Origin of the sequence: Xanthomonas citri pv. citri, from assembly GCF_000961215.1 — a bacterium.
Classification (GTDB): Bacteria; Pseudomonadota; Gammaproteobacteria; order Xanthomonadales; family Xanthomonadaceae; genus Xanthomonas; species Xanthomonas cissicola.
Map to the genome: position 1 here is coordinate 1,321,602 of NZ_CP008998.1, position 115,343 is coordinate 1,436,944.

Annotated in this window: 99 protein-coding genes, 1 tRNA gene, 1 other RNA gene, 4 pseudogenes and 1 riboswitch (2 of these 106 cut by a window edge); of the genes and pseudogenes, 62 read left to right on the forward strand and 43 right to left on the reverse strand. The window is 64.9% G+C overall.

Annotated elements, in window-relative coordinates; genetic code table 11:
• Positions 1-1,451: the 3' portion of a M1 family metallopeptidase gene (locus AMD14_RS06390; RefSeq protein ID WP_011050734.1), read on the forward strand. It extends 1,222 nt beyond the left edge of the window; only the last 1,451 of its 2,673 coding nucleotides appear in the window; its start codon lies beyond the left edge, outside the window; it ends in the stop codon at positions 1,449-1,451.
• A 260-nt stretch (positions 1,452-1,711) separates the two neighbouring features.
• On the opposite strand, the pseudogene AMD14_RS25650 reads toward AMD14_RS06390, so the two are convergent.
• Positions 1,712-1,921: pseudogene (locus tag AMD14_RS25650) on the reverse strand (hypothetical protein); the annotation flags it as partial.
• Positions 1,922-2,174: 253 nt separating this feature from the next.
• A complete protein-coding gene (gene bdcA / locus AMD14_RS06400; protein WP_011050735.1) occupies positions 2,175-2,888 on the reverse strand; it encodes an SDR family oxidoreductase in 714 nt (237 codons plus the stop codon).
• A gap of 70 nt (positions 2,889-2,958) precedes the next feature.
• Between bdcA and AMD14_RS06405 the strand changes: the two genes are divergently transcribed.
• The 11 genes and pseudogenes from AMD14_RS06405 to AMD14_RS06450 all read left to right on the forward strand — a co-directional run bounded on the left by AMD14_RS06405 (position 2,959) and on the right by AMD14_RS06450 (position 10,297).
• On the forward strand, positions 2,959-3,549 hold the full coding sequence (locus AMD14_RS06405) for a TetR/AcrR family transcriptional regulator (protein WP_011050736.1): 591 nt from the start codon (positions 2,959-2,961) through the stop codon (positions 3,547-3,549).
• Positions 3,550-4,041: 492 nt separating this feature from the next.
• Positions 4,042-4,959, forward strand: a complete 918-nt coding sequence (locus AMD14_RS22940) for a hypothetical protein (protein ID WP_165780949.1) — start codon at positions 4,042-4,044, stop codon at positions 4,957-4,959.
• A gap of 167 nt (positions 4,960-5,126) precedes the next feature.
• Entirely contained in the window at positions 5,127-6,041 is a 915-nt protein-coding gene (locus tag AMD14_RS06415; RefSeq protein WP_223293159.1) for a hypothetical protein, read from the forward strand.
• A gap of 68 nt (positions 6,042-6,109) precedes the next feature.
• The gene (locus tag AMD14_RS06420) at positions 6,110-7,423 is read left to right on the forward strand and encodes a hypothetical protein (protein WP_011050739.1); all 1,314 of its coding nucleotides are present in this window, start codon (positions 6,110-6,112) and stop codon (positions 7,421-7,423) included.
• On the forward strand, positions 7,387-7,725 hold the full coding sequence (locus AMD14_RS25655; protein WP_425508930.1) for an XVIPCD domain-containing protein: 339 nt from the start codon (positions 7,387-7,389) through the stop codon (positions 7,723-7,725). The genes AMD14_RS06420 and AMD14_RS25655 overlap by 37 nt, the downstream gene beginning before the upstream one ends.
• A 129-nt stretch (positions 7,726-7,854) precedes the next feature.
• Positions 7,855-8,385 (forward strand): hypothetical protein, encoded by a 531-nt coding sequence (locus tag AMD14_RS06430; protein WP_011050741.1) that lies wholly within the window; start codon positions 7,855-7,857, stop codon positions 8,383-8,385.
• Positions 8,375-9,061, forward strand: a complete 687-nt coding sequence (locus AMD14_RS06435; RefSeq protein ID WP_015462938.1) for a hypothetical protein — start codon at positions 8,375-8,377, stop codon at positions 9,059-9,061. The genes AMD14_RS06430 and AMD14_RS06435 overlap by 11 nt, the downstream gene beginning before the upstream one ends.
• Positions 9,062-9,156: 95 nt before the next feature.
• On the forward strand, positions 9,157-9,420 hold the full coding sequence (locus tag AMD14_RS06440) for a YlcI/YnfO family protein (protein ID WP_011050743.1): 264 nt from the start codon (positions 9,157-9,159) through the stop codon (positions 9,418-9,420).
• A 6-nt stretch (positions 9,421-9,426) separates the two neighbouring features.
• Positions 9,427-9,675 carry a type II toxin-antitoxin system RelE/ParE family toxin gene (locus AMD14_RS06445; protein WP_015462939.1) on the forward strand — a complete coding sequence of 83 codons (249 nt, stop codon included), beginning with the start codon at positions 9,427-9,429 and terminating at the stop codon, positions 9,673-9,675.
• A gap of 81 nt (positions 9,676-9,756) precedes the next feature.
• A pseudogene (locus AMD14_RS22945) lies at positions 9,757-9,903 on the forward strand (type I restriction enzyme endonuclease domain-containing protein); the annotation flags it as partial.
• 127 nt (positions 9,904-10,030) lie between these two features.
• A complete protein-coding gene (locus AMD14_RS06450) occupies positions 10,031-10,297 on the forward strand; it encodes an XAC0095 family protein (RefSeq protein ID WP_003490626.1) in 267 nt (88 codons plus the stop codon).
• 247 nt (positions 10,298-10,544) lie between these two features.
• Here AMD14_RS06450 and xopAU read toward each other — a convergent pair whose 3' ends face one another.
• Together xopAU and AMD14_RS24850 are read right to left on the reverse strand one after the other, a co-directional pair.
• Positions 10,545-12,119, reverse strand: coding sequence for a serine/threonine protein kinase (gene xopAU, locus AMD14_RS06455; protein WP_040107584.1), 1,575 nt, complete (start codon positions 12,117-12,119; stop codon positions 10,545-10,547).
• Positions 12,120-12,238: 119 nt separating this feature from the next.
• Entirely contained in the window at positions 12,239-12,517 is a 279-nt protein-coding gene (locus AMD14_RS24850; protein ID WP_039579178.1) for a hypothetical protein, read from the reverse strand.
• A gap of 11 nt (positions 12,518-12,528) precedes the next feature.
• Between AMD14_RS24850 and xopAV the strand changes: the two genes are divergently transcribed.
• Complete coding sequence (gene xopAV, locus AMD14_RS06465) at positions 12,529-13,305, forward strand: type III secretion system effector XopAV (RefSeq protein WP_015462941.1); 777 nt, start codon at positions 12,529-12,531, stop codon at positions 13,303-13,305.
• Positions 13,306-13,367: 62 nt separating this feature from the next.
• Here xopAV and AMD14_RS06470 read toward each other — a convergent pair whose 3' ends face one another.
• Entirely contained in the window at positions 13,368-13,997 is a 630-nt protein-coding gene (locus AMD14_RS06470; RefSeq protein ID WP_011050748.1) for a TetR/AcrR family transcriptional regulator, read from the reverse strand.
• Between the two features lie 215 nt (positions 13,998-14,212).
• Here AMD14_RS06470 and AMD14_RS06475 point away from each other — a divergent pair, with 215 nt between their 5' ends.
• From AMD14_RS06475 to AMD14_RS06485, 3 genes are all read left to right on the forward strand, one after another.
• A complete protein-coding gene (locus AMD14_RS06475; protein WP_040107735.1) occupies positions 14,213-14,992 on the forward strand; it encodes a histidine phosphatase family protein in 780 nt (259 codons plus the stop codon).
• The gene (locus AMD14_RS06480; RefSeq protein WP_011050750.1) at positions 14,992-15,861 is read left to right on the forward strand and encodes an NAD(P)H-hydrate dehydratase; all 870 of its coding nucleotides are present in this window, start codon (positions 14,992-14,994) and stop codon (positions 15,859-15,861) included. Before AMD14_RS06475 ends, AMD14_RS06480 begins: the two co-directional genes overlap by 1 nt.
• Before the next feature lie 332 nt (positions 15,862-16,193).
• On the forward strand, positions 16,194-17,672 hold the full coding sequence (locus tag AMD14_RS06485; RefSeq protein WP_040145765.1) for a glycoside hydrolase family 30 protein: 1,479 nt from the start codon (positions 16,194-16,196) through the stop codon (positions 17,670-17,672).
• Positions 17,673-17,801: 129 nt separating this feature from the next.
• Here the strand turns inward: AMD14_RS06485 and AMD14_RS06490 are convergent, their stop codons facing one another.
• The 4 genes and pseudogenes from AMD14_RS06490 to AMD14_RS06505 form a co-directional block, all read right to left on the reverse strand.
• Positions 17,802-19,607 (reverse strand): glycoside hydrolase family 15 protein, encoded by a 1,806-nt coding sequence (locus tag AMD14_RS06490; protein WP_011050752.1) that lies wholly within the window; start codon positions 19,605-19,607, stop codon positions 17,802-17,804.
• The gene (locus AMD14_RS06495; protein ID WP_011050753.1) at positions 19,604-20,506 is read right to left on the reverse strand and encodes an SDR family oxidoreductase; all 903 of its coding nucleotides are present in this window, start codon (positions 20,504-20,506) and stop codon (positions 19,604-19,606) included. The genes AMD14_RS06490 and AMD14_RS06495 overlap by 4 nt, the downstream gene beginning before the upstream one ends.
• 432 nt (positions 20,507-20,938) lie before the next feature.
• On the reverse strand, positions 20,939-23,293 hold the full coding sequence (locus AMD14_RS06500) for a GH92 family glycosyl hydrolase (RefSeq protein WP_015462944.1): 2,355 nt from the start codon (positions 23,291-23,293) through the stop codon (positions 20,939-20,941).
• A gap of 274 nt (positions 23,294-23,567) precedes the next feature.
• A pseudogene (locus tag AMD14_RS06505) lies at positions 23,568-24,547 on the reverse strand (SDR family oxidoreductase).
• Here AMD14_RS06505 and AMD14_RS06510 point away from each other — a divergent pair.
• From AMD14_RS06510 to AMD14_RS06525, 4 genes are all read left to right on the forward strand, one after another.
• The gene (locus tag AMD14_RS06510) at positions 24,495-24,677 is read left to right on the forward strand and encodes a hypothetical protein (protein WP_026006896.1); all 183 of its coding nucleotides are present in this window, start codon (positions 24,495-24,497) and stop codon (positions 24,675-24,677) included. The pseudogene AMD14_RS06505 and the gene AMD14_RS06510 sit on opposite strands and share 53 nt — an antisense overlap.
• Before the next feature lie 31 nt (positions 24,678-24,708).
• Entirely contained in the window at positions 24,709-25,338 is a 630-nt protein-coding gene (locus AMD14_RS06515) for an alpha-ketoglutarate-dependent dioxygenase AlkB (RefSeq protein ID WP_011050756.1), read from the forward strand.
• Between the two features lie 351 nt (positions 25,339-25,689).
• Positions 25,690-27,399: an FAD-dependent oxidoreductase gene (locus AMD14_RS06520; protein WP_011050757.1), complete on the forward strand. Its 1,710-nt coding sequence runs from the start codon at positions 25,690-25,692 to the stop codon at positions 27,397-27,399.
• Entirely contained in the window at positions 27,396-27,701 is a 306-nt protein-coding gene (locus AMD14_RS06525; RefSeq protein ID WP_005920568.1) for a UBP-type zinc finger domain-containing protein, read from the forward strand. The genes AMD14_RS06520 and AMD14_RS06525 overlap by 4 nt, the downstream gene beginning before the upstream one ends.
• 157 nt (positions 27,702-27,858) lie before the next feature.
• On the opposite strand, the gene AMD14_RS06530 is transcribed toward AMD14_RS06525, so the two are convergent.
• Complete coding sequence (locus AMD14_RS06530) at positions 27,859-28,605, reverse strand: EAL domain-containing protein (protein WP_011050758.1); 747 nt, start codon at positions 28,603-28,605, stop codon at positions 27,859-27,861.
• Positions 28,606-28,753: 148 nt separating this feature from the next.
• On the opposite strand from AMD14_RS06530, the gene AMD14_RS06535 reads away from it, so the two are divergent.
• Both AMD14_RS06535 and AMD14_RS06540 read left to right on the forward strand, forming a co-directional pair.
• Positions 28,754-29,392 (forward strand): HD domain-containing protein, encoded by a 639-nt coding sequence (locus AMD14_RS06535; RefSeq protein ID WP_011050759.1) that lies wholly within the window; start codon positions 28,754-28,756, stop codon positions 29,390-29,392.
• A gap of 258 nt (positions 29,393-29,650) precedes the next feature.
• The gene (locus AMD14_RS06540) at positions 29,651-32,179 is read left to right on the forward strand and encodes an excinuclease ABC subunit UvrA (RefSeq protein ID WP_011050760.1); all 2,529 of its coding nucleotides are present in this window, start codon (positions 29,651-29,653) and stop codon (positions 32,177-32,179) included.
• Between the two features lie 438 nt (positions 32,180-32,617).
• Here AMD14_RS06540 and AMD14_RS06545 read toward each other — a convergent pair whose 3' ends face one another.
• From AMD14_RS06545 to AMD14_RS06555, 3 genes are read right to left on the reverse strand one after another with little or no spacing between them, the layout of a single operon-like run.
• Complete coding sequence (locus AMD14_RS06545; protein ID WP_011050761.1) at positions 32,618-34,915, reverse strand: xanthine dehydrogenase family protein molybdopterin-binding subunit; 2,298 nt, start codon at positions 34,913-34,915, stop codon at positions 32,618-32,620.
• Entirely contained in the window at positions 34,912-36,000 is a 1,089-nt protein-coding gene (locus AMD14_RS06550; protein ID WP_040107585.1) for an FAD binding domain-containing protein, read from the reverse strand. Before AMD14_RS06550 ends, AMD14_RS06545 begins: the two co-directional genes overlap by 4 nt.
• The gene (locus AMD14_RS06555) at positions 35,973-36,551 is read right to left on the reverse strand and encodes a (2Fe-2S)-binding protein (RefSeq protein WP_005920580.1); all 579 of its coding nucleotides are present in this window, start codon (positions 36,549-36,551) and stop codon (positions 35,973-35,975) included. The genes AMD14_RS06550 and AMD14_RS06555 overlap by 28 nt, the downstream gene beginning before the upstream one ends.
• A gap of 280 nt (positions 36,552-36,831) precedes the next feature.
• Between AMD14_RS06555 and AMD14_RS06560 the strand changes: the two genes are divergently transcribed.
• The 4 genes from AMD14_RS06560 (at position 36,832) to AMD14_RS06575 (ending at position 39,814) form a co-directional block, all read left to right on the forward strand.
• Positions 36,832-38,151, forward strand: a complete 1,320-nt coding sequence (locus AMD14_RS06560) for a DUF763 domain-containing protein (protein WP_011050763.1) — start codon at positions 36,832-36,834, stop codon at positions 38,149-38,151.
• Positions 38,148-38,741: a GIY-YIG nuclease family protein gene (locus AMD14_RS06565; protein WP_011050764.1), complete on the forward strand. Its 594-nt coding sequence runs from the start codon at positions 38,148-38,150 to the stop codon at positions 38,739-38,741. Before AMD14_RS06560 ends, AMD14_RS06565 begins: the two co-directional genes overlap by 4 nt.
• A gap of 62 nt (positions 38,742-38,803) precedes the next feature.
• Complete coding sequence (locus AMD14_RS06570; RefSeq protein ID WP_011050765.1) at positions 38,804-39,145, forward strand: cupin domain-containing protein; 342 nt, start codon at positions 38,804-38,806, stop codon at positions 39,143-39,145.
• Between the two features lie 165 nt (positions 39,146-39,310).
• Positions 39,311-39,814 (forward strand): DUF6496 domain-containing protein, encoded by a 504-nt coding sequence (locus tag AMD14_RS06575; RefSeq protein WP_040260371.1) that lies wholly within the window; start codon positions 39,311-39,313, stop codon positions 39,812-39,814.
• Positions 39,815-39,923: 109 nt separating this feature from the next.
• Here AMD14_RS06575 and AMD14_RS06580 read toward each other — a convergent pair whose 3' ends face one another.
• The gene (locus tag AMD14_RS06580) at positions 39,924-40,349 is read right to left on the reverse strand and encodes a type II toxin-antitoxin system death-on-curing family toxin (RefSeq protein ID WP_015471825.1); all 426 of its coding nucleotides are present in this window, start codon (positions 40,347-40,349) and stop codon (positions 39,924-39,926) included.
• Positions 40,350-40,357: 8 nt separating this feature from the next.
• Positions 40,358-40,579, reverse strand: a complete 222-nt coding sequence (locus AMD14_RS06585) for an AbrB/MazE/SpoVT family DNA-binding domain-containing protein (protein WP_003490241.1) — start codon at positions 40,577-40,579, stop codon at positions 40,358-40,360.
• A gap of 147 nt (positions 40,580-40,726) precedes the next feature.
• On the opposite strand from AMD14_RS06585, the gene lexA reads away from it, so the two are divergent.
• The 10 genes from lexA to AMD14_RS06635 all read left to right on the forward strand — a co-directional run bounded on the left by lexA (position 40,727) and on the right by AMD14_RS06635 (position 56,259).
• A complete protein-coding gene (gene lexA / locus AMD14_RS06590) occupies positions 40,727-41,332 on the forward strand; it encodes a transcriptional repressor LexA (RefSeq protein ID WP_003490243.1) in 606 nt (201 codons plus the stop codon).
• A gap of 1 nt (position 41,333) precedes the next feature.
• On the forward strand, positions 41,334-41,987 hold the full coding sequence (gene imuA / locus AMD14_RS06595; protein WP_003490245.1) for a translesion DNA synthesis-associated protein ImuA: 654 nt from the start codon (positions 41,334-41,336) through the stop codon (positions 41,985-41,987).
• Positions 41,988-41,996: 9 nt separating this feature from the next.
• Entirely contained in the window at positions 41,997-43,415 is a 1,419-nt protein-coding gene (locus AMD14_RS06600; protein WP_005916336.1) for a Y-family DNA polymerase, read from the forward strand.
• A gap of 181 nt (positions 43,416-43,596) precedes the next feature.
• Positions 43,597-46,848, forward strand: coding sequence for an error-prone DNA polymerase (locus AMD14_RS06605; RefSeq protein ID WP_015462948.1), 3,252 nt, complete (start codon positions 43,597-43,599; stop codon positions 46,846-46,848).
• A 432-nt stretch (positions 46,849-47,280) separates the two neighbouring features.
• Positions 47,281-48,873: an alpha/beta hydrolase family protein gene (locus AMD14_RS06610; protein WP_040107737.1), complete on the forward strand. Its 1,593-nt coding sequence runs from the start codon at positions 47,281-47,283 to the stop codon at positions 48,871-48,873.
• A gap of 209 nt (positions 48,874-49,082) precedes the next feature.
• On the forward strand, positions 49,083-49,901 hold the full coding sequence (locus AMD14_RS06615) for an HDOD domain-containing protein (protein WP_003490255.1): 819 nt from the start codon (positions 49,083-49,085) through the stop codon (positions 49,899-49,901).
• A gap of 423 nt (positions 49,902-50,324) precedes the next feature.
• Positions 50,325-52,295 carry an OPT family oligopeptide transporter gene (locus tag AMD14_RS06620; RefSeq protein ID WP_011050771.1) on the forward strand — a complete coding sequence of 657 codons (1,971 nt, stop codon included), beginning with the start codon at positions 50,325-50,327 and terminating at the stop codon, positions 52,293-52,295.
• A 704-nt stretch (positions 52,296-52,999) separates the two neighbouring features.
• Positions 53,000-53,845 carry a transporter gene (locus AMD14_RS06625; protein WP_003490261.1) on the forward strand — a complete coding sequence of 282 codons (846 nt, stop codon included), beginning with the start codon at positions 53,000-53,002 and terminating at the stop codon, positions 53,843-53,845.
• Between the two features lie 61 nt (positions 53,846-53,906).
• Positions 53,907-53,982, forward strand: a non-coding RNA gene (locus AMD14_RS22965) — sX9 sRNA.
• A 156-nt stretch (positions 53,983-54,138) separates the two neighbouring features.
• A complete protein-coding gene (locus tag AMD14_RS06635; RefSeq protein ID WP_011050773.1) occupies positions 54,139-56,259 on the forward strand; it encodes a S9 family peptidase in 2,121 nt (706 codons plus the stop codon).
• A gap of 242 nt (positions 56,260-56,501) precedes the next feature.
• Here AMD14_RS06635 and AMD14_RS06640 read toward each other — a convergent pair whose 3' ends face one another.
• A complete protein-coding gene (locus tag AMD14_RS06640; RefSeq protein WP_015462949.1) occupies positions 56,502-56,909 on the reverse strand; it encodes a hypothetical protein in 408 nt (135 codons plus the stop codon).
• A gap of 318 nt (positions 56,910-57,227) precedes the next feature.
• On the opposite strand from AMD14_RS06640, the gene AMD14_RS06645 reads away from it, so the two are divergent.
• The 3 genes from AMD14_RS06645 (at position 57,228) to xopP (ending at position 61,405) form a co-directional block, all read left to right on the forward strand.
• On the forward strand, positions 57,228-57,689 hold the full coding sequence (locus AMD14_RS06645; protein ID WP_045714558.1) for a hypothetical protein: 462 nt from the start codon (positions 57,228-57,230) through the stop codon (positions 57,687-57,689).
• 131 nt (positions 57,690-57,820) lie between these two features.
• Entirely contained in the window at positions 57,821-58,546 is a 726-nt protein-coding gene (locus tag AMD14_RS06650; RefSeq protein ID WP_005918445.1) for an AraC family transcriptional regulator, read from the forward strand.
• 714 nt (positions 58,547-59,260) lie between these two features.
• Positions 59,261-61,405 carry a type III secretion system effector XopP gene (gene xopP / locus AMD14_RS06655; RefSeq protein WP_011050777.1) on the forward strand — a complete coding sequence of 715 codons (2,145 nt, stop codon included), beginning with the start codon at positions 59,261-59,263 and terminating at the stop codon, positions 61,403-61,405.
• 98 nt (positions 61,406-61,503) lie between these two features.
• Here the strand turns inward: xopP and AMD14_RS06660 are convergent.
• From AMD14_RS06660 to gcvP, 5 genes and pseudogenes are all read right to left on the reverse strand, one after another.
• Positions 61,504-62,353 (reverse strand): annotated as a pseudogene (locus AMD14_RS06660) (hypothetical protein); the annotation flags it as partial.
• 332 nt (positions 62,354-62,685) lie between these two features.
• The gene (locus AMD14_RS06665; RefSeq protein WP_011050779.1) at positions 62,686-64,797 is read right to left on the reverse strand and encodes a catalase; all 2,112 of its coding nucleotides are present in this window, start codon (positions 64,795-64,797) and stop codon (positions 62,686-62,688) included.
• Positions 64,798-64,999: 202 nt separating this feature from the next.
• Positions 65,000-65,854 (reverse strand): aldo/keto reductase, encoded by an 855-nt coding sequence (locus tag AMD14_RS06670; protein WP_011050780.1) that lies wholly within the window; start codon positions 65,852-65,854, stop codon positions 65,000-65,002.
• A gap of 55 nt (positions 65,855-65,909) precedes the next feature.
• Complete coding sequence (locus tag AMD14_RS06675; RefSeq protein ID WP_011050781.1) at positions 65,910-67,544, reverse strand: carboxylesterase/lipase family protein; 1,635 nt, start codon at positions 67,542-67,544, stop codon at positions 65,910-65,912.
• Positions 67,545-67,723: 179 nt separating this feature from the next.
• The gene (gcvP, locus tag AMD14_RS06680) at positions 67,724-70,666 is read right to left on the reverse strand and encodes an aminomethyl-transferring glycine dehydrogenase (RefSeq protein WP_026006927.1); all 2,943 of its coding nucleotides are present in this window, start codon (positions 70,664-70,666) and stop codon (positions 67,724-67,726) included.
• A gap of 90 nt (positions 70,667-70,756) precedes the next feature.
• A riboswitch (glycine riboswitch) is annotated at positions 70,757-70,871 on the reverse strand.
• Positions 70,872-71,136: 265 nt separating this feature from the next.
• On the opposite strand from gcvP, the gene AMD14_RS06685 reads away from it, so the two are divergent.
• Both AMD14_RS06685 and AMD14_RS06690 read left to right on the forward strand, forming a co-directional pair.
• Positions 71,137-72,390: a multidrug effflux MFS transporter gene (locus AMD14_RS06685; protein ID WP_005915613.1), complete on the forward strand. Its 1,254-nt coding sequence runs from the start codon at positions 71,137-71,139 to the stop codon at positions 72,388-72,390.
• Positions 72,391-72,406: 16 nt separating this feature from the next.
• Positions 72,407-72,811, forward strand: a complete 405-nt coding sequence (locus tag AMD14_RS06690; protein WP_003484384.1) for a hypothetical protein — start codon at positions 72,407-72,409, stop codon at positions 72,809-72,811.
• 41 nt (positions 72,812-72,852) lie between these two features.
• Here AMD14_RS06690 and AMD14_RS06695 read toward each other — a convergent pair whose 3' ends face one another.
• From AMD14_RS06695 to AMD14_RS06710, 4 genes are all read right to left on the reverse strand, one after another.
• Positions 72,853-74,871, reverse strand: a complete 2,019-nt coding sequence (locus AMD14_RS06695) for a M2 family metallopeptidase (RefSeq protein WP_011050783.1) — start codon at positions 74,869-74,871, stop codon at positions 72,853-72,855.
• A 110-nt stretch (positions 74,872-74,981) separates the two neighbouring features.
• Positions 74,982-76,649 carry a phosphoethanolamine transferase gene (locus AMD14_RS06700; RefSeq protein ID WP_011050784.1) on the reverse strand — a complete coding sequence of 556 codons (1,668 nt, stop codon included), beginning with the start codon at positions 76,647-76,649 and terminating at the stop codon, positions 74,982-74,984.
• On the reverse strand, positions 76,646-77,410 hold the full coding sequence (locus AMD14_RS06705) for a phosphatase PAP2 family protein (RefSeq protein WP_011050785.1): 765 nt from the start codon (positions 77,408-77,410) through the stop codon (positions 76,646-76,648). Before AMD14_RS06705 ends, AMD14_RS06700 begins: the two co-directional genes overlap by 4 nt.
• Positions 77,411-77,509: 99 nt before the next feature.
• On the reverse strand, positions 77,510-79,243 hold the full coding sequence (locus tag AMD14_RS06710) for an ArnT family glycosyltransferase (protein WP_040107587.1): 1,734 nt from the start codon (positions 79,241-79,243) through the stop codon (positions 77,510-77,512).
• Positions 79,244-79,459: 216 nt separating this feature from the next.
• Between AMD14_RS06710 and AMD14_RS06715 the strand changes: the two genes are divergently transcribed.
• A complete protein-coding gene (locus tag AMD14_RS06715) occupies positions 79,460-80,176 on the forward strand; it encodes a response regulator transcription factor (RefSeq protein WP_003484375.1) in 717 nt (238 codons plus the stop codon).
• On the forward strand, positions 80,142-81,458 hold the full coding sequence (locus AMD14_RS06720) for a sensor histidine kinase (RefSeq protein WP_015472407.1): 1,317 nt from the start codon (positions 80,142-80,144) through the stop codon (positions 81,456-81,458). The genes AMD14_RS06715 and AMD14_RS06720 overlap by 35 nt, the downstream gene beginning before the upstream one ends.
• 180 nt (positions 81,459-81,638) lie before the next feature.
• On the opposite strand, the gene AMD14_RS06725 is transcribed toward AMD14_RS06720, so the two are convergent.
• The 5 genes from AMD14_RS06725 to AMD14_RS06745 form a co-directional block, all read right to left on the reverse strand.
• The gene (locus AMD14_RS06725; RefSeq protein WP_003484372.1) at positions 81,639-82,130 is read right to left on the reverse strand and encodes a hypothetical protein; all 492 of its coding nucleotides are present in this window, start codon (positions 82,128-82,130) and stop codon (positions 81,639-81,641) included.
• Positions 82,131-82,197: 67 nt separating this feature from the next.
• On the reverse strand, positions 82,198-82,455 hold the full coding sequence (gene minE, locus AMD14_RS06730; protein ID WP_003484370.1) for a cell division topological specificity factor MinE: 258 nt from the start codon (positions 82,453-82,455) through the stop codon (positions 82,198-82,200).
• 2 nt (positions 82,456-82,457) lie between these two features.
• Entirely contained in the window at positions 82,458-83,267 is an 810-nt protein-coding gene (gene minD, locus AMD14_RS06735; protein WP_005930297.1) for a septum site-determining protein MinD, read from the reverse strand.
• 35 nt (positions 83,268-83,302) lie between these two features.
• Positions 83,303-84,052, reverse strand: a complete 750-nt coding sequence (gene minC / locus AMD14_RS06740; RefSeq protein ID WP_011050788.1) for a septum site-determining protein MinC — start codon at positions 84,050-84,052, stop codon at positions 83,303-83,305.
• Positions 84,053-84,055: 3 nt separating this feature from the next.
• Complete coding sequence (locus AMD14_RS06745; RefSeq protein WP_005915634.1) at positions 84,056-84,655, reverse strand: GNAT family N-acetyltransferase; 600 nt, start codon at positions 84,653-84,655, stop codon at positions 84,056-84,058.
• 238 nt (positions 84,656-84,893) lie between these two features.
• Between AMD14_RS06745 and AMD14_RS06755 the strand changes: the two genes are divergently transcribed.
• The 5 genes from AMD14_RS06755 to AMD14_RS06775 all read left to right on the forward strand — a co-directional run bounded on the left by AMD14_RS06755 (position 84,894) and on the right by AMD14_RS06775 (position 89,374).
• Entirely contained in the window at positions 84,894-86,090 is a 1,197-nt protein-coding gene (locus AMD14_RS06755) for a sensor histidine kinase (RefSeq protein WP_005915636.1), read from the forward strand.
• Positions 86,090-86,731, forward strand: a complete 642-nt coding sequence (locus AMD14_RS06760) for a response regulator (RefSeq protein WP_005915638.1) — start codon at positions 86,090-86,092, stop codon at positions 86,729-86,731. The genes AMD14_RS06755 and AMD14_RS06760 overlap by 1 nt, the downstream gene beginning before the upstream one ends.
• Before the next feature lie 331 nt (positions 86,732-87,062).
• Positions 87,063-88,229: a polyketide cyclase gene (locus tag AMD14_RS06765; RefSeq protein WP_011050790.1), complete on the forward strand. Its 1,167-nt coding sequence runs from the start codon at positions 87,063-87,065 to the stop codon at positions 88,227-88,229.
• Between the two features lie 96 nt (positions 88,230-88,325).
• Complete coding sequence (locus AMD14_RS06770) at positions 88,326-88,697, forward strand: DUF423 domain-containing protein (protein WP_003484359.1); 372 nt, start codon at positions 88,326-88,328, stop codon at positions 88,695-88,697.
• Between the two features lie 2 nt (positions 88,698-88,699).
• Positions 88,700-89,374, forward strand: a complete 675-nt coding sequence (locus AMD14_RS06775; protein ID WP_003484357.1) for a DNA-3-methyladenine glycosylase family protein — start codon at positions 88,700-88,702, stop codon at positions 89,372-89,374.
• A gap of 75 nt (positions 89,375-89,449) precedes the next feature.
• Here AMD14_RS06775 and AMD14_RS06780 read toward each other — a convergent pair whose 3' ends face one another.
• From AMD14_RS06780 to AMD14_RS06795, 4 genes are all read right to left on the reverse strand, one after another.
• Positions 89,450-90,247 (reverse strand): M15 family metallopeptidase, encoded by a 798-nt coding sequence (locus tag AMD14_RS06780; protein ID WP_015472404.1) that lies wholly within the window; start codon positions 90,245-90,247, stop codon positions 89,450-89,452.
• Between the two features lie 127 nt (positions 90,248-90,374).
• Complete coding sequence (locus AMD14_RS06785) at positions 90,375-90,557, reverse strand: type II toxin-antitoxin system antitoxin (protein WP_003484354.1); 183 nt, start codon at positions 90,555-90,557, stop codon at positions 90,375-90,377.
• Positions 90,554-90,838, reverse strand: a complete 285-nt coding sequence (locus AMD14_RS06790) for a hypothetical protein (RefSeq protein WP_005920636.1) — start codon at positions 90,836-90,838, stop codon at positions 90,554-90,556. The genes AMD14_RS06785 and AMD14_RS06790 overlap by 4 nt, the downstream gene beginning before the upstream one ends.
• Before the next feature lie 157 nt (positions 90,839-90,995).
• On the reverse strand, positions 90,996-91,865 hold the full coding sequence (locus tag AMD14_RS06795; protein WP_003484350.1) for an SPFH domain-containing protein: 870 nt from the start codon (positions 91,863-91,865) through the stop codon (positions 90,996-90,998).
• Positions 91,866-91,989: 124 nt separating this feature from the next.
• Between AMD14_RS06795 and purT the strand changes: the two genes are divergently transcribed.
• Positions 91,990-93,192, forward strand: a complete 1,203-nt coding sequence (gene purT, locus AMD14_RS06800) for a formate-dependent phosphoribosylglycinamide formyltransferase (RefSeq protein ID WP_011050795.1) — start codon at positions 91,990-91,992, stop codon at positions 93,190-93,192.
• Positions 93,193-93,456: 264 nt separating this feature from the next.
• Here the strand turns inward: purT and AMD14_RS06805 are convergent, their stop codons facing one another.
• Together AMD14_RS06805 and AMD14_RS06810 are read right to left on the reverse strand one after the other, a co-directional pair.
• Positions 93,457-94,785: an endonuclease/exonuclease/phosphatase family protein gene (locus AMD14_RS06805; protein WP_011050796.1), complete on the reverse strand. Its 1,329-nt coding sequence runs from the start codon at positions 94,783-94,785 to the stop codon at positions 93,457-93,459.
• On the reverse strand, positions 94,739-95,653 hold the full coding sequence (locus tag AMD14_RS06810) for an arginyltransferase (RefSeq protein WP_040107588.1): 915 nt from the start codon (positions 95,651-95,653) through the stop codon (positions 94,739-94,741). Before AMD14_RS06810 ends, AMD14_RS06805 begins: the two co-directional genes overlap by 47 nt.
• Before the next feature lie 40 nt (positions 95,654-95,693).
• Here AMD14_RS06810 and AMD14_RS06815 point away from each other — a divergent pair, with 40 nt between their 5' ends.
• Positions 95,694-96,293 carry an EF-hand domain-containing protein gene (locus AMD14_RS06815; RefSeq protein ID WP_003484343.1) on the forward strand — a complete coding sequence of 200 codons (600 nt, stop codon included), beginning with the start codon at positions 95,694-95,696 and terminating at the stop codon, positions 96,291-96,293.
• Between the two features lie 167 nt (positions 96,294-96,460).
• Here the strand turns inward: AMD14_RS06815 and AMD14_RS06820 are convergent, their stop codons facing one another.
• From AMD14_RS06820 to AMD14_RS06835, 4 genes are all read right to left on the reverse strand, one after another.
• Positions 96,461-96,946, reverse strand: coding sequence for a hypothetical protein (locus tag AMD14_RS06820; protein ID WP_003484342.1), 486 nt, complete (start codon positions 96,944-96,946; stop codon positions 96,461-96,463).
• A gap of 221 nt (positions 96,947-97,167) precedes the next feature.
• Positions 97,168-97,680, reverse strand: coding sequence for a putative signal transducing protein (locus tag AMD14_RS06825; RefSeq protein WP_003484340.1), 513 nt, complete (start codon positions 97,678-97,680; stop codon positions 97,168-97,170).
• Positions 97,681-97,879: 199 nt separating this feature from the next.
• Positions 97,880-98,785 carry an acyl-CoA thioesterase II gene (gene tesB / locus AMD14_RS06830; protein ID WP_003484338.1) on the reverse strand — a complete coding sequence of 302 codons (906 nt, stop codon included), beginning with the start codon at positions 98,783-98,785 and terminating at the stop codon, positions 97,880-97,882.
• A gap of 70 nt (positions 98,786-98,855) precedes the next feature.
• A complete protein-coding gene (locus AMD14_RS06835) occupies positions 98,856-99,626 on the reverse strand; it encodes an enoyl-CoA hydratase/isomerase family protein (protein ID WP_011050798.1) in 771 nt (256 codons plus the stop codon).
• Positions 99,627-99,691: 65 nt separating this feature from the next.
• Here AMD14_RS06835 and AMD14_RS06840 point away from each other — a divergent pair, with 65 nt between their 5' ends.
• Positions 99,692-100,120, forward strand: a complete 429-nt coding sequence (locus AMD14_RS06840) for a copper chaperone PCu(A)C (protein WP_003484333.1) — start codon at positions 99,692-99,694, stop codon at positions 100,118-100,120.
• A 116-nt stretch (positions 100,121-100,236) separates the two neighbouring features.
• On the opposite strand, the gene AMD14_RS06845 is transcribed toward AMD14_RS06840, so the two are convergent.
• Together AMD14_RS06845 and uvrA are read right to left on the reverse strand one after the other, a co-directional pair.
• Positions 100,237-100,641, reverse strand: a complete 405-nt coding sequence (locus tag AMD14_RS06845; protein WP_003484331.1) for an acyl-CoA thioesterase — start codon at positions 100,639-100,641, stop codon at positions 100,237-100,239.
• Positions 100,641-103,604 carry an excinuclease ABC subunit UvrA gene (gene uvrA / locus AMD14_RS06850; RefSeq protein ID WP_011050799.1) on the reverse strand — a complete coding sequence of 988 codons (2,964 nt, stop codon included), beginning with the start codon at positions 103,602-103,604 and terminating at the stop codon, positions 100,641-100,643. Before uvrA ends, AMD14_RS06845 begins: the two co-directional genes overlap by 1 nt.
• 292 nt (positions 103,605-103,896) lie before the next feature.
• Here uvrA and rplU point away from each other — a divergent pair, with 292 nt between their 5' ends.
• The 3 genes from rplU (at position 103,897) to obgE (ending at position 105,809) form a co-directional block, all read left to right on the forward strand.
• Positions 103,897-104,217 carry a 50S ribosomal protein L21 gene (rplU, locus tag AMD14_RS06855; RefSeq protein WP_003484328.1) on the forward strand — a complete coding sequence of 107 codons (321 nt, stop codon included), beginning with the start codon at positions 103,897-103,899 and terminating at the stop codon, positions 104,215-104,217.
• Between the two features lie 12 nt (positions 104,218-104,229).
• Positions 104,230-104,490, forward strand: coding sequence for a 50S ribosomal protein L27 (gene rpmA, locus AMD14_RS06860; protein WP_003484326.1), 261 nt, complete (start codon positions 104,230-104,232; stop codon positions 104,488-104,490).
• Positions 104,491-104,741: 251 nt separating this feature from the next.
• A complete protein-coding gene (gene obgE, locus AMD14_RS06865; protein ID WP_003484324.1) occupies positions 104,742-105,809 on the forward strand; it encodes a GTPase ObgE in 1,068 nt (355 codons plus the stop codon).
• A gap of 91 nt (positions 105,810-105,900) precedes the next feature.
• Here the strand turns inward: obgE and rpsT are convergent, their stop codons facing one another.
• Complete coding sequence (gene rpsT, locus AMD14_RS06870) at positions 105,901-106,170, reverse strand: 30S ribosomal protein S20 (protein ID WP_003484323.1); 270 nt, start codon at positions 106,168-106,170, stop codon at positions 105,901-105,903.
• A 116-nt stretch (positions 106,171-106,286) separates the two neighbouring features.
• On the opposite strand from rpsT, the gene murJ reads away from it, so the two are divergent.
• From murJ to cyoB, 8 genes are all read left to right on the forward strand, one after another.
• Positions 106,287-107,879, forward strand: a complete 1,593-nt coding sequence (gene murJ / locus AMD14_RS06875; protein WP_011050800.1) for a murein biosynthesis integral membrane protein MurJ — start codon at positions 106,287-106,289, stop codon at positions 107,877-107,879.
• A gap of 184 nt (positions 107,880-108,063) precedes the next feature.
• Positions 108,064-109,086: a bifunctional riboflavin kinase/FAD synthetase gene (locus AMD14_RS06880; protein ID WP_011050801.1), complete on the forward strand. Its 1,023-nt coding sequence runs from the start codon at positions 108,064-108,066 to the stop codon at positions 109,084-109,086.
• A 6-nt stretch (positions 109,087-109,092) separates the two neighbouring features.
• The gene (gene ileS, locus AMD14_RS06885; RefSeq protein ID WP_011050802.1) at positions 109,093-111,924 is read left to right on the forward strand and encodes an isoleucine--tRNA ligase; all 2,832 of its coding nucleotides are present in this window, start codon (positions 109,093-109,095) and stop codon (positions 111,922-111,924) included.
• Positions 111,925-112,238: 314 nt separating this feature from the next.
• Entirely contained in the window at positions 112,239-112,757 is a 519-nt protein-coding gene (gene lspA / locus AMD14_RS06890) for a signal peptidase II (protein ID WP_005928801.1), read from the forward strand.
• A 66-nt stretch (positions 112,758-112,823) separates the two neighbouring features.
• Positions 112,824-113,774, forward strand: coding sequence for a 4-hydroxy-3-methylbut-2-enyl diphosphate reductase (ispH, locus tag AMD14_RS06895; protein WP_003484303.1), 951 nt, complete (start codon positions 112,824-112,826; stop codon positions 113,772-113,774).
• A 75-nt stretch (positions 113,775-113,849) separates the two neighbouring features.
• Positions 113,850-113,925 (forward strand) — tRNA-Thr (locus AMD14_RS06900).
• A gap of 361 nt (positions 113,926-114,286) precedes the next feature.
• Entirely contained in the window at positions 114,287-115,222 is a 936-nt protein-coding gene (gene cyoA / locus AMD14_RS06905; protein WP_003484300.1) for a ubiquinol oxidase subunit II, read from the forward strand.
• Positions 115,222-115,343: the beginning of a cytochrome o ubiquinol oxidase subunit I gene (gene cyoB, locus AMD14_RS06910; RefSeq protein WP_003484298.1), read on the forward strand. It continues 1,879 nt past the right edge of the window; only the first 122 of its 2,001 coding nucleotides appear in the window; the start codon lies at positions 115,222-115,224; its stop codon lies off the right edge, out of view. Before cyoA ends, cyoB begins: the two co-directional genes overlap by 1 nt.

Below are 115,343 nucleotides of genomic sequence, written 5' to 3' on the forward strand. Positions count from 1 at the left end.
TGCAGCACGTCGCTACCGTGGAGCAGGCCAGCCAGGCATTCGACCAGATCACCTACGACAAGGGCGAAGCGGTGATCGCCATGCTCGAAGACTATGTGGGCGCGGACAACTGGCGCAGCGGCGTGCGCAGCTATCTCAAGCAGCACCAATACGGCAACGCCGTCACCGATGCGCTGTGGCAGCAGATCGATGTAGTGGCACCGGGCAAGCAGTTCACCCAGGTGGCGCACGACTTCACGTTGCAGCCGGGTGTGCCGTTGATCCAGGTCAGCGCCAGCTGCACGGCCGGCACCACGACCGTGCAGCTGAAACAAGGCCAATACACCGTCGACCGCCCCGACAAACAGCCATTGCGCTGGCATGTGCCCGTCACGGTGCGCGGCGCCAATGGCACGCCGGTGCGCGTATTGGTGGATGGCAGCGCGCAGCTGCAGCTAGCCGGCTGCGATGCGCCTGTCGTGGTCAATGCCGGGCAGAAGGGTTACTTCCGTACGCTGTATGCGCCGGCGCAATTCACCGCGGTCACCAAGGGGTTCGACGCGTTGCCGGTGGTCGATCAGTTGGGCGTGCTGATGGATACCGCTGCGCTGGCACCGGTAGGCCTGCAGCCCGAAGCGGACCTGCTTGAGCTCACCGCCAAGGTGCCGGTCGGTGGCTCGCCGGATCTGTGGAAAGTGGTGTCCGAGACGTATTCCAGCATCGATCGCCTGTTCGCGGGCGACCTCAAGGCGCAGGCCAGCTGGCGGCGCTTCGCGCGCGTGCGGCTTGCTCCCGAGTTCGCCACGCTCGGCTGGGACGAGCGCAAGGACGACAGTGCACAGACCAAGCAGCTGCGTGCCAGCCTGCTCAACAGCCTGAGCGCGCTGGACGATGCACAGGTGATTGCCGAGGCGCAGCGTCGTTTCGCTGCGTTCCAGGCCGACCCGGGCACGTTGTCGCCGGAGTTGCGTAGCACGGTGCTGCGCATCGTCGCCCGCCACGCCGACGCGGCCACCTGGGACGCATTGCATGCCATGGCGAAGAAGGAAACCTCCTCGATGCTGCGCGACCAGTCCTACGCGTTGCTCGCCTACGCCAAGGACCCGGCATTGGCGCAGCGCGCCCTTGAACTTGCGCTCACCGACGAGCCCGGCGCCACCAGTGGCGCCAGCATGATCGGCGCTGTCGCCAGCGAGCACCCGGAACTGGCATTCGACTTCGCCTTGGCGCATCGCACCCAGGTGAATACGCTGATCGACTCCACCTCGCGCGCCCGTTACTACCCGCACCTGGCCGCAGGGTCGAACAGGCTGGAGACCATCGACAAGATCAAGGCGTACGCCGATACCTACCTGGCCCCCACCTCGCGCCGCGATGCAGAAACCGCCATCAGCACCATCAAGACGCGCGTGACGTTGCGCGAACGGCGCGTGCCGCAGATTGCGGCCTGGTTGAAAAAGCGCAACGCCTGACGCGTTGCGTGGAGCAACAAAAAGCCCGGTAGTTTCCGGGCTTTTTGTTTGGTGCATTGGCCACCAGTGCAGATGGAGCGGATTGGCCAGCAACAGTAGCGCAGGGATCTGGCGGGTGAATGCCCGAAAAGTGCACCGCTTGCGTGGTGGTTGCCGTTCCGGTGTCGAGCGATTCCGTGCGATGCTGCGTGCTGCAACTCTGCGCGCCGCACCTGGCTCCGGCACGCCGGCCGACCGGCTGCGGTTGGCTGCGTGCACCACGCCATGCGCATCGACATATTCTCGCGAATCCGATTGTCCATCTCTTGCTGCTGGCTCTGCGCCAGCGCCTGCTGCCACTGCACGCTGGCGGTTTCCAGTTGTTGCAGCGACTGCGCAACCGGTGTGCGCACCGCCACATCGGTGGGCATGGCAGCACGCAAGTGGGCAGGGTTAAGCACCGACCGGATGACATCATGCGCATTGGTCAATCCATTGCTGGGTTTGTCGCGAACGATAGGCAACGCAGGGTCAACAGGGTCTGCAAGGTCAAGCCAGCGATTGCATGTGCAATACGGCGCAAGACATGGGAAGACGATCAATCACGGCCAACGGCATCATGCATGTGGATCACGATGCTGGCGATGCAACAGCAGCTCGCCCTGCACGTCGACGGAGGGCGCTTGCCGCCATCCGTTGCGCTACATGTCGAGCTGCAGTGGCATCAATCCAAGCGACGACGCGTCACGCCCCGAACGCACCATCGATCGTATGCATCGCGCCGGTCACGAAGCTCGCTTCCGGGCCCGCCAGCCAGGCCACCATGCCGGCGACTTCGTCGGCGCGGCCGTGGCGTTTGATCGCCATGAAGCTGTGCATCAGGTCTTTCATCGGCCCGTTTTCCGGATTGGCGTCGGTATCGATCGGGCCCGGTTGCACCACGTTGATGGTGATGCCGCGCGGCCCGAAGTCGCGCGCCAGCCCGCGCGCAAGCCCTTGCAGCGCGGATTTGCTCAGCGCGTAGGACGCCATGCCGGGCAGCGGCATGCGGTCGCCGTTGACCGAGCCGATCACGATGATCCGCCCGCCGGGCGGCATCTGCCGCGCTGCCTCCACGGCGGCGTGGTAGGGCGCGTGCACGTTGATGCGGAACAGCCGGTCCACCGCGTCCGGATCCTGGTCCAGCGCATCGCCGAACAAGGCGATGCCGGAGTTGACCACCAGGACATCCAGCGGCCCGCTGCGTCGCACCGTGTCGATGACCGCATCGCGATCGGCGCTGTCGGCCAGCACCGCGCTGCTGCCGGTGTCGCCGGCCAGGCGCTGCGCCGCCTCGGCGGAGCCGGCGTAGGTAAACGTCACTCGCGCGCCATCGGCTACGAAGCGCCGCACGATCGCGGCCCCAATCCCCCGGCTGCCGCCGAGCACCAATACCGACTTGTCTTTGAACGCTGACATGCATCACCTCGCAATTAATGTAGCGAGTAATACATAATATTTTTCGCCTGCCGTCAAGGATTTTGTAACTATGACTACAGAAAACCCCCGGGCCCGCGGCCGGCCGCGCGCATTCGACCCGGACCAAGCGGTCGCCACTGCGCAGCAGCTGTTTCATGCGCGCGGCTACGACGCACTGAGCGTGGCCGACCTCACCCAGGCGCTGGGCATCAACCCGCCCAGTTTCTACGCCGCCTTCGGCAGCAAGGCCGGCCTGTATGCGCGCATCCTCGACCGCTACGCGCAGACCGGCGCCATCCCGCTGCCGCAACTCCTGGACACCGACCGACCGCTGTCCGACGCGCTGGCCGACGTACTGGAGCAGGCCGCCCGCTGCTACGCCGCAGATCCCGCCGCCACCGGCTGCCTGGTGCTGGAAGGCACGCGCAGCAACGACGCGCAGGCACGCGAGGCGGCCTGCAGCTTTCATGTCGCCGCCCAGGAGTTGATCCGCTCCCACATCGCCAAGCAGTGCCCGCACGACGCAGACCGGCTGGCGGATTTCGTCAGCACCACCATGGCCGGCCTGTCCGCCAGCGCCCGGCATGGGCAGAGCCTGGAGCGCCTGCTGGCGAGTGCGCGCTTGGCGGGGGAGGGGATTCGGGCGGCGCTGCGCGACTAGGCGGGGTGCGAGTGGGCAGAAGGCTTTCGATGGTGTGAGCGCGCCTGCTCGCTAATCGAGGGTGCGCTTGCCGTTACCCAGTACGGTCAATGGGCGGGTGGTACGAGATGGTCGTGATCGGCCGTCGCTCAGGCGAAGTCGTTGTTGGGTGACTGGTGCGGCGAATCAGCAAGGGGCAGGGCAGCGCCTATAGGCATCCATTTCCTAGGCTGGTTTTAACGCGGGCCACTTAGACCTCTTAGTGCAATGCCGGCGATCACATGGAGCCGCACGCAGCGTGTTGGTTGAACGGTCCGAGCCATCCGAATTGCTGCTCACCCCGGACAGTCGCGCTGAGTCCCTACCAGATGGCGTCTTTGCGGGATGCAGGGTCTATTTCGGTCCCGAGATGAGAGTGTCGCCGAACCGTTTTCGTCTGCGATCGGTCACTTGACCGAGCCTGGTCATGCGGCCACAGTCCGGGACGTTCACCCTCTTCGTTCAAGGATGCCCGTGAAGAAGCTGACGCATTGCATCGTTGCGACCGCGCTGGTGCCCATCATGACGCTTGGGTGTGCACGGCTTTCGATGGAACAGGCTGCCGCAAAACGCCTAACTGGTACATACGAAGCATCGTCCTTTCCTCAGGCGCCCGCTGCCACGCCTTCACCTTGGGTGTCCTTCAAAGTGGAACGGCAGATGGGCGCCGTCTGCGTGGACCGTACGCAATCACAGGGCTCCTCACCTGCGCCTTTGCTAAGGGATGGGTTTTGCAAAGGCCCGGCACCTGCGCATATGGCGGCTGCATTGCTTGCCCTGCCTGCAGATGCGGTCGATGCCTCGCCGCAAGCGCGCGAAGCGCGCCTGCGCGATGCCGTATACGTGGCCGCGCCCGGCCTGGGACGGCGCGCGGACTTCACCGTGGTTGCCGGTGACCTGACGATCCGTTCGTTCGAAAGTGCCGATCCTGACAAAACGGTGTACTTGGTCTGGCCGGTGAAATGTGGCGCGGGCGAGGCAGGCCTTGCGTGCCAGTCAGGCAAAGGGCAAAAGGCGTATCGCGTCACCAAGGACGGCACCGCACGCGATGTCAGTGCAGCGGTGTTTCCACCAGCGCCTAGCCTGACTGCAGAAGATGTTGCCCGGCAAAACGACCACGGCGGCTCGGAGCTTTTTCTGTTCGATGACAAGCTGCCCTTGGCGCCGACAATGCGATGGGTGATGGAATTCGACCCTGACCAGCCGCTGGCCACCGATGACCCGAAGCGCGTCGGGTCTTACGCCCATTTTGGTTTTCTTCGTTGGACAGGCGAACGCTTCGAGCTGGTGGAACGGGTTCCCAGAGCGCAGTGGCCGTGCCGCCAGCAGCGCACAGGCGAACCGGCATGTGCGGATTATCCAGATGGTGAGGACCGTTTCGTTGCCCGGTAACGCGGTGTGGCAACGCAGATTGCCAATCCATGGCGTGCGGCATAAGGTGAGTTCTTAACGCGCAGGTCGCGCCAAGCCGGAGCAGTAACCGGTGCAACAGAGCAAAAAAGACGTGGCCTGGCAAAAGTCAGTCGATCCTGACCTAGGCCATCCAGACGGAGCAGAGCATGCAGCATCGCCACTTGAACGGACTGGTTGTGGGGGCCGTGTTCATCGTCGCAGCTGGATGCGTCCAAGACAGCGTCCGCTCGGCACCCCGGCCCCATGCGATGGCTGCCGCCGAGAATGCCTACCCAGCAGTGCCTTCGTCTTCTCCAAAACCTTGGAAGCGCTTCGCGCTGGAGCAAGGTATGGGGGCAACCTGTTCAACCCGGTCGCAGCGAAGCTCTTCCGGTAGGAGCGCGCTGTTGCCTGCCGACGAATGCATCGGCCCTGCGCCGCGTCCGCTGGCTAAGGTCATTCTGTCGCTTCCATCGTCTGATCTGGGGGTTGCCCCCGAGACACGTATGGAAGCCTTGAAGCATGCCGCGTACGTTGCTTCGCCCGGCTTGGGCGCACGCGCAGATTTCACGTTGGCGACCAATACTTTCTGGGCGCGCTCGTTTGAGTCGCGCGAACCGAGTAACACCGTTTACCTGGTTGGAGGGGTGACGTGCACCGATCAGACAATGGACTGCAAGGAGTCGGGGGGCGTCCGCGCGTTCCGGTTCGAAGGGCAAGGCCGGCTGGTAGATGTCAGTGGAGAGGTGTTGCCAGCTGCGCCCACATTGTCCGAAGAGGAGGTTCGGCGCTATCAAGCCTATGCCGAGCCGGTTCCCATTCTGGATGTTTCGCGCCTGTGGCAAGTTCCCGTGTTGCGCTGGGTTATCGAGTCGGATCCCGATGCACCGCTTTCCGATGACCCGCGCTATTACAACGACTGGGCGTATCTGCATTTCGGGTTTCTGGTCTGGACCGGGCAGCGCTTCGAATTGAAGGACAAGGTTGATCGCTCGCGATGGCCGTGCAGGCCGGTGGCCGAAGGAAAGCCTGCCTGTTCCGACGCGCTGGACAGCAGGGGCGATCGCTTTGTAACTCCTTAATCCATGCAGGGGGACCACAGACGGCAAGGGTCATAGAGTTCAATATCAAAGGAAGCGCAGACGACGTTGTGGCGCTGTTCAACGCCAACCGTCCAGCAGATGCCGTGGCATTGCTGGAACGACATCGGCAGGGGCAGCCAGAGGTCGTGCAAGAAAGCTTGGATCGCTATGTCGGCACCCAGGCGCAGCGCGGTATCGCCGCCGGTGCAGAGCGCTCGCAGGCACCAGGCGTTGCTGCAGCGCTACAGCGGTTGCAAGGCATCCAGACTACGGCGCCGCGGTTTCCATCCGAAGATGAGATGGCCGCACTCGCCGACAGCCAGAAGTACGACGTCTACGCAAGCATCGCGCAGGCTCGTGGCAACGCGGCAGCGGATCAAGCGCTGGCAACGCCAGGGCAACGGGTGATTCTTGGGCTACGTCAAGAGAACTCCACACTCGACGCGATGGAGGATTCGGCCCATCCAACCCGACGGCGGGCAGATAACCCGGCGACTGCGCGCGATGAGTCGCGCGGCGGCAGCGGCGTCTACAACGATCGTCTGGTCGTTCTTTGGAAGGATGTGGACGGCACCGCACATGTGGTTGAGTCCAATCGCGCCAATACGGAGCCTACTGCGCAATACGACCACCATGCCGGCAATACGGGAGCCAGGCCGCTGGGCGAAGGCGGCCGCGAGAACCGTAGATTCGATCCATCTCCAGGATTTGAAAGTATTACGCGGCCCCGCAAGATCGAAGGCGACGATGTCAACGCGGACGGTGTGCGTGACCTTGGACGTCTGCGCGAAGGCACGATCGAAATGCAGGGTGCGCAGCATCCCAATCCCTTGCTGGCCGGGACTATGGACAGCGCACTGAGGCCGACCCAGGCCGCAGTCGCCGCAGGGCGCGGCATGGTGCAGCGGGACAGCAACGCCGACGGCTGGTTCGACCAGACCGATGTCAATGGCACGCAGGATCTCAACGACACGTTCAAGATCCATCGCGGATCACGTGGCAGTACCGATTCAGCCGGTTGCCAGACGATCCACGCGGACGACTACGACGCATTCGTGAATGCGGTTCAAGGCAACCCCGCACAGACGCGCTGGCAATACGTGCTGACCAGCACCACACCCGGGCCGGTGCGGGAGCAGCAACGGGACCAAGGGAGGGGGAATGAAGGGGCGCAGCCAGGGGAGGAAGAGCGTGGTCATCCGCCGGCCCAGCCGCAGCGGCAGAACGGCGGGCCTGCAGCGCCGGTGCCTGGGAGGCCACGACAGGCAGACGCAGAAGACGCCCACCCGCGCCTCATCCATTGCATGCACAGGCCAGCACCTTGGTTGGCCGGTTGGACGCCAGCATGGGTCGCGCCAGCGATGCGCACAGCGAGCGGATGAGCGCCAGCCTGGCCCATCTGGCAAAGGAGCACGGGCTCGAGCGCATCGACCACGTAATGCTGAGCAACCAAACGCCGCGTGCAGCGGCCGCTGCCACCGTGTTCGTGGTACAGGGCGAACCCAGCAACCCGGCCCATCTGCGCGCCAGCATGCCCACCGACGTGGCCGTCACTACGCCGGTGGAGCAATCGCTGGCAAAGCTGCAAGAGCTAGATGCGCGTACCTTGGCGCAAGCGCAGAGTCTGGCGCAGGAAAGATCGATGGCGCAGGGGGAGGCGGTCAAGCCGCGAAGTATTGGATGAGGTCGTCCGTTTCCACTGTCTGACTGTAGATCAAGGCTCGGGGTTCGCTTTCGAAAATGCCCACTTGCAAAAATCGGTCGCTCGACAGATATTCCATATTCCGGAATATGGAACAAGGCTTGCCTGGCTGTGGAACTGAAACCTCAGGATCTGGTGGTGCTGTACAAGCAGGTCGCCCAGGCGGGCCAGGCCTGGACGTATGCATCCCTTGGAGAAGCACTGGGCATGAGCGCCTCTCAGGTGCATCGCAGCGTCAAGCGCGCGGTGGCATCCGGCTTGGCGCTGGAAAAAAGCCGCGGCGAGTGGGAGACGGTACGCACGGCGCTGCATGAATTTGCGGTCCACGGCGTGCGTTACGCCTTTCCCGCAGTCATCGGGCCGCCAAAGCGTGGCATTCCTACGGCCTTTGGTGTACCCCCACTGTCCACTGCGATTGCCAGCGCCCCAGGGGATGCACCGGTGTGGCCAAGCGCGCAGGGCACGGCCAAAGGCCCCAGCTTGTCGCCGTTGTCGACCGGTGTGCCCAGCGCTGCGCTGGCCGACCCTGCCTTGCACCAACTGCTGGCGCTGCAGGACGCCCTACGCAGCGGGCGTGCCCGCGAGCGCACGCTGGCAGCGAGCTATCTCAAACAATTGCTGAGGCTTGGCGATGCGCTCTGACGATCCTAATTTGCCGCACCTGCTTGTGATTGCGAATGCATTGGGCGAGCTTTGCGAACACGTAGTCTTCCTCGGCGGAGCAGTTGTTGGCCTGCTGGTATCCGATCCATTGGCGGAAAGCGTCCGCGCCACCTATGACGTCGATGCGGTGGTCAATCTTGATTGGGCCCGATTCCGCGGTATCGAGGCGCGCGTGGAATCTCAGGGATTTGCGCGCGAGATGCGCAGCGGTGTCGTCTGCCGCTGGGTACACCAAGCGTCGGGCATCCTCTTCGACCTAATGCCGGTGGATGCCGGCGTGCTTGGCTTCTCCAACCGCTGGTACGCCCATGCTGTAGAGACGGCCCAAGTGGTGGCCTTGAGTGATCGCCTGTCCATCCGCTTGGTGACAGCCACAGCATTCGTCGCGACCAAGCTCGAAGCCTTCGCTACCCGAGGCAACAGCGACTTTCTTTCCAGTCACGACCTGGAGGACGTCCTCAATGTCGTCGATGGCCGGGCCGAGCTGGTGGAAGAGTTTGCCGTGGAGCATGCAGACTTTCGGCATTGGGCTGCCGACGTGTTCGTGGGGCTGGTGGATAACCCGGCGTTTGTGAACGCGTTGCCGGGATTGGTCGCCGAACCGGAGCGCGCAAGCGTCGTGCTTCAACGCCTACGCACCATTGCATCAGCGTAGCTGCGACATCGTGGGCTTAGGTCTGCAAAGAAAACCTTGAAGCACCACCACCCGCTTGCGATGATGCATCGCAATTGCAACGCACTGGGCCTGCCATGAAATCCGCATCTCTTCCATCGCTCCGGGTAGACCCGGCGCTGCGCGAAGCGGCCGAAGCCGTGTTGCAGGAGGGCGAGACGCTGTCCAGCTTTGTCGAGCACTCCGTCCGCGCCCAGGTGCAGCAGCGCCAGCAGCAGGAAGCCTTCATCGCACGCGGGCTGGCCTCGCGTGACAGCGCCAAGGCGGCAGGCCACTACATCGACGTGAAGGATGTGCTGGCCGGGCTGCAGTCCCAGCTGGACGAGGCGCGCAAGAGCTGATCCAGGGTGCGCTTCAACGTCCGTTTTACCGAGGAGGCGCGTAATTATCTTGCGCGGCTCTACGGCGATTTGTTGCAGCGGGCTGGGACTGATTTTGCTGTGGCCGAGCGCGCTTTGCAGCTCCCTGGTGATGGAATCACCGTACTTGAAGTGGCACCGCTGAGCTGTCGTAAAGTTCGCCAAGACAAACCTTTCCAGCGTGAACTGGTGATTGGCTTCGGCCCCAGTGGCTATGCGCTGTTGTTGGAAGTCTAAGATAAGAAGACGGTGCTTCCGCTCGCGGTGAGGCATCAGCGCGAAGGCGACTGGTGCTAGGGTCTACGGCGAAGAACGTATAGAAATTCGGCGCGCGCGCGCATGCGCATGCGTGTGTTGGTCAAGCGCATCCTGCGTAAGTACGGCTACCCGCCTGATCCACAAGATGCCGCCGTGCGGACGGTGCTGCAACAGGCGGAGGCGCTCTCCGCTGCATGGTCTGCATGACTTGGGCTATTGACGCCGGGTGACTGCGATAGCAGGATTTGGTCACGGAGCCTCGGAACTCCTCGTACAGCGGCTCGTCACCTCCGACAACGGTGGTTTCGCTTGATTGGTACCTGCGAGAGATCCAATGACCGAGGCTTATCACTACTCAGATGCAACCGCTGGCTACTACCTGCCAGAAGGCGCGCAATACCGTCTGCAGCAACTGCGCGACCACATGCGCTTCTTGGCGCGCCTTGCGCAGCCACGCACGCAGGCCGAAGAGCAGGCTAGGCAGCCGGCCATCTGCATGGATGAGTTGGCGTTTTGTCTGGAGCTACTGGCCGAGCAGGTGGGGAGAGTGCTGGACGATGTGGAGTGCGCTGTCATCGAAGGGGCGCATCCGTTGCCATGACGTGTTGTGCCCTCCGGATCTTGTTGACGTCTGGATCACCGCCGAATGGACGCATGATCGGCACGGGTATGGCAGCACGCAGCGATGCCGATCGAATGCCCGTATCAGCGCTCAGACTGCGCGCGTACGTGCACACTTGGCTCACTTGTTTTTCAATCCCGCGCTTTTAGACCCAGCCACTACACCCTGCGTGGTCCGTCGGCTCGCGCTCGCCTGTAACCGTGGGCGCTGCTAAAAATAATTGCTGCTAAAAAGAAGGCAAGCGCGTCAGTTTTTCGAAGGTGCGATGCATCCGATCACGGGGCGGGAGCGGCGGTTCGGTGAAAAAGGGGGCGCGCAGCAGTCTCTCGGCCTTGGTGCGTTCGCCGGTTCCGTCGTCCAGCATGCTGTTGAAGAAGCCGACCACCGTGCGCTTGTGGTCTGCGGGGAGGGCCTGCAACGCATCCATGAAGGGAAAGGTGTCTGCGGTCTTGGGGCGATTGATCCCGATCATGCCCATGTTGTAGTCGGGGCGCTTGAGCACATGCACCAGCAGTTGCGCCACGCTGTAGACGTCGCGCGTATGCCTGGCGGGGGTGCTCAAGTCGTAAAAGCCCGGTGTGCCGCCGCGGTTAGGGTCGCCTTCCTCTGAACCGAGCCCCATGTCGATCAGCCGAAAGATCTTGGTGGGTTGGTCGTACATGACGTTGTTGTGCGAGATGTCCTGATGCACGATGCCGGCGTCTTCGCAGCAGGCGATGCCCACCAGTACATCGGCCATCAGCTGCCGGGCCAGGCCGAGATACTCCATTGCGCTGATGGCGCCTTGCTGCAGCGCCGGGCGTGCGCGGCCAATCATGCTGCGCACGCTGATGCCGTCGATTTTCTCCAGCAAAATTCCGAAGGTATGTTCGATCTGCACCACGCCATGGGCGTGGACGATATACGGCACTGCATCCACCGACCTGATCATTTGATACTCCTGGAAGATCATGGCTCTGCGCTCAGCGATCCGTTCCTGCAGCGTCGGTGCGTCTGCAACGGTGGCAGGGTCGTACAGTGTCAGTGGGATCGGCCGTTGCGGGTTCGTGCACAACAAGGCCTTGAAGATGAAGTCGCGTCCGCAATGTTGCTCGCCCTGCCAGAGATCTTCGGCCAGCCGCACCGCGTAGGTTGAGGCGGATGCGCCGGTGCCGACGGTGGGCATGGCGTCCAGCGTTCCTGCAGTGCCTGCGTGCCCGGTTTCCAGCGTCACCTTGAGAAAACCAGTGTCTACATCCAGGGCGCCTGGCTTCAACGCCGATAACTTCTGGATCAAGTCCGGGCGTTCGGATCGGCTGGTCAGCGATTTCACCAGACGCGGGCTCAGCACGACGTGCTGCCGGGCATGACGCATCTCGCTGACCAGCCGCCGTGCGTTGCGCAAGTTCTGGAATGCGTCATTGCTGTCGGCGCCCGCAAGGGCGGATGTGCGCGCCGGTGTCTCCAGCAGGCAGGCCCATGTCGGTGAGCCGGGCTGCTGGCCGAGACGGGGGCTGCGGCCGGTGACAGGCGTCGTTGGCGAATCGCTACTGGATGAGGACCAGGTGTGCGGTGCCAACGCTGCCTGCAGGTGGGGCACCACGACCTCCAGGCGCTTACGTTCATCGGCGAGCATGCCGGTGGTGCTTCTGCGTTTTTCCAGCAGGTTGAGCGGATGGTCTGCGACGGGATGGGGCGGGGTGTGTTGCTCGGGCGCCTGTGCAGTTTCGGGCGCATCGCGCTCTGCGTCTGCACGTAGCGCCGTGGAAGGGAGAGTGAAGTTGCCGGAGATCTGTTTCATGGTGGAGGCCAGTGTGGTCAACGATCAGGGGAGGTGGCTCTGGCGGTTCGCTTGCAACACGCGGCCATGCGGCAACTGGCGTGCGCCCGTTGGAACCAGGAGCCGCTCAGCGGCGATGTCGGCTGCGTCACCCGGCATCATCATTGAGGCAGTGGTGCATGCGTAGGGAGCAATGCACGAAGCGGTGCAGGCGTGTGCGAAGTTGCGCCAGTGCTGCGTGTCTTGGCATCTGGGGCGGCGGGATCGCCCCGGCGGGTGTGGCCGACGCGCAATGTCCACGCGATCGCCAGCGACTCGGCTCGTTCGCCTGCAGCGATGCGCCGGTGCCGGCTGGAACGCGTGCGCGCTTTGGCAAGCGCCGCGCCGCTTGTTTCGTGTTCGGCAATGGTTTTTCGGCCGGATGCGTCATGCTCGATCATGCTGGGGAACAATGGTGGGCATCGATCGCGGAGAGGTGACCATGCGACCTTTAGCATTGACGTCCGCCACGCGCCGAGGCGCCAGGCGCGAGCAGCAAGAGGGCGCGACCGTGGCAGACGCCGGCCCGTCTGCACCGGCCAGCGACCCGCACGCCAACACGCAATTGGCCCAGAACCTGCCGCGGCGGCCCGTGCGCGAGGCGCCGCTGAGAGCGCCTGGCACGCCGCATGGCGCCCACCTCGCCAATGTGGGACGCTCGATCGCATATGTGGGCGCCGCCGGGGCCGCACTCTGCGGAGGGTTTGCGGCCCTCCAGGCACCTGCCGCGGCGGCATACGGCTATCTCAACGATGATCTGTATTACAAGAATCTCGCTGTGGTCAGTAGCTGCCAGGCAGTAGGAGCGCTGGCCGCATTCCTGGGGATGAGGCTGGCCGATGTGATGGCCGCTCGCTACGTGGAGGCGCAAGCTCGGTGGTACGAAGTGCCGACGAAGGCGCAGCGGGCAAGCGAGTTGGGAACAACCGAGGCCTGCCTGGATGAGGCGGTCGACATGGTGACCATATTCGACGCCGACCATCCTGGGCCTGCCATGGACGGAGGCGAGCAGCTGGTATTGGCCACGGATCTGCTGCACCTCATGACGGTGGAGCGTTCTCGCTTGCCGCCGGAATTGTGGCAAGCGGCCAGCGGTGTTGGCGACGATGCGCACAGGTTGGTCACCCAGCTTTTGCAGGCAGCCAGAGCCCGTGCAGCGGATGAAGCGTCGACGTCGTCGGCAGACTGAGTGAGCGCTGGCAAATGGCGGGAGCATGCGGCCCGCAATCGCGAGCCGGTGCTGCTTGAGGATTACAGCGGCGCCGACTTGAGGATGCCCGACAAACTCTCCCGCAGGATCAGCTGCAGATGCATGCGGTTGAGTTCCATGCCGCTGGTCATCACGCTGTGCAGGCCGCCGCACATGGCAGCGACGGCGAAGACGCGGGCCTGGAATTCGTGTTCGCTGCTGGCGGTGTCGGTGTGGCCGCGGAGCAGGCGCTTGAGCAATGCGCTGAGGTGTTCGATCAGCGATGCGCTCTGCCGGCGCATGAAGGCGGCCAGCACCGGGTCGCGCAGGGTAGCCAGGTGCAGCTCCAGGTCGATGCGGGTGCGCTTGATGTTGATTTCCTGCAGCAGCCAGTCTTCGAGCAGGCCGGCGATGAAGTCCACCACGTGCACGTTGGCCGGGCGTTCCACCAGCCACATCTGACGGATGGCGCGCATGTAGTTGCGTTCGAGCAATGCGCGCACCAGCGCGTCCTTGTCTTCGAAGCGCTGCAGCAGACTGCCGCATGACAGACGGGTGCGTTCGGCGATGAGCTCGAAGCTGGTGGCCGAAAGGCCGATCTCGTCGATGCAGCGTTCGGCGGCGTCCAGTACGTCGTCTACCAGGAGCTCTTCGCGCTGTTTTGCGGTGCGCAGCTGAAGGACGTTGGACATGGGCGAGCGGTGTGTCGGGGGCCTGCAGTATACCGAGACAGGGTTATGCATCCGTTGGAGCCGCGCTGGTCCGTGCTATGGCGCATGTTCCTTGCAGCGTGCGCGGTGTGCGGGCTCATGTATGACACCGGTAGCGCGGCGGCGCATGCCGCGCGCATGGTCGACCACCTGTTCACGGCGGCTGTGCGACACGTGGTGCCGACGTGATGCAGGAGATGGGTGTGAGTGAGCACAGTGCGGTTGCGGGGGTGTCGGCGCAGTGGCCGGCGCGCCTGTGGGTGGTGCGGCATGGGCAAAGCGCAGGCAACGTGGCGCGCGATGTGGCCGAGTCCAATGGCGCGACGTTGATCGACCTGGAGCATCGCGATGCGGACGTGCCGCTCTCGGCGCTGGGCGAGCGCCAGGCCGAGGCCTTAGGCGCGTGGATGGCTGGGCTTCCCGAACACGAGCGGCCGACCTTGATCCTGAGTTCGACCTATGTGCGCGCGCGGCAAACCGCCGCTGCGGTTGCGCGTGCGCTCGGCCAGCCGACCGATGCGGTCAGCGTGGACGAGCGGCTGCGCGAGAAGGAATTCGGCGTACTCGACCGTTACACCACGGCCGGCATCCTGGCGACGTTTCCGGAGCTGGCCGAGCAGCGCAAGCTGGTGGGCAAGTTCTATTTCCGCCCGCCTGGTGGCGAGAGCTGGTGCGATGTGATCTTTCGCTTGCGCAGCATCGTGGGCGACCTGCAGCGCAATCATGTAGGTGCGCGCGTGCTGATCGTGGGGCACCAGGTGATCGTCAATTGCTTCCGTTACCTGATCGAGCGGATGGACGAGGCCACGATCCTGGCCATCGACCGCGAAGGCGACGTGCCCAATTGTGGCGTCACCGAATATGCGGCCGCGGCCGATGGGCAATCGCTGCAACTGGTGCGCACCAAGTTCGTGCCGCCAGAGCTGGCCGATGAGCCGGTGACCACCGAATCCGATCGCCCGGCTGGAGCGCGCTGATGGCTGCCGCACGCCTTCGCACGCTGACCGCTGCCGCACTGCGTGCGATGCCGCTGCCATCGCCCGGCGGCGACAAGGAGCAGCGGGGGCGCGTGTTGGTGGTGGGGGGCTCGATGCGCGTGCCCGGTGCGGCATTGCTGGCCGGGGAAGCTGCATTGCGCGCGGGCGCCGGCAAATTGCAGATCGCCACCGCTGCCAGCGTGGCGCCGGCAATGGCCCTGGCGGTGCCCGAGGCATTGGTGCTGGGGCTGGGGCAGAACGGGCAGGGCGAGATTACGCGCGGGCACCGTGCATTGGACGCGGCGCTGGCAGCCTGCGACGCGGCCGTGATCGGGCCTGGCATGGCGTCGACCACGACGGCAACGGCGCTGGTCAAGCTGGCCGCTGCAAAGGCGGTCTGTCCCTTGGTGCTGGACGCCGGTGCGTTGTCGCGCAGCTTGCGTGCGCCGCCTGGGCGGCCCTTCGTGCTGACGCCGCATGCGGGGGAGATGGCGACCCTCGCTGGCGACGACAAGGCTGCAGTGGAAGCAGCGCCGGGCGAGTACGCGCTGGCCTTCGCGCAGAAGATGCGCAGCGTGGTGATCGTCAAGGGGGCGGACAGTTTCATCGCCGGGCCTGACGGTGCGCTATGGGTGCATCGCGGTGGTGTGCCTGGGCTGGGCACGTCGGGCTCGGGCGATACCTTGGCCGGATTGATCGCAGGTTTCGCTGCGCGGGGCAGCGATGCGTTGACCGCCGCGCTGTGGGGTGTATTTGTGCACGCGGTAGCGGGTAAACAGCTGTCCAGGCGGATTGGCACGGTTGGATTTCTGGCACGCGAGATTCCACAAGAAGTGCCCGGGATTTTGGATCGTTTGTCGCGCAAGTGAGTGAGCCCCTCCCTGCGGGAGAGGGGTTGGGGTGAGGGTACGGCTGCTGGGATTGGTGAAGAGTGAAGTCTTTTACGTTGTTTTGTTCGCGATGCATTACGCGCGCGGCCGGCACCTTTAAGTGCTCACGTACCCTCATCCGGCGCTGCGCGCCACCTTCTCTCCCCATTAAGGGGACAATGTCCCGATGGGAGAAGGAAGTCTGATGTCACACCGCACTGCGCTTGCGCTCGTTTGTCCTGCAATGCTGCGGCGCGTTGGTCGGTTAGGCTTGCGCGATCTACCTGGGAGGGTGCGCGGTGAAGCGAGCGATGACGTGGTCGGTGGTGGGGATGTTAGGGATGGGGCTGGGCACAGTGAGCAGCGCGAGTGCAGCAGCGACGGCTGTTGCATTCGCAGCGACGCCAACAGCGGTAGATGAGACCTCGCCAGCGGTGAGCAGCACTGGTGCACTGCGCGTCTACACCAGTTCTCAAGGTGCCACGCAGCAGATGCGCGTCAGCACGGCTGCTGCTCCTGCCAACGGGCATCCGCTGACCGAAAAAGAAAACTCCATCTTCGTCAATCCGCAACGGCAATTTCAGGAACTGTTGGGCATCGGTGGCGCGATCACCGATTCCAGCGCAGAGACCTTTGCCAAGCTGCCCAAGCGTGCGCAACGTGCGCTGCTCACGGCGTACTACGATCCGCAGCAGGGCATTGGCTACACGCTGGCGCGTACCACCATCCATAGCTCGGATTTCAGCAGCGGCAGCTACACCTACATCAAGGAGGGCGATGCGGCGCTGAAGAGTTTTTCGGTCAAGCACGATGCCAAGTACCGCATCCCGATGTTGCGCCAGGCGATTGCGGCGGCCGGCGGCAAGCTCACCACGTTTGCCAGCCCATGGAGCGCGCCGGCCTTCATGAAAGACAGCAACAACATGCTCAAGGGCGGCAAGCTATTGCCCGAGTACGCGCAGGCCTGGGCAAGCTACTACACGCGGTTTATCGCGGCATACGAAAAAGCGGGCATCCCGATCTGGGGCATCAGCCTGCAGAACGAGCCGATGGCGGTGCAGACCTGGGAGTCGATGCTGTTTTCGGCCGAGGAAGAGCGCGACTTCTTGAAGCATCATCTTGGGCCCACCATGGCCAGCGCCGGCTACGGCGAGCGCAAGATCATCGTGTGGGACCACAACCGCGACATGATGGTGCACCGCGCGCATGTGATCTTCGATGACCCGGAGGCGGCAAAATATGCATGGGGCATGGGCTTCCATTGGTATGAAACCTGGGCCGGATTCGAGCCGATGGTGGAGAACGTGGCGGCAGTGGCGCAGGCGTACCCGGACAAGCACTTGCTGTTGACCGAAGCGGCGGTGGAAAAGTTCGACCCGGCCAAATTGCAGTATTGGCCCAATGGCGAACGCTACGGCACGGCCATCATCAACGACCTCAATCATGGCGCAGTGGGCTGGACGGACTGGAACATTCTGCTCGACCAGCATGGTGGGCCGAACCACGTGGGCAATTACTGCTTTGCGCCGGTGCATGCCGATACGCGCACGGGCGAGGTGATCTATACGCCGAGCTATTGGTATATCGGCCACTTTTCCAAATTCATCCGGCCGGGCGCACGGCGGGTCAGCTCAGCCAGCAGCCGTAGCAATCTGGCGACCACGGCGTTCCTCAACACCGATGGCAGCCTGGCCATGGTGGTCATGAATGCCGGCGACGTTGCGATTGCTTACAACCTGTATGTGGGCGAGGCATCCAGTACGTTGGAGATTCCGGCGCATGCGATCCAGACCGTGGTATTGGCGCAGTAAGCGACCTGCCGCAATTGGTCGAGCTGCGATCTGGCGCAGCCGCATCCGTCTAGCGTGCTCCTTCTGCCGAGTGGAGAAGGAGTTTGCTGCGATAACAACCTGGTGAAGGCGACAGGTGCTGCGCTGCGCTTATTCGCCATCCACGGCTAGCGCTGCGTGGATCAGCGCGAGGTGGCTCAAGCCTTGCGGTACGTTGCCCAGGGCGGCGCGCGTGCTCGTGTCCAGCATCTCGGGCATCAGTGCGACATCGTTGCCCAACTGCTCCAGCAACTGCTCGAACAAGCGCCTGGCTTCGGCACGCTCGCCGAGCAGGCCATAGGCTTCCACCAGCCAGAACGAGCAGGCAATAAATGCCCCTTCGCGTTGTTGCATGCCACTGTAGCGGTGCAGCAATGCATCGCTGCCGAGTTCTGAGGCAATGGCATCGCGGGTGGCGATCATGCGCTCGCGGCGCGGCCCGCCCAACCCAAAGCGCGAGGCCAACAGCAGGCTCGCGTCCAGGTCGTCGGTGCCCGCGTAGAAGGTGTAAGCCTGCTTGGTGTCGGACCAGCAGTGCACATCGATCCACGCCAGAATCCGCGCCTGTTCGCGCTCCCAGCGTGGCAGCATCGCGGTGGAGAGATGGCCGGCCTTGGCCAGCTCGCTGGCGCGGCGCAGCGCCAGCCAGCATTCCACTTTGGACATGGTGTAATGCTCGGCGGCTTCCAGTTCCCAGAAGCCGGCGTCCTTGCGCATCCAGGTGTTTGCGCATTCGTTGCCGAGCTCGAACAACTGGCGTGCGGTTTCCTGGTCCAGGATGTGGCCGGCATCGAGAAAGCGCGCGGCCATTTCGAAGATGTCGCCGTACAGGCACAGCTGCAGCTGGTTGTTGGCGGTGTTGCCGACGCGCACCGGACGCGTATTGCGATAGCCGGGAAGATCGATCACGCGCTCGTCGGGCACCAACGCGCCCTCCAGGGTGTAGCAGGGGCGCACGCCTGGCCGATGCTGGCGGATGGTGCGCATCAACCAGCTAAACGCAGCCTTGGCATCGGCCAATGCGCCTACGCGCAGGAAGGCCTTGGTGGTGTAGGCGGCATCGCGGACCCAGGCATAGCGATAATCCCAATTGCCATTTGCGCCAATCTGCTCCGGCAATGACGTGGTGACCGCGGCGGCAATGGCGCCCGTCGGCGAAAACCATAGAAATTTGAGCGCCAGCGCAGAGCGCACGACCGCATCGTGGTAACCATTGGCGTAAGACAGGTTGCCGCTCCATTCGCGCCACTCCTGGTCGCTGCGCTCGATGCGCCCACCGATGTCTTCCAGCGCGGGCACCGGTAGCGCATCTTCTTCGGCGGCCAGCAACGCGACCACCTGTGTGTCGCCTGCGCCGATCGCCAGCGTGGCGTGCACGCCGCGGTCGTCGCACTGCAGCAGCTGCGCTGCTTCCTTGTCGTAGCGCAGCATGGTCATGAGCGGGCCGACGTGATGCACACGGCCGTTCGGCGTCTCGCTTTGCCAGGGTGTGGCTTCGCCGGCACGGGTGCCGGGCCGGTAGATCAGGTCGAAGACCACGCTGCCTTCGATGCCTTCGATGCGTCGCGCAAGTTCCGACCACGGCAGCCGGCCGGCTTCGCCGCTGTTGAGCGACTCGGTCAGACGTGCGCTGCCGGTTGCGGTGGCGAAGGTCGTTTCGAGAATATTGCTGCCGTCGCGGTATCGGCGTTGTACATGCTGCAGCTGTTGCGGCGTGAGGGTGAAATAGCCGCCTTCGCCTGCATCCAATAGACGATCGAACAACGGCGGCGAGTCCATTTTCGGCACGCACCACCAGTCGATGCTGCCGTCCGCACCGCATAACGCCACCGTGCGCCCGTCGCCGATCGCCGCATACGCAGCAATCGGCAAGGTGCCGGTGGCATCGCGTTGGAAGTCGGCGCCGGTGCGACTCAAGACAGCAGCAGGCCGCCGGTGGCACCGAACACTTCGCCAGTGACGTAGCTCGATTCCTGCGATGCCAGAATCACGTAAAGCGGCGCCATTTCTACCGGCTGGCCGGCGCGCTTGAGCGGCGTTTCAGAGCCGAAATCGGGAATCTTCTCCGGCGGCTGACCACCGCTGGGCTGCAGCGGCGTCCATACCGGGCCGGGCGCGACTGCATTGACGCGGATCCCCTTCTCGGCGACTTGCTGCGCCAGGCCCTTGGTGAAGTTGACGATGGCCGCCTTCGTGGAGGCGTAGTCGAGCAGTGTGGGCGAGGGTTGGTACGACTGGATCGAACCGGTGTTGATGATGGATGCGCCCGGCGGCAAGTGCGGGATGGCGGCCTTGCACAGCCAGAACATCGCATAGACATTGGTCTTGTAGGTAGCGTCGAACTGCTCGGTCGTGATGTCTGCGATGTCTTTCACGGCGGTCTGTTTGCCTGCGATATTGACCAGCACGTCCAGGCCGCCAAGCTCCTTCACTGCACGGTCCACCAGTTCGGTGCAAAACGCCTCGTTCTTGAGGTCGCCCGGAACGCTGATGGCTTTGCGCCCTTCTGCCTGGATCAGTTGCACCACCTCGGCTGCGTCCTGTTCTTCTTCAGGCAGATAATTGAGCACGATATCGGCACCTTCGCGTGCGAAAGCAATGGCGGTGGCGCGCCCGATGCCGGAGTCTGCGCCGGTGACCAGTGCCTTGCGGCCCTGCAGACGACCAAAGCCCTTGTAGCTCTGCTCGCCGTGGTCTGCCTTGGGCTGCAGTGCATGGATGGTCCCCGGCGCCTGCTGGGTTTGTTCCGGAAATTGCGGCTGGGGAAACTGGGTCAACGGGTTCTGCATTTCATACTGATTCTTGGTGCTGGACATGCACACGCTCCTGCATTGGGGGAAGGGCAGGCACGCAGTCGTCGTGCGTACCGATGGCAGCCAGTGTGGAAAGCAGGGCGATGCGTATCGGTGAACGAAAGTTGTGCATCATGTGAATACGTGACGGTGGTGCACGTGGTGCGATCACCTCGGCATCGAAGGCCTCGCATTCGGAAACTAACGGGAGACAAGCGCATGGGTTGTGCAGGAATCGATTGCGCGAGCACGCCGGCAGCCTGCCAGCAGTGGTGGCGCGCGATCCATGCGGCTTGCGCATGCGGATGTACTACTGAGGCAGTAAGCCAGGCCAATGCAGAGGTCCGCTAACGAAACGTAGCGAGCGTCCGGTCGAGCCTGCGCATCCACCTCATGTCCTGCGGACTTGCATCCCTAAAGGATCACCCGGTCGCTCCATCTCGCAGTTGCTCTGGTTCATTGCACCTGCGCCGACATCGAATACGGCCGCTGCGCTGGGTCGGTCGCCCACTGCTGATTCGGTGTCGCCCGCATACGGAAACGCAGTTCGCCGCCGGCCAGGATTTGTTCGTGTGTCACGTAAGCGCGGGTCAACGGTTTGCCGTTGAGCGTGGCGCCGCCCACGTAGCTGCGTGCATCGCTCAAGCCTTCGGCGATGATCGAGAAACGTTTGCCATTGGGCAGGTTGAGCGTGGCGCGCGGCAGGAAGGGGCGGCCGATGATGTACTGGTTGCTGCCAGGCGCCACCGGGTAGAAGCCCAGCGTGGTGAACACGTACCAGGCCGACATCTGGCCGAGATCGTCGTTGCCGGCCAGGCCTTCTGGCCCTGCGTGATATTGGCTGCGCATGATTTGGGTCAGACGCGCCTGCGTGCGCCACGGTTGGCCGGCATACGCATACAGATAGGCAACGTGGTGGCTGGGTTCGTTGCCATGCGCGTACCAGCCGATCAGGCCGGTGATGTCTTCCATATGCTCGAAGACCTTCGGGTCCACCTTGGCATCGAACACCGCATCCAGCCGGGCAAGCAATGTGTCCTCGCCGCCATGCGCGGCAGCCAGGCCGGCCACGTCCTGCGGCACGTACCAGGAGTATTGCCACGCATTGCCTTCGGTGTAGTCGCTGCCGTAGCCGCTGGCAGATGGGTCGAACGGCTCGCGGAAGTTGCCGGCGCGGGTGCGCGCGCGCATGTAGCCGGTGGCCGGGTCGAAGGCGTGCTCCCAGTTGCCGGCACGCTTGGTGAACTCGGCGGCAATCTCGGCCTTGCCGAGCCTGTCGGCCATGCGCGCGATGGTCCAGTCGTCGAAGGCGTATTCCAGCGTCTTGGATGCGGCTTCGCCTTCTTCGTCGATGGGCACATAGCCCAGCTCGCGATACTGCGCGATGCCGTCGTAAGGGCCGTAGTTGGCGCTGGCGACCATCGCTTGCAAGGCCTCATCTGGGTCGAAGCCGCCGATGCCTTTCATGTACGCGTCCGCAATCACCGGGACGGCGTGGTAGCCGATCATGCACCAGGTTTCCAGGCCGTGGAATGCCCATATCGGCAGGATGCCGTAGGCGCTTTCGCGACGCGAGGCGAGCAGCGAATTGACCACATCGCTGCTGCGTTGCGCCGGCTGCACCAGGGTGAGCAGCGGATGCAAGGCGCGGTAGGTATCCCACAGCGAGAAGGTGGAATAGTTGGTCCAGCCAGTCGCTTGATGCACCGCGTTGTCTGGCCCGCGGTAGCGGCCGTCGCTGTCCATGAACAGCGTCGGCCCGAGCAGGGTGTGATACAGCGCGGTATAGAGCTGGGTGCGTTGTTGCGGGGTGCCCTGTGCATCGATCGCCGACAGCGCCTGCGTCCATTGCGCGCGTGCATCGGCGCGGACGCGATCGAAATCGAAGCCAGGCACTTCGGCATCGAGGTTGGCGATGGCACCGGCCTCGCTGACCGGCGAGAGCGCCACCTTCACCACCAGCGGTGTGCCGTCGTTGGCGACATCGAACACACCGACCAGTTGCCGGCCTTCGATCTGCGCGCGCTGCGCAGGATTCTTCTCGCCCGGCGGTGGGAAGCCCTTGTACGGGATGTCCTGTTCGGTGTCATGGAGTTGCGTGGCAGTGAGCGGGCGCGAGAAACGCATGGCGAAATACAGCTGCCGGCCGGGCGCCCAACCGCGTGTTTCGCGAAAGCCGGTCACCGTGCCATCGCTGCGCACACGCAGCCGCGACCACTGCACCTTGCCAGGGTAGTCGTACAGGCTGGTGCGCAGGTCGACCAGCACATGCGCCGGCGTGCCTTCCGGGAACCGATAGCGATGCACGCCCACACGCGCGCTGGCAGTGAGTTCGGCGCGGATGTTGCGGTCGTTCAAGGTCACGGCGTAATAGCCGGGCTGCGCCTGTTCGCTGGTGTGGTCGAACTGCGCGGTATAGCCGCTGCCCGGCTTGCTGGCATCCCCGCGTTCGAGTTTGATGTCGCCAGCTTGCGGCATCAGCAGGATGTCGCCCAGATCCGAATGCCCGGAACCGGAAAAATGCGTGTGCGAGAACCCGACGATGGTGGTGTCGCTATGCCGGTAGCCGGCCGCCCAGCCATAGGCGTCCTTGCGCGGCTTGATTTGCGTATCCGGGCTCAGCTGCACCATGCCGAACGGCACCGTGGCACCAGGATAGGTATGGCCTTCGCCACCGGTGCCAATGAACGGGTCGACTGCGTCGAAGGCAATTGCAGGCGTGCGCGGCGCAGCGTTGCCGAAAACAGCGATGACGGCGGCAAGCGCTGCCAGCCAACGAGCCCGACGTGGGACGATCAAGCGAGACGGCATGCAGAGTGCTCTAGGCGGATGCAGCGCCGGACCGTAGCACAGCCGCGTGGGCGCGCCACACCTGAGGATGTGCGATGGCCATCGCCGTCATGGTTGGGTTCGCTGAGCAGACGCGTCGTCATCGAGGTGTGGCCCATCGGCATGCACAGTGGCGCGCACGCTCGCCGCTGTCGTGTCGCATTGAGGCCGGTCTGCTTCCCACCTTGCCGCAGCGTCTGGAAATCGCTGGCAAGAGCGCGCCACTGTCGCCACCGCAAACGCGGACCTCGGGGACTCACCTGCGTCGTAAAGCCAGCACCGCCAAGCCCGTCACTGCTGCAGCGGCCGCACCGATCAACACCTTGTCGCGCGTAGAACGTGCGCGCAACCTGGGGCGCCGCCGGTAGCCACCGTCGATGCCGCCGGCAATGCTGGGTGCTGCGAACACATTGCCGGTGGAACGCGCCACCCGGGGTGCCTGCGCAAAATAACGCTCGAAGAAGCGGTACATGGCGCGTGCCAGGGCCTGCGGCGCCAGCGCATGGCCTAGGCGCATCGCATGGACGGCAGTGCCCAACACCACCGTGTTGCGTGGCCGGTCCAGCAGGCGCACGACAGCTGCCGCGACGGTGCGGGTGTCCAGCATCAGCGGTGGCCCGCTGATGCGGCGGCCCACGTAATTGGCACCATGGCGCAGGCCCGGCGTATCCACGAAGTACGGGTACACGTCGCACACGTGGATGTGCGGGTAGTCGCTCAACTCGGCGCGCAATGCTTCGGAAAAGCCGCGTTGCCCGAATTTGCTGGCGCCGTACGCCGCCGCAAATGGCGTGGATGCAAAGCCGCCCGACGAGATCATGTTGACGAAGATGCCGTGGCCTTGATCGACGAAGATGGGGATCACCGCATGGGCGTCGTGCATGCGACCGAGCAGGTTGGCGTGGATCACGGCCGCGCTCGCTTCCATCGGTACCTCATGGAATTTGCCGACTGCGCCCACCCCGACATTGCCGAACCACAGGTCGATGCGCCCCAGAAAACTCTGCGCGCTGGTCGCCAGTGCCTCGACCTGTTCGGCATGTTTGACGTCGGTGGGCACCACCAAGACCTCGGCACCTCGCGCACGGCAGCGTTCGGCAACCGCATCGAGGGCGTCTTCGCGCGTGCGGCCAGCACCAGGCGCGCGCCTTGTTCGGCGAATGCTTCTGCAGTGGCTTGGCCGATGCCGCTGGACGCGCCGGAAATCACCACGTGGGCAGGAGGGGTGCGATGCATGGGATGTCTCCACAAGAACGAGCAGGCATGCTTGATCGCCGTGCGTGAACACGGTGCGGCGCTTTGCGTACCGCAGCGTGAAGCTGAACTGGTCGGGCTGGCGCCATGCGTGATGACAGCGTGGCGCTGAAATCGGCTGCAGGCGCCCGCATATCGGGCTGATGGATTTGTTCAACGCTCCCATCGCACCGCTGCAGGTGCTGCACGACCAGCAAGGCGGCGTGCGCTATTGGCCGCACCTGCTGCCGCCTGCACTGGCGCAGGAGGCGTTCGACGCATTGCGCGATGACGCCGATTGGCGCAGCCAGCGCCGCGAAATGTACGACCGGGTGGTGGACGTGCCGCGCCTGCTGGCCTCGTATCGGTTGGATGATGCATTGCCTGCGGGGTTGCCGCTGCAGCGCTTGCTCGATGCGGTGCAGGCGGTGCTCCCGGCGCCGTACAACGCAGTGGGCTTGAACCTGTACCGCGATGGGCGCGACAGCGTGGCAATGCATCACGACGCGCTACACACGCTGGTGGCACCGCACCCCATCGCGCTGCTGTCGCTGGGTACACCGCGCCGGATGCAACTGCGCGCCAAGGACGGCAGCACGCGGGCAGTTGCGCTGGAGCTGGCACCGGGGAGCCTGCTGGCGATGAGCCACGCCTCGCAACACACGCACGTGCACGGTATTGCCAAGAGCACGCGCGCGGTGGGCGAGCGCATCAGTGTGGTGTTTCGCGTGCGCCCGGCCCAGCGCATGGCGGCCGGGCAGCATGGCCCACATTGGGAGCCTGTGCAGTCGTAAGGCACATGCTTGGGCTCGATTGACTGGACAGCTCGCAAACGCCCGTGCAGTTGCCGGACGCGCACGGGCGTTGCTCCGTGCGAGATGCACTACACCTACCTTCGTTTGCCATGTACGGTTGCCGCCGGCCTGACACTGCCCGCTCCGTTATTCGCGTGCTGGATGTCCTCACGCTGAGCGCGTGCGGTCTTCAAAGCAGCTGGGTACGTCTGACCGGCAGCAGCGTTCGCTCGCGTACGCCTGCCTGGCGTCTGCGCGCTGTCGTGGCCATCAGTGACCATTTCGGGTGATTGCCATTGCCGTCACCACTGCCCATGCTTGCATGTGATCCCCTAGCTGCGTCGTCCCTCCATGTCTTTGGACCAGACCCGCCACCATCAGATGTTTCCCGAGCTGGACGCGGGCCAGTTGTCGATCACCCGGCGCTTCGCCAGCGGGCCGGCGCAACGGTTCGGCGCGGGCGATACCGTATTTGAGGTCGGCGATGCCCATGCGCCGGTGTGGGTGGTGCTGGAGGGCGCCATCGAAGTGGTGCGCCGCGATGGATTGGGCAACGAAAAGCCGATCACCCGGCACACGCCCGGCCAGTTCACCGGCGAGGTGAGTCAGCTGGCCGGGCGCGCGTCGCTGGCGGCTGGACGTGCCGGGCCGGACGGCTGCCTGGCGCTGCCGTTCGATACCGCGCATCTGCGCGCGCTGATGATCAGTTCGGCCGAAGTGGGCGAAGTGGTGATGCGTGCATTGATCCTGCGCCGCGTCGGGCTGATCGAGGGCGATGCGTCGGGTTCGGTGCTGATCGGCGAGCCGGACGACCCGCATCTGACCCGGTTGCAGGGCTTTTTGACCCGTAACGGCTACCCCAACACGGTGATGGATGTCTCCGACGACGAAGGCCGCGCGTTGGTGCAGCGCCTGGGTATCCAGGAGCACGATCTACCGGTGATGGTATGCCCGAGCGGGCGCGTGCTGCGCCAGCCCAGCGATGCCGAAGCCGCGCATTGCCTGGGCATGACGCCGGACATCGACCCGGACAAACGCTACGACGTGGCGATCGTGGGCGCCGGCCCCGCCGGCCTGGCGACGGCGGTGTATGCCGCATCCGAAGGCTTGTCGGTGCTGGTGCTGGACCAGCGCGCCATCGGCGGGCAGGCCGGTGCCTCGGCGCGTATCGAAAATTATCTCGGCTTTCCCACCGGCATTTCCGGGCAGGCGCTGGCCGGGCGCGCGTACAACCAGGCGCTGAAATTCGGCGCGGAACTGGCGATTCCGATCGAAGCGGCCATGCTGGAATGCGGCCGCGACGATGGCGCGCTGAAGCTGGATCTTGCCGATGGCAAACAGTTGCTGGCCAGCACGGTGGTGATCGCGTCGGGTGCGCGTTACCGGCGCCCGGAGATCGAGGGCCTGGATCGCTTCGAAGGCCACGGTGTGTCCTACTGGGCCTCGCCGGTGGAAGCGCGCCTGTGCGAAGGCGGCGTGGTGGCGCTGGTGGGCGGCGGCAATTCTGCAGGGCAGGCGGTGGCGTTCCTGGCGCCGCGGGTCAAGGAGCTGCACCTGATCATTCGCGGCGACGGGTTGGAGAGCTCGATGTCGCAATATCTCATCGAACGTATCGCCGCGTTGCCGAACGTGCAGCTGCACACCGGCACCGAAGTGGCCGCGCTGGAAGGCGACCCCGAGCGCGGCTTGCAGGCCGCGGTGTTGCGCACCCGCAAGGACGGTGCAACCGCGCGCGTGGAGTTGCGGCACCTGTTCCTGTTCGTCGGCGCAGACCCCAACACCGGTTGGCTGCAGGACTGCGTGGACACCGACAAGCGCGGCTTTGTCATGACCGGCACCGCGCGTGGCGACGGCGTACCGGCGTGCCTGCCGCTGGAAACCAATCGCCCTGGCGTGTTCGCCATCGGCGATGTGCGTGCGGGCTCGGTCAAGCGCGTGGCCGCTGCAGTGGGCGAGGGCGCCGCCGTGGTCGCGCAGATCCATCAGTACCTCGCCCATCAGGCCAACCCAGTGCCGGTCTCCGAACTTGCCAGCGCCACCCAGGAGTCCACCAGCGCATGAGCCAACGCTGCCGCCATACCGATCAAATCCATGCGGTCACGCCCAGTGCGCGTGGCTGCGAAGAATGTCTGGCCATCGACAGCGAATGGGTGCATCTGCGCCTGTGCCGCAGTTGCGGCCATGTGGGGTGTTGCGACGACTCGCCCAACCGCCACGCCACCGCGCATCACCATGCCACCGGCCATCCCATCATCGAAGGCTACGACCCGCCCGAAGGCTGGGGCTGGTGCTATGTGGACGAGGTGGAAGTGGAGCTGCCGGATCAGACGCCGCAGCTGGGCCCGATTCCGCGGTATGCGTGAGCGGCGCTGCTGCGCCGCTGGGAATCGGGAATCGGGATTCGTAAGAGCGCATTCGGTGCGCTTTGTTTTTCCGTGAAGCCGCAGTAGGTGGTGATTGTTCGCTGATGTTCCCTCCAGAAGTGACTCAATGCCACTTCATAGGTACGCGCGCGCGCACTCACTCCGGCCAATGCACCTTCGGTAGTTCACCGATCTGCGGTCTGGCGAATAGATAACCTTGCTGCAGGTGGATGCCCAGGTCGCGCAGGGCGCGGTATTGGTCGGGTTGTTCGATGCCTTCGGCAATGACGGCGATGTCGAGCTCTTCGCACATGCGCGTCACGTGGCGCACGATGGCCTGGCGGCTGCGGTCGGTGTCGATACCGCGGACCAGGGCGATGTCCAGCTTGAGCAGATCCGGCTGGAACTCGGCCAGCAGGCCGAGCCCGGCGTAGCCGGCGCCGAAGTCGTCGATGGCGGTTTTCATGCCGCGCGCCTGATAGGTGCGCAGGATGCCGAGCAGGTGCGCCGGGTCGGTAAGATGTTCCTGCTCGCTGACTTCAAAGATGATGGCGTTGAGCGGCCAGCCGTATTGCGCCGTGGCCGACAGCGTGGCGCGCAGGCAATGCTCGGGGTTATAGACCGCGTTGGGCATGAAGTTGATCGACAGCAGCGCCGGCAAGGCGATCTGCGCGGCGCATTCGATGGCCTTGATTCGGCAGGCCTGGTCGAATGCATAGCGATTGCGCTCATCCACTGCGGCCAGGATGCTGCCGGCCGACTCGCCGTCGATGCCGCGCACCAAAGCCTCGCCTGCGTAGATGCTGCGAGTGGACACGTCCACGATCGGCTGGAAGGCCATGGTGATCGCGGTGGGGAAGTCCTGGCCGTCGCGGCAGGCATTGCAGACAGGAAGCGTGGTCATGGCGTTAGATCATCGAACGGCGTAGGTGCAGCCTAGACCTATCGGCCGCGATCGCGCAGTATTTAGCCTGAATCGCTCATGGCAGCGTCCTCACCTGTCGGCAGTCGGGCTCGGCGATACTAGGCGCATCGCTCGCATCGGATGCCCCATGACCGCTCTCACCGAACGCTACGCCCTGGCCGTGGACTACGCGCGCATCGCTCACGCCGGCCAGGTGCGCAAGGGCACGCAGGTCCCCTACCTGAGTCATTTGCTGGGCGTCTCGACGCTGGTGCTGGAATGCGGCGGTGATGAGGAGCAGGCCATCGCCGGCCTGCTGCACGATGTGGTGGAAGACTGCGGTGGCGGGCACGAGGCCTCGATCCGTGCGCAGTTCGGCAATGCGGTGGCCGATATCGTGATGGCTTGCACCGATGCCACTGCCGAAGACAAGGCCGAGGTGGACAACAACCAGCGCGCACGCAAACGCGATTGGCGCGAGCGCAAGCAGGCCTATCTTGCGCACCTGCGCAAGACGCCCGAGCGCGCGCTGCTGGTGTCCGGCTGCGACAAGCTCTATAACGCGCGCAGCATCGTGCAGGACCTGGAAAATCCTGCCGTCGGTCAGGACATCTTCAATGTGTTCACTGCCGGGCGCGAAGGCACCCTGTGGTATTACGCCGCGCTGGAAGAGGTCTTCCGTACGCGCAATGCTGCCACTGCGCGCCTGTTCAGCGGCATGGTGATGCGCATGCATGCGCTGGCCGCCACCGGTGAGCAGGTGACGCCTGCGCATGCGCTGGGCTAAGCGCCGTTGAGGGACGGCGTACGCCCGGCAGGCGGGCGCTGGCTACGCGCGGCAGGAGCCGGTACCACGCGAAGATGTGGTTGCAGCGCACTGTTCGCCCCCCCATCTGACGACTGCCTCTCACGCGTGGTCGCCACGCCATAGCATCTGCAGCGCCTGGCAGCTCAGGTGTTGCCTGCGCTCGGTCACCATCGCTGACACCGGCTGCATGTCGCGCGCGCTAGGCTGGCGTCTTGTCGAATTCTGGTTTCGGTAGTCATGTCAAACGCGACGTCTTCCAGTGGCCTGGTGCGCGTACGCGGCGCGCGCGAGCACAACCTCAAGAACGTGGATGTGGATGTCCCCCGCGATGCACTGGTGGTGTTCACCGGCGTTTCCGGATCGGGCAAGTCGTCGTTGGCGTTCGGCACCATCTTTGCAGAGGCGCAGCGGCGCTATCTGGATTCGATCTCGCCGTATGCGCGGCGCCTGATCGACCAGGTAGGCGTGCCGGAGGTGGATTCCATCGATGGCCTGCCACCGGCGGTGGCCCTGCAGCAGGCCCGCGGCGCGCCTAGCGCACGCTCGTCGGTGGGCAGCGTCACCACCATCTCCAACTCGTTGCGCATGCTGTATTCGCGTGCCGGCCAGTATCCGCCGGGGCAGGAGATCATCTACGCCGACGGTTTTTCGCCGAACACGCCCGCGGGGGCATGCCCCACCTGCCACGGCCTGGGGCGCATCTATGACGCCACCGAAGCGACCATGGTGCTCGACCGCAGCCTGAGCATTCGCGACCGTGCGGTCGCCGCCTGGCCGGGCGCATGGCATGGGCAGAACCAGCGCGACATCCTCACCACGCTGGGCCATGACGTGGATGCGCCATGGCACACGCTGCCGAAGAAAACCCGCGACTGGATCCTGTTTACCGACGAACAGCCGGTGGTGCCGGTATACGCCGGTTACAACGTGGCCGAGGTCAGGCGCGCCCTCAAGCGCAAGGAAGAGCCCAGCTACATGGGCACGTTCACCAGTGCGCGGCGTTATGTGCTGCACACCTTCGCCACCACCCAGAGCGCGCAGATGAAAAAGCGCGTGGCGCAGTATTTGCTCAGCACACAATGCCCGCAGTGCGATGGCAAGCGCCTGCGCCGCGAGGCCTTGTCGGTCACCTTTGCCGGGCTGGATATCGGGGAGCTGTCGCGGCGCCCCCTGGACGAGGTGGCCGAGCTGCTGCGCCCCGCCGCCGAAGCCACGCCATCCAAAGGTACGCGCAAGGGTGCGCACCAGCATCCGGAACAGGTGATCGCCGCGCAACGCATCGCTGCGGATCTGCGCGCGCGAATCGCCGTCGTACAGGCACTGGGTCTGGGCTACCTCAGCCTGGAGCGCAGCACGCCCACCTTGTCGCCGGGCGAGTTGCAACGGCTGCGGCTGGCCACGCAGATCCGCTCGCAGTTGTTCGGCGTGGTGTACGTGATGGACGAACCATCGGCCGGCTTGCATCCCGCCGATGCGCAGGCGCTGCTGGGTGCGTTGGATCAACTCAAGGCGGCGGGCAATTCGGTCTTCGTGGTCGAACACGAAGTGGACGTGATCCGCCATGCGGACTGGATCGTGGATGTAGGCCCGGCGGCCGGCGCGCAGGGCGGGCAGGTACTTTATAGCGGGCCGCCCGCAGGCTTGGAGCAGGTGCAGGCCTCGTCCACACGTCGCTATCTGTTCGGCACGCCGCCGCAAGTGCATCGCCCGGCGCGCGCGGCAAACGGTTGGTTGCAGCTGCGCGGCATCACCCGCAACAACGTACGCGCGCTGGATGTGGATCTGCCGTTGGGCGTATTCACCACTGTTACCGGTGTGTCCGGCTCGGGCAAATCCTCGTTGGTGAGTCAGGCGCTGGTGGAACTGCTGGCCGCCCATCTGGGGCAAGCGCAGGCAGAGGACGAAGAAGCGCTGGATCCACTGGAGCGCGGCACGCAGGTGCCGCTGGAGGGTGCGATTGTGGCCGGGCTGGATCGGGTGCGCCGGCTGGTGCGCGTGGATCAAAAACCCATCGGCCGCACCCCGCGCTCCAATCTGGCCACATACACCGGCCTGTTCGATCCGGTGCGCAAGCTGTTTGCGGCCACGCCGGCCGCACGCCGGCGCCGCTACGACCCGGGGCAGTTCTCCTTCAACGTCGCCAAGGGCCGCTGTGCCACCTGCGAGGGCGAAGGCTCGGTGTACGTGGAATTGCTGTTCATGCCCAGCGTCTACGCACCGTGCCCGACCTGTCACGGCGCACGCTATAACGCCAAGACGTTGGAGATCGCGCTACGCGGTCGCAACATCGCGCAGGTGCTGGAGATGACGGTGGATCAGGCAGCCATCTTCTTTGCCGACGATGCCGGCGTGCTGCGACCGTTGCAGGTGTTGCGCGAAGTGGGGCTGGGCTATCTGCGTCTCGGCCAGCCGGCCACCGAACTGTCCGGCGGTGAAGCGCAGCGCATCAAGCTGGCGACCGAGCTGCAACGCGCGCAGCGACGCGACACCGTCTACGTGCTGGACGAACCGACCACCGGCCTGCATCCGTCCGACGTGGATACCTTGATGGCCCAGTTGCAAGGGCTGGTCGACGCAGGCAATACGGTGATCGTGGTCGAACACGATATGCGCGTGGCCGCCAGCAGCGACTGGGTGCTGGACATGGGGCCGGGCGCAGGCGGCGTCGGCGGTCACGTGGTGGTGGCAGGACCACCGGATGTCGTGGCACGCCATCGTGGCAGCCGCACCGCACCGTTCCTGGCGCAGGTGTTGCGCGGGGAATAAGTAGCCGACATGTTGGTCAGCCCGCGCCGCGTCGTACGAAATGCCATGTCATGCCTGCGCTCCCGGTCGGCCCAGGCGGGACGCACACGGATACACCGGAAAAGCGGTGACACGTTGCGGGATGTGTCTGGCATCGCCGTCGATTTGCCGCTGCCTGCCAGGCCGATCACCCACATGCCTGCCTAGCAGTCACGACCGCTAACGCAGGTGCGTGCGGGCGGTACTGGGGCATAAGGCAGGAAAAAAGCTGCGCGCAGCTGGGTGGCAGTGGCAGGTGCTGCATGTGCGGCGCGACGGTACGAGCGGGTTTGTCGCCGACACATGGCAGCGGGCCCAATGCAGCGATGCATTGGGCCCGATGATTGGGATCACTTCATTCACTTCATTTCACTTCACGCAGTGCCAAGCATCCCCTGCAAGCGCAACGTGCAATGCAGGTCAGTCCGCCATCACCTTGTCCGGTGTCATCGGCGTGCTGCGGATGCGCTTGCCGGTGGCGTGGAAGATGGCGTTGCAGATCGCCGCCGAAACGCCGACCAAACCGATTTCGCCAACACCTTTCGCACCCAGGCTGCTCACGACGCGGTCGTCTTCGTCCGCGAAGATCACATCGATGTCGTGAATGTCGGCGTTGGCGGAGACGTGATACAGCGCCAGGTCGTGATTCATGAAGCGGCCGAAGCGATGGTCCGATTGGGTGTGCTCGTGCAGCGCCTGGCCAATGCCCCAGACCACGCCACCAACGATCTGGCTACGTGCGGTGATCGGATTGAGGATGCGCCCGGCGGCAATGGCGCTGACCACGCGGGTGACTCGCACCGTGCCCAGTTCTTCGTCCACCCGGACCTCCACAAACACGGCGCCGTGCGTGGCACGGGTGTATTTGCGTTGCTTGAGTACGTTCGGTAGCAGGAGGAATTTATCTTCGATCTGCTCCAGCCCTGCAGTGCGCAGCAGGTCGGTCAAGGCGAGGGCGCTGCTGGCATCGGCCCGCAATGCCAGCTTGCCGTCTGCAAAGACCACATCGTCAGTTCTGGCCTTGGCAAAGCGCGACTCTGGCAGGGCCTGGGCCAGGCGCAACAGGCGCGCGCGCAGCTTCGCGCACACGCCATCCACTGCCGATCCCACCGTGGTGACGTGCGAGGAGCCGCCTTCGATCGGCGCAACCGGCAAGGTGGAGTCGCCAAGTTGAAACGTCACCTGCTCCAACGGCAGGCCTAATGCTTCGGCAGCGATCATCGCCATCACCGTGTAGGTACCGGTGCCGATATCGCTGGCCGCGCTGCTGACCACCAAACGGCCGTCGGCATGCAGCGCTGCATGAGCGCGCGCGAACATCTGCATCGCGTCCCATTGCCCGGTGGCCATGCCCCAGCCCACCCACTCGCTGCCTTCCTTGCGGGCGCGCGGTTGCAAGGGGCGTTGCGCCCAACCGAAGCGCTCTGCCCCTTGCTCGTAACACTGGCGCAGCGCCTTGGTGGAGTAGGGCTTGTCGTCGGCCGGGTTGACCTCGGCGTAGTTCTTCAGGCGCAGTGCCAACGGATCGATGCCGACCTCATAGGCCAACTCGTCCATCGCCACTTCCAGCGCATGCACACCATGCGCGGCGCCGGGCGCCCGCATGTCGATCGGGCTGTATTGGTCCAGACTCACCAACTTGTAGCCCAGGTGCACGTTGTCGCAGGCATACAACTGCCCGCTCCAGTTGACCACCACCTCCACGTAGTCTTCGATGCGCGAGGTTTCGGCGATGGCTTCATGCCAGACCGAGCGCAAGGTGCCGTCGCGGTCTGCGCCGAGCTTGAGCCGCTGCAGCGTTTCCGGGCGGTGGCCGAAGGTGAACATCTGTTGCCGTGTCAGCACCACACGGACCGATCGATCCAGCAGGATCGACGCCATCACCGCCAGTGGCAGTTGATACTGCGGGCGCAGCCCGGAGCCGAACGCGCCGCCCACGTACGGGTTGCGCACGGTCACCTTGCGCTTGCTGAGCCCAAACACGTGCGACACGTACCAACGGCTGTTCTGCGACCCCTGGGTTTTGTCGTAAATGGTGAAGTGGCCGTCGGCATCGCGGATGACGGTGGAAGCGAACAACTCCATCGGGTTGTGGTGCTCGACGCCGCTGTAGTAGTCGGCCTGTACCTGGCACGCGGCATTGTCGAATCCGCTCTGCGGATCGCCCTTGTCCTTGGGCGGCGGCGAAAAGCCGGCCTTCAACGGCCTGGGTTTGTGCGCACGGTCCAGGTTGGTCATCAGGTTGGTGTCGTGTGGATCCTGCAGCAACTCCACTTCCACCAGGTGCGCCGCATGGCGCGCCGCTTCGAAGGTCTCGGCAACCACCAGCGCGATGGGCTGGCCGCTGTACAAGACCTTGTTGTCGTACAACGGACGGAACGGCGAACCGGCCGGCGCCGTCATGTCCTTGTAGAACAGGTCCATGCCGCGCATATGCGGGCGGTTCTCGTGGGTGACGATCTCCAGCACGCCGGGGACTGCGCGTGCTGCATCCAGATGGAAGGCAACGATCTCACCCTTGGCAATGCTGCTGTTGACCACCACGCCATAGGCCAGATCCGGCACCGGCCATTCGGCGGCATAACGTGCCTGTCCGGTGACTTTTGCGCGTCCGTCGATGCGCGTGACGCCGGTGCCGGTGGGGCGATAGCCGGTGCCGCTGTCGGCAACCGGCGGGGTCAGCTCGCTGTCGGACAGGTCGGTGCTGCGTGCGTTCATGGCGATTCCTCCAGCGCACTGGTGCGCCCGCGGTTGTCGATGGTGCCCTCGCGTGCAACGCTCAATGCGCGCACGATGGCGCGACGTGCCAGCGGCAGCTTGAAGGCGTTTTCGCCCTGCGGTTGCGCACCTTGCAGCAGCGTGTCGGCCAGGCGGCCGAAGGTGTCGGCATTGGCCGGCTGGCCGACCAGCTGTGCTTCTGCATCGGCATTGCGCCAGGGTTTGTGCGCCACGCCGCCCAGTGCAACACGCACTTCGCGGATGCTGCCGTCGTCGGCCAGGTCCAATGCGGCCGCTACCGACACCAGCGCAAACGCGTACGAAAGGCGCTCGCGGATCTTGAGATACGCACTGTGTGCGACGAAGCGCTTCGCGTCGGGGAGGTCGATATGCACGATTAACTCGTCCGGAGCCAAGGTGCTGTCCAGTTCCGGGTGATCGCCGGGCAGGCGATGGAACTGCGAGAACGCAATGTCGCGCTCGCCCTTGGCGCCCTGCACATGTATCACCGCATCCAGCGCAGCCAAGGCCACGCACATATCCGATGGATGCGTGGCGATGCAGTGCGCGCTGGTGCCGAGAATGGCGTTGTATTTGGTCAACCCGCCAATGGCCGAACAGCCGGTGCCCGGGTCGCGTTTGTTGCAAGGGGTGGCATGGTCGTAGAAATACATGCAGCGCGTGCGCTGCAGCAGGTTGCCGCCATTGCTTGCCATGTTGCGAATCTGCGGCGAAGCGCCGGCCAGAATCGCCGCGCTCAACAAGGGGTAACGCGTTTCCACCTCCGGGTGATATGCGGTGTCGGCATTGCGCGCCAGCGCACCCAGGCGCAGGCCGCCATCGGGCAGGGTGCTGATGCTGTCCAGCGGCAGCCGATTGATGTCGACCAGGCTGCTGGGGCGCATCAGCTGCAGTTTCATCAGGTCGGTGAGATTGGTGCCGCCGGCGATAAAGCGTACCGGTGCCTCGGAGGGCACCGGCTGCGTGTCGCCGCTGCGCACTGCAATCGCGCCGAGTGCGGCATCGACGGTGTCCGGGCGTGTATAGGTGAGCGGAATCATGCCGGCACCGTCCCGGGCGTCCACGGGGTGGCCGCGCTGTCGCTGCTGTCGCTGGGCTTGCCCATCACCTCCATCACGGCATCGGTGATCTGCGGATAGGCACCGCAGCGGCAGATATTGCCGCTCATCAGTTCACGCACCTGGTCGCGGTCGTGCGCCTTGCCTTCGTTGATCAAGCCCACGGCCGAGCACAGCTGCCCCGGGGTGCAGTAACCGCACTGAAATGCGTCGTTGGCGATGAAGGCGCGTTGCAGCGGATGCAGTGCGTCGCCATCGGCCAGCCCCTCGACGGTGGTGATGTCGGCACCGTCCTGCATGACGGCCAGGGTCAGGCAGCTGTTGATGCGGCGGCCATCGACCAGCACCGTGCAAGCGCCGCATTGGCCATGGTCGCAACCTTTCTTGGTGCCGGTGAGGTCGAGGCGGTCGCGCAGCAGGTCGAGCAGGCTCACCCAGGCTTCGAGCTGCAAGTGATACGGCTGACCGTTGATGCGCAGGTTGACCGGGTAGGTCGGCGCACTGGTGGTGGCAGTGGCCGGCGCCGTGTCATGGGCAGTGGCGGGTGTGGCAGTCATGCGAACCCCGTGGCGATGGCTGAGGAGAAGGACCACCACCTTGACGGCGCTGTGGTCAACGCAAAGTGACCACGGCTGCGATTGGCGGCGATACAACACGGCGTACGCGCATTCAGGAGCGGCATCCTGGTCGCTGCACGCTCGTGCCTGCATGCGGTGCGCGTAAAGTGCCATGCCGTGCGCTGAATTCGTCAGCTTTCCGCGCGCGTCAGCGCGCTGGTGTCCCAGCTGTTGCGACGTGCCGCCGTTATCCTGACCGCATGAAGAAGAGGCGGCAGCAATGAGCCGGCGTGGTGGCAGTGCGGATCTTCCCTTGCATGGAGGTCGCGTCCCGCGTTGGTTGGGTGAGCGGATGACGCGGCTTGGCGCAGTGATGTGCGAGGCGATCGTGCACAGCTATGGGCGCGATGAATTGTTGCGGCGGCTTGCGCACCCGTTCTGGTTTCAGTCGTTCGGTGCGGTCATGGGCATGGACTGGCATTCGTCCGGCATTACCACCAGCGTGATCGGCGCGCTCAAGCGTGGGTTGACGCCACTGGCCGGCGAACTGGGCATCCATGTCTGTGGCGGGCGCGGCCGGCATTCGCGTGCCACGCCTTCCGAATTGCTGGCAGTGGGCGATGCGGTCGGGCTGGACGGCGCCGCTTTGGCACAGGCCAGCCGCTTGGTCGCCAAGGTGGACAGCGCTGCCGTGCAGGACGGCTTCGATCTGTACCTGCATGGTTTCATCGTCAGCGACGATGGCCGCTGGGTGGTGGTGCAGCAGGGCATGCACGGGCAGCGCAAGCAGGCGCGCCGGTATCACTGGCTCTCCGAAGGCCTGAGCAGTTTTGTGGATGCGCCGCATGCTGCCATCGAGGGTGCGCATCAAGGCAACATCGTCAATCTCGCCGACCACCGTGCCGCTGCCTCGCGCGATGCGCAGGTGGAGCTGTTGCGCAGCACAGCGCCGGACCGGCTGGCACGCCAATGGCAACGGATTGCGGGTGTGGAGGCGCCTGCGGCGCAAGGTCCGCTCACCGGCGATCTGTTCGCCGGCCACGCCTGGGACCCGGCACAACACCCGCATCTGTCCATGCCCGATCATCATGACGTGCGCAGCGAAAACGTGATTACACGACGACTGCACGCCAGCTTGGCCGCCGCTGCCGAAGCGGGACCGCGCGATTTCACCGCGCTGCTGCAAGTGCCTGGTGTGGGTGCGCGCACGTTGCGCTCGCTGGCGATGGTGGCCGAGGTGATGCACGGCACGCCATGCCGTTTCAGCGACCCGGCGCGCTTTTCGCTTGCGCATGGGGGCAAGGACCGGCAACCGTTCCCGGTGCCCACACGCGTGCTCGACCACACCATCGGCGTACTCAAGCAAGCGATGCAGCAGGCCAAGCTGGGCAACGACGAACGCTTGCAGGCGATCGCGCGGCTGGACGCGCAGGCGCGTCGGCTCGAAGCCAGTGCGCAAGGGCCGACGGTGGACGACTACATCGCGCAGGAACGTCGCGATTCGCATCGCTATGGCGGGCGCAGCGTGTTCGGCTGGGAGCCGGCGCCGGAGGATGCGCACGCGGTGCAGCCGGCCCAAGCGCATGCAGGTCGCCGATGAGCGTACGCGCACGTAGCAGCACGCCAGTGGCCATCGACGGACGTTGCTTCACCTATGTGTTCCCGTGCCAGTGGGAAGACCATTGCAAGATCGGTTTCTCGCGCGACCCGCTGGGGCGCATCGCTAGCCTGCATCCGCGCTGGTTCGATTTTTTCGATCTGGAGCACGGGCTGCTGGTGGAAACCGAGCGCGAGCGCGACGCGCGCGATCTTGAGCTGCAACTGCGGCGTCCGCTGCTTGCGCACAACGCACCGGCACCGATGGCGATCCGTGCAGTGGCCGGTGGGCATACCGAATGGTTTCGGGGCGTGGGCGATGCATTGCAACGTGCAGTAGTGCAACTGCAGCAGGGTGGGTATCGCGTGTTCGTGTTGCGCGAGTGGCTGCAGGCGGCGATGGTCCAGCGTATCGATCGGCTCTACGACTGGGCCGCGGTGCAGTTGAGTGCGGACGAACTGGATGGCCTGGCCGGTCCTACGCCAGCGCAACGTGCGCTGCGCGATGTACTCGATGGCTATCGCGCATTGGATTTTCCCATGCAGCACCATCTGCCCGAACACATTTGGGCTTGGTATTGCCGCAACGGCTGAGCATGTTGCCAGCACGTTGACGTGCGTCGCCTCAGCATCGCCTCAACCCTGAGGAGTGCCTGATGCAGATTGCACAACTGACATTGACCGACGCGTTCAAGGTGCTGTTTTCGGTGCGCCAGGTGCAAGCCGCTGAAATGGTGATTGCACCAGGCGAGGGCGAAGGCGGGCCAGACAATCGCCACCCAGGTGCCGATCAATGGCTGTACGTGGTGGACGGCACCGGCGAGGCGGTCGTCGAGGGGCAGAGGCATGCACTGCAGGCCGGTAGCCTGGTCGCCATCGAGCGCGGTGAAACGCACGAGATCCGCAATACCGGGAACACGCCGCTGAAGACGGTCAATTTCTATCACCCGCCCGCCTACGATGCCCAAGGCGAACCCTTGCCAGCCGGTGAGGCGTAGTGATCGCTGGCGGTGTCGCATGTCGTTGAGTGGATCGGTCACTGCGCAGGTGCATGACTTTGGAAAAGCGCCAGGCATGCTTCAACGCCAGGTGAGCACCGCGCCCACTGCGCGTTGACGCTGCGCTTGTTACATCGAGTTGCCATCCACGACAGGGGAAGTGCCATGCCGCAGACCAAGACACGCCGCGCTGCTGCCAAGGACAAGCGCGAAGGAAAATCGGCCAGCACCCAGGCCGGCGAATATGTCAAAGAAGAAATCGACCAGGTGCGCGACGGCGCGCATGGTGTGAGAAGCACCAAGCAGGCCATTGCGATCGGCTTGTCCAAGGCGCGCCGCGATGGTGTGGATGTTGCACCGCGCAGTTCCGCGTCCAAGGCCACCAAGAAAAAAGCCGCGCAGGACAAGGCAGCTGCAACCTCCAAAAAGCCGGTGTCGCCGACGCGCTCGGCCGGTGCCAAGAAAGCCCTCAAGACCGCCAGCAAGGGCACTACCGCCAAGAAGACGGTGGGGAAGAAGGCATTGTCCAAACAGACCACGAGTGCCGCGAAAAAGCGCACAGCCAGCGACCGTTCGACGGCAGCAAAGAAGGCGGCAAAGACCAAGGGCCCGGCAGTACGCAAGGCCGCCGCAAAGAAAGCGGCGGCGACGCGGAAGCGTGCTGAATAAGGGGGGCATGCATCAGACAGCGACGTCGATGCTGACCGAGTTGCGATATGTAGATCTGCTACTTGCGCATGCATGTGCCAATACTGACGCGTTGCTGCCCAGGATTGCTTCAGCCGTAATGACCTTGCGGTTCGTGCACATGCGTGTCTGCACGCAATCGCACGCGCGGCCGTAGCCACTGGGCGAATGTCGCTTCGCTCCACGCGCCATCGGCCAGCCTCATCATGGCAACGTATTTTTCTTCCTGCGAGGCGATGAGCTCGGCACCGTTGAGCAGCAAGAAGACTCGGTAGCACACGTGGGCAGTTCGTTTGTTGCCATCCACGAATGGGTGATTGCGCGCGAGCCCATAAGCCAGGCTGGCCGTCAGCCCAACCAGATCGGGTGGAGGGTCGCCATACGAAAACAGCTGTTGCGGGCGTGCAAGTGCCGAATCCAGTAGCGCTTCGTCGCGCACTCCGCTTGCGCCCCCGTGCTCGCTCAATTGGCGTTCGTGGATGGCCAATGCAAGCGCATGCGTAACCCAGACCAGCATGCGCGTGTTCACTTGGCCAGCTTGTTCAGCACCTGGCGATCCTCACGCATCACCTGTTCGGCAACATCCATCTGCGCCGCCAACGTCGGGTCGAATGCGGTCAGCTTGATGCCGTCGGGTGTTTCCAGTGCATAGAGTTCGTCGCCCTTTCCAAGCCGCAGGCGGGCCAGCAGTTCCTTGGGCAGGATGACGCCAGCGGAATTGCCGATGGCAGTGATCTTGAGTTTCATGGCGGCATCTCGGGTTAGTACTAAAGTTATAACTCTGTCGTCAGCCAGTCGCAAGTGCGTGCTGAAGCCGCTCAGCAAGCCAGTCTCGCCTGCTGCGATCGATGGGTGTACAAATGTACACCTTGTCCCGTTCTGCTGCCGCGTCTCATGCCATCGCTTCCTCCCCAACGTGCCGCCGTGCTGGCGTTCCTGCAGGAGCAGGCCCAGGCAGGCGTCTCGCCCAGTCTGGCCGAGATCGCGCAGGCCTTCGGGTTTGCCTCGCGCAATGCCGCACAAAAGCACGTGCAGGCGCTGGCCGACGCCGGGTTGATCGAGCTGCTGCCCAATCAGAAACGTGGCATCCGTCTGCCGGGAGGCGCCGGTCGCGATGCATTGTTGGCCTTGCCGGTGCTGGGGCGGGTGGCAGCAGGCCTGCCGATCGGTGCGGATATCGGCCTGGAGCGTCAGCTCTGGCTGGACCGCGCGCTGTTTTCGCTGCGCCCGGATTACCTGCTGCAGGTGCAGGGGGATTCGATGATCGATGACGGCATTCTGGATGGCGACCTGGTTGGCGTGCATCGCAGCAATGAGGCGCGCGACGGACAGATCGTGGTGGCGCGGGTGGATGGCGAAATCACCATCAAGCGCCTGGAGCGCGGCGCCGAACGGATCCGCCTGCTGCCGCGCAATCGCGCGCATGCGCCGATCGTGGTGGCGGCCGATGCCGACTTCGCGATCGAAGGGCTGTACTGCGGCCTGATCCGGCAGGGCTGAGATGAGCCAGGAGCCGGCGCGCATCAGCCAGGACGGCAATGCGGCAGTGGCACTGCCGCTGGACGCCCTGCTCGCCGCGCGCACCGTCTGGCGTGCAGGCCAGGGCACGGCCACCGCCAATGGCGGCGAATCCACCGGGCATGTGGCATTGGATGCGTTGCTGCCCGATGGCGGCTGGCCGCGGCGTGCCTTGACCGAGTTGTTGTTGCCTGCGCATGGCATCGGCGAGATCGCCTTGTTGCTGCCCACGCTGGCACGCATGACCGCCAGCAGCAGCCGGGTCGTGCTGGTCGCGCCGCCGTTCATTCCTTACGCGCCGGCCTGGCAGGCGGGCGGGGTGGTGCTGGAGCATCTGGAAGTGGTGCAGGCCGAGCCGCGCGAAGCGTTATGGGCGTTCGAACAATGCTTGCGCAGCGGCGCATGCGCTGCGGTACTGGGCTGGCCGCAAACCGGCGATGCGCGTGCGCTGCGCCGGTTGCAGGTCGCGGCCGATAGCGGCAATTGCTGCGCCTTCGCACTGCGCGACCGCCGTCATGCGGTGAATGCATCGCCGGCGGCCTTGCGGCTGGAATTCCTGCCCGAGCGCGATGCCTGGCAGGTGCGCAAGTGCCGCGGCGGGCAGGTACCGTCGCAGCCGCTGCGGCTGGCGCATTGAGGCGCGCGCATGTTGTGGGCCTGCATAGTGCTGCCGCAGCTGGCGCTGGACGCCGTCCTTCGGCGTCTGGAAGCGCCGCAGGCGCCGCTGGTGCTGGTGGAAGGCCCGGCGCAGCTGCGCAGCCTGCATTCGGTCAATGCCGCCGCTGGCGCGGCTGGGTTGAAGGCCGGCATGCGGCTATCGGCGGCGCATGCCTTGATGACCCAGGTACGCACCATCGACTACGACGCGCAAAACGAAGCGCGCACGCAGCGCTTTCTTGCGGCCTGGGCGTATCGGCATAGTTCGCTGGTCAGCCAGCAGTGGTCGCGCGCCATCGTGCTGGAAGCCGGTGCCAGCTTTCGCCTGTTCGGCCCCTGGCCGCGCTTCGAGCGTCGCCTGCGCGATGAGCTGCAAGCCTTGGGCTTCCAGCACCGGCTGGCGCTGGCACCCACGCCGCGCGCCGCGCGCGTGCTGGCCGGCCTGCGCGACGGCATGGTGGTGACGCAATTGCCGGCCCTGCACAGCACGCTCGACAAGGTGCCTGTGCGCCGCGCTGCATTGCCCGACGATGCCGGCGAGCGCCTGCAGCATATGGGCGTGCGCACGCTCGCGGCGGTGCGTGGGCTGCCGCGCGACGGGTTGCGCCGGCGTTTCGGTGCGGGCCTGCTCGATCATCTGGATCGCCTCTACGGGCAGGTCGACGACCCACTGGAGTGCTACGCGCCGCCAGACCACTTCGACCACCGCGTGGAGTTGGGGTATGAGGTGGAAACGCATCCGGCGCTGCTGTTTCCGTTGCGCCGGCTGATCGGCGACCTATGCACGTATCTGTCCATTCGCGATGGCGGCGTGCAGCGGTTTTTATTACGCCTGGAGCACGAAGAAGGCGCGACCGATGTGGAGATCGGCCTGCTCACGCCGGAACGCGCGCCCACCTTGCTGTTCGAGCTGGCCCGTAACCGGCTGGAGCGGGTGGAGATTCCGCGGCCGGTGGTGGCGATGCGCTTGCTGGCACGGCAGCTGCCACCGTTCGTACCGGCCATGCGCGACTTGTTCGATCAGCGCGCGCAGCAATCGGTGGAGTGGCCGCAACTGCGCGAGCGCCTGCGTGCACGGCTGGGCGATGACGCGGTCTATCGCGTGTTGCCGGCCGACGACCCGCGCCCGGAGCGCGCGTGGCGCCGCGCCATCGGCGATGCGGTGCGCGAAGTCGCTGCGCCGCCGCGTCCGCCGCGCCCCACCTGGCTGCTGCCGCAGCCGGTGCCGCTCCACGACCCGCACCTGCGCATCGTGTCCGGCCCGGAGCGGCTGGAAAGCGGTTGGTGGGACGACGATGAAGCGCGTCGCGATTACTACGTGGTGGAGACCGCACGCGGCCGGCGTGGCTGGGCATTCGCCGCGCCCGGTCGGGTGGACGGCTGGATGCTGCATGGGTGGTTTGCGTGAGCGCAGGGATGCCATTGCAGGATCCGGGCACGGGCCGCCTGGCTGCTGGTCGCGGGTTGGGTGCAGGCTACAGGTGCCGGGCCTCCAAAAAGAACGCAGCAGGAGCTGCAGCGACGCGATCTGCCGCGTATTGCAAGGGCCGTGCGAGACAGCATGGCGCTGTTGAAGTCATCCAGCATCCATGAGCTGGGATGACGCCATCGATGGCGTAGACCGCGACACGCCCGGCGGGCGCATGCCGCGCGCCTGGAATGTGGCTGCACGCCTGCGCGCGGCCAATGACGATATCGTCCACGCGCAGCAGGCCGATGGTCTGCCTGCATATGCCGAACTGCATTGTCTGTCGGACTTTTCGTTCCTGCGCGGTGCCTCCAGTGCCGAACAATTGTTCGCACGCGCGCAGCAGTGCGGCTACAGCGCCTTGGCCATTACCGACGAATGCTCGCTGGCCGGCATCGTGCGTGGCCTGGAAGCGTCGCGCGCCACCGGCGTGCGCTTGATTGTCGGCAGCGAATTCACCCTGGTCGATGGCACCCGCTTCGTGCTGCTGGTGGAAAACGCGCACGGTTACCCGCAGCTGTGCGGGTTGATCACGACCGCACGGCGTGCGGCCAGCAAGGGCGCCTATCGCTTGGATCGCGCCGAGGTGCAAGCGCAGTTTCGCGACGTGGCGCCGGGCGTGTTTGCGCTGTGGCTGCCCGGCGCACAGCCGCAGGCAGAGCAGGGCGCCTGGTTGCAACAGGTCTTCGGCGAGCGGGCGTTTCTGGCAGTGGAACTGCATCGCGAACAGGACGATGTCGCGCGCCTGCACGTCCTGCAAGCGCTGGCGCAGCAACTGGGCATGACCGCGTTGGCCAGCGGCGATGTGCATATGGCGCAGCGTCGCGAGCGCATCGTGCAAGACACCTTGACCGCCATCCGCCACACGCTGCCGCTGGCCGAGTGCGGCGCACACCTGTTCCGCAATGGCGAGCGGCATCTGCGCACCCGGCGCGCGTTGGGCAATATCTACCCGGATGCGTTGTTGCAGGCCACCGTGGAGTTGGCGCAGCGTTGTACCTTCGATATTTCCAAGATCAGCTATACCTATCCCAGAGAGCTGGTGCCGGAAGGCCACACGCCCACCAGCTATCTGCGCCAGCTCACCGAAGCCGGCATCCGCAGGCGCTGGCCGGGCGGCATCACGGCAAAGGTGCGCGAGGACATCGAAAAAGAGCTGGCGCTGATCGCACTCAAGAAGTACGAAGCGTTCTTCCTCACTGTGCAAGATGTGGTGCGCTTCGCACGCGAGCAGAACATTCTCTGCCAGGGTCGTGGCTCATCGGCCAATTCGGCAGTGTGTTATGCGTTGGGCATCACCGCGGTCAACCCGGATGAAACGCGCCTGTTGATGGCGCGCTTCCTGTCCGAAAAACGCGACGAGCCGCCGGACATCGACGTGGACTTCGAGCACGAACGCCGCGAGGAGGTGCTGCAATACGTCTACAGCAAGTACGGGCGCGAACGCGCAGCGCTGGCGGCGACGGTGATCTGCTATCGCGGCAAGAGCGCGGTGCGCGACGTGGCCAAGGCCTTCGGCCTGCCACCGGACCAGATCGCGTTGCTGGCCAATTGCTACGGTTGGGGCAATGGCGAAACGCCGATGGACCAGCGCATCGAAGAAGCCGGGTTCGATCTGGCCAACCCGCTGATCAACAAGATCCTGGCCGTTACAGAGCATTTGCGCGATCACCCACGGCATCTGTCGCAGCATGTCGGCGGCTTCGTCATCTCCGACGAGCCCTTGTCGCTGCTGGTGCCGGTGGAAAATGCCGCGATGGCCAACCGCACCATCATCCAGTGGGACAAGGACGATCTGGAAACCATGAAGCTGCTCAAGGTCGATTGCCTGGCGCTGGGCATGCTCACCTGCATCCGCAAGACGCTGGATCTGGTGCGCGGCCACCGTGGGCGCAATTACAGCATTGCCACGCTGCCAGGCGGTGACGCGCCAACCTACAAGATGATCCAGCGCGCCGACACCGTCGGCGTGTTCCAGATCGAGTCGCGTGCGCAGATGGCGATGCTGCCAAGGCTCAAGCCTGCGGCGTTCTACGACCTGGTCATCGAAGTGGCGATCGTGCGCCCCGGGCCGATCCAGGGCGACATGGTGCACCCCTATCTGCGCAGGCGGCAGGGCCGCGAAGAAGTGAACTACCCGTCGCCTGCGGTTGAAGACATCCTCAAGCCCACGCTGGGCGTGCCGTTGTTTCAGGAGCAGGTGATGGAACTGCTGATGCATGCTGCCGATTACAGCGAGGACGAAGCCGACAACTTGCGTCGCTCGATGGCCGCATGGCGGCGCGGCGGCGACATGGAACAGCATCGCACGCGCGTACGCGAACGCATGCAGGGCAAAGGCTACGCCTCCAGCTTCATCGACCAGATCTTCGAACAGATCAAGGGTTTCGGTTCCTACGGTTTTCCACAGAGCCATGCCGCCTCGTTCGCCAAGCTCGTCTATGCCAGCTGCTGGCTCAAACGCCACGAACCGGCCGCATTCGCCTGCGGGCTGCTCAACGCGCAGCCGATGGGCTTTTATTCGGCCAGCCAGATCGTGCAGGATGCGCGCCGCGGCAGCCCCGAGCGCGAGCGTGTGGAGGTGCTGCCGGTGGATGTGTTGCACAGCGACTGGGACAATACCCTGGTCGGCGGCCGGCCGTGGCGCAGCGCTGCCGATCCCGGCGAACAACCGGCGATCCGGCTGGGCATGCGGCAGGTCGCCGGACTGTCGCAAGTGGTGGCGCAGCGCATCGTTGCCGCACGCACGCAGCGGGCGTTCGCCGATATCGGCGATCTGTGCCTGCGCGCCGCACTCGACGAAAAAGCACGCCTGGCATTGGCAGAAGCAGGCGCCTTGCAAGGCATGGTGGGCAACCGCAATGCCGCGCGCTGGGCAATGGCCGGCGTGGAGGCGCGCCGCCCACTGTTGCCGGGCAGCCCGGAGGAGCGCCCGGTGGAGTTCGAGGCGCCGCGCGCGGGCGAAGAAATCCTTGCCGATTACCGCTCGGTCGGCCTGAGCCTGCGCCAGCATCCAATGGCGCTGCTGCGCCCGCAGATGCGCCAGCGGCGCATCCTGGGTCTGCGCGAATTGCAGGGCCGCCGCCACGGCAGCGGCGTGCATGTGGCCGGCCTGGTCACCCAGCGCCAGCGCCCGGCCACCGCCAAGGGCACCATCTTCGTCACCCTGGAAGACGAACAGGGCATGATCAACGTCATCGTCTGGTCGCACCTTGCGCTGCGTCGCCGCCGCGCGCTGCTGGAATCGCGCCTGCTGGCCGTGCGCGGTCGCTGGGAACGCGTGGACGGCGTAGAGCATCTCATCGCCGGCGACCTGTACGACCTCAGCAACCTGCTCGGCGACATGCAGCTGCCCTCGCGCGATTTCCATTGACGCTTTTTAGGTCCATGGATTGCTGCTAGATTCCGCAATCGGTTTGCCTACAACACGGAGTCGTACATGCGGAAATGGATCATTCCTGCGGCCTTGGTGCTGCTGATGGCGGCCGGCACTGCCACGGCCCAGGTGGATGTCGGCGCCTATATCAAGAAAGACAAGTTCGCCGACATCAAGCTATCGCCCAGCGGCGCGTATCTCGCCGCGACCGTGCCGATGGAAGACAAGACCGCCCTTGCGATCATGCGGCGTTCGGACAACAGCATCGGCGCCACCTTCGTGCTGGAAAAAAACACCTACGTAAGCGATTTCGCCTGGGTCAGCGACACCCGCGTGTTGATCTCCATTGCACAGAAGTACGGCCTGCTCGACAAGCCGCTGCCGACCGGCGAGCTGTATGCCATCAACGCCGATGGCACCGGAGCCGAGTTGCTGGTGGGCTACCGCGCACGCGGCACCGGCCTTGGCACCAACATCAAGGTCAAGAAGACCGAAGCGGTGGCCGCATTCCTGACCGATCCCTTGCCCGACGACGACCGCAGCGTGATCGTGGCGATCTGGCCGATGTCGGGACAGGATCCCTACACCCGCGCAGAAAAGCTCGACGTCACCACCGGCCGTCGCCTGCCGCTGGCGCGTGCGCCGATTCAGCGCGCCAGCTTCACCACCGACCATCATGGGCAGGTGCGCTTTGCGCAGGGGGCGGGCTCGGACAACGTGAGCAAGCTGTATTACCGCAAGGGCACAGGCGACGAATGGGCGCTGATCAACGACGAGCAAGTCAGTGGCCATGTCGAAACACCGCTGGGTTTTTCGCAGGACGAGCGCATTGCGTACTTGCGCGTGCAAAGCGCCGACGGCCCCGATGCGATCGTCGGCTGGGACATCCAGGCCAATCGCCGTGAGCAGGTATTGCGCGACGCGGTGGCCGACCCACTGGAGATCATCTACCGCAACGGCACCACCATCCCGGTTGGCGCCATCTTCATGGCCGACCGCCCCCGCACCCGCTTTTTCGACGAGCATGGTGGTGAAGCGCGGATGTATCACAGCCTGGAGGCGGCCTTCGCCGGCAACGCGGTGCGCGTGACCTCCAGCACCAAAGACGGTCGCTACGTGATGCTGGAAGCCTATTCGGGCAGCAACCCTGGCGACTTCTACGTGTTCGATACGCAACAGAACAAAGCCCAGCATGTGATCAGTCGGCGCGACTGGTTCGACCCCGAGCGCACGGCCACCGTGCAGCCGATTGCACTGCAGGCACGTGACGGGATGCCACTGCATGGGTATCTCACGCTGCCGCGCAGCGCGGGCGACAAACATCTGCCAATGGTGGTGATGCCCCATGGCGGTCCCTTCGAGATCTTCGACAGCTGGCAGTTCGACGACGATGCGCAGCTGCTGGCGCAAGCGGGTTATGCGGTGCTGCAGATCAATTTCCGTGGCTCGGGCAATTACGGGCGCCACTTCCAGCACGCCGGCGCGCGTCAGTGGGGCGGCACCATGCAGGACGATGTCACCGATGCAACGCGCTGGGCGATTGCCCAGGGGTATGCCGACGCACGCAAGATCTGCATCGTTGGCGCCAGTTACGGTGCGTACGCAGCCTTGATGGGTGCGGCCAAGGAATCGGGCCTGTATGCGTGCGCGGCCGGGTATGTGGGCGTCTACGACTTGCCGATGATGTTCACCAGCGGCGATATCCAGAAGCGCGGCTCCGGCGAGAACTATCTCAAGCAATGGTTGGGCGATCCGGCCACCCTGGCCGCACGTTCGCCGGTCAATCTCGCCAGGCAGATCAAGGTGCCGGTGTTTCTGGCCGCAGGGGGCGAGGACGAGCGCGCGCCCATCCAGCACAGCAAGCGAATGGAAGCGGCGTTGCGCCAGGCCGGCACGCCAGTGGAAACGCTGTACTTCGATACAGAAGGCCACGGCTTCTACACCGAGCCCCATCGACGCGCGTTCTACGCCCAGCTGCTGGCGTTTCTATCCAAATCGCTGGGTGGCGCCAAGGCCGACTGAGGGTCACCGAGACGGTCGCCTCGTCTAATTGTCGAGTTCGCTTGCTTCTGCGGTCAGTCGGGCCATGCGGGGAGGTAGTGCGCTGTACAGACCCAGCCAGAAGCCTGAGTGAATCATCCTGCCGTCGGTCATTGGCAGTAAGCCGGTCCGTGCTACACCATGCAGGTCCGCGCAGCCGCGCTGGCTTGTCTTTCACCCACGAGGCGATCATGAAGTTGGAGGCGTTGTTCGACCAGTTGCACACCTTGCCCACCGTGCCCAAGGTGGCGCAAGACCTGATCCGTCAATTCGACGATCCGCAGACCGATATCGATACGCTGGCGCACAGTATCGAGCGCGATCCGGTGATCGCCGCCAAAGTGTTGCGGCTGGCCAATTCGGCGCGCTTCCATGGCTTGCGCGATTCCACCAGCGTGGAAGACGCGGCCATGCGGCTGGGCTTCAACACCCTGCGCACGCTGGTGCTGGCGTCGGCGATGACTGGCGCGTTCCGGGCTGGCCCGGGCTTCGACCTCAAGGCCTTCTGGCGGCACAGTTTCGAAGTGGCCGGCATCTGCCGCCTGCTGGCGCGCCAGCAGGGGGTGGACCCGGAGACGGCCTTCACCTGCGGGATGATGCACAACATCGGCGAGCTCTTGATCCAGTCCGGTGCGCCGGAATACGCCAGCCGCATCAATCACGAAACCTCCTCTGCCGGTCATGCGGCCGAAGAAACCCTGCAACTGGGCTTCGGCTATCCGGAAGTCGGGGCCGAGCTGGCACGGCGCTGGCAGTTGCCGGTGGTGATCCAGGAAGCCATCGGGTATCAGGTCCGGCCTGCCGCGGCCCCGGACGGTGCGCGCATGCCATTGCTGGTGGCCCAGGCGGTACTGGTCTGCGATGCGCTGCATGCGCATGGCGGCGCCAACGCGGCGGCATTGGAAGCGATACGCAGCCCGCTGATGGACGGCGTGGATCTGGACGCGTTGTTCGCCGCGTTGCCGGAGGTCATCGAGGCAGATCGCGCCTTTGCCGAGTTGCTGCACTAACCCTGGGCAGGACGCTGCGTCATTCCCCGCGTAGCGGCGCATGCGCAGTCTGTTGCGCCTTGCGTCGCACGCGCGGTGTCGGGCCGCTGCATGCGGTGATCGCCGCGCCCCGGCGCAGATCCGGACAGGCATTGGCCCGATAACGCCCCCGCTGGGCGGCAGCTGGCGCCAGGTGACAGGCGCGGCGCACTTGTATCGACGTTGGCGTGAACGTGCTTCGAAACGTGCCCGCGTCCTCAAGAGCAACGCGCCGGATACCGCCGCGCTTGGCAGATTGCAACCCAGGCAGCAGCGCGTGCGTCGGGTCGCCCCGGTGAAGCCCACCCGCCACGGCGCGCGCACTGTCACGCCGCGCCGCAGCTGGACTCGCGTGGACGCAGGCGCTAGCGTGGTGCGGATTTTTTGCCTACAGGGGAATGCCCAATGAGCCACGACGCGCAGCCGCGCCAGCTCACCTTCCGTGCCGTCGCGCTGGCCATCGTGCTGGCGGTGGTGCTTTCGGCCGCCAATGCCTACCTCGGCCTGTTCGCCGGCCTGACCATCGCCACCGCCATCCCGGCAGCCGTCGTGTCGATGGGCGTGCTGCGCCTGTTGGGCGGTGGCACCATTCTGGAAAACAACATCGTCCAGACCGGTGCGTCGGCCGGCTCGTCGATCGCGGCCGGAGTGATCTTCACCATCCCCGCGCTGGTGATCATGGGCTATTGGCCGGACTTCAAGTACTGGTGGGTGCTCGGCATCGCCGGTATGGGCGGCCTGCTTGGCGTGTTGTTCTCGGTGCCGCTGCGGCGCTCGATGATCGTCGAAGATCCGCTGCCGTTCCCCGAAGGCAAGGCGGCGGCCGAAGTGCTCAAGGCCGGCGAAAATCCCGGCCCGGGCTTGAAGATCCTGGCCATCTCCGGCGCCATCGGTGCGCTGGTCAAGCTGGCTGCGGCCAGCGGCCTGCGCGTGATTCCCGACACCTGGGCGCAGGCTACCTACCTGGGCAGCAGCCGGCTGGTGGGCTATATCGGCACCAACCTGTCGCCGGCGCTGCTGGGCGTGGGCTACATCGTCGGGTTGAACGTGGGCATCGTGGTGCTGTCCGGCTCGATCCTGTCCTGGCACATCGCCATCCCGCTGTACCAGCAGTTCTTCATGGGCTCGGACCCGGCCCTGGCGCAGAGCCTGGTCGGTGCGTCGGCTGCCGATGCAGCGTTCGGCATCTGGGGCGCGAAGATTCGCTACCTCGGTGTCGGCGCCATGTTGATCGGTGGCGTGTGGACCTTGTTCTCGCTGCGTAAATCGCTGTTTTCCGGCGTCAAGAGCGGCTTTGCCGCTGCGCGCAAGAGTGGCGGCGGCGTGGTTGCAGAGACCGAGCGCGATCTGCCGATGAAGTGGATGCTGGTGGCGCTGGTGCTGTGCACGCTGCCGCTGCTGGGCCTGTATCAGGCCATCGTGCAGCAGTGGCATGTGTCGATCCCGATGACCATCATCATGATCGTGGCCGGCTTCCTGTTCGTATCGGTTTCGGGCTATCTGGCGGGTTTGATCGGTTCGTCCAACAACCCGGTGTCGGGCATCACCATCTCCACCATCCTGTTCGCTTCGGCGGTGCTGGTGTTGCTGCTCGGCAAGAGCGGCCTGGTGCCGGTGGGCATCGGCGCTGCGCCGCTGGGCGCAGTGGCCGCCATCATGATCGGTGCGGTGGTGTGCTGCGCGGCGGCGGTGGGCGGGGACAACCTGCAGGATCTCAAGGCCGGTTATCTGGTCGGTGCCACACCGTGGAAGCAGCAGCTGATGCTGGGTATCGGCGCGTTTTCGTGCGCATTGATCATGGCTCCCGTGCTGAACCTGCTGGCCCAGGCCTACGGCATCGGCCCAGCTACGCCACAGCATCCCAATTCGCTGGGCGCGCCGCAGGCGACGCTGATGGCCTCGGTGGCCAAGGGCCTGTTCGGCGGCCAGCTGCCGTGGAGCATGATCGCGATCGGTGCCGGCGTGGGTGCAGCCATCATCGCGTTGGACGAATGGTTGAAGGCCACCGGCAAGCGCTTTCGTGTACCGGTGCTGGCCGCGGCCATCGGTATCTATCTGCCGCTGGAATTGATGGTGCCGATCTTCCTCGGTGGTCTGATCGCGCATCTGGTGGAGCGCTTCCACAACATCCGTGCCGACGACGAAGACGGCCGTGACCGCGTGCATCGCCCGGGCGTGCTGTTTGCCGCCGGCCTGATCACCGGCGAGGCATTGATGGGCATCGCCATTGCGGTGCCGATCGTGCTGTCCAGCCGCGCCGACGTGCTGGCATTGCCGGCCGCGCTGCAGCTCAACCAGTGGGTCGGCCTGGCGATTCTGGCCCTGGTCGGCTGGCTGCTGTATCGCGTCGGCAAGCGCGGCGAACAGGTCGCCTGAGTGCGATGCCAGATGGCGCATGCGCCCAGCATGCGCCATCTGCAAGCCGCGCGTGGTTGTATGCGTGGCTGATCCATTGCAGGTGTGATGGATCGGGAATCAGCTGTCTGGGCCGCCGGTCTCTACCCGGCGAAGACATGCCAGCGCCGCAATGGCGCCAGGTCCTCCGTACGACGGAAGTTGATTCGCCGTTTCGATTGCATGGCTGCGACTGCGTCCGACGCACCGCATGCGAACCGTGCAGCATTACCGCATGCAGGGCATCTCTGCCTGCATAGCCATCGGCTACCGCCATCGACATTCAATGTCTTTGCGCCGGCTTTACGCCCTGCGCAGCTGCCAGGCATAGCGACTTTATGCCGCTGCTGCTTATCGTGCCGTCTCCCGCACAACGGTGCGCCATGAGTGCTGCATGCCTGGACTGATCCTGATCCCAACCACGCTGTAGAACGTGGCGCGCTCACGCTGTGCATGACGCCGCAAAGCCAGGCACGTGTCTGGCAGTGCAAGCCTGCGCACTTCTCGGCAGCAGGCGTATGCATCGCATCGTGACCGCACTGACGCCGCCCTGAAAAAAACCAGTTGCGGCGCCGCCGACCAAGCGCAGCGCCGCCATGCCGCGCGTCGTAACGCTTTACTCATCCCACTCTTCAACGCTGCACGGTCATGCGATCCGTGCCGCGCTTTGCCCTGGAATCACCGCAATGCCCACCATCACCTCGCGCTCGTCCACCCGCAAGACACCCGCATCGCTGCTCGCCGTCATCGTGACTGTAGCGCTGAGCAGCCTCGCAGTTCAGGCGCAGGCGCAAGACGCCACCGAAGCGGCGCTTTGCACCGATCGGCCGACCAAGGCCAATGCCACCTGCACCGTGCCGGCTGGCGCCTGGCAGCTGGAAACCGACATCGGCAATGACACGCGCGACAGCCAGCCCGGCACACGCACAGAAACAGCGTACTTCACCAATCCCACGCTCAAGTACGGCGTCAGCGACCGCATCGATCTGCAACTCAATTGGGCGCCGCAGCTGCAGGTCAAGACCACCGACCGCGCCACCGGCGCGCGCAGCAGCCTGAGCGGCGGCGGCGATCTCTATCTGCGCATGAAGGCGCGTGTGTACGAGAGCGGCACCGCCAGCGTGGCGCTGCTGCCGTTCGTCAAGGCACCCACCGCGCGCACCGGATTGGGCAACGACGAATGGGAGGGCGGCGTCGCATTGCCGATCAATTTTGCGCTGCCCAACAGCTTCTCGCTGACGTTCGGTCCGGAACTGGATTGGTTGGCCGACAGCGATGGCAGCGGCAAGCATGTCGCCATCGTCAACGTGATCAATCTGGCGCGCCCGCTGACACCGAAGGTGTCGATGGCGGTTGAGCTGTGGTCCTCGATCAACCGCGACCCTGCACGGACCGTCGAGCAGTACTCGGCCGATATTGCGGCGACGTATCTGCTCAACCCGCTATTGCAGCTGGACGTGGGTGCGAATTTCGGCCTCAACGACCGCACGCCCGACAGGCAGGTCTACGTAGGCCTGTCGCACCGCTTCTAGGAGCAGCTCACAAAACGACTGCGTAGCCGCCAGGCGGGCGCGGCCGGTGCTCGGAATCGGCATGTGCCACGCGTACGCCGCGGTTCCTGTGCGCCGTCCGCACCCGCCTGACGACTGCTCGCTACGTTTTGTTAGCCGCGCTAGAGCGCCCAGCCGCCCGTGCCGCGTGCAGGCGGCATGGGCCAGGCGCATGCGCGCGCGGCGCACCACGTCGTGCACGCATGACCTCCTGCCTTTGCGCGTGCGCCGCAGCAACGCCTACCATCGACGTTTTGCCGTTGCCGGAGAGCTCGATGAAGCTGCGTCACGCCGTATTGCCCCTGTGTCTGCTGGCTGCCCTGCCAAGCCTTGCCGCCGCGCGCGGTTTCGATGTGCGCGACATGGTGGCGCTGGACCGGGTGTCCTCGCCCACGCTCACGCCCGATGGCAGCAGCGTGCTGTTCGCCAAGCGCCAGGCCAAGACCGCCAATGGCAAGCCGGCCACCAGCCTGTGGGTGCGCAATCTGCGCACCCGCGATTTGTCGCCGCCCAAGCGGCTCACCCCGGAAGGATGGAACGTCAACAGCCCGGCGTTGTCGCCGGACGGCAAGACGGTGTACTTCCTCAGCAGCAAATCCGGTAGCCAGCAGCTCTACGCGCAGCCGATGGCCGGCGGCACCCCGCAGCAACTCACCGCATTTGCAGTAGACGTGGACAGCTACAAGCTCTCGCCGGGCGGCAAGCGCATCGCCTTCAGCGCGGGCGTGTTCCAGGACTGCGGCTCTGACCTGGGCTGCACCAAGAAGAAGCTGGGCGAGCGCAAGAATAACAAGGCCAGCGGCGTGATCTACGACCAGTTGTTCGTGCGTCATTGGGACACCTGGAACGATGGCCGCCGCAATACCTTGTTCGTCGCCGAGTTGCCTGCGGCCGGTGCCAAGGCAGTGGTCGGGGCGTCGGCGATCAGCGCCACGTTGGCCGGCGACGCGCCGTCCAAGCCGTTCGGTGGCAACGACGATTACACCTGGTCGCCGGATGGCAGCAGCGTGGTGGCCAGCGTGCGCATTCCGCAGCCGCATGGCCCGGAAGCAGGCAAGAACGCCAAGGCCAGCGGCAAGCCCACCGGTAACGACGAGCCGTGGCAGACCAACTTCGATCTGTACCGCCTGGATGCGACCGGCAAGTCCGCGCCGGTCAACCTGACCGCGGCCAACCCGGCCTGGGATGCCGGCCCGGTGTTCAGTACCGACGGCAAGACCCTGTACTACCGCGCCATGAAGCGCCCGGGTTTCGAGGCCGACCGCTTCGGCCTGATGGCGATGGATGTGGCCAGCGGCAAGACCCGCGAGATCGCGCCGAAGTGGGACCGCTCGGCCGGCGAAATCGTGCTGAGCGACGACGGCAGCAGCCTGTACACCAGTGCCGACGATCTCGGCGAGCATCCGCTGTTCAAGATCGATATCGCCAGCGGCGAGGCCGCCAAGCTGGTGGGCGAGGGCAGCGTGCACGCCCCGACGCTGGCCGGCAATACGCTGGCGTTTACGCGCAGCTCGCTCAAGAGTGGCGACCAGGTCTTCGTCAGCGACACGCAAGGCCAGGGCCTGCGTGCGATCAGCCAGAGCGCCGGCGAACTGCTGCCAGAGGTGCAGTTCGGCGACTACGAACAGTTCCAGTTCAAGGGCTGGAACAACGACACCGTGCATGGCTACGTGGTCAAGCCGTACAACTACCAGGAAGGCAAGACGTACCCGGTGGCGTTCCTCATCCACGGCGGCCCGCAGGGCAGCTTTGGCAATGGCTGGAGCAACCGTTGGAATCCGCAGACCTACGCCGGCCAGGGCTACGCGGTGGTCATGATCGACTTCCACGGCTCTACCGGCTACGGCCAGGAATTCACCGACGCCATCAGCCAGCATTGGGGCGACCGCCCGCTGGAGGATCTGCAAAAAGGCTGGGCCGCCGCGCAGAAGCAATACGGCTTCCTCAACGGCGACAAGGCCTGCGCATTGGGCGCCAGCTATGGCGGCTACATGGTCTATTGGATGGCCGGCAACTGGAATCAACCATGGAAGTGCCTGGTCGACCACGACGGCGTGTTCGACAACCGCACCATGGGCTACGCCACCGAGGAATTGTGGTTCAGCGAGTGGGAAAACGGCGGCACGCCGTGGCAGAACCCGGCCGGCTACGAGAAGTTCAACCCGGTGCTGCACGTAGACAACTGGAAGGTGCCGATGCTGGTCATCCACGGTCAGCAGGATTTCCGCATTCCGGTCGAACAAGGCCTGGCCGCCTTCACCGCGCTGCAGCGCAAGGGCATCGATTCCAAGTTCCTGTATTTCCCGGACGAGAACCACTGGGTGCTCAAGCCGGATAACAGCGTCTTGTGGCATGACACCGTCAACAGCTGGCTGAAGCAGCATATCGGTCAGTGACGGACGACCGACACGCCGCCAGGCGCGGCGTGTCGGTTGCTTGAGCGAATGCGTTCTCTGGGCGATGGGCGCTGTCGACGTCACCGTTTCGGCAAGCGAATCCTGACTGTTGCGCCTGAAGTGCTGGCGAGCCGATTGCGCGCACTGCCAGACGCACGCTGCCGGCACTCCACACCGGCATCTGCCGCGCGTGCGCTGCAGTTCTTCCTGGCAGTCCATGCCCGCCTGACACCTGCTCAGTGCTAGCCGCGCTTGGCCAGCTGGCCTTCCACGATGTCCAGAATCTCGGACACCGCAATCCCGAACGAGCCGGCACGCCCGGCGTCGAACGCGGCCTTCCACTCGGCATACCCGGGCAGATACGCCTGATTGGGCGTGCTGTCGCCGACGTGTTCGGCAGCGCTGCGCTCCAGCGTCTGTGCAATGACCGGAATGTGCGGCAGCGTGTCCAGCGTTCCGTTGGGCATTCCCGCATGACGCACCTGGACGTCGCTGATGGTCACGTGCAGGATCTGGCCACCCTGCGGATGCGTATCGATCTGGTTGATCAGCAGTAGCGGCGTTTCGGCGGCACTGCGCCCGCGGCAGCGCCACAGCTGCCCGACTGCATAGGTTGAAGACGTCGTGGTTGAAGAGCTGGCCATGGCCATCGGTGACTCCGCGGGCAAACCCCAATGATGCAGCTTGCTCGCGACGATGGCGACCGGGCAGGCGCTGGTCGCGCCGGTATCGATGCGTCTGCCGTTGGCTGCAACGATGGATGGCGGCGGCGAATGGTGATCTGCAGCGTTGTCAGTTCCAATGACGCGCGCTGGATGAGGACGCTTGAACTGGCCCGGTTGCAACGCCGCTGTCCAGATCACGGGCCAATGCATCCCAAATGCGATTGCCGCAGCGCATCACGGGCATGTCAAACTAGCGCATCTTCCTCTTCCCAGTTCCCTGCCAGGACCGCAAGGACCGTTTGCATGCGCACGTCGTTCCGCCCCGCATTGTGGGCAATCGCTCTGATCTGCAGTCCCGCGTTGGGCGCTGCGTCGCGGCCTGCCGTTGCGCCTGCGCGCGCGCCGGTGGTGCTGCCTGCGTCGTCCGAGCAAGGCGGCGACGCGAGCGTGCCATTGCCGGCCGTGCTGAAATCCGGCATGGGGTATCGCGCGTTTGCGCAGGCGGTGATGGAGCAAGGCTGGCAAGTGGTGGATCCCCTTGCGGCCGATAGCTGCATGGCCGCTGGCGACTGCGAGACCGAGTTCATTGCGCCCGGCGGCAGCGCGCGCCTGCGCGTGCAGGTAGGCTCACAGGCCGGTGCGGCGGTGGTGCAGAGCTGGCGTGCGCGACAGGTGCCGCTGGATCGAATCGGTAACCCGACCGCTGCGGCGGGAGATGCCAAGCCTGCACCGGCGGCAGTGGACGCAGGCAACAACTCGCGCTGAGTCCCCAGGCCGCAGGCAGATCGCGCATGCGGCGTATCATGGCGCGGCAGGGGCGGATTGTTTCGATCGCGCGCCTGGTTTGATGCGCCTTTCCCGGTCTCGAGCACCTTGCCCTGCATGAACCCTTTCGCATGAAGAGCATCGATCCTGCCGATCTTGAAGCGTTGTTCGATGCCGTGCCGGACGTGTTGTTCTTCGTCAAGGATCGCGAGGGCCGCTACACCCACGTCAACCAGACCATGCTGCGGCGGCTGGGGCTGAAGTCGCGCAAGGACCTGATCGGCAAGCGTGTGGCCGAGGTCTATCCCAGTGGCCTGGGCGCCAACTACGCCAATCAGGACGAGCAGGTGCTGGCCGGCGAGGTGATCGACAACCTGCTGGAGCTCCACCTGTTCGCCAACCGTGAGCCTGGCTGGTGCCTGACCTGCAAGCGGCCGTTGGTGGTGAACGGCAAGGTGCAGGGCATCATCGGCATCTCGCGCGATCTGGGCCCGCAGGATGGCCACGAATCGCAATACGAAAAGCTGCGACTTGCGCTGGCGTATCTCAACGCCAATTACGCGCAGAACGTCCGCATGCAGGCTCTGGTGGAGATCACCGGATTTTCCATGTCCAAGCTGCAACGCTCGTTCCGCAAGGTATTCCAGCTCACGCCGCAGCAAGTATTGGCCAAGCTGCGCCTGCAGATGGCGATGCATCTGCTGCACGGAAACAAGAGCCTCACCGAAATCGGCCACGCTTGCGGCTTCAGCGATCAAAGCGCCTTCGCGCGGCAATTCAAGCAAGCGGTGGGTATGACGCCGCGCGAATATCGTGCGTTGGCGAATGCGCAGCAGTTTTCGACCGAAACAGTGTAGAGGTCGGGGCGATCTCAACGTGCATGCGCACGACATGGGGTGCGCCTGAATTCTCTTGAACTGCCCGGTGAGGTGTTTTTCCAACAAGCGCCCTGTGGCGGGCCGATACCGCGTCGCGCGCCTTGCCCAGGCGGCTAGCCTGGGCCGCAGCGCACGCCTTGTCTCCACGCGCCACAGGACGCTTCGCACTCGTCTCACAGTCAAAGGGCGTCGGACGTGTTAGCGGGTCTTGATAGGAGCTCAAAGTAGTTGGAGATGCCTTGATCGCCTTGTCCGGTCCTTGAATAACGGCGTGCGCAGTCGAGTCGTCTTCGTATCAGTCACCAAGCATTCGCGCCGCATGCGAACGGCGCAGCATTCGGTGGTCTACTAAGGCGGCGATGTCACGCACATCGACATGAGTGGGTCGCGCTTCTTGCGTTGAAACGGCAATACGGAGTCGCTGCAGGTCATCCCGCAATTGCATGATGAAGAATGCAGGGTGCAGCGAGCAGTGAGTGACGCAGGCGCTGCAGCATGCAACACGATGAGGCAGGTGGCTCGAGCGCCATGGCACAGGTAACGCGGTTATTGCGTCACGCAGTGGCAACACGCATTGCTGCCGGCTAGCAAGGCTGGGGTGCCGCACCACCACGTTCCACGCACATTCCCGGGCGGGGGGACACTCGGACGCCGTGCGCGAGCAAATTGAATGGCGATATCGGAGGATGCACCGTGCCTAAGATTGAATCGACCAAGCAGGCCCCACCGGATCCCGCGCAATTGATTCAAACTGCACCGACACCATCGGGCTCGGGATCAGCCGCAAGCACGTCTGCCGACAGTGCGGCGCCCTCAGCGCAACTCGGCGGGCTTTCCATCAGGCCGCGGCGGCTGGGCCGGGCTTCCAGAGCCAATCTCCCAGCGGCATCCTCTACCAACGCACAGGACGTCATGGCGGCGCTCTTTGCCGCGCCGTCAGTTCCGCAAGGGCCAGATCCTTTCGAAGTATTGAGCAAGGCCTCGTCCAGGCTGAAACGCTTCAACGACCTGGCACAAAACATAGTGCCGACACAGCCAACGGATATCAGAGCCCTGGAAGCAAGACTCCGGTCCGGAACGTCTGCGATCGAATCCGCTCGACAGGCCTTGCAGGCGCTGGCCGAGTTGAGTATCCAAAAACGCATGCCGGTCGACAATATCGAAGAACACGAGAATTTCCTGGTGACGCATCTCGCCGTAGCCGCATGCCTGCACCACGACTCATGCAAGGAGATGATCGATCAGAAAGTGGCTACCGAATTGGGCCATGTGCGGACCCAAAGGGTCGAGATGGTGGTGTTTTCCCCTGAGGCCCTCCGTCTGCAGCAACCGGAACCATGGCTTGCGTTACGCGGGCATCTTCTGAATGCCCTTGCCGCGATGGAGGACGTTTGCCAGCGCATCAAATCGCCGATGACGCGTCAGGGGCCGCGCGACTCGCTCAAGGTCAATCTTCCGGTCGTCAGGGCGATGATGGGATCGTGCCATGAACGGATGCAGACCGTCCGCGGAATGCTCGTCGAAATACATTCAAGGAGACTTGCCGATGAGGCCTGCAATTGCGGCCTGCCCCAGGTGCTTGACGGTCTGAGGGAGCTCGAAGAAGTCGAGGATCTTGGCCACGCTGAGGTGGGTGAAGCGCTCAGGCATGTGATCCAGGTCCATATCGAACGCCTGTCCTCAACCGAGCACTCACTGACGCCGCAGATGCTGTCCATGTACAAGCAAGTGCTTGTCGAATACGCCGAGCTGCGTGGCCGAGCGGCGACGCAGCTGTGTATGGATGCCGCCGCGCTCATCGAGGACGGGGGGCGTGCCACAGATCATCTATGGCCAACGATGCTCGATCTTGCCCAGGCACTTGCCGACCAACGCCAGGCAATTCTTGACGTGTGTGATTTCGCCATCCAGGACAGGCAGCTGATTGGCGCAGCAGCGGCTACGCCCGAGCAAGCACCGGCGTCGAGCACACCAAGCGTGCCGACAACGACAACGACAGCAGGCAAATCGAGCAGGTCACACAAGGCAGGCACGCGTACGCCTGATGCTTCCAGCTCGGCGGCAGCGCCCGCCGCGCGGCGGGTCATCGATGAGCGCAGCGCAGCGCAAAAGCAGGCCGACGAGATACTGAGAGGCACGCGCTTGGAGTCGTTGCCAGTGGCAGAACTCGGGGGCGATTTCATCGCGCTCGCCAAGCGCCTCGGCAAGGACACCACCGACGTAGAGCGCCTGATCGGCGACTCCAGGCATGACGCGGCGACGGCCTTCGATTTTGCCAGGACCTGCATGCAGGGCTGGTTCGGATCGAGTGAGCGTCTGCTGCAGCTCAAAAGCAAGCTCCGTGCAGGAGACGGGCGCATCGAACAACTCGATACGCGGCTGCGGCTTCTCCAGAGGATCGAGGATGCTTTCGAACGGCGCGAAGCCGATGCGCTCAAGACCGATCCGCAGCCACGGGCGCCGCATCTGGAGCGCCTGTTGGCGATGAATGGAGTGGCACGCGTCACGGCGCCGAAGCGCCTTCGCTCGGAGGGCGACCGTGGCAGGCTATTCGAGGTGCGTATCGAGCACGCGCCGCAGTCAAATGGAGACATTCCCGCGCCCTGGTTCGTCCACGTACATACCGAAAAACCGGTAACCCCCGCCAGGCTGCGCGCGCTCCATTACAAGGACTTGGCCGCCGTCCACCTGAAGACGGCCAGGGAAGTCAACCTGGGCGCACGCTGGGAGGAGATGATGCGCGCCCTCGGAAATACCGAGGCCAAGGTGCACCGGGCAACCATCGGCTCCAAGCTGCTTGGCCAGCTTTGGGCGGCTGGCTCTGGCGGGCAACAATAATCACGACGCTCGGTCGGTCCTTACCAAGGAAGGAGATCGCCGGAATACATGCCCTCAGCGCACGGATCACTCAATGTGAGTGGCCAGTTGCAGCAGGCCTTTTCCCGGTTGTAGCGAAAGCCGGTCCCATCATGCTGAGGACCTTGTAGCGTGCATCTTCTCCGGGAATGACCAGCATATTGTCAGGGCCCAGATCAGACGCTTCGCTCAGGGCCAGCCTGGCCAGCAGCCAGGCGAACAGCCCGTCCAGACCGCTGTTGCGCAGCGTATCGATCAATGCCTGTTTGCCCGAACGAAGATTGACCGGATCGTTCATTCGCGCAGCGCGTGGTCTGCGGTCAGTTCATTTACCTGCGCATCGCTGCCGGCGGCAGCTCTTTTAACACGGACAGCGGCCTGCTTGGCCTGCGCAAGCGAAACGTCAGGCGGCAGAAACGCCTTGGTCAGGAATGTATCCAGCGGCTCTGCATCATGAAGGCGTCGCGAGGCGATCAAGACGTGTTGGGCAGTGCCAGCAGTGATGAGTCCGGAATGTTTTGCCGCGAAAGATGGTGGCCCTGCAGCGCATTGACCAAGTCCTGTGCGGCCGCGACGTTGATGACGTCAAATAAGGCAGGGATACCAAGCGGGTTGCGTAATCGAGGATCAGCGGCAACCAGATTGTCGTGAATCTCGCAGACAGCGTCGATGTCCAACGCACCCGTCTTCGCTTTTCCGTCAATGTCGTCCCTGTTTCGGTATCGAGAAAGGCATGGAAGGCCAGTGTCAGCCATTGTTGCGTGGCCTCTTGTCCATGGTGCCTTCAAGCAGCCTGGCTGCCGAGCCGACGATGTAGCCCAAGCGCTTGTTGGCCTCCGCGCCTTGCCCCTTCGCGCAACATTCCACTGCTTGCCCCAGCAGGCTTCGCGATATTCCGGTTTTGACAAGATGCTCCTGGCCATAGAGCATCCCGACCATGCCGACATCGCTGCCTCCCAACGTCGCCTTGGAGCGCGAAAAGACAACAGCGCTTCCGGACAGGCTCATCGCAGATAAACGTCGCTCACGTCAGGGTGCTATCGCGGCTTGGTGACGAACATTGCTTAGATGCGCATGCTGCTTGCGCGATCGAAGCGGTGGCTAAAGCGAAACAGCTGACCCCTGCCGTGGAAATGGGGGGCGTAACCCACCGCTACCGCGCAAACGCGCGGTAGCGGCGAAAACCGGGTTGCGTGGTGCCGCCAGCGCGGATGTGGCTCCCCTCGGTTTTCAACCGGGTGATCGGGCCTTCCCTAGGGCGGCTACGCCAGCATGCGCACCTTCGGCTCGCGTGCCCACTGGCGGGTTTTTGCTGCGGCAATGAATGCCTTGGTATCGGCGGCGGGAACGACGCCCGCATCCTTGCCGACGTTGCCGGCCTTCAACAACAACTGCGCACCTTCGTCGAACGCGATGGCCTTCAGATGCGCCCAGGCAAAACTCACGAAATCCAGCGCCGCCGATTCGCGTGTCAGCAGCTTGGCCGCTTCCGAGGACAGCAGCACCGCCACCGCGTCGAACACCACCGAGGGCGTCCCCGCCAGCTGCCCGTCGGCGGCCAACTGCTTGCCGTCGTTGAGCTTGGCGCCGCCGAGCTTGGGCGCAACGATCTTGACCGTCGCGCCCGCAGCTTCGGCCGCCTTGCGTACGGCCTTGATCGCCGCTGCGTCCGAGCCGTCGTGAATCAGGATGCCCACCGTGCGCCCTTTCAAGGTGTCCTTCATCTTGCCGATGACCTGCAAGGCAGGCGAGAGCGGCATGTCGATCGGCGCCACGGCAGCCGGCGGTGCTGGCGGCAGGGCGGTCATGCCCATGCCATCGGCCACACGTTGCGCCAGCTCCTGGTCGATATGGCGTAAATGACCCACGATGGCCTCGCGCACATGGGCGGTTTCCACCTTCGACAGTTCGAACACCAATGCCGAGGCGATGTGCGCCTGTTCCGGTGCGGTCTGGCTACGGAAGAACAGGCGCGCCTGGCTGTAATGATCGGCAAAGCTCTCTGCACGCACACGGCCCTTGGCGCCTTCTTCGGCCGGGGTTGCGTGGCTGGGGAAGCCACGCAGCGCTTCGCGCGGCGCATCGGCCTGCAGCGAGCTGGGCTCATAAGCGACGCGGCCCTTCGGCACACCCATCTGCATGTGGCCGTCGCGCTGGTTGTTGGCGAACGGGCACTTGGGTGCATTGATCGGAATCTGGTGGAAATTGGGCCCGCCCAGGCGGCTCAGTTGCGTGTCCAGATACGAGAACAACCGACCTTGCAGCAGCGGGTCGTTGCTGAAGTCGATGCCGGGCACGATATTGGCCGGGCAGTAGGCAACCTGTTCGGTTTCGGCGAAGAAATTGTCCGGCCAGCGGTCGAGCACCATGCGGCCGACGATCTGCAACGGTATCAACTCTTCCGGAATGACCTTGGTCGAGTCGAGATGATCGAAGGGGAAGGTTTCTGCCTGCGCTTCGGTGAACAGCTGCACGCCCAGTTCCCACTCCGGAAAGTCGCCTCTCTGGATCGCTTCGAACAGATCGCGACGGTGAAAGTCTTGATCGGCACCGGCGATCTTGACCGCCTCGTCCCAGATGGTCGATTGCAGGCCTAGCTTGGGACGCCAATGGAATTTGACGAAGGTGCTCTCGCCTTTCTCATTGAGGAAACGGAAGCTATGAATACCGAACCCTTCGATCGTGCGCAGCGAACGCGGAATGGTGCGGTCGCTCATCGCCCACATGATCATGTGCATCGATTCGGGCGTCAGCGAGATGAAATCCCAGAACGTGTCATGCGCACTGGCGGCCTGCGGGAAACCGCGATCCGGCTCCATCTTCACCGCATGAATCAGGTCCGGGAACTTCATCGCATCCTGGATGAAGAACACCGGGATGTTGTTGCCGACCAGATCCCAGTTGCCTTCCTTGGTGTAGAACTTCACCGCGAACCCGCGCACATCGCGCGGCGTATCCACCGAGCCGGCGCCGCCTGCGACAGTGGAAAAACGGGTGAATAACGGGGTTTTTTCGCCAACCTCGGTAAAGATCTTGGCGGTGGTGTACTGGCTCAGCGACTTGGTCAGCTCGAAATAGCCGTGCGCGGCACTGCCGCGCGCATGCACGATGCGCTCGGGGATGCGCTCATGATCGAAGTGGGTGATCTTTTCCCGCAGGATGAAATCTTCCAGCAACGTCGGGCCACGCGGCGTTGCGCGCAGCGAATTCTGGTTGTCGCCAACCGGAATGCCCTGGTTGGTAGTCAGTTGCGGATGCGTACCGCCGGCCTTCTGGTGCAACTCATCGCCAGTACCGCGCGACACATCGGGCGTGGCGCTTGCAGCAGGTGAGACGGCGGGAACCTGCGCGGATTTACTGGGGGACTTGGCCATGGGGACTCCACTGTAGGCGGGCTTGGGATGCGGGCTGATCAATAAAGCCTGGGAGTGGCGCTGTTAATTGCATGTGTCTGTATGCGAACGAATACTCACATGCGCAGCGAACATTGCACCATGTCGCAGTTGGATGTTGCATCGGTCACGCGTTGCACATAGCCATGCACTCGCGAGGCAGCGAACGCGACCATTGCGCCATTTACAGCAGATCCAAGGGCTGTTTGCGCGTAGGCGGCGCGAACGCACGATCGATTTCGGCAAGATCGTCTGCGTGCAATTGCAGCGTGCAGGCAGCGGCATTGGCACGCACATGCGCCGGCGTTCCGGATTCGGGAATGGCGATGACATTGCCGCTGCGGATGGCCCACGCAAGCGCCACCGCAGTGGCCGCAACGCCACGACGCTGGCCGATGGCGTGCAAGACCGGATGATCCAGCAACGCGCGGCTGCCAAGCGGCGAATACGCCATCACGGCTACCTCGTGCGCGGCGCACCAGGGCAGCAGGTCGAATTCGATGCCGCGGCTGCCAGCGTGGTACAGCACCTGGTTGACCAGGCAATGCGGGCCGCCATCGATTGCCCAGAGCTCCTCCATGTCATCGACGTCGAAGTTAGACACGCCCCAATCGCGGATCTTGCCGGCATCGCGTAGCGCTTCGAACGCGTCCACCACTTCGGCCAGATCGCTGCCGCCACGCCAGTGCAACAGGTACAGGTCCAATGTGCGCACTCCCAGCCGTTGCAGGCTGGCTTCGCAGGCACGCGCAATCCCGCGCGCGCTGGCATTGCTGGGCAACACCTTGGACACCACGTAGGGCGGTTGCGTGCGGCCGATGGCCTGGCTGATCAATTGCTCCGAGCGGCCATTGCCATACATCTCGGCGGTGTCGATCAGCTGCATGCCCAATTGCTGCCCGAGTTGCAGCGCTTGGATTTCCTGCTCGGGCGCATGCCGGCCCTGGCCCAGGTTCCAGGAGCCCAGACCCAACGCGGGCACGCGACGCCCGTTGCGCAGGCGCACCTGCGCGCAGGAAGGGGAAGACGATTCGGACATGACGGGTTCCTGCCGCGTTGGAATGAGGGTGATGACCGTTACATCGGTGGCCTTGTCACTGCGACGATGGCTGCACCGATGTTGTCGCAGTGTCTGCATGCGCATCCCAGAACGCACAACGATGACGCTGCACGAAGTCGGGCGTTGCGCCGATCCTCTGCGGCGACAGCGTCAGCGGCGTGTCGCCGTCAAAAAGCGACCACGGCGGCCGCCCGCCGCCGTTGGGGTCGCCAGTGCGTGCGAACGCACCCCAGTAATCCTGCAGCGTATTGGCGAACGCCTGCTGCGCCGGACTGAACTGCGGCTTGCCACTGAGCACCCACGGGCGCTGAAACAGATATACCAGTTCAGAGGCATGGAAAGCGCCCAATGCAGGCGAAAACGGCAGGCGTAACAGACCGTACGGCGCGTGCGGGTCGTCGAACTCGTAGGCATACACCGGCGCATGCGTGCGCAAGGCCCGTCCCAGCCGGCGTGTGGGGCAGGCGAAGCCACCATCGGTCACGATGTCGGCGAACGCCTCCCAGCGCGATTGTGCGGCAACGGCTGCGTATTGCCTCAGGACCGGGGCAGGCGAGGCATGCATGCGTTGCACGCGCGCTTCATAACCGCTGCGCAGGTTGAGCTTGCCGATATAGGACAGCAATTGCGCAAACAGACGTCCTTCGTCGCGATTGGTGCCCATCAGTACCGGCACCTGCACATGCCGGCCGCTGGCGATTGCAGCGGCCGGTGGCAGCGGCAACGCCTGGCCACCGGACATCGGCGCCCACGCATCGCTGCCGGTCAGTCCGCGGCGTTGTGGTGCTGCATCGGCCAGCGTGTCGGCCGGCAGTGCGCGCAGGCATGCGGCCGCATCGGGCGCGTGCGCGCAGCCCAGGCTTTGTGCCATACGCACGCCGCCACTTTCTGCCTCGCGCTGCGGCACGCTGGAATCGCTCGCCAGGCAGCTGCCGCTTTGCAGGATGGCGCGTTGAAACAACCCCGCCGCGCCGGGCGAAGCGAGCTGATAACAGATGCTCCACGCACCGGCCGATTCGCCGAACACGGTGACGTTGTGCGCATCGCCGCCGAACGCGGCGATATTGCGTTGCACCCAGCGCAAGGCCGCCTGCTGGTCGAGCAATGCATAGGCGCCTTCGCCTTCGCCACGCAGGCCTGGATGCGCGTAGAAACCGAATACGCCCAGCCGATAGTTGGGCGCCACCACAATCACATCCTGGCGCGCAGCCAACGCGCTCAGGTCGTAGTCGACATTGCTGCCCAGTTCCAGCGCGCCGCCATAGATCCACACCATCACCGCGCGTGGATGCGCCGGTGCGGGGCCGGGCGGTGCGTAGACATTCAGCGTGAGGCAATCTTCGGACACGTGCTTCTGCCCGACGCGATAGCGCGGCAGACAAGCCGGGCCGGCCTGGGTGGCATCGCGGACCTGCGTCCACGCGGCTGGCGGTTGCGGTGCGCGAAAGCGCAGTTCACCCACGGGCGGCGCTGCGAACGGCACCCCCAGGAATGCCCGACCCTGTGCACTGGCCACACCGCGCACCGGGCCGGCCGTTGTCTGCACCACCTCGGCACGCGCATCAGGCGCGTGCACCAGCGCCGGCACCTCGCCGGGACGGCGCGGTGCGCAGCCAACCAGCAGGCAGGCTGCCACCAGAAAAGCACCAAGGGAGTTCAGTTCACGCATGCGCCAGGGTCTGCTGTGGGATGAAAGCGTCCGTCATCATCCCGATGGCACGTGTAGGCCAGGAAAACGGCCGGCCAGTGCGCTGGGGTGTGCATCGCGCATTGGCATCCACACCCGGCGCAACAAAAAACCCAGCCGTGTTACCGGCTGGGTTTCGTTAACCGTCGCGGGGGCGGCGATCAGGCCTCGGCGTCTTCCTTGTACGCATCCACCGGGATGCAGGCGCACATCACGTTCTTGTCGCCGTAGACGTTGTCCACGCGTGCCACCGGCGGCCAGTACTTCTGCTGCTTGAGGCTGGGCAGCGGGAACGCGGCCAGCTCGCGCGGGTAGGCATGCGTCCACTCGCTGGCCGACACCTGCGTTGCGGTATGCGGCGCGTGCTTGAGCGGGTTGTCTTCGCGGTCCAGGCGGCCGTCTTCGATGGCGCGGATCTCCTCGCGGATCTGGATCATCGCGTCGATGAAGCGGTCCAGTTCGTGCTGCGATTCGCTTTCGGTCGGTTCCACCATCAGCGTGCCGGCGACCGGGAAGCTCAACGTCGGTGCATGGAAGCCGAAGTCGATCAGCCGCTTGGCGATGTCTTCGGCGCCGATGCCGCTGGTCTTCTCCAGCGGGCGCACGTCGAGGATGCACTCGTGCGCGACCAGGCCATTGCGGCCGGTGTACAGCGTCTTGTAGTGCGGCGCCAGGCGCTTGGCGATGTAGTTGGCGTTGAGCAAGGCCACTTGCGTGGCCTTGCGCAGGCCGGCGCTGCCCATCATGGTCACGTACATCCAGCTGATCGGCAGGATCGAGGCAGAACCGTAGGCCGCGGCGCTGACCATGCCGCCGATGCGCGAGGAGTGTCCATTCCCGCTTTCGGAGTTGAATCCGCCGCCATGGATGGCGGCAGTTTGACCTTCGCCGGCATGGATGCCGGCACGAGGCAGGTACGGCGCCAGGTGCGACTTCACCGCGCACGGGCCCACGCCCGGGCCGCCACCGCCGTGCGGAATGCAGAAGGTCTTGTGCAGGTTGAGGTGCGACACGTCCGAGCCCCACTTGCCGGGCTTGGCGACGCCGACCAGGGCATTCATGTTGGCGCCGTCGGTATAGACCTGGCCGCCATGCGCATGCACCGCTTCGCAGATCGCCACCACGTCTTCTTCGAACACGCCGTGGGTGGACGGGTAGGTGATCATCAGCGCCGCCAGGCGGTCGGAATATTTTTCCGCCTTGGCGCGGATGTCATCCACGTCCACATTGCCGTTGGCATCGCACTTGGTCACCACCACGGTCATGCCGCACATCTGCGCCGAAGCCGGGTTGGTGCCGTGCGCCGATTCGGGAATCAGGCAGATATCGCGATGCGCTTGCCCGCGCGAACGGTGATAGGCGCGGATCGCCAGCAGGCCGGCGTATTCGCCTTGCGCGCCAGAATTGGGTTGCAGGCTCACCGCATCGTAGCCGGTGCATTCGACCAGCATCGCTTCGAGTTCGTCGATCAACTGCGCGTAGCCGGCGGACTGCTCGGCCGGAGCGAGCGGATGGATGGCGCCGAATTCCGGCCAGGTCACCGGGATCATCTCGGCGGTGGCGTTGAGCTTCATGGTGCAGCTGCCCAGCGGGATCATGGTGCGATCCATCGCCAGGTCCTTGTCGGCCAGCGAGCGCATGTAGCGCAGCAGTTCGTGCTCGCTGTGGTGGGTGTTGAAGACCGGGTGGGTCAGGAACGGGGTGGTGCGCAGCAGGCCTTGCGGCAGCGCATCGGCCGTGGCCGCATCCAGCGCGTCCACATCGGCCGTGGCACCGAACAGCTGCGCCAGCGCAACCACATCGGCGCGCGTGGTGGTTTCGTCCAGGCTGATGCCCACCGCCTCGCTGTCGATGGCGCGCAGGTTGATGCCAGCCGCGCGCGCACGGGCGTGGATGGCATCGGCATCGATCGCCTTGACGTGCAAGGTGTCGAAGAAGCGATCGCCGACGGAAACGCCAGCGCTGCGCAGTGCGGCCGCCAGGATCGCCGCCAGACGATGGGTGCGGCGCGCGATGCGCACCAGGCCGTCGGGGCCGTGGTAGACCGCATACATCGACGCCATCACCGCCAGCAGCACCTGCGCGGTGCAGATGTTGGAGGTGGCCTTTTCGCGGCGGATATGTTGCTCGCGGGTCTGCAGGGTCAAGCGATACGCCGGGTTGCCGGCGGCATCGATCGACACGCCGATCAAACGGCCGGGCATCGAGCGCTTGTAGGCATCGCGGCACGCCATGAACGCTGCATGCGGGCCGCCAAAGCCGAACGGCACGCCGAAGCGCTGCGAGTTGCCGACCACGATGTCCGCGCCCCATTCGCCCGGAGCGGCGATCAGGGTCAGCGCCAGCAGATCGGTGGCCACCGCGACCAGGCCGCCTTGCGCGTGCACGGCATCGGCCAGTGCAGCGTGATCGCCGATATGACCGAAGCTGTCCGGGTACTGCAGCAGCACCCCGAAGCACTCGGCCTGCAGCGCTTCTTCCGGCGTGCCGACACGCAGCACGATGTCCAGCGGCTCGGCGCGCGTGCGCAGCAGTTCCAGCGTCTGGGGATGCACTGCGTCGTGCACGAAGAACGTGTTGGACTTGGACTTGGCCGAGCGCTTGGCCAGGGTCATCGCCTCGGCCGCGGCGGTGGCTTCGTCCAGCAGCGAGGCGTTGGCGATCTGCATGCCGGTGAGGTCGGCGCACAGGGTCTGGAAGTTGATCAGCGCTTCCATGCGGCCTTGCGAAATCTCAGCCTGGTATGGCGTGTAGGCGGTGTACCAGGCGGGGTTTTCCAGGATGTTGCGCAGGATGACCTTCGGCGTGTGGGTGCCGTAATAGCCCTGGCCGATAAAATTACGCTGCACCTGATTCTTGCTGGCGATGGCGCGGATCTTGGCCAGCGCTTCTTCTTCGGTGATCGCCTCGGGCAGCGCCAGCGGCGCCGGCGACTTGATGTTGCCCGGCACGATGGCATCGGTCAGCGCATCCAGCGAAGCATGGCCGACCACGTCCAGCATCTGGGCGATTTCCGCGTCGTTGGGGCCGATATGGCGCTCGACGAACGCGCTGTGGTGTTCGAGGTCGCGCAGGGAAGACGGGGTCTGGGACATGGCGGGCATCCGGGGTAGGGGCAGACGAATGGTCGACCCGCACCACGGCCGGTATGACGCGCATGCGCGCACCACGACCTGCCGCAGCAGCGGTCTTCCTCGCGCCCCTCTGTCCTTTTGCCTGAGAGTTTAAAAACGCGGCCTGGCGCGTGGCCTGCCTGCGTTTCGTGCCCCTTCGGCGCCGGCATCGGCCGGTCTCTCCAGAGTTGTACTGCGGATGGTATCGGGCCTGAGCGATTACGGGCTGTTGCGCCTTCGGCAGCGGCAGTGCCGCTTCTCCCACCGTGTTGCGGGCCGATTATAGCGTGGCTGCAGGTTGCCCGGCGCGCCCGCGCGCACCCGTCTGCCTGCCGACTGCACTTGGGTTTGCTTAACCTTGCCGGCGCAAGCGCCTATCATCGGCGGCCGTGTGCGCATGCCGGTGCCGCAACAAGCGGACGCCGGCGCGCACTCCATGCACTACCGCCGCGGATCCCTGAATGCCCCCCACCACGCCTTCCACCCGTCGCATGGCGCTGCTGCTGGCCGGGCTGGCGATGTTCGGCCCGTTTTCGATCGACACCATCTTCCCGGCGTTCTCGCAGCTTAGCCGCAGCCTGGCGGTGGACCAGGTGGCGATCCAGCAGACCATCAGCGTCTATCTGCTGGCGTATGGCCTGATGAGCATCGCGCACGGGCCATTGTCCGACGCCTGGGGCCGCAAGCGGGTGATCCTGGGCGGGCTGGCCTTGTTTATCGCCGGCTCGATCGGATGTGCACTGTCGCAAGACTTGCCCACGCTGCTGGCATTCCGCGCGCTGCAGGGCCTGTCGGCCGGCGTGGGCATGATCGTCGGGCGGGCGGTGATCCGCGACCTGTTCCATGGTCCGGACGCGCAGCGGCTGATGAGCCAGGTATCGATGATCTTCGGGATTGCGCCGGCCATCGCGCCGATCATCGGCGGCTGGATCCTGCTCAGTGGCGGCGGCTGGCCGTTGATCTTCTGGTTTCTGGTGGTGTTCGGCCTGGTGCTGCTCATCGCAACCCTGACCTGGCTGCCGGAGACCCATCCGGTGGAGGCGCGTACGCCGCTGCAGTTCAGGCGCCTGTTGCAGGATTACGTGCGCATCGGCTTCAACCCGCGCTTCCAGCGCCTGGCCGCGGCCGGGTCGTTCAACTTCGCCGGCATCTTCCTGTACATCGCCTCGGCGCCGGTGCTGATCATGCAGCACCTGAAGCTGGGCGAAGGCGATTTCGCCTGGCTGTTCATTCCCACCATCGGTGGCATGACGCTGGGCTCGTTCCTGTCCGGGCGCATGGCCGGGCGCATGCAGCCGGTGCGGCAGATCCGCATCGGCTTCGTTTGCTGCGGGGTGGCGGCGCTGGTCAATCTGGCCTATACCTTTGCGGTGACGCAGATCGCGCTGCCGTGGGCGGTGCTGCCGATCTTCCTGGCCGGCGTGGGCATGGCGCTGATCTTCCCGATCCTGGCGCTGGCGGTGCTGGACATGTACCCGCAGCAGCGCGGCCTGGCGTCTTCTCTGCAGGCCTTCACCCAGTTGATGACCAATACGGTGGTGGCCGGGGTGCTGTCGCCGCTGCTGAGTGAACATCCGCGGCATCTGGCGATCGGCATGACCGGTTTTTTCTTGCTGGGCTGGCTATTCTGGCGCTGGGAGCGCCGCAGCGGCCGCCGTCTACGGCACCGCCAGGCCACCGAGGCAGTGCCTCTGGAGCCGGCCGACCACCTCTGACCTCACAGGAGCCTGCATGTCCACCGATTCCAAGTTGCGCCGTGATGCCCGCAAGCGCGCCGCCGAGCGCCAGCGCAACCAGGCCGCCGCCAATCCAGCGCCGGTGTCCCCGATCGAACCGCATGCCGAACTCCGCGACCAGCAACGCACCCTCTTGGCCGGCATCGTCCGCCGCGACGGCGAATGGGTGCTGGGCATGGACGGCCGCATCGCCGGCGAAAGCACCAGCGCCGCCCAGGTGCTGGCGCTGATCATGCGCGCGGCCGAGTTGCACGAACGCCAGGGCACACCGGTGCGGCTGACCTATTCGGATGCGCTCAAGGATGCCGCGCATGCGGAGGCCCGTGCCGACGGCATGGAGTTCGAGCAGTTCAAGACCAGGTTGAGCGAGCGGTTGCAGGGCGGCACCAAGCTCAATTGAGCCTGGTCGCAGAAGCGCGTTCAGCGACAAGGCAATGTGTGTCAACGAGCTGCAGCAGGCGCAGTTTTCGTTGTAACCGGAGCGGCAGCCGTTGCCTGCCACCCGCACATCTGCCCCTGGTTCTGCTGCTTCAGCCAGTCGCTCATCGGCGCGAAGTATTCCAGCATCGGGCCGGCATCGAGTTTGTCGTTGCCGGTGAGTTCCTTGAGTGTGGTTTGCCAGGGTTGGCTGGAACCACGTTGCAGCATCGACCAGAACTTCTGCCCGGCGTCCTTGTTGCCGTAGAAGCTGCACTCGTACAGCGGCCCCTGATGGCCGGCGGCCTGGCACAGGCCTTTGTAGAACTGGAATTGCAGGATATGCGCCAGAAAATAACGCGTGTACGGGGTGTTGCCCGGCACGTGGTACTTGGCGCCAGGGTCGAAGAATTCTTCGCCGCGCGCGCTCACCGGCGCCACGCCCTGGTACTTGGCTTTGAGTTCCCACCAGGCCTGGTTGTAATGCTCGGGCGTGATGGAGCCGTCGAACACGCCCCAGCGCCAGCGGTCGATCATCAAACCGAACGGCAGGAACGCCACCTTGCTCAGCGCCATGCGCATCTGCGAATTGATCAACGACTCGCGGCCGGTCTGTTGCTCGCCCACCATGCCGATCGATTGCAGGTATTTGGGCGTCATCGCCAGCACGATGGTGTCGCCGATCGCTTCGTGGAAGCCATCGTTGGCGCCGTTCTGGAACAGCGGCGGTAACGGGTTGTAGGCCAGGTCGTAATAGATGTGGCCCAGCTCGTGGTAGATGGTGGTGAAGTCTTCTTCGGTCGGTTTGATGCACATCTTGGTGCGCACATCCGCGCCGATGTTCTGGCTCGCCTCGCCGCCCATGTTCATGTCCCAGGCGCTGGCGTGGCACACCACGTCGCGGTCCAGCGGCTTGATGAACTGCGAGCGCTGCCAATAGGTGTCCGGCAGCTTGGGCATGCCCAGCGATGTGTAGAAATCCTGCGCGCGTTCGGTCATCTGCTTGGCGGTGCGCAGCTGCGCTTCGCGTTCGGCGTTGAAGCGTGCGGCCGCGCCACCATCGCCACTGGCGTTGCGTGCCAGCACTGCGGTGAGGTTGCCCTGGTACTGCTTTTCCAGCGCGGAGGTGATGTCCAGATCGCCGGCCCCCGGGTAGGGCTGCAGCAGATCCCACAGATTGCTCCAGTCCTGCTGCCACATATTGCCCATCAGATGTGCCGGCAACAGGCCGCCGGCGACCTCGCCCTTGTCTTTGCCGTATTGCGTGTCGAGTTTGCCGCGCGCATAGCACTGCAACTGCGCATACAACGGTTTGACCTGTTCCCATAGGCGGTCGGTTTCGCTGGCCAGTTGCGCCGGCGGCATGTCGTAGCCGCTGCGCCATAGCACCCCGACGTCGGCGAAACCCAGCCCGCGTGCGCCCTCATTGGCCAGCTCGACGAAGCGTTGGTAGTCCTTGCGCATGGGTTGCGCAGTGCTGTGCCAGCCCTGCCATGCGTCGAGTTGCTCGTTGTAGTCGCGGCTGCTGGCCAGCACTTGCTCCAACTCGCCCAGCTGGCGGCAGCGGCGCTGCTCGCCTTCGCCCACGCAATAGCTGCCGGCGCCGTAATCGCCTTCCATCTTGGCGGCGATGCGGGTGAGTTCGGCCAGCTTGGCAGGGTCGCGCGGTGCGGGCAGGGCGCTCATCAATTTGAGCAACTGCAGCGCACGCGCACTGTCGGCCGACATCGGTGTGCCGGCGTACTGCTTGGATTGTTCGATCCACCGATCCAGCTGCGCCAGCGAGCGTTCGTTGGCCTTGGCCGCCAGCAACTGCGAATCGCCGTTGATATAGGTGGACGACAGCCACTGCGCAGCGGTGGTTTCCGGATAGGCCGCCTTGTATTCGGCGCTGATGCGCGCAACGAACTGGTCGGCGCTTTCGGCCGGCGCGGTCTTGGTCGCGACAGGTTTGTCCGGTGGTGCCGCATCCCGGCGGCAGGCCGACAAGCTCAGGGTGCCGGTAGCCACAGCCAATGCCAGCAACAGCAAACGAGGATTCACGGGTGGTCCTTGCAGTGAAGTCCGCCGAAGGCTAGAGCGCGCCGGGTTTCAGGGCAAGGGGCAGCGCCCGCCACGCATGCGATGGGGCGGGCAGGGGCAGGCGTTGGCGATCAGCGCAGCGTGGTGCCGGTGCATTTGGCGAACAGGTCGCGCTCGGGCGCATAGACGCTGGTCTTGACCTGCATCAACCCAAGCACGGATGGGAACAGCGCATCCTGATCGGTGTATTGCCCTGCACGGTGGCGCAGGCAGGCTTCATCCAGGCCGCGATCGCGCGCGAACTCGGGCGAGAACCACATCACCATCGGCACATGGGTCTGCTCCTTGGGCGCGATGGCGTACGGGACGCCGTGCAGGTACAGGCCTTTTTCACCGAGCGATTCGCCATGATCGGAGAGATAGATCATCGCTGTGTCGTAGTCCGGCAGGCCGCGCAGCGCATGGATGGCCTGATTGAGGAAATGGTCGGTGTACAGGATCGAATTGTCGTAGGCGTTGACGATGTCCTGGCGGCCGCAGCTGCCCAGATCCGCGGTCTTGCACACCGATTTGAAGCGTTCGAATTGCGCCGGGTACCGCTCGAAGTAGCTCGGGCCATGGCTGCCCAGTTGATGCAGCACCACCACGCGGTCGCCAGGTTTTGCGCGCACCTGTGCAGCCAGATCGCTCAGCAGGATCTCGTCCATGCAGCGGCCATCGGCGCACAGGCCTGGTGTGGTGGCATCGTCCAGCTTCTGGATCTCCAACCCGTCGCACACGCCCTTGCAGCCGGACTGGTTGTCGCGCCACAACGTCGAAATGCCAGCGTGCTCCAGTACATGCAGGAACGACTGATGGCCACGGATCATGTCTTCGTTGTAATCGCGACGGCCGTAGGGGGAGAACATGCAGGGCACCGAGACCTCGGTGCTGGTCCCGCACGAATGCATGTCGGGGAAATTGATCACCCCTGCCTGCGCCAGCTCCGGCGTGGTCTGGCGGCCATAGCCGTTGAGACCCCAGTTCTGCGCGCGTGCGGTTTCGCCCAGCACCACCAGCAACAGGCGCGGGCGGCTCCCCGGCGCGCGCGGTGTTGCCGTGGCGTCGTGTTCGATCGGCTGTTTGGGCGCGCGCTTGATCGGCGATTCTGATTTGAGGTTTTGCCGCAATGCCACGATGTAATTGATCGGCGTGGCCAAATAACGCACTTCGCGGTGATTGCGCATCAATGCCGAAATATCCTGCGAGGAGAGCATGGCGCCGGCAGCGCCGACCACCGCCACCACCAGCAGGAAACCCGATCGCGCCAGCACCGTCTTGCCCACGCTGCGTGCGCGCAAACGCGTGCGCCACAGCAATGCGGTCGGAATCAGGAAATAGCACACCAGCGGCAGGATCAGGCCCGGCGTGAGCAACTCGCGCGATTCCTTGTGATCGGTATGCAGCACGTTGCGCAGCATGTCCGCATCCAGATAGACGTTGTAGCTGTCCATGTAGTGCGCGGCCAGGGCGGTGGTGAACAGCAACAGCGTCAGCAGCGGCTTTGCATTCCAGCGCCAGACCAAAACGCCCAGGAGCAGCGCATGCACGGCCACCAGCAGCGCCATCAACGAGATCGCAAACCCGATGCTGCCCGGATGCGTGGCCATGGCCGTGCGCCAGAACAACTGATTGCACGCCAACGCAAAAAACAGGCTCGACAGCAGCACCAGCGCTTCGGTCGACACCGTCGGCCGCGTACTCCATGTCAGCGCGCGCAGGCCACTACGCTTGCGCGGTTCCGGCAACCAGGTACTCATGCTGCATCCCCCAAGGGCAACATCAATCCAAGCGCGCGACGCGGCTTTTGCAGCATCACGCAGTACAGCGCCAGTGCGCTCACCCAGCACACCGCCAGCGACCACAGGTCGTGCGAGAGAAAATGCGCGCCGCGCAGTTGTTGCGCAACACCGAAAATGAGACCTGCTGCCAAGCCTATGAACAAACCTGCAGACCGCCATGCAGGACGGAGCGCCAGCGCACAAAAATACAGCGCCACCCACGCATAGCCGGCACTGGCATGGCCGGCGGGAAAGCAACCGGACGCGGCAATACCGTGGCGCGATTCGAATAGCCCGATCATCGCTTGCGTACCGCCATAGCGGCTCAGATCCCACGGGCAGTCCATCGCCGTCCACGACTTGAGCAGCGACACCAGCGAGGTCGACAGTGCGATAGAGGCGGCCAGGTAGGTCAGCGGCCAGCACAACACCTTCAGGCGTGGCCTGCACCACGCAACAATGGCCAGCACCAGCACGCCGACTCCGGCTGCCGTGCTCAACCATTTACCCACGCGGTGGATCACGCCACTGGTGAACCAGTGGTCCTTGAGTAGCCAGTGCCCGCCTTCCAGCCGATACAGCGTATCGGCAACCCATTGGTCGCCACCGGCGCCCATCAGCAGCGCGCTCGCCAACAGAACGCAGGCCAGGGGCAGCCACAGATGGCGCACAAGGAAGTGCGTCTGCATGCCGCTGGCGGTATGCGCCACGGTCGGCGCACGGATGGGAAGCGTTGTCATCGAGATGGCGGCCTGTGTCAATGCCCGACATCTTCGAAACCCGGATGTCGGAAAGCGGTCGGACCGGGGTTGCTCGGCCGTTAACCCGACACCAAGCGTTCAGTCTGCATCGCCTTCGCTACCGGTTTGTTCGGCATCGGACGCGGTGGCGATGCAACCGGCATGCCATGCCGTGCCCGGCAGCAACTGCCATTGATTGCGATTGGACTCGCCGGTATCGATGCGTTGGGCCGGATCGATACACGCCGGCACCGCCTGCTTGAGCACGAACAGCCAGCGGGTGTGCGGCGCTTGCGCAAGCCATGGGCCGGCCTTGGCCCACTGGTCCTGCCAGCTCGCCTTGAAGCCGAAATCGGTCACCGGGCGATCGGCCTGGAGCAGGTTCTGCTCGCGCCAGGCCAGCATGCCCAGCTCTGCGTCCGCGCCGATGCGCTGGCCCACGCGTTGCATCAGACGTGCGGACGAACTGTAGGGATCCAGCGCCGGCATCAACCCCAGTCCGAACACCGTCCATAGCGTTGCGGTCATTACCACCAGCGCGGCGCCCGCGCGTTTACCGCGCGACCATGCAATCGCGGCCAGGCCGACCACGCCCAGGCCGATCAACCAGAAACCCACCGACTGCAGCGAGGCAAGCTCCATGCCGCGCTTCACTGCAGTGTTTTCGGCCCAGTGCAGATGCAGCGCAATGCCGCCACCCAGCACCAGCCCGGCAACGGCAAGCAGCAGCACATATCCGGTCAGCAGCATTCGCACGCCGCGCCGGCGCAACAACCCGGCCAGCAACGGCGCCGCGGCAATGCACAGCGCCGGCAGCATCGGGAAGATATAGACCTCGCGCTTGCCCGGGCTGGCGCTGAAGAACAGCAGCACCAGCACGCTCCAGGCCAGCAGCAGCACATAGCGCGGGTCGCCGCGGCGCAGTCGCCGCCACCAGGCCGGCAGTAGCCACGGCAACAACAGGCAGCCGGGCAGCCACAAGGTGGCGATCACCTGCAGGTAGTACCAGAACGGTTTGACGTGATGCCAGGCGTGCGCATAACGCGTGCCGGTCTGCTTGAACAACAGCTCGTGCGCGTAGGCATGCAGCTGCGGGGCGTCGCTGTGCCACAGCGCGATGCCCAGCGGCCCCAGCCACACCGCGGTACCGGCCACGAAAGCCGGCAGCACCAGTCCCCAGCTGCGTCCTGCCAGCGCGCGCGCCGGCAACACGCTCCAATGCGTACGCCGCAGCGCCATCCACGGCAACAACAGCAGCAGCGGCAGAAAACCGACGCCCTTGGTCACCGTCCCGACCCCGGCAGCGAACAGGCCCAGCATCCAGGCGCGCCAGTCCGGCCCGCGCAGCAGGTGCCGCAGCATTCCCCACAACGACAGTGTGGTCAGCGCCACCAGCACCATATCGATCTGCGCACGCTTGGCCATCAGGCCGAACTGCAGCACCGTGAACAAGGCCAGCACCGCATAGCCCGCCACGCGCCGAGTCCATAGCCGGCGCGCGATATCCCAGGTCAGCCACAACGTGGCCAGCGCAGCCAGCAGCGACGGCAGCAGGAAGGCCACCGGCCAGTGCGGTATCAGTTCGTAGGTTGCCGCCTGCAGCCACATGAAGACCGGTGGTTTTTCTGCGTACAACTCGCTGCCACGGTGCGGCAGCAGCCACTGACCGGTCTCGACCATGGTGCGCGCGGCCAGCACGAAGCGCGGCTCGTCCGGCGGATTGGGTTGGCGCATGCCCAGCCCGGCCAGCAAGCTGACAACGATCAACAGCAACGCCACCAGCAGCGCGCGCTGGCGGGATGAGGAGGCAGCGATGGCAGGCGACACGCGCACGCCCTGAGTAAATGCGGGCAGACACTATCTGGCAAGTGGGTCGGAAATTTGTCGGAGCCGAGCCCGCATGATCGCGCATCGCAGCGCAGGCATCGCCGTGCGCGGGTGCTGGAGCGCAACCGATTGGAAGGCCGTACCGGCGATGCCGGTCGCGTTTGGCCGGCCTCGGTTAGGATGCGCACACCGTGCCTGCCGGGCCGTCCTGGAAACCCGCTCATGCGGCTGCTGGTCATTGAAGACAACCGCAATATGGTTGCCAACCTGTTCGACTATTTCGAAGCGCGCGGGCATACCCTGGACGCTGCGCCCGATGGCGTCACCGGCCTGCATCTGGCGACCACCCAGCATTACGACGCGTTGATCCTGGACTGGATGATGCCGCGCATGGATGGACCGGAAGTGCTGCGCCGGCTGCGTGAGCAGCACCAGTCCGAACTGCCGGTGATCATGCTCACCGCACGCGACGAACTTCCGGACAAGATCGCCGGTTTCCGCGCCGGCGCCGACGACTACCTGACCAAACCCTTCGCGTTGCCCGAGCTGGAGGTGCGCATCGAAGCCTTGCTGGCGCGTGCGCACGGCCGTCGCCGCGGCAAACTGCTGCAAGTGGCCGACCTGCGCCTGGATCTGGCCACCCTGGAAGCGACGCGCGCCGGACAGGTGCTGCATCTGTATCCGGCCTGCCGCAAGTTGCTGGAAGTGCTCATGCAGGCCAGCCCGGCCGCGGTGACGCGGCAACGCCTGGAGCAATCGTTGTGGGGCGACGACCCGCCCGACGGCGACATGCTGCGCTCGCATATCTACGAGTTGCGCCGCAGTGTGGACGGCCCGTTCGCGCAAAAATTGATCCATACCTTGCCGCGGCTCGGCTACCGGCTGGCGCAGCTGGATGCGGCCGATGCGCCTGGCGCTGGCGACTGCAGCGATGTCTAAACAGCGCCCGTTGGGTCGCCGCGTGCTGGTGTGGTTGTTCGGCTACACGCTGTTGATGACCCTGGCGGTGTTCGGCACCGCGCAGTACCTGCACGAACGTGCCGAACACGGCGTGTGGCGCTCGCTGCTGAATTCCGAACTGGACAGCATCCTCGAGCGCAGCCTGCAGGATCCGGATTACCGCTGGCAGGACTCGGACACCTTGCGGCTGTACCGGGTCGACGACGTCGCGCGCACACCGCCGGTCTTGCGCACCCTGCATCCCGGCTTGCACGACGGTCTGGAGATCGCCGGCCGCCAGAGTGCCGTGATGGTGCGCGACACCGCACATGCCGGCCGCCTGGCCCTGGTGCTGGACATCACCGATTTCGAAGCGTTGGAAAAATTTCTGACCCGCTGGATGCTGGCCGCTGGCATCGCGCTGATCGGCATCACCTTGCTGATGGGCACATATGCGATGGCGCGGCTGGTGCGCCCGCTGGTGGAACTTGCGCGCGACATCGGCGCGTTGCGTCCAGAGCAGCGCGCGCAGCAGATTGCGGTAGGGCCACAGGGCAGCGCCGAGCTGTACGTGATTGCCGATGCGCTCAACGATTATCTGGAGCGCAATAGCCAGTTCGTCGACCGTGAGCGGGCTTTCATCGACAGCGCCAGCCATGAATTACGCACGCCCATCGCGGTGATCGGCAATGCGGTGGAGCTGGCGCTGGACCAACCCGGCACGCCGCCGGCGGTGCGCCACCAGCTGCAGCGCATCGCGCAGACCAGCACCTCGGTCGAGCAGTTGATCACCTTGCTGCTGGTGCTGGCCAAAGATCCTGGCCGGCTGGTGCGCAGCAGCGATGCGTTGCGGCTGGATCAGTTGCTGCCGGACATCGTGGCCGACCACACGCACCTGTGCGCCGACAAGGATCTGCAACTGGTCGTGGCCCCGCTGCCGCCATGCAGCGTGGTCGCCCCGGTCGCCATCGTGCAGACGGCCATCGGCAACCTGCTGCGCAACGCCATCGAAAACAGCGACCGCGGCATCATTCGCATCTCGCTGTCGGCGCCCGGCGTGGTCTGCATTGCCGACCCCGGCCATGGCATGACGCCCGAAGAGATCAGCGCCATCTACACGCGCCTGGCGCGCGGCAACGTCCGCCAGGGGAGCGGTATCGGGCTGGAACTGATCGGACGCTTGTGCGAACACCTAGGCTGGCATCTGCAGCTGGATTCCAATGCCGGGCAGGGCACGGTGGCCACGCTGGATCTCTCCGGCGCCACGGCAACGGAATCCTGAGGGGATCACGTAACCGACTGCACTCACGCCAGGCGGTGCGTCCGCTATTCGATACTGCAGGTGCCACACGCCCGCTGCGGGTCCTGCGAAGGCGCCACACCGGCCTGATGCCTATTCGCTGCTGACGCTGCTGACGCTGCTCGCTGCGGTTGAGCCGCCGCTTGAACGCGCCGCGCAAGCTCAGGCAGGCAACAAGCCGCGTGCGTCCAGCCAGCTGCGCGCGTTCTCCGCGTCCTGCTCGAACCAGGCGCGCGTGGAACCCAGCCGATACGTATAGCCCCAGCTGTCCATGTCCGCCATCAGGCGCGCGCTGCCCACACCAGGCAGTTGCTCGGCCAGCAGGATCTGCAGGTAACAGGTGGCGTCTTCTTCTTCCACCGAATCGGTCGCGTCGGTATGCACCGCAGCGCGTTTTTCCGCAGGCAGCACGATCAGATGCCCGGCTTCGTGCAGAAGCGAATGCACCGGTGTGTCGTCGCGCACGTACACATCGCAGCCGATGATGCCGGCTTCCGGTTCGCCCCAGAAACTGCCTGGAATCGCCGCGTCCGATTCCACGCGGTGCAGGCGCAAGCCATAACGCGCGAGCAGGGCGGCAGGTGCGTCCAGGCCGATATCGGCCACGCGCAGAACATCGGCGGCGGTGGGTATGGCAGCAGTGGGAGTGGTCACGCGCAATGGCTCGCGGTCGGGTCACATGCAACAACGGCACCGTGCGAACGCGGTGCCGTTGTTGGCGCTACTTGTCGCCGTCTTCCGGTAGGGCGACCGAAATATCCAGCACGTCGTGTTCGCCATCCTTGACCAGATCCACACGGACCGCATCGGCATCGATGTTGACATATTTCTTGATCACTTCCAGCAACTCGCGCTGCATCAGCGGTAGGTAATCCGGCCCGCCGCGGTGGTTGCGCTCCTGCGCAATGATGATCTGCAGGCGGTTCTTGGCCGTCTCGGCGGTGTTCTTCTTGCTCTTGAGAAAATCGAGCAGGCCCATGCTTACCCTCCGAACAGCTTGCTGAAGAAGCCTTTCTTCTCCACGGATGTGAATCGCATCGGGCGCTCCTCGCCCATGATGCGGGCGACTGCGTCGTCGTACGCCTGGCCGGCCGGGGATTCGGCATCCAGGATCACCGGCTCGCCCTTGTTGGAAGCGTTGAGCACGTCGCCGGATTCGGGAATCACGCCGATCGCCTTCAGGCCCAGGACTTCTTCCACATCGGTGATGCTGAGCATCTCGCCGCCTTCCACGCGGCCCGGGCTGTAGCGGGTCAGCAGCAGGAACGCCGGCACGGCCTTGCCTTCTTCGGCCTTGCGGGTCTTGGAATCGAGCAGGCCGATGATGCGGTCCGAGTCGCGCACCGAAGACACTTCCGGATTGACCACCACCACCGCGCGGTCGGCGAAGTACATCGCCAGGAACGCGCCTTTTTCGATACCGGCCGGCGAATCGCAGACGATGTAGTCGAAGCCGTCGGCGGCCAGGTCCTTGAGCACCTTTTCCACGCCTTCCTGAGTCAGCGCGTCCTTGTCGCGGGTCTGCGAGGCAGCCAGCACGTACAGGTTCTCGAACCGCTTGTCCTTGATCAGCGACTGCTTGAGCGTGGCTTCGCCGTGCACGACATTGACGAAGTCGTACACCACGCGCCGCTCGCAGCCCATGATCAGGTCCAGGTTGCGCAAGCCGACGTCGAAGTCGATGACCGCAACCTTCTTGCCGCGCTTGGCCAGCCCGCAAGCCAGGCTTGCGCTGGTGGTGGTCTTGCCGACGCCGCCCTTGCCGGAGGTGACTACGATGATTTCAGCCAAAGGATTTCTCCGAATATTTCTGTGGTTGGGCCGCGTCAATCAAGCGCAGCGATCTTGATCTGATCCTGCTCCAGCCAGACCTGGACGGCCTTGCCACGCAGGTCCATGGGAACATCGTCCAGCACCTTGTAGTGGCCAGCGATGGCAACCAGTTCGGCGTGGAAGTCGCGGCAGAAGATGCGCGCGTCGGGGTTGCCCTGCGCGCCGGCCAGAGCGCGGCCACGCAGGGTACCGTAGATATGGATGCTGCCGTCGGCGATGACCTCGGCCCCGGCACCGACCGTACTGAGTACGGTCAGGTCGCAGTTCTCCGCGTACAGCTGCTGACCGGAACGCACCGCGGTGCGCTGCATCCGGCCCGGAGCCGGTCGCGCGGCCGGCGGTGCCGGTTCGGCACGTGCGGGCGGCGGTGGCGGTGGCGGTGGCGGGCTGACCGCGGTCGGCTCGTACTGCGCGCGAAATTTGGCCAGCAGCGGCACGCCCAACTGCTGGGACAGCAGGTCGATCTCGCTGGTGCCGTAGGCCAGCGCCACCGGCAGCACGCCGGCATCGCGCAGACCTTCCAGCAGGGCCTTGGCCGTGGCCAGGTCCGGCACCTGCGACAGCCCGCCGAAATCCAGGATCACCGCCGCACGGCCGAACAACTTGGGCGCGCGGGTCACGCGCTCGCGCATTTCCTGCACCAGCCGCGACACATCCAGGGTGCGCACGCGCAGGTTGGCAATCCCTACTTGGCCGATCTTCAGCTCGCCGGCCTGTTCAAAATCCACATTCACACTTGCCACAACTCAGCTCCCCGTCGATGGGCTAGCGGTGGTGGCGGCATGACGCGGCCGGCCCACCCACGGCAAGTCTTCGGGCAACTTGCCGCCATAGGTCTCTTTGACCCACCGATAGCTGCACATGTCTTTCATCAGCATGCTGGCGCGCACGTCCACATCGGGCATGGTGTTCTGGCCAACCTCACGGAAGCCGAAACTGCCATGGAACAGCAAGGCCGCGTCGGCGCCATGGTCCAGAAACACCTCGCACGCCAGCTGCGGGTAGCGCAGCTCGGTATAGCTCTGCACATCGGCATAGAACGCTCGCCCGACGCCACCGCCGCGGCGGCGGCTGGCGACCACGATGCGGTCGATATAGAAGAATTCCGGGTAACGGTCCCGGAACCAGGCGAAATTGCTGCTGTCGTGCGCACTGCCGCTTCCGAAACCGACCAGAAACCCGGCCAGGTTGCCGTCCCGCTCGGCGACGCGGAAATACTCGGCCTGCTCGTAGAAACGTTGCAGCTTGGTTGAATCCAGCGGCAGGATCGCCAGTCCGGCATTGTTGTTCAGGGCCAGGACGGAATCGAGCTCGTGCTCGCGCACGTCGCGGATGACGATCGACATTGGGACTCCGTGAGGTAACGCGTCGACCCGAAATCGGATCTGCGTCGGATTATTACATGCGTGGCCTGAAGCGGCGACCCAGCGCATGCGATCGGCCGGCGCGCGGCAGGTGCCGGCGTGCAATGGCGCGCCAGCACAGGCGCTGTGCGGGCCCGACATCCGCAACCCGTGCGTGCGCGCCGGCATGCATGACTTCCGGCAAGAGGGCAGCGCGCTCGCTTCCGCCTAAGATGCGGACATGTTGGGATACCTCAGTCATACGCGCGTCCTGCGCTTCGCCGGCCTGTTCACCTGGGCGATGATCGTCATGCCCTTGGTGTACACCTACTGGCCGCCGGCCGAAGAGGGCGACCACCGCAGCGTGGCCGAGGCGGTGATGATGTCGGCATTCTTCATCGGCTTCGGCGCCAGCTACTTCTGGTTGACCCGCGGCTTGAACAGCGGCGGCCACGCGCACTGGTACGACCGGCTGATCCTGTTGCTGCTCACCATCTGCGCGCTGGCGGTGAGCTATCTGAGCGGAACCGGGCTCGGCAGCATTTTGATGATGGTGGCGGCGGGGGTGATCCCGTGGCTGCTGCCGCTGCGCGTGGGCGTGCTGTGGCTGGTGCTGAGCCAGCTGGCGGTGCTGCCGGTGTTCTACTACCTGCGCCCGGACTTCACCCTGTTCGCGGCGCTGATGCAGTCGCTGTTGTACGGCGGCTTTTCGATGTTCATCTTCGTCACCAGCCTGGTGGCCCGCCAGCAGACCGATGCGCGCGAAGAGCAGCGCCGGCTCAACGCCGAACTGCGCGCCACCCGCGCACTGCTGGCCGAGAGCGCGCGCATCAACGAGCGCACCCGCATCTCGCGCGAGCTGCACGACCTGCTCGGCCACCATCTCACTGCGCTCAGTCTCAACCTGGAAGTGGCAGGCCACATCACCGAGGGCCAGGCCCAGGAGCACGTGCGCCAGGCGCACACGCTGGCCAAACTGTTGCTCACCGATGTGCGCGAGGCGGTCAGCCATCTGCGCGACAGCGGCGCGATCGACCTGGAAGCGGCGCTGCGCCCGCTGGTGACCCAGGTGCCGTCGCTGGATATCCACCTGGATATCGCCCAGCCGCTGACCCTGGACGACCCCGAGCGCGCCCACGTGCTGCTGCGCTGTACCCAGGAAATCATCACCAATGCGGTGCGCCATGCCGGCGCGCGCAACCTGTGGATCCAGGTGCGCCGCGATGCCGATACGGTGCTGATCGACGCCCGCGACGACGGCCACGGCGCCGATGCGGTCGCGCCCGGCAACGGGCTGCGCGGCATGCGTGAGCGGCTGAACCAGTATGGTGGGCAGCTCGAGATTCAAACCCGGCGGGGTGACGGCTTCGGCCTGCGCATCGCTGTTCCAGGCGCGCCGGCACTGATGCCTGCGGCCGTGACCCAAGGAGTGTTGTGATGATCCGTGTGTGCCTGGTCGACGATCAAACCCTGGTGCGCCAGGGGATCCGCTCGCTGTTGGCGCTGGACGACGGCATCGAGGTGGTGGCCGAGGCCTCCGACGGCAAGCAGGCGGTGGAGCAGATTCCGCAAATCCAGCCGGACGTGGTGCTGATGGACATGCGCATGCCGGTGATGTCCGGGCTGGAAGCGCTGCAGATGCTTTCGCGCAACGGCGCCCTGCCGCCGACGATCATCCTGACCACCTTCGACGACGACCAACTGGTGCTGGCCGGGCTCAAGGCCGGTGCCAAGGGCTATCTGCTCAAGGACGTCTCGCTGGAACAACTGGTCGGCGCCATCCGCACCGTCGCCGACGGCGGCTCGCTGGTGCAGCCGGCGGTGACCCAGCGCCTGCTGTCGGGCCTGGAGCACATGCGTAACGAATTCGTCAGCCTGGACCGACCCGATCCGCTCACCGACCGCGAGACCGAGATCCTGCGGCTGATGGCGAGCGGGTTTTCCAACAAGGAAATCGCCAACTCGCTGGGCGTGGCCGAAGGCACCATCAAGAATCACGTCTCCAACATCCTCTCCAAGCTCGGCGTACGCGACCGCACCCGCGCGGTGCTGAAAGCGTTCGAGCTGCAGCTGGTGTGAGCCCGGCGCCCGCGCCCGCCTGCAGCAGGGGCGGGACTCGCATTCAGGCCGCTGCAGCGTCGGTCGGACCGCGAGACGGGCGGCCCAATGCCGCCTGGCAGCCGCAACGTCACACGCACGCAGCGCGTGATGTGCATGATAGCGGCGCGCAATCGCCCAAACCCTTGTGCAGGTTGGGATTGCGCATCCCCCAGGCGCCGCGTTGCGCGGTGAATGACACCGCAAGACCGCGCTACCCGTCGCACAACTGAACATCTTTCTCGAAGCCTGCTAGGATGGTGGCTTCGCTTCACTCAACCCGGCCGTGGGATCGGCCCCGGAGACCTCCTGAATGACCCGTATTATCGAGTTCCTGATCGCCTTGGGGATCGTGGCTGGCTTGTTTGTCGTGGTGGGCTTGGTGTTGCCCTCGGAGCGGCAGATGTCCGAGAGTGTTGAGACCAACCGCAGGATGACGATTGTTTACGACACCGTGAACAGCTTCCGTCGTTTCAAGGATTGGAACCCGCTTGTGCTGCGTGACCCGAAGATCCAGCTGAAGCTGGCCGGCCCGGAAGAGGGCAAGGGTGCACGCGTTGAATACAGCTCCAACGAGGGCTATATCGGCAACGGCAGCTGGGAGATCACCAACAGCGTCAAGAACGAGCGTGTTGAGATCGCAATCGAAGATCCCACCAAGGGCTACGACAAGGTCACCAATTTCACCCTGGTGCCGACCGGCAAGAACAACAAGAACGTAAAGATCACCCAGGATTACAGCGTCAAGTACGGCTGGAACCTGTTTGGTCGCTATGCCGGTCTGTACGTCAGCCGCCACGTGGGCGACGACCTGAAGTTGGGTCTGTCGCGTCTGGCGACCGCACTGGCCACCGTGCCGAACTTCGACTACCGCGCCGAGCTTGACGGCAAGCCGGTGTTGAGCGACCTCAAGATCGTCGATGTGCCGGCCGAGGACCTGTTGGTCGTCACCGCGGGCAACATCGATCGTGACAACGAGACGATCAAGAAGTCGATCAAGGACAACCAGGAGTGGATCAAGCGCGTGATGGATTCCAACGGCCTTGAGGCGGTTGGTCCAGTGCGCATCGTGACCACCGACTTCGCTTCCGACAAGTACGCCTTCGACGTGGTGCAACCGGTGCGCAAGCGCGCTGGTGGTGCTCCGAAGACCGACGCCAAGGCCGACGCCAAGAAGGACGACACGGCTGCCGCGGCACCCGCCGATGCAACCCCGGTGGCTGCAACGGGCGAAGAGCTGAAGCTCAACATCCCGTCCGAAGCACCGGTGAAGTACCAGCGGGTTCCGGCGCACCGCTCGGCATTTGCGACCTACGCAGGCCATATGGCCGGCCTGGATGCAGTGCGTAACTCGCTGCGTGCCTGGGCTGCCACCAGCGGCATGGACGTGACCGATCGTCCGTACGAATCCTGGAAGGGTGGCGTGGACAAGTCGTTCACCCAGGACGGCACGTACGACGTCTACTGGGCCATCAAGTAATCGCCTCACCACGATGAGCTGATCCAGACGAAAACGCGCCGCAGTCTTGCGGCGCGTTTTTTTTTGCGCTCCGGCGCTGTCACGGAAGTTGCCTGCATGTCTTTGCTTGATCGTCGTAAGAAACATCCCTCGCTGCTGGCCTTCTGCGGCGGTTTGCTGGCGGCCATTGCCGTCGGTCTATCGGCCTATGCCTCGCACGGCGTTGCCGATGCGGTGATGCAGTCGCGGCTGCAGGTGGCGTCGTTGTATGCGTTCGGGCATGGCGCGGTCCTCACCGTGCTGGGCGCCACCGAAACGCGCGCGCTGGGCCGGGCGGGCTTGTACCTGCTGTTGCTCGGCACCTTGCTGTTTGCCGGCAGCCTGGTCGGGGGTGCGTTGCTGCAGTGGCCGACCACCCTGGCGCCGGTCGGCGGAGTTGGGCTGATGCTGGGCTGGGTGGTGCTGGCCATTGGTGCGTTGAGGCGCTGAGCATGCCGCGCCATGCCCGCGGATTCGATGTGGAGGCTGCGTTCGCGCACGTGTCCCGGCGCGATCGCGCGCTGGGTGCGTGGATGAAGCGCATCGGCCCGATCGCCCCGCAACCGGGGTGGCACAAACCCTTCGACCCGGTGGATGCGCTGGCACGCGCCATCCTGTTTCAGCAACTCAGCGGCAAGGCGGCTTCGACCATCGTGGCGCGTGTGGAAGTGGCGATCGGCGCGCAGCGGCTCCATGCGGACACCCTCGGTCGTATCGACGATGCGGCGCTGCGTGCCTGCGGCGTTTCGGGTAACAAGGCGCTGGCCCTGCGCGATCTGGCACGCCGCGAAAGCGAAGGCGAGATTCCCTCGCTGCGCAGGCTTGCCTTCATGGACGAGGAAGCCATCGTGCAGGCACTGGTGCCGGTGCGCGGCATCGGCCGCTGGACCGTGGAAATGATGCTGATGTTCCGCCTGGGCCGCCCGGATCTGCTGCCCATCGACGACCTGGGCGTGCGCAAAGGGGCGCAGCGCGTGGACAAGCAGGAGCAGATGCCCACCCCCAAGGAACTGGCCGTACGCGGTGAACGCTGGGGCCCGTACCGCACCTATGCCGCGTTCTATCTGTGGAAGATTGCCGACTTCAGCGTGGCGACCAAGGTGCCGACACCGCGTTCGCAGGAGTAGGACGCTCGCACGCGGGGCAGATGCGACGGGCGGTCGGGTCCAGCCGGGTTGCGTGGCGCATGAAGTTCGGCCGGCTCATCCCGCCGACCAACACCAATGCCACGGTTCGTAGACGATGCCGTGCGGGTTGTTGCGTGGGTAACTCAGGCGGTAGCCGAATGCGTGCGCGTTGCTGCACAACCAGGCGAATGCAGGCGTGGCTTCGAAGGACTCTTCGGCCGGCGGCTCGCCCGGTGTGCCCAGATCCAGTGCGTCGCCGCTGTGATGTTCGCTGAAACCCGGCGCTGCGTTGACCGTCAGGATCTGCTCCAGGGTGAGCCCGCGCGCGAACTTGCGCTCGAAGATGCCCAGTTGGTAGTCGTGGCTGCGGTAGCCGGAAATCGCATCGAGCACGATGTCTGCGCGCAGCGCAGCCGCGCGCATCTGTCGCCATGCGCGTGCAGCGCGGGCACTGAGCCACAGCGGGCGGCCGAAGCGATCGCGTCCGGCAAACTGCAGTGCGGCTGGTTCGGCCATCAACTGCAGGCCGGTCCGTTGCACGTAGTCGTCGGCGGCGAGCCCGAGCTGGCTCAGGCGGCGCTGCAATCCGTCGATCGGCAGCGTGGCGTCGTGTACCTGGCCGATGCGGCCGGTTGCGGTCTGCAGACGGTCCAATGCTTCGTCCAGGCCAGGCTCGCATGCCAGCCGCGGGATCAGCGGCATCAGGCCCTGCGGAAGATGTGCAGCCAGATAGCGCCCATCGCGTTTGCGCCGCAATAGCCAGTCGGCCTGTGCCAGCACACGCGCATCCGCATTACCGCGCGCGCGCAGCAGATCGGCCGGCCACAGCTCGATCTCGCTGGTATTGAGGAGTACACGTTGAAGATGACGCATCTACGCAGCTTAGCCGTTGCCGGGTGAGCGCTGCCAGTCCAGCCAGGCGCCGTGACCCCGCGCCGACCCGGACCGGCGAACCGCTACAGCGGTGCGCAGTCGCGTCTGGATGATCGGCGGCGCATGGTCAATTTTCGGATTTTTCTTTTTCGCCCTGCGGCTTCGGTAGCCGGCCAGCCTTGCGTAACGCATCACGCAGCACGTATTCGATCTGCGCATTGAGGCTGCGCAATTCGTCGTCGGCCCAGCGCTGCACGGCGGCCAACACATCGGCGTTGATACGCAGCGGGTAGGCTTTTTTTTCGCTCATTTGCCGTCTCTGCGGCCGCCATGACGGCGCAGGTGCATCACCATCGACACGATCAACGCGTTGACGCCGACGAGCATGCCGATCACCACCGCATAGATGCCGGCGCGGTTGTCGCCAGCCCAGTACAGGCATGCGGCGCCGACCAGAATCACCAGGCTGATCAACGCCCAGCGCAGGCCCAGCCCGCGTGCGCGGTCGTCATCGTCGGCGCCGATGGACGCGGCGATGGCCAGCGCGGGCAAGCCGGAAAGCGCAACCACCAGGGGCACCATGATATTCATCGGATCGATCTCGGAGTGGCTGACGCAACGCAAGCGGGTGGTCGCCAGGTGGACGTGGAGGGCGCGCCCACAAGCGCAGTGTACGAGTGGCGCATGCCGATGCCGAGCAGTGGCTGCGCCCGTCTGGCGGTGAGAGCAGGCGTCCTGTTGGCTGCCCTCAGTACAACGAACCGGCGTTGACTACCGGTTGGGTGCCGCGATCCGAGCACAACACGGTAAGCAGGTTGCTGACCATATGCGCCTTGCGCTCTTCGTCCAGCTGCACCACGCCATTCTTCTGCAACTCCGATAGCGCCATTTCGACCATCCCCACTGCGCCGGCAACGATGCGCGAGCGTGCGGCAATCACGGCATTGGCCTGCTGGCGCTGCAGCATCGCCTGGGCGATTTCCGGCGCGTAGGCGAGGTGGCTGATGCGCGCCTCGATCACGTCCACGCCGGCCTGGGTCAGGCGCTCGTCCAGATGCCGCTTGAGCTGCTCGCTGATTTCGGCCGGATGGCTGCGCAGCGAGATCTGGCCGTCTTCGTGCTGGTCGTACGGATAGCTGGTCGCCATCGCGCGCAGCGCCGCTTCGGACTGGATATGCACGAAGCTCTCGTAGTCGTCGACGTTGTAGACCGCTTCGGAGGCATCCAGCACCTGCCATACGATCACCGCAGCGATTTCGATCGGGCTGCCATCCAGCTCGTTGACCTTGAGTCGTCCGCTTTCGAAATTGCGTACGCGCTGGCTGACGCGACGCTTGGCGTAGAACGGCACATTCCAGCGCAGGCCAGCGTCCTTGACGGTACCGACGTACTTGCCGAACAGGCTCAGCACCGCTGCCTGGTTGGGCTCCAACGTATACAGGCCGGCCAACATGAAAATACATGCCGCCACGACCAGCACCGCGGCGATGAACGCCCCTGGCGTGACGCTGGTGCCGGCCATCATCGTCAGTACGTACCAGGCGGCACCGAGGAGGCCGGCGCCTGCGACGAGGACGACAGGAATGCCGGGCAACGAACCGATCGGCTTTTCTTTCATGAGCGCGAGTCCTTGTGGAGTGGTAAAAAGATATCAATGTGATATCGGTTAAACAATGGCCGTTCGTCGGAGTGGGAGCGGGCAACCGTTAGAATGGCGGCCCCTCTCGCTCTGGACCGCGCTCATGACCACTCTCGGCACGCCGTTATCGCCTTCCGCCACCCGCGTGCTGTTGTTGGGCTCGGGCGAACTGGGCAAGGAAGTGGCGATCGAGCTGCAGCGTTTCGGTGTGGAAGTGATCGCGGCCGACCGCTATGCCAATGCACCGGCGATGCAGGTGGCGCACCGCTCGCATGTGCTGGACATGCTCGACCCCATTGCGTTGCGCACGCTGATCGCCAATGAGCGGCCGCATCTGATCGTGCCGGAGATCGAAGCGATCCATACCGAAGCCCTGGTGGCGCTGGAACGCGAGCAAGGCCAGAAGGTCATCCCGACGGCGCGTGCCGCGCGCCTGACCATGGACCGCGAAGGCATTCGCCGCCTGGCAGCCGAAACGCTGGGCCTGCCGACCTCGCCGTATCGCTTTGTCGATACCGTCGAGGAGTATCGCGATGCAATTGCCGCGGTGGGCTTGCCATGCGTGGTCAAGCCGGTGATGTCGTCCTCGGGCAAGGGCCAGAGCACCCTGCGCAGCGAGGCCGATATCGATGCGGCATGGGAGTATGCGCAGACCGGCGGACGTGCCGGTGCCGGTCGCTGCATCGTCGAAGGCTTCATCGATTTCGATTACGAAATTACCTTGCTCACCGTGCGCCATGCCGGCGGCACCTCGTACTGCGATCCCATCGGGCATTGGCAACAGGACGGCGACTACCGCGAAAGCTGGCAGCCGCAGCCGATGTCGGCCGCTGCGTTGCGCCGCTCGCAGCAGATCGCCAAGGCCATCACCGACGATCTCGGCGGCCGGGGCCTGTTCGGTGTGGAGTTGTTCGTCAAGGGCGACGAGGTGTGGTTCAGCGAAGTCTCGCCGCGCCCGCACGACACCGGCCTGGTCACGCTGGTCTCGCAGGAACTGAGCGAATTCGCGCTGCATGCCCGCGCCATTCTCGGCCTGCCGGTGGGCGCGCAGGACGGCGGCGTGATCCGTCAGGCCGGCCCTTCGGCATCGTGCGCGTTGCTGGCGCACGGCAATGGCGTGCCGGCGTTCGACAACGTGGCCGAAGCACTGCGGGACCCTGACACCGCACTGCGCCTGTTCGGCAAGCCCCGCGTGGACGGCCATCGCCGCGTCGGCGTCACCCTGGCGCGCGCGGACAGCGTCGATGCTGCGCGTGAGAAGGCGCGCGTCGCCGCCGCGGCGTTGACGATCCAGCTGCAGGCCTGAGCGGCGTACGGCAGACGCAGTGCAGCGCATCGCTGCATTGCGTCGACGCGCCAGGGGCGCTCGGGATTTATGCGCACGTCTTCTCGACGCTGCCCGACGCGGGTGATTGATCACACCTGGTGACGCCACGCCATCCGTCACCGCAAGCAGCACTGCGCCTGGCTAGCTGCTCGTGCGCGGATCTTTTTCCGAGCCAGGTGCCGATACCGCAAACGGGCAAGGAACTCGCTGTTCGAAGCCCCAACCCAACTCCTCAATCCCCCGCTACTCAGCCAGGTCGACCCACACCGCATGATGGTCGCTACCATCGGCGATCACCGCTTCCGGCGCGTTGCTGGCCGGCCAGAAAATGCCGCTGCCGATCAGGGTGAACTGGCGCGACGGCAGCACGTAGTCCAGGCGCATGGTGCCTGCCTGCGGGCCGAAGTCGCCGGTGACCTGATGCGGGTCGCCGCTGTGGGCGATGCCCAGCGCGGCGTATTCGGCGGTTTTTTCCGGGCCGCCATCGCTGTGCGGCGTGGGGTACTGCAGCACGCGCGGGTGATGGATCAAGGCGCGGATCGCCTCATGGCGGCCGGCACCATCGACCGGGTCGTTGTTCAGATCGCCCAGGATGACGAAGCGCGCATCGGCAGCCAGGCCGCCGCAACCGCCCTTGTCGTCGCAGAGCCAGCGTTGGCTGTCGGGTGCGTTGTCCAGGTACGCGCGCCACAGCTGCAGTTCGTCGTGGTTGCGCGCGGCGTTGCGTTTCTCGGCACCGTCGAATACGGGCGGGGTAGGGTGCGACACCAGCGCATGCACCACACCCAACGGCGTGCGCACCGGCACATCCCAATGCGATTTGGACGACAGCCGCAGCTGCGCCCAGATGGCATCGCTGTAGTACGACGTCTTGCTGGCCGGATCGATCGGCCGCAGTGCGCCAGGTAGCGCGCTCCACTTCAGCAGCTGGAAGCTCCGCACTGCCTGCGCATCGATCGGGTAACGCGACAACACCAGCATGCCGTACTGGCCGGGATGCAGCCCGTAGCCCCACGCGTCGTTGCCACGCGCGCGTCCTTCGCCTCCGGCGCTGCCGTTGTTGTCCAGATCCAGGCCGCTCGGCACGCCGGTATTGACCGATGCCAGATAGCGGTACGGATACCGCAACGCCTCGCCGCCGCCCGGCTGGGCCACCTGCAGATAACGTTGCTGGAACAGGTCGGCAGCGCGGTGTTCCGGGTCGAAGTCGAATTCGTTCAGCAGCACCAGATCCGGGCGCACGCGCTGCAGTACCGCAGCGATCTTGCGCGCATGCGCGCTATCGCCCTGCAGCTCGCGAATCAGGCCGCCGGCCTCGTCCGAATACAGCGAGGTGTTGTAGGTGGCGATGCGCAGCCGTGCCGCGGCCGGCCGGGCGGCGAGGGTGTCGGTCTGCATCTTGGGCGAGGGCGCGGGGTGGGCGCAGGCCGCGCACAAGGCGGTCAGCGCGAGCAGCAGGAGAGGTTTGATCATTGCCAGATTCTCGCATGCGGGATGCGACACGCCGATGTCGCAATCCGGCGGTTCAGTCGACCGATGCGTGGGCGGGCAAGCCGCGCCAGTGGCGACCATCGTAGGCTTCCAGTGCGCTGAAGCGGCGCTTGTAGTTCATCTTCGCGTGGCCATCGATCCAGTACCCCAGATACAGGTGCGCGCGTCGCTCGCGTTGCGCCCACTGGATCTGCTGCAGGATCGCGAACGTGCCCAGGCTGCGCGCTGCCGCCTCCGGCGCGTAGAACGTGTACACCGCCGACAACGCATGCTCGGTGACATCGGTCACTGCGACCGCCAGCAGCCGGCCGGGCAGGTGCGCGATGGCCGGTTCGCGAATCTCCAGAAAGCGTCCGTGCGACCAGCCGCCGATCAGGAACTGGTCGAATTCGGTGGCGCCATGTTGGTCCATGCCGCCGCCGGGATGCCGGTGCTTGAGGTACTGGCGATAGAGCGCCAGTTGTTCGTCGGTGCGCTCGGCGGCTACCACGCGCACCACCAGATCCCGGTTACGCGCCAGGCAACGGCGTTGGCTGCGGTCGGGGTGAAACGCATCCACCGCGATGCGTACCGGCACACAGGCACGGCACCGTTCGCAGTGCGGCCGGTAGACCAGATCGCCGGAGCGACGGAAGCCCCATGCCAGCGCTTGCGGATAGATCGCCCCCAGGCGCGGATCGTGCGGATCCAGCACCAGATCGCGCGCCTGCCGGCCGGACCAATAGCCACAGGCATGCTCGCCGGTCTGGAACAGGCGCAGGTCGTCGTGGGTGTCGGCATGGATGGCCATGGCCGAAGGATAGCGCCTGCGCGTCGCATCAGCGGCGACTGTCCGCCGGATGAATACGTCCGGCCTGGACGTCAACGCGCGCATCGATGGCTCGTTGATGGGGGTGTTGGTGGCAGCGCACGGGCGATCCGAACGCACCACCCACGCGATGCGGCCCATGCAGGTGCCGCGTGTGGTTCCTATCTTCCAGGAGTGTCTCATGACGTCACGCAAACCCTTTCTCGCCCTGGCCGTGCTGGCCGCGCTGTCCACCGGCACCGCGTTCGCCGCCACCGTGCCGGCTCCCGGCGATGCGCCGCGGCCTGCCAAACTCGACAAGAACGGCGATGGCGTGATCGACCGCAGCGAAGCGGCCGCCGATCCGACGCTGGCCGCGCAGTTCGATACGCTGGACACCAACAAGGACGGCAAGCTGTCGCGCGACGAGCGCCCGCATCATCGTGGCCCGGGTCGCGATGGGCGCGGCGGACGCGGCGAATGGATGGCCAAGCTCGATACCAACAAGGATGGCCGTATCAGCCGCGAAGAAGCCAAGGCCGACCCCAAATTCGCTGCGCGCTTCGACCAGATGGATCTCAACAAGGACGGCTTCGTCGACCGTGCCGACCGTGAATTGCGCATGCAGCAGCATCGCGATGCGTGGTTCGCCAAGGCCGACACCGACAAGGACGGCAAGTTGAGCAAGGCCGAGTTCGATGCCGCATCCAAGTGGCGTGGCGGGCACGGGCCGGGCGGGATGGGCAGGCACGGCGACGATGGCAAGCCGTCACCGGCAACCGCGCCTGCGACCAACCGCTGAGGCATCGCCGACCGCGGCGCTCGTTGCGCATTGGCGAGTGCCGCTCGGGTGAGCGGTGAGTTCACCCAGCTGTTTGCAGTACGTAACAAGGCGCCGATCGACCGCGCCCTTCCGCCTGGCGGGAGGGCGCTTGCGTTTGGAACAGACGCTGAGTGCGGGTACAACGCTCAGTCGTGCTTCCAGGACGTAGGAACCGGATTGGAGACGGTGTTCTTCTCCAGTGTGTACGTGCCGTTCTGCTGCGCGATCGCTTCGCCGGTGTCGACGATGGCGTTCTGGATAAAGACATTCTGCTTGTCGCCGCGCACGAAGGTCAGCTGGTGGAACGCAGTCTTGTTGCCCCAATCTTCCGAGGGCAGGGAGATGAACCGGATGGTGTAGCTCTGGTCGTCGAATGTTCCCTGCAGCACATAGACGCCGTAATGGTTTTCGCCCTGGGAAATGATTTTGTACATGCCGTTGCTGAAATAATAGATTTCCGCATCGGGGAATGGCTTCTTGTCGTAGAGCTTGCGGTAGTGAAGCACCTGCTTGAAGGTCGGTGCTCCGAAACTCACCGATAGCGTCTTGCCATCGGCGGACTTGGTGAGTCCGTCCGCATGCGCGCTCATGCTGACCATCATCAGCAGACTGGTGAACAGACTTGCCTTCACGTCATGACTCCGGGGTCTGGTTGAATCCTGACCGCTTATAGCAGCGCGGGCGCTGCCCGATGACTGCGACAGTCGGATACGAACCCATCACTTCGGATCGCGCGAGGTTGCTCGCCAGGCGCCTGCCTTCGCATGCCATGCGACGCAGGCCGGCAACGGATGTGACCGCGCCGACGAACATGCCTGTGGTACCAGCGGGTGGCCGCGCCGGGGAGCTGGGGTCAGCGGGTCGGCTGGATCCGCACGCGCACTTCGTCGTCTTCTGCTGCCGGTTGTACGGCATCTGGCGCCGGCGCCTGTTGCGATGCCGGCTGGGCCGCTGGTGCCAGTTGCGTCGGCGCGTTGCGATGGCGCATCACCACCACCATCGCCACGGCGCCGATCACCAGCAGCAACACCAGGCGGATACGCCAGGCCCAGCTGCGCGCACTGGAGCTGGAGCCGTTTTCGCCTTCGCGGAAGGTGTATTCCACGTTCGGCAGGTCGCGGCGGGTGGTGTCCAGCAGGCGGGCGTCGCGCAGCAGCTCGCGTGCGCGCGGCTGGTCGTTGGCATGCACGATCCAGACGGTGGGCTGCGCCTGGGCGTTGCTCTGTTCCAGGTAGCTGAACTGGCCGCCGCGCTTGCTTTGATAAGAGCGACCGTTGCTGATGCGGATCTCGATTCCCGCATCGCGCAAGAGATTGGCCACGCCTTCGGCGGTTTCGATACGTTGACTGCTGAAGATCTTGCGCATGGTGGAAAACGCCGTTGGGTCCGGAACAGATGGCGCCGTTGAGGCGCCAGTTCAAGATGAAACATCAAGGTGGGGGTGATGCGGTCAGGGGATCGCATGCGGTGTCTGCAGTGCGCGGGAAGCGGTGCTCGGCTGCCTTCACCCAGCCAGAGTGCGCACTGGCCATCAAGCGGGGTGCCGTGCTGTCGCGATGTGAGATCTATTCCTTGGCCGGCACGGCAATCGCGCTGCCGTCAGGCACCACCCGGATCAGGCCTTCCTGCGTGGTGCTGGCCACCAGCACGCCGTCGCGGGTGAAAAACTGCCCGCGAGCCAGACCGCGCGCGCCCTGCGCGGTGGGGCTGTCGAGCGAGTACAGCAGCCAGTCGTCGGTACGGAATGGACGATGGAACCACAGGGCATGATCGAGCGAGGCCATCTGCACGTTCGGCGTGTAATAGCTGATGCCGTGCGGAAATGTCGAGGTGCCCAGCAACTGAAAATCCGACGCGTACGCAAGGAGCGCTTGATGCAGGCCCACATCGTCTCCGATGGGATCGTTCAAGCGCAGCCACATCTGCTGGAACGGCGGGCGCTTGGGCGGCCTGAGTTCGTCGCGCGGAAAGACATGGCGAAACTCGAACGGGCCACCGCGCGACAGCCAACGCTGCACCTTGGCCGGCAGCTTGGCCAACACGTCCGGTGCCAGCGGTGCGGCCGGTTCGATGTCTTCCGGTGGCGGCACCACCGGCATCGCCGACTGATGCTCGGCGCCTTCTTCGTGCTCCTGAAACGAGGCCGCGCAAAAAAAGATCACCTTGCCGTGCTGGATCGCGGTGACCCGGCGCACCGAGAAACTGCCGCCATCGCGGGTGCGGTCGACGTCGTAGACGATGGGGTGGTCGATATTGCCGGCACGCAGGAAATACGCATGCAGCGAATGCGCCTGGCGGCCGTTTTCCACCGTCGCCTGCGCTGCCGCCAACGCCTGGCCCAGCACCTGCCCACCGAACACGTATTTGGTGCCGATGTCGCGGCTCTGGCCACGGAACAGGTTGTCTTCCAGGCGCTCCAGCGACAGCAGGCTGATCAGTTCGGAGACGACGGGTTCGGCGGTGGCGGACAAGAGGCTGGCCTGGGCATGCGACGGACAGCGAGTATACCGGCCCGCCCGAGGGGCGCCGCGACGGCAGGGCTCAGGCCTTTTGCAGGCGCGCCACCAGGCCATGCAGCGCGGTCTGCGCATCCGGCGCGTACCAGCCATCGATGAAGCGCTCCAGCTGGATCAACTCCGGCGCCAATGCCGCGCGCAGGTCGGCGCGCGCAATCGCGCGCGTGGTCAACATCGGTTGGCGGGGAAGCTGCTGCAGCTCCTGCAGCCACGCCACCGCGCGCGCGGTGACCAGCTCGCCATCGACCAGTTCGTCCACCAGCCCGATCGCGACCGCCTGTTCGGCCGGCAGCAGTTGCCCGGAGATCAGCAGGCGTTCGGCGCGGTGCGCACCCACCACGCGGCGCAACAGGCGTTGGATACCCTCCGGCGCAGCAAGGCCAACCTGCACTTCGTTGAGGCCAATCGTATAGGGTCTTGCGGTATCGGCGCTGCGCGCCATCACCCGGTAGTCGCAGCACAGCGCCAGCACGCAGCCGCCGGCCGGCGCATGCCCGCCGATGGCCGCGACCACCGGCACGCGGCTGTTGGCCAGCGCCTGCGCCGCATCGAAGAACGCGGTCCAACTGGCCAGCAGCGCAGCGCGGTCGGCGCCATGGGCCAGCAGATGCGGCACATCCATGCCGCCGGAAAAAATCCGCTCACTGCCCGACAGTACGATGCCGTCGACCTCCTCGCCGGCCTGCTGCACCGCAACGCTCAACGCCTGGCACACCGCGCTGTCCAGCGCATTGACCGGCGGACGCGCCAGACGGATTTCGCGAAGACGGCCATGGTCTAAGATCTGAATGCTCATTCGGGGCTCCTGGAGGTCGGGTCATGATAGACGGCAGTCGAAGCAGGCGGGTTAGGTATGCCGGCGTGTTGCTCGCGGCGTTTGGGCTGGCGGCAAGTGCGGGCGTGCCGGCGCAATGCCTGCCCGAATTCAAGAATGGCTGGATCCGCATTCCGCCGCCCGGTGGCATGGGCATGGCGGCCGGGTTCGGGCAATTTCATAACGGCTGTGCGCAGCCGCTGACGATCACTGCTGCCAACAGCAGCGTATTTGCCGATGTCTCCTTGCACGAAACCACACAGGTCAATGGCGTCAGCCGCATGCGTGCGGTGCCCGAACTGGCATTGCCGGCCGGCAAATCTGTGCCGTTGGCGCCGGGCGGCCTGCACCTGATGTTGATGGACGCCAGTGCGCCGTTGCAGGAAGGCGCGCAGGTGCCGGTGAGCTTTACCCTGCAGGACGGTCGCCAAATCAAGGCTACCTTGGAAGCACGCAAGCGCGCGCCCGGGTCTTGAGTGTTTGATGGCTGTTGCGCACTTGCGCCAGCATTGAAATGAAAGCGGCGGCTCCACACGGAGCCGCCGCCGATCTTTCGCGTTGCTGCAACCTCAGCGAATGAGTCGATGGGAATTCAGCTGCTGGCCGCGCGCACCGCATCCGGTAGCGCGGCGCTCTTGCCGGTCTGCGTATCGATCCACACCACCACCACGTTGCCATCGGAGTACAGCTTGCTGTCGTCCTTCTGGTCGAAGATGCGGTGGCCGATGGTCACGCTGCTGGTGCCCAGGCGTTCGACGAACAACTCGACGGTGATGTCGTTGGGCCAGATCAACGGCTGCTTGTAGTTGACATTGGTGGCGGCAACCACCGGCGCGATGCGGTCGGTCATCGCCACGCCTTGCACGCCCAGCATCCAGCGCACGCGCGCTTCTTCCAGATAGGAAACGTACTTGGCGTTGTTGACATGGCCCATGCTGTCCATATCGCGCCAGCGCACGCTGATCGGGATGCGTGCCAGAATCTTGTGTTCGCTCATCAGCTTGCCTTCTTCGCAGTCTTCTTGGTGGCGGATTTGGCAGCCTTGGCCACCTTCTCCGGTTTGACCTTGCGCGGCGGACGCGCATCAGGCTTGTTGGCCATTGCCGCCGGACGCGTCTCGCGCGCCTTCACCGACGGCAGCATCTTGGCCAGGAACTGCCCGGTGTAGGACGCCTTGTGTGCAGCCACTTCTTCCGGCGTACCGGAGACCAGGATGGTGCCGCCACGATGGCCGCCTTCCGGGCCCAGATCCACGATCCAGTCGGCGGTCTTGATCACGTCCAGATTGTGTTCGATCACCACCACCGTGTTGCCTTCGTCGCGCAGCTTGTGCAGCACGCCGAGCAACGCTTCGATATCGTGGAAGTGCAGCCCGGTGGTCGGCTCGTCGAGGATGTACAGGGTGCGCCCGGTATCGCGCCGCGACAGCTCCTTGGACAGCTTGACGCGCTGCGCCTCGCCGCCGGAGAGCGTGGTCGCGCTCTGGCCCAGCTTGATGTAGCTCAATCCCACATCGACCAGCGTTTCCAGCTTGCGCGCGATCGACGGCACCGGCTCGAACAGGCGCAGCGCATCTTCCACGGTCATCTGCAGCACGTCGCTGATGTTGAAGCCCTTGTAGCGGATCTCCAGCGTTTCGCGGTTGTAGCGCTTGCCGTGGCAGACGTCGCAGGGCACGTAGACATCGGGCAGGAAGTGCATCTCCACCTTGATCATGCCGTCGCCCTGGCAGGCCTCGCAGCGGCCGCCACGCACGTTGAAGCTGAAGCGGCCCGGCGAATAGCCGCGTGCACGCGCCTCGGGTACCTGCGCGAACAGCTCGCGCAAGGGCGTGAACATGCCGGTATAGGTCGCCGGATTGGAACGGGGCGTGCGTCCGATCGGCGACTGGTCGATATCCACCACCTTGTCGAACAGGTCCAGATTCTCGACTTCGCGATGCGGTGCCACCGTGTGCGAGGCGCCATTGATCTCGTTGGCCGCCAGGGTGAACAACGTGTCGTTGATCAACGTCGATTTGCCCGAGCCGGACACGCCGGTGATGCAGGTCAGCAGGCCGGCGGGAATATCCAGGTCGACATTCTTCAGGTTGTTGCCAGTGGCCCCGCGCAGATGCAGCATCATCTTCGGGTTGGGCTTGTGGCGCTGCTTGGGAATCTCGATGCGGCGCTTGCCCGACAGGTATTGGCCGGTCAACGAGCGTGGCGATTTCAGGATGTCGTCCAGCGTGCCTTGCGCGCAGATTTCGCCGCCATGCACGCCCGCACCGGGGCCGATGTCCAGCACATGGTCGGCCAGGCGGATCGCATCTTCGTCATGCTCGACCACGATCACGGTGTTGCCCAGATCGCGCAACCGCGTCAGCGTGCCGAGCAGGCGTTCGTTGTCGCGTTGGTGCAGGCCGATCGAGGGCTCGTCCAGCACGTACATCACCCCGACCAGGCCGGCGCCGATCTGGCTGGCCAGGCGAATGCGCTGCGCCTCACCGCCGGACAAGGTGTCGGCCTTGCGCTCCAGGGTGAGGTAATCCAGACCCACATCGACCAGGAAGCCCAGTCGCTCGCCGATTTCCTTGACGATCTTGGCCGCGATCTCGCCGCGCCAACCCGGCAGCGACAGGCCACGGAAAAAGCTCAACGCCTCGTTGACCGGAAGCACCACCAATTCCGGTAGTGGGCGATCGGCCACGAACACGTTGCGCGCAGCGCGATTCAAGCGCGTGCCGTTGCAGGCGGGGCAGGGTTGCTGGCTGACGTACTTGGTCAGCTCTTCGCGCACCGCCGGCGATTCGGTTTCGCGGTAACGGCGTTCCAGGTTCGGCAGGATGCCCTCGAAGCGATGCTTGCGCGTGGTGCGCCCGCCCGCATCGGTGAAGTAGGTGAAGCTGATCACCTCATCGCCGCTGCCGAACAGCACCGCCTGCCGCACCTTGGCCGGCAGCGTATTCCACACCGCATCCACGTCGAACTTGTAGTGCTTGGCCAGCGAAGCAATCAGCTGGAAATAATAGGCATTGCGTCGGTCCCAGCCGCGCACCGCGCCGGCCGACAGCGACAGTTCGGGATGCACGACCACGCGATCGGGGTCGAAGAATTCGGCCACGCCCAGGCCATCGCAGCTCGGGCAGGCGCCCACCGGTGCGTTGAACGAAAACAGTCGCGGTTCCAGCTCCGGCAGCGAGTAGTCGCACACCGGGCAGCTGTATTTGGACGAGAACAGGTGCGGCGCGGCTGCCGGGTCGTCCAGCGACTGCACCGCCACCATGCCTTCGCCGAGCTTGAGCGCGGTTTCGAAACTTTCCGCAAGACGCTGCTTGATGTCTTCGCGCGGACGAAAGCGGTCGATCACCGCTTCGATGGTGTGTTTCTGGCGCAATGCCAGCGGCGGCACCGCATCGATTTCGTAGAGTTCGCCGTCCACGCGCACGCGCACGAAGCCCTGCGCACGCAACTGTTCGAACACCTGCGCATGCTCGCCCTTGCGGTCGCGGATCACCGGGGCCAGCAACATGTAGCGCTGCTCCTGATCCTGGGCGAGCATGTGGTCGACCATCTGGCTGACGGTCTGCGCTTCCAGCGGGAAGCCATGGTCGGGGCAGCGCGGCTGGCCCACGCGTGCGTACAGCAGGCGCAGGTAGTCGTAGATCTCGGTGATCGTGCCGACGGTGGAGCGCGGGTTATGCGAGGTGGATTTCTGTTCGATCGAAATCGCTGGCGACAAGCCTTCGATGTGGTCCAGGTCCGGCTTTTCCATCACGCTGAGGAACTGGCGCGCATACGCCGACAGCGACTCGACGTAGCGGCGCTGGCCTTCTGCATAGATGGTGTCGAATGCCAGCGACGACTTGCCCGAGCCGGACAAGCCGGTGATCACGATCAGTTTGTCGCGGGGCAGGTCGAGGTCGATGTTCTTGAGGTTGTGCGTCCGCGCGCCGCGGATGCGGATGAAATCCATCGCCATGGGGGATCCGATGTCGGGCCGGCGAACCGGCAGTGGTGCGAGCGTGCTCAGCAGGAATGAGTGGCAGTCGATCAGCCTACCCGCCGACCTAGGTGAGGGCAATTGCCCCAAATGCCAGTCTGCCGGGGCGGTTGTGGCGGCCGGATGATGCGTTCTACCAGCCCAATGCGGGCGGGTCGCGGCCAGACTGCTTGCGACTTGACCCGAAACCGGCTAGGCCAGTACAATTCCGCTCCTGTCTGCCCCATGGGCAAGTCAGGCGACCATAATAACTACAGAGGAACACCTGGTCATGTACGCAGTTCTGGTAACCGGCGGTAAGCAATACCGCGTCGCGCAGGGCGAAACGCTCCGCGTGGAAAAGCTCGAAGTCGAAGCTGGCAACGAGATCAAGTTCGACACCATCCTGATGCTGGGCGATAGCGATGGCATCAAGCTGGGCGATGCGCTGAAGGGCGCCTCGGTCACCGCCAAGGTCGTGGCCCACGGCCGCGCCGACAAGGTGCGCATCATCAAGTTCCGTCGCCGCAAGCACCACATGAAGCGTCAGGGACACCGTCAGCACTACACCGAAATCGAGATCACCGGCATTGCCGGTGGCGACAAGAAGTAAGGAGAACCAGTCATGGCACATAAAAAGGGCGTAGGTTCCTCGCGCAACGGTCGCGATTCCAACCCGAAGTACCTCGGCGTGAAGATCTTCGGTGGCCAGGCCATCGACGCCGGCAACATCATCGTGCGTCAGCGCGGCACCCAGTTCCATCCGGGCGCCGGCGTCGGCCTGGGTCGTGACCACACGCTGTTTGCGCTGGTCGACGGCAAGGTGGAGTTCTCCACCAAGGGTCCGAAGAAGCGTCGTACCGTCAGCGTGGTTGCCGAGGCGTAATCGCCCGCTCCATGCAGGCCAGTTCGCATGTGCCGCAAGGCTATGCGAACGAGACGGAAAGCCCCGCTTCGGCGGGGTTTTTCGTTTGACGGCTGGGAATCGGGAGTAGGGAATCGGGAATCGGAAAAGCCGGTCCTGCATCCCGTCGCGTTTTTCTACAGCCGTGCTGGCGGGTGTTTTCGCCGGCAGGAATCCGCCGCTTTTGCTGGCCGATTCCCTATTCCCTATTCTCAATTCCCGGTTGTCATCCCATGAAGCTAGTCGACGAAGCAGAAATCCTGGTCACCGCCGGTAATGGCGGCAATGGCTGTGTCGGCTTTCGCCGCGAGAAGTTCATTCCGCTGGGCGGGCCCGATGGGGGCGATGGCGGTGCGGGCGGTAGTGTCTGGATCGTGGCCGACGAGAACGTCAACACACTGGTCGATTTCCGCCATGAGCGCACCTTCAAGGCGCAGCGCGGCGAGAACGGCATGGGGCGTCAGGCCTACGGCAAGGGCGGCGAAGACCGCATCATCGTGGTGCCGGTCGGTACCGTGGTGATCAACGTGCAGACCGATGAAGTGATCGGCGACCTGACCCAGCACGGCGACCGCTTGCTGGTGGCCAAGGGCGGCAAGGGCGGCCTGGGCAACATGCATTTCAAGAGCTCGGTCAACCGCGCGCCGCGCCAGGCGACCACCGGTGAGGAGGGCGAAGAGCGTCTGCTCAAGCTGGAACTGAAGCTGCTGGCCGATGTCGGCCTGCTGGGTTTCCCCAATGCCGGCAAGAGCACCCTGATCCGTGCGGTGTCCGCGGCAACCCCGAAGGTGGCCGACTACCCGTTCACGACCCTGTATCCGAATCTGGGCGTGGTCAGTGTCGAGGCGTACCGCAGTTTCGTCATCGCCGACGTGCCGGGCCTGATCGAAGGCGCGGCCGACGGCGCCGGGCTGGGCACGCAGTTCCTGCGCCATTTGCAACGCACCCGCCTGCTGCTGCATCTGGTGGATATTTCGCCTGCTCTGGGCGTGTATGGCGAGGGCGGTGTGGACGGCGTATCGCCGGCCGATCAGGTGCGCACCATCGAGCGCGAGCTGGAACGGCACGATCCCGAGTTGCTGAAGAAGCCGCGCTGGCTGGTGCTCAACAAGGCCGACCTGATGTTCGAAGACGAGGCGCGTGCCGCTGCAGAAACCATCGTGGCCGAGTTGGGCTGGACGGCGCCGTGGTACCTGGTTTCCGCTCTCGGGCGCGATGGCACCTTCCCGATCATGAAAGACGTGATGGCATTCTTCGATCGCCAGCGCGAAGACGAGCTCGAAGCGCGCAATGCGGGCTGAGTGCAGGCGCAGGCACACAAAAAACCCGGCCAAGGCCGGGTTTTTCTGTATTGCCGGAAGCCAGGCTGCCGGCAATGCGCCAACTGGTCGCTTACGCGGCCTTGATGGCCTTGATGCGCGCGGTCAGGCGGCTCTTGTGGCGTGCAGCCTTGTTCTTGTGGATCAGGCCGCGGGCGCTGAAACGGTCGAGGATGGGCTGAGCAACGGCGAAAGCAGCTTCGGCGCCTGCAGCATCGTTGGCGTCAAGGGCCTTGATCACCTTCTTGACGGCGGTGCGCAGCATCGAGCGCTGACCGGTGTTGCGCTCATTGCGCACAATGGTCTGCTTGGCGCGCTTCTTGGCGGACTTGATATTGGCCACGGTGGTGGGTTCCTGAAAAATCGGTATGGTGGAAAAAGCAAGCGCGAAAGTATGATGGACCCGGATATGTACGTCAAGTCAGTTGTCAAGAGGGATGCAGCGTGAGCAAGCCCGGCATGTTGAGAGGCCTGCTCTCATTCAGCAGTATGACCATGATCTCGCGGGTGCTGGGCCTGATCCGCGACCAGGCGATTTCCACCACCTTCGGCGCCAATGCGGTGACCGACGCGTTCTGGGTGGCCTTTCGCATTCCCAATTTCCTGCGCCGGCTGTTCGCCGAGGGCTCGTTCGCCACCGCCTTCGTGCCAGTGTTCACCGAGGTCAAGGAGACCCGCCCGCATGCCGATCTGCGCGAGCTGATGGCGCGCGTGTCCGGCACCTTGGGCGGGATGTTGTTGCTGATCACCGCACTGGGGTTGATCTTCACCCCGCAACTGGCCGCGGTATTTTCCGATGGCGCGGCCACCGATCCGGAAAAATACGGTTTGTTGGTCGATCTGTTGCGGCTGACCTTTCCATTCCTGCTGTTCGTCTCGTTGACGGCGCTGGCCGGTGGCGCGCTCAACAGCTTCCAGCGTTTTGCCATTCCGGCGCTGACGCCGGTCATCCTCAATTTGTGCATGATTGCCGGCGCGCTGTGGTTGGCGCCGCGGTTGGAGGTCCCGATCCTGGCGCTGGGCTGGGCGGTCCTGGTGGCCGGTGCGCTGCAGCTGCTGTTCCAGCTGCCGGCGCTGAAGGGCATCGACCTGCTGACGCTGCCGCGCTGGGGCTGGAATCACCCGGATGTGCGCAAGGTGCTGACCTTGATGATCCCGACCTTGTTCGGCTCGTCGATTGCGCAGATCAACCTGATGCTGGATACGGTGATCGCCGCGCGCCTGGCCGATGGGTCCCAATCGTGGCTGTCGCTGGCCGATCGCTTTCTGGAACTGCCGCTGGGTGTGTTCGGCGTGGCGCTGGGCACGGTGATCCTGCCGGCGCTGGCCCGCCATCATGTCAAGACCGATCGCACTGCCTTCTCCGGCGCGCTGGACTGGGGCTTCCGCACCACCCTGCTGATCGCGATGCCGGCCATGCTGGGCTTGCTGCTGCTGGCCGAACCGCTGGTGGCGACGTTGTTCCAGTACCGCCAGTTCACCGCGTTCGATACCCGCATGACCGCGATGTCGGTCTACGGCCTGAGCTTCGGTTTGCCGGCCTACGCCATGCTGAAGGTGCTGTTGCCTGCCTTCTACGCGCGCCAGGACACCCGCACGCCCGTGCGTGCAGGCGTGGCGGCGCTGATTGCCAACATGGTGTTCAACTTCGCGCTGCTGGCGGTCGTGTACCAGATCATGGTGCCGCCCGAACTCAAGGCGCAGGGTGTGATGCAGGCGCTGGGCAAGCAGCCGGGCCTGCATCTGGCGTTGGGTATCGCCAGCGCACTGTCGAGTTATCTCAATCTGGGTTTGCTGTGGTACTGGCTGGGCAAGTCCGGGGTGTACCAGCGCCGGCCGGGCTGGGGCGGCTATGCGCTGCGTCTGCTGCTGGCATGTGCGGCGATGGTGGCAGTGCTGTTGAGCTTGCTGTGGTGGCTGCCGTCGTTTACGCAGATGGACAAATGGAACCGCATCGGTTGGCTGGCGGTGCTGGTGGGCAGCGGCGGGGCGACGTATCTGGTTGCGCAATTGGCGCTGGGGCTGCGGCCGCGGCATCTGCGCGAAGGCTGAGGCGACTACCGAACCAGTGCGCTGCAGGTCGCCTGCACTGTCCAGAGATCGCCCATCCCTGCGCAACCGCAGGCGGTGACGCGCCGCCCGCCCGGGTACGCTCATGCGGCTTGACAGGCACGGCTATACTTGCAGGTTATGTATCAACGAGGGCCGGCCGGCCGGCATCTGTTTGGATCGAGGAATGAGCAGGCTGTTTAGAGACGTCGAGGGCGGGACGCTGTTCCCGCGCGGAAGCGTGGTCTGCATCGGCGCCTTCGATGGCCTGCATCTGGGGCATCGGACGCTGGTGCAACACGCTGTGGCACGTGCCCGCGCACTCGGTGTGCCGGCAGTGGCGGTGAGCTTCGAGCCGCTGCCGCGCGAGTTCTTCGCACCCGCCGCGCCGCCGCCGCGTCTGACCCTGGCACGCGCCAAGATCGAAGGCCTGTACGGGTTCGGCGCCGACAGCGTGGGCATGATCCGTTTCGACGGTCGCCTGTCCAAGATGCGTGCGGAAGATTTCGTGCGGCTGGCGCTGGTTGCCCGGCTGCGCGCGCGCGAAGTCTGGATTGGCCCGGAATTCCGTTTCGGCCATCGACGCAGCGGCGACATCGGCCTGTTGCGTACGCTCGGCGAGCAGCATGGCTTTGTGGCGGGCGAGATTGCGCCGGTGCATCTGCATGGGGAGCGGATTTCGGCAACGCGGATTCGCGAACTGCTCGGCGCCGGCGAATTCGCCCGCGCTGGCGACTTGCTCGGTCGCCCGTACGCCATCGGTGGCCGGGTCGTGCGCGGCAAGCAGCTTGGTCGTACCTTGGGCTATCCCACCGCCAACCTGCGCTTTCCGCGCACGCCGGCGTTGTCGGGGATCTATGCGACCTGGGTGCATGGCGTGGCCGAGCGGCCGTGGCCGTCGGTCTCCAGCTTCGGCACGCGTCCCACCGTGGCGGGCGTGGAGCCGCTGCTGGAAGCGCACTTGTTCGACTTCCAGTGCGATCTGTATGGCCGGCACATTGCCGTCGAATTCGTTGCCAAGTTGCGCGACGAAGAAAAGTTCGATGGCCTGGAGGCGCTGACCGTGCAGATGCACCGCGATGCCGAGCAGGCACGTGAGGTACTGGCGGCGCATATGCGTTCTGAGCAACAACCCTCGACTACGGCGAGTCCCTCGCAAGAGCCCGCACGTCCATGTGCGGACTTCTCAAGCAATCCAGCGCAACGGTAGGTTCCTGTGACCCAAGATTACAAAGCCACTCTTCATCTGCCTGCGACGGAATTTCCGATGCGCGGCGACCTGCCCAAGCGCGAGCCGGCGATGCTGGAGCGCTGGGAGCGCGAGGGCTTCTACGCGCAACTGCGTGCCAATGCCGCGGGGCGGCCGCTGTTCGTGCTGCATGACGGCCCGCCGTATGCGAACGGCCAGATCCACCTCGGCCATGCGGTCAACAAGATCCTCAAGGACATCATCGTCAAGTCGAAATATCTGGCCGGCTTCGATGCACCGTATATCCCGGGCTGGGATTGCCATGGCCTGCCGATCGAGATCGCGATCGAAAAAAAATACGGCAAGGTCGGCGTCAAGCTCGATGCGGCCGAATTTCGGCAGAAGTGCCGCGAATACGCCACCGAGCAGATCGATCTGCAGCGGCGCGATTTCAAGCGCCTGGGCGTGATCGGCGATTGGGACAACCCATACAAGACGCTGGATTTCCGCTTCGAAGCCAACGAAATCCGCGCGCTGGCCAAGGTGGTCGATAACGGCCACCTGACCCGCGGCGTCAAGCCGGTGCACTGGTGCTTCGATTGCGGTTCGGCGCTGGCCGAGGCCGAGATCGAATACGCCGACAAGGTGTCGCCGACCGTGGATATCGCCTATCCGGCGCGCGACCCGGCTGCGGTCGCTGCTGCGTTCGGCGCGAGCCTGCCGGCGGGCGTGGGCGTGGCGGTGCCGATCTGGACCACCACGCCGTGGACGCTGCCGGCGTCGCTGGCGGTGAGCCTGGGCGCGGAGCTGGACTATGTGCTGGTCGAAGGTCCGGCCGATCGCGGCCAGCCGCGCTGGCTGGTGATCGCCGAAGCGTTGGCTGCCAAGGCGCTGGCGCGGTACGGCGTGGGCGAAGTCGTGGTGCATGGGCACGCCAAGGGCGCGGCGCTGGAGCACATGCTGCTGAATCACCCGTTCTATGCCGAACGCGAGATCCCGCTGCTGCTGGGCGACCACGTGTCGGCCGAGGATGGTACCGGCGCGGTGCATACGGCACCCGGCCACGGCCAGGAGGACTATCAGGTCTCCAAGCAATACGGGCTGCTGGAGCGCTACGGCGCTGCGCAGATCAATCCGGTGGACGGGCGCGGCGTGTATCTGCCGTCGACCCCGCCGCTGCGCGACACCGTGCTGGCCGGGCTGCATATCTGGAAGGCGAACGACGTCATCATCGAAGCGCTGCGCGAGACCGGCGTGCTGCTGGCGGCCAGCAAGATGGAGCACAGCTACCCGCATTGCTGGCGCCACAAGACGCCGATTGCGTTCCGTGCCACGCCGCAGTGGTTCATCTCGATGGAGCAGGCCAACCTGCGTGCCGATGCGCTCAAGGCCATCGAAAACGTGCATTGGTATCCGTCCTGGGGCCAGGCGCGTATCGCCGGCATGGTCGACGGGCGCCCGGACTGGACCATCTCGCGGCAGCGCACCTGGGGCGTGCCGATCGCCTTGTTCGTGCATCGCGAAACCGGCGAGCCGCATCCGCGCAGCACCGAGTTGCTGCGCCAGGTCGCCGACCGCGTGGAGCAGGGCGGCGTGGATGTCTGGTACACGCTGGACGCGTCCGAGCTGCTGAGTAGCGAGGCCGCAGATTACGAGAAGATCACCGACATCCTGGATGTGTGGTTCGACTCCGGCGTGACGCACGAAGCGGTGCTTCCGGATCGTGGGCTGCCCAAGCCGGCCGACCTGTATCTGGAGGGTTCCGATCAGCATCGCGGCTGGTTCCAGTCGTCGCTGCTGAGCGGCGTGGCGATGGACAAGGCGGCGCCCTACAAGCAGTGCCTGACCCACGGTTTTACCGTGGACGAGCACGGCCGCAAGATGTCCAAGTCGCTGGGCAACGGCATCGAGCCGCAGGACATCATGAAGACGCTGGGCGCGGACATCCTGCGCCTGTGGATCGCCTCGGCCGACTACAGCAACGAGATGTCGCTGTCGCAGGAGATCCTCAAGCGCAACGCCGATGCCTACCGCCGCCTGCGCAATACCGCGCGCTTCCTGCTCGGTAACCTGCATGGCTTCGATCCGCTGCAGCACCTGGTGGCGCTGGACGAGATGGTGCTGCTGGACCGCTGGATCGTGCATCGCGCGCACGAGCTGCAGGAAAAGATCGTGGCCGCCTACGCGCGCTACGACTTCGCCGAGATCGTGCAGGCACTGCTGAACTTCTGCAGCGTGGACCTGGGCTCGCTGTACCTGGATGTCACCAAGGACCGCCTGTACACGATGGCCGAAGACGCGCGCGGCCGCCGGTCGGCGCAGAGCGCGATGTACCACGTGGCCGAGGCGTTCGTGCGCTGGATCGCGCCGGTATTGAGCTTCACTGCCGAGGAACTGTGGGGCTACCTGCCGGGCAAGCATGTCGACAACGTGCTCTTCGCCACCTGGTACGACGGCCTTGCGCCGTTGCCGGCCGACGCTGCGTTGAGCGGTGCGGATTTCGACAAGTTGCTGGTCCTGCGCGAGCAGGTGGCCAAGGTGCTGGAGCCGATGCGTGCCAATGGCGCGATCGGTGCGGCGCTGGAAGCGGAAATCACCGTGGCCGCCGATGCGCAGACCGCTGCGCGCTGGCAGCCGCTGGCCGAGGAACTGCGCTTCTTGTTCATCAGTGGCGACGTCACCGTGACCGCGGCCAGTACCGACGACATTTTCGTCAGTGCGCAGCCCACGACCAAGGCCAAGTGCGTGCGCTGCTGGCACCACCAGGCCAGCGTGGGCAGCGACCCGCGTCACCCGGAACTGTGCAGCCGTTGCGTCAGCAATATCGAAGGTCCGGGCGAGCGGCGTCGCTGGTTCTGAGGCCGCCTCGCCGGCGGCGCGTGGCAGGGACCTGGCCACGCACTGCCGGCGTCTGGCGCTGGCGCAGTCCGCGTCAGACGCCGGGGTAGCCCTGGTTGCTCTGCAGCGACGCGGCCGGTCCCGCCATGCGCCTGGCTTGCTGAAGCTTGGGGCACGCATTGGGGCAGGGCGGCGCGGCTGGTCGAGCTGCCCGTGCCATCCTTGTCCGCCTGCAAGCCAGCATCTGTCGTTTTCTGCCGCTGCCGTCACTCGACCTCCCACCCAGGCGTCTTCTCCGGCATCGGAGCAGCGGCCACCAACTGCGATCTTTCGACATGAGTCAACGCCCCAACCCCTCGGCCCTGATCTGGCTGCTGCTCTCTGCGCTGGTGGTCGGCCTGGATCAGTGGAGCAAGGCCTGGGTGCTGTCCAGCCTGCCCGAGTACACCCCGGTGCCGGTGATCGACGGCTTCTGGAATTGGTACCGCACCTACAACACCGGCGCAGCTTTCAGCTTTCTGAGCGATGCCGGCGGCTGGCAGCTGTGGTTCTTCACTGCGTTGGCGGTGGGCATCAGCGGCCTGCTGGCGTTCTGGCTCTCGCGCACCGCGCGGGGGCAGTGGCGCAGCGCGCTGCCATATGCGCTGGTGATCGGCGGGGCGATCGGTAACGTGATCGACCGGCTGATGCACGGCCACGTGGTGGATTTCATCCAGTGGTATATCGGCAGCCACACTTGGCCGTCCTTCAATATCGCCGACTCGGCGATCGTGGGCGGCGCGATCGGGATTGCCGTGTTCGGCTTGTTCGACAAATCCGACAAGCAGCAGCCGGGAACCGGGAATCTGCGCTGAAGCCTGCCTGCAGGCGCGTGCCGCCCGGTCCGACCCCTCGTCCCTCATTCCCGTAGAATGCCCGCCATGGATGTCCTGCTCGCCAATCCCCGTGGTTTTTGTGCCGGTGTCGACCGTGCGATCGAGATCGTCAAGCGTGCGATCGAAACGCTGGGCGCGCCGATCTATGTGCGGCACGAGGTCGTGCACAACCGCTTCGTGGTCGACGACCTCAAGCAGCGCGGCGCGATCTTCGTCGAAGAACTCGACGAGGTGCCCGACGATGCCACGGTGATCTTCAGTGCGCACGGCGTCTCGCAGGCGGTGCGTCAGGAAGCCGAACGGCGTGGACTGAAGGTGTTCGACGCCACCTGCCCACTGGTGACCAAGGTGCATTTCGAGGTGGCGCGGCACTGCCGGGCAGGGCGCGACGTGGTGCTGATCGGCCATGCCGGGCACCCGGAAGTGGAAGGCACGATGGGGCAGTGGAGCCGCGAGCGCGGGGCGGGCACGATCTATCTGGTCGAAGACATCGAGCAGGTCGCCACGCTGGATGTCCGCCAACCCGATAACCTTGCCTATACCACCCAGACCACCCTGTCGGTGGACGACACCATGGGCATCATCGAGGCCTTGCGTGCGCGCTACCCGGCGATGCAGGGCCCGCGCCACGACGACATCTGCTACGCCACCCAGAACCGCCAGGACGCGGTGCGCGATCTGGCGCGCCAGTGCGATCTGGTGCTGGTGGTCGGTTCGCCCAACAGCTCCAATTCCAACCGGTTGAGCGAGCTGGCCCGGCGCGACGGGGTGGAGTCCTACCTGATCGACAATGCCAGCGAGATCGACCCGGCCTGGATCGTCGGCAAGCAGCATATCGGCCTGACCGCCGGCGCCTCCGCGCCGCAGGTGCTGGTCGATGGCGTGCTGGAGCGCTTGCGCGAACTGGGCGCGGCCGGCGTCTCCGAGTTGGAAGGCGAGCCGGAATCGATGGTCTTCGCGCTGCCCAAGGAGCTGCGCTTGCGTCTGGTCAGCTAAGACGACGCCCTCCGGCAAGGCGAGCACGTTCGGCGATTGACCCAGGGGGCGCTGCGCTCCTACAATTCACGGCTCGCCGGAATAGCTCAGTTGGTAGAGCGGCGCATTCGTAATGCGTAGGTCGTAGGTTCGATTCCTATTTCCGGCACCACGCTCCAAGACTGGGTCGGCTCATGCCGGCCCAGTTGCGTTTTGAGGCGTCGAGAACCCGGCGTTTCACGTAGCTCTCGCATGCATTGCACGCGCGCAAACCTGCCCCATTTGCGAACGCAACGGCGCAATTCTTGCCTCGCGCCGCGCTGCGACAACATGTCGCACAAATTGGCGCGCTTTTATTGCGTCAGATCATTGCCAATGGGTTTCGTGCAGGTGCAGCAAAGACTAAAATTAGCGCGCTAACCCGTGTCTTCGGTCTGCGCAGTTCATCTCCTCCAGGAAGACGGCTGCGTCGGGAACATCCCAGGACCGATACGACGAACGAGGCTGGCGTTCCTTCGCACTTGGATCGACCGATGATTCCGCTGAAACAGCTCGGGCGTTTACTTCGTCCAGGTCTGATGTTGCCCTTCCTGCTGCTGGCAGGCTGCAACTCGGCCATCCTCAATCCGAAAGGCCAGATCGGCCACGACGAAAAGCAACTGCTGATCACCTCGGTGGTGCTGATGCTGATCGTGGTCATCCCGGTGATCGTGATGACGATTGCGTTCGCGTGGAAATATCGCGCCTCCAACACCAAGGCGCGCTACGAGCCGGACTGGTCGCACTCCACCGCCATCGAAGTGGTGGTGTGGTCGATCCCGTGCGTGATCATCCTGGTGCTTGCGGTGCTGACCTGGCGCTCGTCGCACGCGCTGGACCCGTACCGGCCGCTGGATTCGGACGTCAAGCCGATCACCATCGAAGCGGTATCGCTGGACTGGAAGTGGATGTTCATCTATCCCGACCAGAACATCGCCACCGTCAACGAGATCGCGTTCCCGGTGCACACGCCGCTGAACTTCAAGATCACCTCCGACACGGTGATGAACTCGTTCTTCATCCCGCACCTGGGCACCATGATCTACGCCATGGCGGGCATGGAAACCAAGCTGCACCTGGTGGCCAACGAGCCGGGCGAATACTTCGGCCTGTCGACCAACTACAGCGGTCATGGCTTTTCGAAGATGAGCTTCAAGGCGCACGCCGTCGATCAGGCCGGCTTCGAGGCCTGGGTGGCCAAGGTCAAGGCATCGCCGACCGCGTTGAACGCTGCCGAGTACCAGGTGCTGGCAGCCAATCGCAACGACAAGGAACAGTACCCGGTCACCTACTACTCGTCGGTGCAGGACGGCATGTTCCGCTCGCTGGTCGACAAATACATGAATGGTCCGGGCCACAGTAAAGGCCACGGCGACCATCAGGCATCGGCTACGGAGCCGGTCGCCATGTGCACTTCTGGAGACAAGTGATGCTAGGCAAACTCACCATCGAGGCAGTTCCGTACCACGAGCCGATCATCATGGTCGCGCTGGGTGGTGCCGGCCTGCTCGGCCTGCTCATCGCGGGCGCCATCACCAAGTACAAGCTGTG

Bases quoted from the DNA above. Each gene is read 5' to 3' on its own strand.
- bdcA (WP_011050735.1), bottom strand. From the start codon at position 2,888: ATGTCAGCGTTCAAAGACAAGTCGGTATTGGTGCTCGGCGGCAGCCGG.
- AMD14_RS06405 (WP_011050736.1), top strand. From the start codon at position 2,959: ATGACTACAGAAAACCCCCGGGCCCGCGGCCGGCCGCGCGCATTCGAC.
- AMD14_RS06415 (WP_223293159.1), top strand. From the start codon at position 5,127: ATGCAGCATCGCCACTTGAACGGACTGGTTGTGGGGGCCGTGTTCATC.
- AMD14_RS25655 (WP_425508930.1), top strand. From the start codon at position 7,387: ATGGGTCGCGCCAGCGATGCGCACAGCGAGCGGATGAGCGCCAGCCTG.
- AMD14_RS06435 (WP_015462938.1), top strand. From the start codon at position 8,375: ATGCGCTCTGACGATCCTAATTTGCCGCACCTGCTTGTGATTGCGAAT.
- AMD14_RS06440 (WP_011050743.1), top strand. From the start codon at position 9,157: ATGAAATCCGCATCTCTTCCATCGCTCCGGGTAGACCCGGCGCTGCGC.
- AMD14_RS06450 (WP_003490626.1), top strand. From the start codon at position 10,031: ATGACCGAGGCTTATCACTACTCAGATGCAACCGCTGGCTACTACCTG.
- AMD14_RS24850 (WP_039579178.1), bottom strand. From the start codon at position 12,517: ATGATCGAGCATGACGCATCCGGCCGAAAAACCATTGCCGAACACGAA.
- xopAV (WP_015462941.1), top strand. From the start codon at position 12,529: ATGGTGGGCATCGATCGCGGAGAGGTGACCATGCGACCTTTAGCATTG.
- AMD14_RS06470 (WP_011050748.1), bottom strand. From the start codon at position 13,997: ATGTCCAACGTCCTTCAGCTGCGCACCGCAAAACAGCGCGAAGAGCTC.
- AMD14_RS06475 (WP_040107735.1), top strand. From the start codon at position 14,213: ATGGGTGTGAGTGAGCACAGTGCGGTTGCGGGGGTGTCGGCGCAGTGG.
- AMD14_RS06480 (WP_011050750.1), top strand. From the start codon at position 14,992: ATGGCTGCCGCACGCCTTCGCACGCTGACCGCTGCCGCACTGCGTGCG.
- AMD14_RS06485 (WP_040145765.1), top strand. From the start codon at position 16,194: ATGTTAGGGATGGGGCTGGGCACAGTGAGCAGCGCGAGTGCAGCAGCG.
- AMD14_RS06495 (WP_011050753.1), bottom strand. From the start codon at position 20,506: ATGTCCAGCACCAAGAATCAGTATGAAATGCAGAACCCGTTGACCCAG.
- AMD14_RS06500 (WP_015462944.1), bottom strand. From the start codon at position 23,293: ATGCCGTCTCGCTTGATCGTCCCACGTCGGGCTCGTTGGCTGGCAGCG.
- AMD14_RS06510 (WP_026006896.1), top strand. From the start codon at position 24,495: ATGCCGCTGGACGCGCCGGAAATCACCACGTGGGCAGGAGGGGTGCGA.
- AMD14_RS06515 (WP_011050756.1), top strand. From the start codon at position 24,709: ATGGATTTGTTCAACGCTCCCATCGCACCGCTGCAGGTGCTGCACGAC.
- AMD14_RS06520 (WP_011050757.1), top strand. From the start codon at position 25,690: ATGTCTTTGGACCAGACCCGCCACCATCAGATGTTTCCCGAGCTGGAC.
- AMD14_RS06525 (WP_005920568.1), top strand. From the start codon at position 27,396: ATGAGCCAACGCTGCCGCCATACCGATCAAATCCATGCGGTCACGCCC.
- AMD14_RS06530 (WP_011050758.1), bottom strand. From the start codon at position 28,605: ATGACCACGCTTCCTGTCTGCAATGCCTGCCGCGACGGCCAGGACTTC.
- AMD14_RS06535 (WP_011050759.1), top strand. From the start codon at position 28,754: ATGACCGCTCTCACCGAACGCTACGCCCTGGCCGTGGACTACGCGCGC.
- AMD14_RS06540 (WP_011050760.1), top strand. From the start codon at position 29,651: ATGTCAAACGCGACGTCTTCCAGTGGCCTGGTGCGCGTACGCGGCGCG.
- AMD14_RS06545 (WP_011050761.1), bottom strand. From the start codon at position 34,915: ATGAACGCACGCAGCACCGACCTGTCCGACAGCGAGCTGACCCCGCCG.
- AMD14_RS06555 (WP_005920580.1), bottom strand. From the start codon at position 36,551: ATGACTGCCACACCCGCCACTGCCCATGACACGGCGCCGGCCACTGCC.
- AMD14_RS06560 (WP_011050763.1), top strand. From the start codon at position 36,832: ATGAGCCGGCGTGGTGGCAGTGCGGATCTTCCCTTGCATGGAGGTCGC.
- AMD14_RS06565 (WP_011050764.1), top strand. From the start codon at position 38,148: ATGAGCGTACGCGCACGTAGCAGCACGCCAGTGGCCATCGACGGACGT.
- AMD14_RS06570 (WP_011050765.1), top strand. From the start codon at position 38,804: ATGCAGATTGCACAACTGACATTGACCGACGCGTTCAAGGTGCTGTTT.
- AMD14_RS06575 (WP_040260371.1), top strand. From the start codon at position 39,311: ATGCCGCAGACCAAGACACGCCGCGCTGCTGCCAAGGACAAGCGCGAA.
- AMD14_RS06580 (WP_015471825.1), bottom strand. From the start codon at position 40,349: ATGCTGGTCTGGGTTACGCATGCGCTTGCATTGGCCATCCACGAACGC.
- AMD14_RS06585 (WP_003490241.1), bottom strand. From the start codon at position 40,579: ATGAAACTCAAGATCACTGCCATCGGCAATTCCGCTGGCGTCATCCTG.
- lexA (WP_003490243.1), top strand. From the start codon at position 40,727: ATGCCATCGCTTCCTCCCCAACGTGCCGCCGTGCTGGCGTTCCTGCAG.
- imuA (WP_003490245.1), top strand. From the start codon at position 41,334: ATGAGCCAGGAGCCGGCGCGCATCAGCCAGGACGGCAATGCGGCAGTG.
- AMD14_RS06600 (WP_005916336.1), top strand. From the start codon at position 41,997: ATGTTGTGGGCCTGCATAGTGCTGCCGCAGCTGGCGCTGGACGCCGTC.
- AMD14_RS06605 (WP_015462948.1), top strand. From the start codon at position 43,597: ATGAGCTGGGATGACGCCATCGATGGCGTAGACCGCGACACGCCCGGC.
- AMD14_RS06615 (WP_003490255.1), top strand. From the start codon at position 49,083: ATGAAGTTGGAGGCGTTGTTCGACCAGTTGCACACCTTGCCCACCGTG.
- AMD14_RS06620 (WP_011050771.1), top strand. From the start codon at position 50,325: ATGAGCCACGACGCGCAGCCGCGCCAGCTCACCTTCCGTGCCGTCGCG.
- AMD14_RS06625 (WP_003490261.1), top strand. From the start codon at position 53,000: ATGCCCACCATCACCTCGCGCTCGTCCACCCGCAAGACACCCGCATCG.
- AMD14_RS06635 (WP_011050773.1), top strand. From the start codon at position 54,139: ATGAAGCTGCGTCACGCCGTATTGCCCCTGTGTCTGCTGGCTGCCCTG.
- AMD14_RS06640 (WP_015462949.1), bottom strand. From the start codon at position 56,909: ATGGCCATGGCCAGCTCTTCAACCACGACGTCTTCAACCTATGCAGTC.
- AMD14_RS06645 (WP_045714558.1), top strand. From the start codon at position 57,228: ATGCGCACGTCGTTCCGCCCCGCATTGTGGGCAATCGCTCTGATCTGC.
- AMD14_RS06650 (WP_005918445.1), top strand. From the start codon at position 57,821: ATGAAGAGCATCGATCCTGCCGATCTTGAAGCGTTGTTCGATGCCGTG.
- AMD14_RS06665 (WP_011050779.1), bottom strand. From the start codon at position 64,797: ATGGCCAAGTCCCCCAGTAAATCCGCGCAGGTTCCCGCCGTCTCACCT.
- AMD14_RS06670 (WP_011050780.1), bottom strand. From the start codon at position 65,854: ATGTCCGAATCGTCTTCCCCTTCCTGCGCGCAGGTGCGCCTGCGCAAC.
- AMD14_RS06675 (WP_011050781.1), bottom strand. From the start codon at position 67,544: ATGCGTGAACTGAACTCCCTTGGTGCTTTTCTGGTGGCAGCCTGCCTG.
- gcvP (WP_026006927.1), bottom strand. From the start codon at position 70,666: ATGCCCGCCATGTCCCAGACCCCGTCTTCCCTGCGCGACCTCGAACAC.
- AMD14_RS06685 (WP_005915613.1), top strand. From the start codon at position 71,137: ATGCCCCCCACCACGCCTTCCACCCGTCGCATGGCGCTGCTGCTGGCC.
- AMD14_RS06690 (WP_003484384.1), top strand. From the start codon at position 72,407: ATGTCCACCGATTCCAAGTTGCGCCGTGATGCCCGCAAGCGCGCCGCC.
- AMD14_RS06700 (WP_011050784.1), bottom strand. From the start codon at position 76,649: ATGAGTACCTGGTTGCCGGAACCGCGCAAGCGTAGTGGCCTGCGCGCG.
- AMD14_RS06705 (WP_011050785.1), bottom strand. From the start codon at position 77,410: ATGACAACGCTTCCCATCCGTGCGCCGACCGTGGCGCATACCGCCAGC.
- AMD14_RS06715 (WP_003484375.1), top strand. From the start codon at position 79,460: ATGCGGCTGCTGGTCATTGAAGACAACCGCAATATGGTTGCCAACCTG.
- AMD14_RS06720 (WP_015472407.1), top strand. From the start codon at position 80,142: ATGCGCCTGGCGCTGGCGACTGCAGCGATGTCTAAACAGCGCCCGTTG.
- minE (WP_003484370.1), bottom strand. From the start codon at position 82,455: ATGGGCCTGCTCGATTTTCTCAAGAGCAAGAAGAACACCGCCGAGACG.
- AMD14_RS06745 (WP_005915634.1), bottom strand. From the start codon at position 84,655: ATGTCGATCGTCATCCGCGACGTGCGCGAGCACGAGCTCGATTCCGTC.
- AMD14_RS06755 (WP_005915636.1), top strand. From the start codon at position 84,894: ATGTTGGGATACCTCAGTCATACGCGCGTCCTGCGCTTCGCCGGCCTG.
- AMD14_RS06760 (WP_005915638.1), top strand. From the start codon at position 86,090: ATGATCCGTGTGTGCCTGGTCGACGATCAAACCCTGGTGCGCCAGGGG.
- AMD14_RS06765 (WP_011050790.1), top strand. From the start codon at position 87,063: ATGACCCGTATTATCGAGTTCCTGATCGCCTTGGGGATCGTGGCTGGC.
- AMD14_RS06770 (WP_003484359.1), top strand. From the start codon at position 88,326: ATGTCTTTGCTTGATCGTCGTAAGAAACATCCCTCGCTGCTGGCCTTC.
- AMD14_RS06775 (WP_003484357.1), top strand. From the start codon at position 88,700: ATGCCGCGCCATGCCCGCGGATTCGATGTGGAGGCTGCGTTCGCGCAC.
- AMD14_RS06780 (WP_015472404.1), bottom strand. From the start codon at position 90,247: ATGCGTCATCTTCAACGTGTACTCCTCAATACCAGCGAGATCGAGCTG.
- AMD14_RS06785 (WP_003484354.1), bottom strand. From the start codon at position 90,557: ATGAGCGAAAAAAAAGCCTACCCGCTGCGTATCAACGCCGATGTGTTG.
- AMD14_RS06790 (WP_005920636.1), bottom strand. From the start codon at position 90,838: ATGAATATCATGGTGCCCCTGGTGGTTGCGCTTTCCGGCTTGCCCGCG.
- AMD14_RS06795 (WP_003484350.1), bottom strand. From the start codon at position 91,865: ATGAAAGAAAAGCCGATCGGTTCGTTGCCCGGCATTCCTGTCGTCCTC.
- purT (WP_011050795.1), top strand. From the start codon at position 91,990: ATGACCACTCTCGGCACGCCGTTATCGCCTTCCGCCACCCGCGTGCTG.
- AMD14_RS06805 (WP_011050796.1), bottom strand. From the start codon at position 94,785: ATGGTCGCCACTGGCGCGGCTTGCCCGCCCACGCATCGGTCGACTGAA.
- AMD14_RS06810 (WP_040107588.1), bottom strand. From the start codon at position 95,653: ATGGGCCGCATCGCGTGGGTGGTGCGTTCGGATCGCCCGTGCGCTGCC.
- AMD14_RS06815 (WP_003484343.1), top strand. From the start codon at position 95,694: ATGACGTCACGCAAACCCTTTCTCGCCCTGGCCGTGCTGGCCGCGCTG.
- AMD14_RS06825 (WP_003484340.1), bottom strand. From the start codon at position 97,680: ATGCGCAAGATCTTCAGCAGTCAACGTATCGAAACCGCCGAAGGCGTG.
- AMD14_RS06835 (WP_011050798.1), bottom strand. From the start codon at position 99,626: ATGAGCATTCAGATCTTAGACCATGGCCGTCTTCGCGAAATCCGTCTG.
- AMD14_RS06845 (WP_003484331.1), bottom strand. From the start codon at position 100,641: ATGAGCGAACACAAGATTCTGGCACGCATCCCGATCAGCGTGCGCTGG.
- uvrA (WP_011050799.1), bottom strand. From the start codon at position 103,604: ATGGCGATGGATTTCATCCGCATCCGCGGCGCGCGGACGCACAACCTC.
- rplU (WP_003484328.1), top strand. From the start codon at position 103,897: ATGTACGCAGTTCTGGTAACCGGCGGTAAGCAATACCGCGTCGCGCAG.
- rpmA (WP_003484326.1), top strand. From the start codon at position 104,230: ATGGCACATAAAAAGGGCGTAGGTTCCTCGCGCAACGGTCGCGATTCC.
- obgE (WP_003484324.1), top strand. From the start codon at position 104,742: ATGAAGCTAGTCGACGAAGCAGAAATCCTGGTCACCGCCGGTAATGGC.
- murJ (WP_011050800.1), top strand. From the start codon at position 106,287: ATGTTGAGAGGCCTGCTCTCATTCAGCAGTATGACCATGATCTCGCGG.
- AMD14_RS06880 (WP_011050801.1), top strand. From the start codon at position 108,064: ATGAGCAGGCTGTTTAGAGACGTCGAGGGCGGGACGCTGTTCCCGCGC.
- lspA (WP_005928801.1), top strand. From the start codon at position 112,239: ATGAGTCAACGCCCCAACCCCTCGGCCCTGATCTGGCTGCTGCTCTCT.
- ispH (WP_003484303.1), top strand. From the start codon at position 112,824: ATGGATGTCCTGCTCGCCAATCCCCGTGGTTTTTGTGCCGGTGTCGAC.
- cyoA (WP_003484300.1), top strand. From the start codon at position 114,287: ATGATTCCGCTGAAACAGCTCGGGCGTTTACTTCGTCCAGGTCTGATG.